The following is a 114,522-nucleotide window of genomic DNA, read 5'->3' as shown; positions in this document are numbered from 1 at the left end:
CCGCGCCGTGCTCTGGGTCGCCGACCGGGGCAAGCGCGAGATCAACGTGGGCGGCCCGACCCTGAAGACCCGCCTGGGCAACATCGTGGCGCCGGCGTTCCTGGACCGCCTGCTGTCCACGGACAAGCGCGGCTACCAGAGCCAGCAGACCGGCGAGCCGGTGGACCCGGCGACCTGGCAGGACAACGTCGACAAGCCGGTGGACGACGACCGTGACTTCGGGGCGCACGGCGTCTTCGACGCACAGAGCCGGTCGCGCTCGTTCGCGCTGTGGGCGACCATGCACAAGCCGCTGGTCACGGGGGTCGTGGGCGCGGGACTGGGCCTGGTCACGGCGGGGGTCCTGCGCCGCCGGTGACTAGGGGTAGACGACGGCGTGGGCGGCGTCGATCACGGCCCGGTAGGCCCGGCCGGTGAGGAAGCGGTGGCGGGTGAGCGCCGCGCGGGCCGCGTTGGCGCCCGGCGCACCGTGCACACCGCCGCCCGGATGGGCCGACGCGCTCGCCAGGAAGAGCCGGTCCACCGGCGTGTCCGCCCGGCCCAGGCCGGGGATCGGGCGCAGGAAGAGCTGCTGGAACGCCGCGGCCGTGCCGCCGCCGAGCGCGCCGCCGACCAGCGAGGGATTCTCGGCCTCCAGTTCGGCCGGGGAGAACACGTTGCGCCCGGCGACCATGCGCCCGAAGCCGGGTGCGTGCTCCTCGAGCACCGCCTCCATCCGGGCGACGTGCGCCTCGATCTCTTCGGCCTCCCAGCGGGCCCGGTGGGGCAGGTGGGTGTACGCCCACACCGACTCGGTCCCCTCCGGCGAGTGCGACGCGTCGGCCGTCGTCATCTGCCCCAGCAGCAGGAACGGGTGCGGCGGCATCGAGTCGGTGGCGAGGTGCGCCGAAAAGCGGGTCAGGCCGTCGAGGTCGGCGCCGAGATGCACCGTGCCCGCCCCGGCGGCGGCCGGGTTCTTCCACGGCACCTTGCCGTCGAGCGCCCAGTCGACCTTGACCGTGGCGCCGTCCCACCGGAAGAACGCGAGGTCCTCGACGAGCCGCGGCGGGAGCCAACGCTCGCCGACCAGATCCAGGTACAGCGCGGGGGCCGGGACGTCCGCGATCACCGCACGGCAGGCGCGCCAGTTGCGGCCGTCGGCGCTGCGTACGCCCATCGCCTTGCCCCCGCCGACCAGGACCCGCGACACGGGGGTCTCGTAGTCGATCCGGCCGCCGCGCTCCAGCAGGCGGTCCACCAGCGCACTGGTGATCCGCTGGGCGCCGCCGACCGGGACCGGCCAGCCGTACTGCTGGCCCAGCATGGCGAGCAGCCAGCCGTACACCCCTCCCCCGGCCTCCTCGGGCGACAGGTCGGTGTGCAGCGCGCAGCCGGCCAGGGCGAGCTGGGCGCCCTCCCCCCGGAACAGCTCGGTGCCGAGCTCGCGGACGGACAGCACCAGGCGCCGGGCCAGCCTCAGGGAGCCGCCGACGCGCAGCCGGCGGGCCAGCCCCAGGCCGGAACGCACCGGCGGGAACGGCGTGAAGAGCACCTTCAGCATGTCCGCGGAGACGTCGCACCAGTCGTCGTACGCCTGCTTCCAGCGCTCCCCGTCGCCCGCCGCGAACTGCTCCATCGACGCCATGCTCGTCGCGAGGTCTCGGTTGACGGTGGCGGCGCGGCCGTCGGGCAACAGGTGGGTCAGCACGTCGGGGGCGTGGGTCCATTCCAGGCCGTGCGCGCCGAGTTCCAGGCCGTGCAGGACCGGGGAGGCGAAGCCCAGCGGATAGAACGAGCTGAAGAGGTCGCTGAGATATCCGGGCGCGGTCACGTAGCCGGAGCGGACCGCGCCGCCGGGATGCGGGGTCGCCTCGAGGACCTGGACGTCCCATCCCGCGTCGGCGAGCAGGTTCGCCGCTACCAGGCCGTTGTGTCCCGCACCGATGACGATCGCGTCCGCTCGCTCCACGGGCGGGTCGTACCCCGCGCCGTTTGCGGCAAACCCCATTTGGGTAGTGATCAATGCGCATGCAGTGACGGATGGGAGCCGGATGCGATGACTGCCGCCACGACCCGGCCGACCGTACGGTCCCTGCCCCGCGGCATCCGCCAACTGCGCTGGTCGACCTGGCGGGGCGTGCTGTGGCGCAGCGCCAACGGCTACCTCGACGACGAGTGCGCCGACCTGGCCGCCGCCCTCACCTACAACGCCGTGCTGGCGGTCTTCCCGGTCGCGATCGTCGTGGTCGCCCTGGTCAACCTCGTGACCGACGGGCGTACGGCGGTGAGCACCATCCTCGGCATCCTGGAGGACCTCGGCGCCGGCTCGGTCGTCGGCAACGACAACTTCCGGGCGGTCCTGGACGCGGTCATCGTCGAGCAGGGTTCCCCGAAGACGCTGCTCGGCTTCGGCGTGCTCGGTGCGCTGTGGTCGGCATCCGCCTACGTGGGCGTGTTCACCCGGGCGTCGAACCGCATCTACGGGGTCAAGGAGGGACGCCCCGTGTGGAAGCTGCGGCCGCTGCAGATCCTCCTGAGCGCGGTCGCGCTGGTCCTCATGGCGGTGGTCGGCACCGGCCTGGTGATCAGCGGCCCGCTGGTCGACGCGGTGGGCAACGTCCTGCACGCCGACAGCACCGCCCGCACGGCCTGGTCGATCGGGCGCTGGCCGGTGCTGGTGATGATCCTGATGCTGCTGCTGTCCCTGCTGTTCTGGATCGCGCCCAACGTCCGGCAGCCGCGCTTTCGCTGGCTCACCCTCGGCGGCGCGGTGGCCCTGCTGGTGTGGGTCCTCGCCTCCTTCGGCTTCGGGCTGTACGTCGCCAACTTCGGCTCGTACGACGAGACGTACGGAAGCCTCGGCGCGATCATCGCCTTCCTGGTCTGGCTCTACCTGGCCAACTCCGCGCTGATGCTGGGCGTGGAGATCAACGCCGAGGTGCAGCGCGGACGGCATCTGCAGGCGGGCGAGACGGATCCGGACCCGCCGCTGCCGCCGAAGGAGCCCGCGGAGGACGAGCCGGACCGGACGGTTTAGCCGCCGGGGCGCCGGGCACGTTGAGCCCAGGCGGGAAAGCCATAAGGAGGGAAACACCGTGAGTACAGTCACCGAGTCCGTTGACGTCAACGTGCCGGTACGCACCGCGTACAACCAGTGGACCCAGTTCGAGGAGTTCCCCCGGTTCATGGGCGGCGTGACGGAGATCCGTCAGCTCGACGACACGACGACCCACTGGAAGACGAACATCGACGGGGTGAAGCGGGAGTTCGACGCCAAGATCACCGAGCAGCTTCCCGACGAGCGCGTGGCCTGGACCACGATCGAGGGCAGCAAGCAGGCCGGCGTCGTGACCTTCCACCGCCTGGACGAGACCCACACCCGGGTCACGTGCCAGATGGACTTCGAGCCCGACGGTGTGGTGGAGCAGGCCGGCGACAAGCTGGGCTTCCTCGACCGCCAGGTCAAGGGCGACATGAAGCGCTTCAAGGAGTACATCGAGGGCCGCGGCGGCGTCGAGACCGGGGCCTGGCGCGGCGAGGTGGACCGCCCGCAGCCGTAACCGTCACGGGGTTTGCATCGGTTTCCGCTGCGTGGCAGCTCAGCCGTTCGCGATCGAGGGCCGCCGGGATTCCGGCGGCCTTTCGTGGGTACGCGGTAGGTATGACTGATCGCGAGAACGACGGCGTGTGGCGCGACGAGGACAAGCTCTCCACCCAGGCTCTCGGCGACGCCATGGCGAGCTGGGACACCGACGGGCAGGGCGACCCCACCGGCAACGACGCGGGCGAGGAACAAGCGTTCGGCCATGACGCGCAGGTGACCGACCCTGATCGCGAGGTTCGGCCGAGCACCACGGGACGCACCGGTCCGCACTGACACGGTCAGCCCCAGACGGTGACGCTGCCCACCTCGGCGGCGGCGTCGACCTGGTAGCGGCTCCCGGCGGCACTCCAGCCGGGCGGCGCGAGGGAAGTGCCCGGCGGGGCCGGGACCCGGGCCGCCCACGGCACCGCGACCAGACCCGCGCCCGCCCGGAGCCGTAGCTTGACGGCGGTTCCGGCGGGCACGGCGACGGCCAGTTCGCCGACCGTGCCGGTCAGGGTGATCGGCACGGAACCCACCGGAGGCGGCAGCCGCATGCTGACCAGCCCGGCCCCCGAGATCTCGAGTCGCCGGACCCGGCCCGAGGCCAGGTCCAGGTGGTGCTCCCCGGCGCCGGCGGGCAGGCGCAGGTCCCACCGGACCCGGCGGTTGAGCAGCACCTCGACGGTGTCGGGCCCGTCCGCGCCGGTCGGCACCAGGGCGAGCCGTACCCGTCCCGCCACGCCGGTGACCTGCGGCGCCAGTCCCGAGTCCGCCGGGGTGGTCACGCGGTAGAGCAGACCGGGGAGCTCCGCGAGCCGCACCTCCACCCGGGAGGCGGCGTCACGCACGGTGAGGAATGCCGCCGTCCGCCCGTGCAGCGCACCGGCCTGGACGTGCGGTTGCGGTCCGTCGTCGGCAGGCATCTGCCGGGCGCTGAGGGTCGTGGTCGGCGAGCACGCCGCGAGTGCCACGCCCAGCAGCGCGAGGACGGCAGGGGCGGCGCGCCGCCCCGTGTTCTTCTCCACGAAAGGTACAAACGCCCGAGAAAACAACAAAGCACTCTTGACCGTGCCGCAGGCCGCCCCCGGCAGTCCCTTCAGACCCCACGGCAACACTGTGAACAGGGGAAACAGACCGCTGGTACCGGCGGTGGGGCGACGATGACGTTGCGCAGTAGGCACCATCGGTCAACCCAGCATCGGCCGAAAGGGTGACGGCGAAGCGCCCGAATCCGGCAACACTAGCCGGATGCGTTCTGCCGGTTTCCTCTCCGAGCGTCAGCGTCGTCTCGCCTGGGTGGGCTTCCTGCTCGCCGCGTTCCAGGCGCCCGTGGCGGCGTCGCTCATCGACGATGCCTCCTGGCTCTTCGCGGTCGTCGTGGCGCTTCTGGTCGCCACCGTGATCGTCGCCGACGACGCCCAGCGCCGCCGCCCGCGCGCCGAGCTCGAGTAGCCACCGCGGCCGGTCAGGGCAGGGCCTCGTGGCCCGCCCGTCCGTGGGTACGACGACGCTCCTTCAGCTCGGCCTCCCAGAGGTGACGCCTGCCCTGGGCGAGCTCCTCCCGGGCGTCCCGCTCAATGCCCCGGAACTCGGCGTAGTACCCGTCGTCGAACTCCTCGACCACCTGGAACGTCCAGCGGCCGGGGAGGACGTTACGCCCGATCAGCTCGTGCTGGATGCGCTGCGCCACCGCAGGGTGGCCCGCCCGTTCGAACAGCTCCACGGCGTCGTCGAGCTTGAAGTCGGCCTCGCCTATGAGCTGGTGCACCGAGTACAGGTGGCCGCGCACGCGCTCCACCATCTCCAGGGCCTCGCTCAGCTTGCCGAGGGCTTCGACCGTGGCGTCGTCCAGCCCGGGGGGCCGGCGGTGGGCAGCGTCGGGACCATCGCTCATGCCGGGATCAGTTCCCCACCGGGACGCGGTTCAACCGAGCTGCACCGATCAGGCGAACCGTTGGCTACCCCGGCCTCCCTACCTTTTCTACTCATGAATGGTCTGTTCAGCGGCGCTGCCGCCCGTGCTGCCCTGCGTTCCGCCCACGCCTGCCTTGCCGAGCTGATGACCACCGTCGGCGTCAGCGGCCTCGAGGCCGCGGCACAGAGTCCGGGCCTGCTGGCCGCCCTCGACCAGCACGAGGCGGGCATCCGCGACAGCCTCTCGACCGACGTGCGGCCGCTCACCCCGGTGATCCTGGCCGCCTACGCCGAGGGCGTGCGCGACGCGGCCTTCAAGCACGGCTGGCGCGCGCCGGTCGGCCCGATCGACTGGGCCTCCGACGACTGGGTGCTGACCCGGCTGCTCGCGGTCTGCACGCTGGCCCGGACCCTGCCCCAGGGCCGCTGACAGCGCCACCGACCCCACGCTTCACCCGACAGGCCACACCGACCGTTCCGGGCCGGCACCTCACCGAGGTGCCGGCCCTTGTCATGTCCGCGACATCACCCGTGCGTACCGGGCACAACCGGACGTACGTACAGTGGCCATATCGTCCGAACGGCCGAGGCGGGCTACGCTCATCCCATGGTCGGCATGGGGAGCCCTTCGGCTACGGCGCTGCCCGCACAGGTGGCGGTGACGGCACGGCACGTTCCCGACTGCGCCGAGCTCGTGCGTGCCCAGCCGTGGGACAGCACGCCGCTCGGTCCGATGGAGAGCTGGGATCCGGTCGTCCAGGCCACCGTGGAGGTGGTGCTCGCCTCGCCGGTGCCGATGGCGCTGGCGTACGGCGACGACTACCTGCTCATCTACAACGACGCGTACGCGGAGGTCATCGGCGCCAAGCACCCGGCGGCGATGGGCTGCCCGGCGGCCCAGGTCTTCGGCGACCTCTGGCAGGCGCCCGGGATCGGCGGGGTCATCGACGACGTGTACCGCACGGGCCGGCCCTTCTTCGAGGCCGAGGCCCAGATGTCGGTCCCCCGCGCCGGAAAGGTGGAGCAGGCGTCGTTCACCCGCGGGCACTCGGTGGTGCGCGACCGGCACGGCTCGGTCGTCGGCGTCCTCACCGTGGCGGCCGAGACCACGCAGGTGACCCGCCGGCTGCAGAGCCTGGGCGAGCTGACCGCGCGGCTAGCCTCCACGCTCACCATCGACGACGTCGCCCGGGTCGTGCTGGCGTACGCGATGAGCTCCTTCGACGTCGACCACTGCGTCTTCGCGGTGGACGACGGCGCGGAGTTCCGCTACGTGCGGCGCATCCGGGGCGAGATGGTGGACGAGGTCGACGAGCGGCTGCCCCCGCTGTGGAAGCGGATCGGCAACGACCCCCGGTCCCCGATGGTGATCGCGGCGCAGAGCGGCCGTCCCTCGTTCCAGCCCGACGGCTCGCCGCTGCTGCGGGTGGCGACGGACCGGCACGAGCGCCGGATCCGGGCACTCGCCGCGATGCCGCTGCGCACCCCGTCCCTGCACGGCGCACTCACCATCGGCTACCGCACCGCGCACACCTGGCTGCCGGCCGAGCGGGCACTGCTCTACGCCGCGGCCGAGCTGGTCGCCCAGGCGGCGGAGCGGGCCCGGCGGTTCGAGGCGCAGCACGGCACCGCCCAGCTCCTGCAGCGCAGCATGCTCCCGGAACACCTGCCCGAGCTGGACAGGTTCCGGATCGCCGCGCGCTACGACGTCGGCGTGGACGGCAACGCCGCGGGCGGCGACTTCTACGACGCGTTCGAGCTGAGCGACGGCCGGCTCGCGATGGTCCTCGGCGACGTCGCCGGCCACGACGTCCGCGCCGCCGCGGTGATGGGACAGGTCCGGGCGGCGCTGCGCGCCCTCGCGCTCACCGATCCCGCGCCCGAGACCGTGCTGGCCGGCCTCGACCGGCTGGTCGGCTCGCTGGGTGCGGAGTCGCGCAACGAGGAGATCTTCGTGACCGTCGTCTACGGCGTGCTCGATCAGAGCGACGGGACGATCACGCTGGGCAGCGCGGGTCATCCCCCGCCGGTGCTGCGCCGGGCCGGGCAGGGTCGGGCCACGGCCGAGCTGGTCGCCGTGCCGCCGGGCGCGCCGCTGGGGCTGGGCGGCTCCTGGCGGACGAGCACGGTCCGGCTGGAACCCGGAGACTCGATCCTGATGTTCAGCGACGGCGTGGTCGAGCGCCGGGACCGGCCGCTCGGCGCGGGTCTCGCGGATCTTGTGGCGGCGGCCGCCGGCGCCGCCAGCGGCGACCCCCGCAACCTGTGCTCGCTGGCGACGGCGGCCGTCGCCGGGCGTACGGACGACGACGTGGCCGTCCTCGCCGTCGAGCGGGCGGTGGCGCTGAGCCGGTCGGCGACGATGCGGGTCCCGGCGGAGCCGACCGGACCGAGCCGGGTCCGGCAGTGGATGACCACCCGCCTGCGCGACTGGGGGGTGCCGGAGCCGGTGATCGGCGCGGCGATCCTGTGCACCAGCGAGCTGACCACGAACGCCCTGCTGCACGCCGGCACGCCGGCGCACGTGCGCATCGACCTCAGCGCGGAGCGCCTGCTGGTCTCGGTCGCCGACACCGGCACGCGGGGCAGCGTGACCCGCGCCCACACGGACACCCTGAGCAGCCGGGGCCGCGGCCTGGGCCTGATCGAGGAGCTCAGCGACACCTGGGGCACCGATCCCGCCGTCCGCGGTTCCACGGTCTGGTTCGAGATGTTGCTACCCCCGCCGGAACGGGGTAATCGGGGCACATGACGACCACACGGGGAGTGCTCTTCGACGTCGACGGCACGCTGGTGGACACCACCTACCTGCACGCGGTGGCGTGGTGGGAGGCGTTGCGCCGGCACGACCACGACGTGCCGATGGCGAAGATCCACCGGGCGATCGGGATGGGCTCCGACAAGATCCTCGATCAGCTTCTCGGCGACGGCCGCGACACCGACGACGAATGGCTGTCCACCGCCCACGACGTGCTCTACGGCGCGTGGTGGGAGCGGCTGCGCCCCCTGCCCGGCGCCGCCGATCTGCTGCGCGCGTGTGCGGACCGGGGTCTCGCGGTGGTGCTGGCTTCCTCGGCGAAGGGTGCCGAGCTGACGAAGCTGCGCGAAGTCATCGACGCGGACGACGTGATCACAGCGGCCACGTCGTCGGCGGACGCCGAGGAGAGCAAGCCTGCGCCGGACATCCTGGAGGCCGCCCTGGACCAGTCCGGGGTCGACCCGCGGCAGAGCGTCTTCGTGGGCGACGCGGTCTGGGACGTCAAGGCGGCGGCCAAGCTCGACATCCCCTGCATCGGGCTGGCCTGCGGCGGCACCAGCGCCGAGGAGCTCACGGCGGCGGGCGCCGTCGAGACCTACGACGACCCCGCCGCCCTGCTCGCCGCCCTGGACCGCTCGGCGATCACGAAGCTGTCCGGCTGATCAGGGCCGCCGCCAGTCGTCGTCCGCCAGATGGGAGCCGGCCTGGGGGCCCATGAGCAGCAACCCGCCGTCGACGGGCCAGGTGGCGCCGGTCACATAGGACGCACGCGCGCTCGCGAGGAACGCCACGACCGCCGCCACCTCCCGGGCGTCACCCGGCCGCCCCAGCGGCACGCCGGGTCGCCGCCGGGTGTGCGGATCGACGTCCTCCTGGCCGGTCATCGCGGTGGCGATCTCGCCCGGCGCGACCGCGTTGACCGTGATGCCGTGCTCGGAGAGCTCCTGCGCCAGCACCTTGGTCAGCAGCCCCAACCCGCCCTTGGCCGCGCAGTACGCTCCCGCACCGACCCGCGGCGCCGTCTCGTGCACGCTCGTGATGTTGATGATGCGACCGCCGCGCCGCGCCGCGACCATCCGACGGGCCGCGCGCTGGGCGCACAGGAAGGGCCCGTCGAGATCGACGGCGAGGACTTGGCGCCACTGTTCCCAGCGCGTGTCGAGCAGGGGCGTAGCCGTGCCCGTACCTGCGCAGTTGACCAGCACGCCGATGCCGCCGAGCGCCTCGGCGAGATCGTCCACGACGGCGGCCGCGCCCGGGAGCCGGGTGAGGTCCAGGGACCGGATCTCGGCACGCCGGCCGGCCTTGCGCACCTCGTCGGCGGTGCGCTGGGCGTGCGCGGTGTCGCGGTGCCGGGTGATGCCGACGTCGTACCCGTCCTCGGCGAGGGCGACGGCGATCGCCCGGCCGATGCCCGACTCGGAGCCGGTGACGACGGCGACCCGGGGATGACAGGCGCCTTGCACGGTCATGCGGAGCCGCTTACCCGGCACAGCGACGGGCAACCGCGCCACGACCGGCATGTTTTTGGCGTACGGCGGGCAGTCTGTGGCCCGTGCAGCTCCCCGACGTCCTCTTCGCCATCTTCGGTATGGGCGCCCTGCTGGCAGGCATCCTGCCGCGGGTCCTCGAACGCCGCCCCCTGTCCATGCCGATCGTCTTCCTGGCGCTGGGCATGGTGCTCTTCGCCGTACCCCTGGGTCTTCCGGAGGCCGACCCGCTCGCCAGCCCGCGGCTGACGCAGCACCTCACCGAGGTCTGTGTGATCGTCGCCCTGATGGGCGCCGGGCTGAAGATCGACCGGCCGCTCGGCGGGCGGCGGTGGACGTCGACCTGGCGGTTGCTGGCCGTCGCCATGCCGGTCACGATCGTGGCCGTGGCCCTGCTCGGCTGGTGGTGGGCCGCCCTGGCGCCGGCAGCGGCCGTGCTGCTGGGCGCGGCCCTCGCACCGACCGACCCGGTCCTGGCCTCCGACGTGCAGGTGGGCGAGCCGACCGACGAGGAGGACTCCGAGGACGAGGTCCGCTTCGCGCTGACGTCGGAAGCCGGGCTCAACGACGGCCTGGCCTTCCCCTTCGTGTACGCCGCGATCGCGATGGCGACGGCCGCGGTGACGCACGAGAGCTGGTTCGGCGAGTGGCTGCTCGTCGATGTCCTCTACAAGGTCGTCATCGGCCTCGGTGGGGGCTGGCTCGTCGGCAAGCTGCTCGGCGTGCTGTTCTTCCGCGCCCGCAGCCGCACGCTTCGCCTCGCGCACCATTCGGAGGGCTTTCTCGCCCTGGCGGCGACCTTCCTGGCGTACGGGCTGGTCGAGGTCGTCGGCGGCTACGGCTTCCTGGCGGTGTTCGTGGCGGCGCGAGGGATCCGGGCGGCGCAGCGCTCGCACGAGTATCACCAGGTGCTGCACGACTTCGCCGAGCAGATCGAGCGGCTGCTGACGGTCCTGCTGCTCCTGCTGCTGGGCGGGGCCGTGGTCGGCGGCCTGCTGGCGCCGCTCACCTGGCCGGCCGCGCTGGTCGGGCTGACGCTGATCTTCGTGGTCCGGCCCCTGACCGGGTTCCTCTCGCTGCGCGGTGCGCCGGGCCACGCGGCGGAACACTGGGTGATCGGTACCTTCGGCATCCGCGGAATCGGTACGTTCTATTACCTTGCGTACGCCACGAGCCACGCCACGTTCCCGAACGTGGATGTCGTATGGGCGACAGCGGCATTCGTCGTTCTGGTGAGCGTGGTGTTGCACGGCGTCGCGGCCACGCCCGTGATGCGGCTTCTGGACCGATACAACGAACGGTCGCGTACCCCGGAAGAGCGACACGCTCAGTAATCGCCATAACGGTGCGTAATCGCAACCCCGCGAGATCGTGGTTTATTAAGGACATTGAACCCCTGCGTAGTGGCAGAGCGTATTCATGGCTGTAAAGTGGCGGCACCTCCTCCGCAGCAGGTGATCCACGATGGAGCGACGAAAGGTGCGGCCGATGCGTATACGGGGCTTTGCGCCGGGGACACCCTGCTGGGTCGAGCTGGCGAGTGCGGATCCCGCCCGGGCGGCGGACTTCTACACCCGCCTCTTCGGCTGGGAATTGGCCGGTGACCGGTTCACGCTCCAGGGACGCGCCGTCGCCGGGCTCACTCGCGTCCGCGCCGACCGGCCGGTGGGCTGGATGACCTACCTCACCGAGCACAACCTCGAGTCCTCGATCATGCGGGTGCGCGAGGCGGGCGGCTCGCTGGTCAGCGAGCCGGCCGACCACAACGGCGGCCGCAGCGCCGTCATCGCCGACCCCGCCGGCGCGCGGCTGGGCATCTGGGAGCCGCGCGGCTTCACGGGAACCCAGCTCGGCGGCGAGCCGAGCACCATGACCTTCCCGGAACTGCTCACCGACGACGCGGTGGCCGCGGCCAACTTCTACGGCCAGGCGTTCGGCTGGCTGCTACGCGACGAGTACGGCAGCGACGGCACCCGAGGCGAATGGATCACCACCGCCCACGACGCGATGGCCGGGCTCGCCCCGTCCCGCGGCGGGAGCTGGTGGCGGGCCGCGTTCCAGGTCGCCGACTGCGTCGAGACGCTGGAAGACGCCCGGGCCTACGGCGCGACCGTCGTCTCCGGTGCCACCGCGATGGGCTTCGGCACGTACGCCGAGCTGCTCGACCCCGCGGGCGTGCCGTTCTCGATCGCGGCCCCGGCGGCGATTCCCATCGAACTGACCATGTCCTACACGCCGCAGTCGGGCATGGAGTTGACCTTCGGCGCATGAGGGGTGGAAAGGGGGCCGGTCGCGCCGACCGGCCCCCTTTCCCGTGTCCGCGCTCTCCCCGTGCCCGCCCCCGCTCTACCCCGCGCCTCGCCCATCCCCACGCCCCGCGCCAGCCCGCACCCGCGCTAGCCCCCGCCCCGCGCTAGCCCCCGCCCCGCGCTTGCCCGCAGCCGCGCCTTCCCCCACTCCGCGCTTTCCTCACGCCTGCGCCTTTCCGTGCCCGCGGTGTCAACCTGGGTTGACATCCTCGTCGTGTCAACGTAGGTTGACATGCATGACGGAAGCGACCGACCTCGCCGCCGCCGCGGGCAGCGCCGACCCCCGGGTCGGGCTGCGCGCGGTGGTGGCGCTGCGCCGCCTGCTCGAGGGCCTGGAGCACCTGCAGGTGGCCAACGCGCGCCGGAAAGGCTGGTCCTGGCAGGAAATCGCGGACGCCCTCGAGGTGACCCGCCAGGGCGTACACAAGAAACACGCGGGCCGCGTGCCGATGCAGGATCTCCGGGAGGACTGAGATGTTCGAGCGATTCACCCGCGCCGCCCGGGAAACGGTCATCCGCGCCCAGGCCGAGGCCCGCGAGCTGGGCCACGCACCGATCGGCACCGAGCACGTGCTGCTCGCCCTGCTGGCCGACCCCGCCGGGCCGGTCGCCTCGGCGCCGGCGCTGCGAGAGAAGCAGGTCGACGCCGGCTACGCCCGCGCCGAGATCATCCGTCGGGCCGGCGGGGACACCGGCACGGCCGCGACCGACGCCGACGCCGCCGACCGCGAGGCCCTGCGGGCCATCGGCATCGACCTGGACGCGGTCCGGCGGGCCATCGAGGAGAACTTCGGGCCGGGCGCGCTGAACCTGCCCCGCGAGCCCGCACCGAAGCGCAAGGGCCTGTTCCGGCGGGGCACCGGCCACATCCCCTTTTCGCCGCGGGCCAAGAAGGTGCTGGAGCTGTCCCTGCGGGAAGCGATCCGCCTCAAGCACAACTACATCGCGCCCGAGCACATCATGCTGGGCGTCCTCCGCGAGGAGCGGGGCCCAGGCGCGCAGATCCTGGCGGAACGCGGGGTCGACGCCGACGAACTGCGCGCCGACCTCGCCCGCTCCCTGCACGCCGACGCGGCGTGACGGCTCCCTCACAGGCCTACTTCCGGCGGTGACCGGGTATCGGGGGCGGCATGACGTACCGGGTCGAGTACAACGGCGAGGATTTCGAGCTCGCCACCCTGGATGCCGCCCTCGACAACGCCAAGCACGCGATCGCCGCCGACGTCGGCTCGGTCAGCGGCTGGGCCGTCGAGCACGACGAGACGATCAACGACTGGTTCGTCCAGGGCGTCCGCGACGGCCGGGCGATCGGAGCGACCGCCGTGGTCACCGGCCCCGAGCCGACCATGACGGCGCAGGCACTCCCCCGCCACGCACCCGCGCCCGGCGACACCGGGGCCCGCTGCATGACCTTCACCGGCGCGACCCCGGCCGAGACCCTGGGCATGGCGGCCACCTGGCTGGCCGGCCGCCCCGAGATCCTCGACGTCGACGACCTCGGCTGGCACCTGAGCCGAAGCGGATACGAGGCACGCGTCTACTACCGCGCCTGGTCCCCGGCTCGCACCTGAGCCGCGCCGCGAACGGGGTGCCGTGCCGAACGTGGTCGCGCCACCCCGTTCACGCCCACCGCGCCGCTCTCCGGGGCGCCGGCCGGCCACGCGATTCTGTCGGTGGTCGCCGATACCCTCCCGGCATGGCTGTGGATATCGGCGAGATGCTGAATCGGCTGCTGGTCGAGGGCGCTCGACACGTCGACGACGCCTGCGACTACCGCCTGACCGGGGTCCCGCTCGGTGACGTGACCCTGCCCACCGGTCGCGTGGTCGCGTGCGATCCCCTGGTGCATCCGGGCGAGACGCCGCCGTTCACCGTCACCGTCCCGCCGGGACGGTATCCCCTGCGGGCCTGGGTGGCCGTGGTGCACCCGGCCGCCGCCCTCGCCTCCGGTTCCCCGCCGTCCGGATCACCCACCCGCGACCGGGCATCGCTCGCCCGCGACCGGCCAGAGTCGGATCGGCGGACGGCCGCGCTGCACCTCGCCATTCGCGACGAACCGGTCGTCGCGTGGGAGCCTGCCGCCGTGCCCGACGCGGATCGGGCCCTACTCGACGAGGACGGCTTCTGGGCTTACCCGGTCGATTCGGGCATCGGCACGCTAGCCGACGAGTGCGCCCTGGCCGCGCTGAAGACCTGGACCTATGCGCGCGTCGAGCGGGTCTTCCTCCCGGAGCCAAGCCCTCCGGCGCCGGGCGCGCTCCGCGCGATCACCGATCCCGCGACCGGGGCCGGCGTGGTGGCGGTGAGCACCGGCTGGGGAGAAGGCGCGTATGCCACCTTTGTCGGCCGGACGGCGGAGGGAGAGGTCGCTTCCTTCGTCACGGACTTCCGCGTGGTCTGACTCCGGTCACGACGCCGTCGTCGGGACCGTCGACCCACCCCGAGGGCGGCCGGCTTCGGGTCGGCGACCCGCTCGCCGTCCCGCACGCTCCGGAGAACGAGGGCGATCGACTCCCGCGGCGACAACCACACGCTCCGGGGAACGCCGGGCCGGACCAGGGAACAGGCTCCGCCCGGGCCGGTTTCATTCGGGTCGGCGTACGCCTCGGCGGCCTCGATCGAGAAACGGAACGCGGCCGCGGGGCCTGCGAGACCCGCGACTCGACGACATGGCCGCTGGTGGCGGTCGCGGTGACGGCGATCGGGCGGGCCCTGGGGTCAGTTGGGGAAGGTGCTCGGGTCGACGTCGCTGGTCGAGGCGTTGCCGCCGACGACGGGGGTCAGGGTGATCGTCCAGATGGATGTGGAGGACGCCGTCGTCGTGAACTTGAAGGTGTCGTCGAACTTGCTGTACGCGCAGTCGCGGGTGAAGCCCTTCTTGTCCGCGTTCCAGTCCTCGCCCGATGCCGTGTAGATGCGGTACGTGCCGTCCTGGATGCCCTTGGCCGTGTAGGTGCCGCCGCCCCGCACGTACACGGTGAAGACGGGTTTGGGTTTCGTGCCCTTGCTGGGAACCAGGGAGATCGTGGTGTCGGACGCACCGTTCTTGATCTTCAGGTGGCCGAGGCCGCCGGCGCCGGACTGCTTGACGAAGGTCCCGTTCTTCAGTCGCCGTTTCTGTTCTTTGGGGGCCGCCGGCAGGAAGGTGCCGAACTTGTAGGTGGTGTCCGCCGCCGCCAACTTCCTGGCGTTCTCGCGCAGGCCGCCGGCCCAGCCGGACCGCAGGACCGTCGCGAACGGCGAGGCCGCCGGGCACTCCTGCTTCGCGCCCGCCGTGTCCTCGACCATGTCGCCAAGGCTGTCCAACTGGTGGGTGAGCTGGGCGTGCACGGACTGCGCGCCCGCCGGAGGCTCGGTAGCGCGCAGCTTGCCCGCCTCGGCGTGGATCACGGGCGCCGCCGCCTGGGCCGCCCGGGCGAACGCCGCCGGATCGCCGGTGTTGAGCTTCGCGAACGGCACCCTGATCGCGTTGTCCGAGGCGGCGAGGAGCTGGGCGTACTGCTGAGGGCTCATCGGGCCCGTCCCGGTGGGGGTGGCCGCCCCGATGCCGCTGCGCTTGCCCGCCTCCGACGTGTCGTCGTCGGATTGCGAGAAGGCGAGGCCGACGCCGCAGCATCCGACCACGAGCAGGGCCGCCAGGGAGAGACCGATGATCAGATTGCGCCGGCCGGTGCGCGGTTTCGCAGGTGGCGGGCCGTAAGCGCCGGGCGGCACGTAGGCGCCGGACGGCGCATAAGCGCCCGGAGGCGGGTTACCGCCAGGCGCCGGGTAACCATCGGCCGGCGGATATCCAGGCGGCGGGTAGGCCGCCGCCGGCGGGCCGCTCGCCGGAAGGGGTGGCGCCGCCGGTGGACCGCTCGCCGGAAAGGGGGGCGTCGCCGTCGGCGGGCCGCTCGCCGGGAACGGCGGTGCCGTCACCGGCGGGGGCGTGAGAGCCGTCGGCACCCGGATCGTCACCGCGACTGTGCCGGCCGGGGTCGGCACCCACACCACCGCGCCGTCCACCGTGCCGGGTGGGATTGTCACCGTCAGGGGACCATGCTCCGGGGTCCAGACGACCTTCGTCGCGCCGGTGGCCGCCTCGGCCGGTGGGACCTCGATCAATGCGCTGCTGAAAGCCGACTCCCCCGTCATGCCGAGGAGTATGGAGGAGTCAGCGGCTTTCGCGCTGCCCGCATTCCGTCACGAAAGCGACACCAGTGAGCACCGTAATAAGAATGTGAGAACCCCGGTCGTCAGGAGATGAGCAACATGGCGCCGACGCCCAACACCACCATCAGCAGGACGGCGATGAGTAGACCTCGTTCGGAGGAGGTGGTGGCGTCGGTCGGGGTCAGCGGCTGGCTACTCATAAGAGGGGTCCTTCGCACGGGTGGCTACGACTCAGGGTGCGGGTGGCCCTCGAGGGGCCTACCGTGAGGGCGTCGTCGACCTCGGAAGGGCTGCCCGTGTCACACCAGGAGTGGTTCCTGACCGCGGACGAGCGCGGCAACCCTGACACTCAGATACCCAACTGGTCGCCGGGAAACACCGTCGAGCCCCTCATTCACGGCGAGAACTACTTCGACCGCCTGGTGACCGAGGTCGAGATGCTGGGCGACGGCGACCACCTGTTCTTCACCGACTGGCGTGGCGACCCGGACGAGCGGATGCGCGATCACGGCCCCACGATCGTCGAGCTCTTCGCCGCGGCCGCGAAGCGTGGTGTCGTGGTCAAGGGCCTGCTCTGGCGTTCACACCTCGACAAGCTGGCGTACAGCGAGGAGGAGAACCGGAACCTCGGCGAGGAGATCGAGGCCGCCGGCGGCGAGGTGCTGCTCGACCAGCGGATCCGCCGGGGCGGCTCGCACCACCAGAAGCTGGTGGTGCTGCGCCATCCGCGGGCGCCCGAGAAGGACATCGCGTTCGCCGGCGGGATCGATCTCTGCCACAGCCGCAGGGACGGCGCCGACCATCGCGGCGATCCGCAGGCGGTGGCCATGGCCGAGGCGTACGGAAGCAATCCGCCCTGGCACGACGTCCAGCTCGCCCTGCGCGGCCCGGTGGTCGGCGCCCTCGACCTGGCGTTCCGGGAGCGCTGGACCGACCCGGCGCCGCTGGACCAGCACGGGCCGATCAGCACGGTCGCCGACCACCTCCGCCACGCCGACCTGCGCGCCGACCGCCTTCCGCCGCAGCCGCCGGATCCGGGCGAGTGCGGGCCGCACGACGTGCAGGTGCTGCGGACCTACCCGGCCATGCGTCCGCCGTACGGTTTCGCCAAGCTCGGCGAACGCAGCATCGCGCGCGGATATACGAAAGCCATCAAACGGGCGCGGCGCCTGATCTACCTCGAGGACCAGTACCTGTGGTCCAAAGAGGTCGCTCAGCTTTTCGCGGACGCACTCAACGACAATCCGGGGCTGCATCTGATCGCGGTCGTACCGCGGCATCCGGACGTGGACGGCAGGTTCGCCCTGCCACCCAACCAGGTGGGCCGGGCCGAGGCGGTCGCGCTGTGCCACAGAGCCGCGCCCGACCGTGTGCACGTCTTCGACGTCGAGAACCACGACGGCGCACCCGTCTACGTACACGCGAAGGTATGTGTCGTGGACGACGTGTGGGCCAGCGTCGGCAGCGACAACTTCAACCGTCGTTCGTGGACGCACGACAGCGAGCTCTCCTGCGCGGTGATGGACCGCACGCGCGACGAGCGGGCGCCGACCGACCCGGCAGGGTTGGGCGACGGCGCGCGCGTCTATGCGCGCGAGCTGCGGCTCACACTGCTGCGCGAGCATCTCGACCGTTCCGGCGACGAGGACCTTCTCGACCCCGAATCCACCGTACGGACGGTGCGCGCCTCCGCCGACGCGCTGCGTGACTGGCACCGTGACGGCGAGCGGGGTCCCCGGCCACCGGGGCGCCTGGTGCCGCACGAGACCGAACGGCTCGCCTGGCATCAGCGGCTCTGGGCGGTGCCCGCCTACCGCCTGGTCTACGACCCCGACGGCCGCCCGTGGCGGGAGCGCCGCGCCGGCACCTGGTAGGGCTGGGTATACCCACGGAACTATCCGTGGACGGCTGGGGCCGCCGGCCCGCGTTCGCCTACGGTGACGCGGTGCCCATCGATCAAGCTCCGCTGCGAGCCCTCCTGAGCCGCCGCTACCTGGTCTCGGCCGGTCCCTGGCGGGCGTTCGCCTACATCCTGACCGCCCTGCCCATCGCGGCCCCGATCGGCGCCGTGACGGCGCTGCTGGCCCTGCCCTGGGTCACCGCCCTGGCCCGGCTCCCCGACGGCATTCTGCCCGACGGCGGGATGCTGGTCTTCATGTTCGTGTCGCTGGTGCTCTTCGCCGGCTTCGGCCCGCTCGTCGCGATCCCGCTGGCGACCGTCGAACGGGCCCGGATCGGCCTGATCGACCCGCGGCCCCTGCCGTCGCCGCACCCGCCGGCGCCGACGCGCCCGCTCGCCTGGATCCGCGCCCGCTACGCCGAGACGGCCACCTGGCGCGCACTGCTGTACGCCGCGTTCCTCGGCCTCGTCGTCCCCGCCACGTACGGTGCGTTCGGATTGCTCGTCCTGATCGACGTGGCATTCCTGACGAGCCCGTTCGTCGCCGGCACGGCAACGGCCGACATGACGGTCGGGTCGTTCACGGTGCGCTCACCCGGCCAGGCGATCCCGTTCACGTTGCTCGGCATGCTGCTGATCCCCGTACTCGGATATCTGTCAGGTTTGATCGCGACCGGTCAGGCCGCCACCGCACGTGCCCTCCTCGGCGACCGGGCCGGAGCCGCCCTGCGAGAGGTGGCGCAGTCACGGGCCCGGCTCGTGGACGCATTCGACCTCGAACGCCGCCGCATCGAACGCGACCTGCACGACGGCGCACAACACCGGCTGACCAGCCTGACCCTGCAACTGGGCCTGGCGCGTCTGGACGTACCCGAGGACTCACCCGCCGCCGGACCGCTCGCCCAGGCTCACGATCAGGCGAAGGAGCTGATGGTGGTGCTCCGCGACCTGATCTACGGAATCCGCCCGCAGGCACTGACCGATCTCGGCCTTCCGGCCGCGCTCCGCGAACTGGCCGGCCGATCGCCGCTCCCGGTCGCCGTGTCGGTCGCGGACGGGGTGATCCGGCCCTCCGAGCAGGTCGAGGGTACGGCGTACTTCGCGGCCTCCGAGGCGCTCGCCAACGTGGTGAAGCACGCCGGCGCCGGCCGGGCTGACATCCTGCTCGCCCGGGCCGGAGAGGCTCTGGTGCTGGAGATTCGCGACGACGGGCGCGGCGGCGCCGACCCGGCGGGCGGCACCGGCCTGACCGGGCTGGCGGACCGGGTCGCGGCGGTCGGCGGCCGGCTGCTGCTGGCCAGCCCCGAGGGCGGCCCGACCCTGGTACGGGTCGAGCTACCGTGTCGGGCATGACCAGGGACTCCGCCCGCGTTGCGGCCACAGGCGCCTCTCCCGGCGGAGATCTTCCCCGCGGTGCTTCTGCCGGGGTGACGCGGGTGGTGATAGCCGAGGACGGTCTTCTGCTGAGGGAGGGGCTGACCGGCGTGCTGGCCCGCTTCGGCTTCGAGGTGGTCGCGGCGGTCGGCGACGCCGAGGCGTTGATCGCGGCGGTCGCGGAGCACGCCCCGGACCTGGTGCTGACGGACATCAGGATGCCGCCGGGCTTCCGCGACGAAGGCCTGCGCGCGGCAGTCACCCTGCGCCGGGCACGCCCGCGGCTGCCGGTCGTGGTGCTCAGCCAGTACGTGCAGGACGAGTACGCGGCGGCACTGCTGGACAGCGGCTCGGGGGCCGGCGTGGGCTACCTGCTGAAGGACCGCGTGGTCGACGTGCAGGACTTCGTGGCGGCACTGCGCACGGTGGCAAGCGGCGGAACGGTCGTGGATCCGGAGGTGGTGCGCCGGCTGCTGCGCCGCCCCAAGGACCCCCTCGCCGCTCTGTCCTCCCGGGAGCGTGAGGTGCTGGCTCTGGTCGCGGAGGGCCACTCCAACTCGGCCATCGCGGCACGACTGTTCGTGACCGAGGCGGCGGTCGGCAAGCACGTCGGCAACATCCTCGCGAAGCTGGACCTGCCACCGGCCGAGGACACCAACCGGCGGGTGCTGGCAGTGCTCGCCTTCCTGCGCGCCTGACCAGCCCCCCGGATTTCTCTCATCGCCAGGTCGCGGGTCACTTGTCCAGTTCCCAGGTCGCCGGGCACCAGATGGGGGCGGCGGGGTCGCCGGTGAGGGCCAGGGTGATCCGCCAGGCGTGCATCGGCGGGCGGTTCGCCGACTCCCAGCGGTCGAGGATCTCGGTCGCCTCCGCCGCGTAGCGGGGTGCCTGGGCTCCGCTGGAGAGGACCGAGCCGTCGGGCAGGATCGCCGCCCCGCCCGTACCCGTCTCGTCGAGCAGGATCAGCGTGCTGCCGTCCCGTCCCGGCACCGCCGCGTGCGTGGCGCGGGTGCTCCACACGCCGGCCGCGTACCAGAGGTCGCGGTAGGCGAGAGAGTCCAGCGGACGGTCCCAGCGGGAGGGGGCGGCATGTCCGAAGGGAGCTAGGGAGTCCGCCGGAACGGGATGGGGATGCGAACGGGCGTGCCGGGCGGTGAGCGGGCCCGCCGCGGTCATGAAGCCCGACGGACACACGACCCGAGCCGTGACCGAGGCCGCGGCCGAACCTTCCACCAGACCCTGAGCCGCACCTCCCACCGAGCCCTGAGCCGCACCTCCCACCGAGTCCTGCACCGAGCCGACCGCCCGACCGGGCAGGCCGTGAACAGCCAGGACGGGGTGGGTGCCCGCATGTTCGACAGGCACGACGATCGGGCCGGACCGAACGACCGGCTCGTCCCCGGCACCGACCTGACCGGACCACCCAGCCGACTCTCTCCCGGCACCGACCGGGCCCGACCCTTCCCCGGCGCCAGGTAGGCCGGACCGAGCGGTCGACTCCTCCCCGACGGCACGTGGGCCGGCGTGGGCGGTGGCGTTGGTGAGCCGGCCGGGCTGGGCCTGTTCGAGCCAGGACGGGGACACGCCGGCGACCCCGACTGTCACGATCACGCCGTCGAAGCGCTCGCCCGGTGCACCCGCGTAGCCGTCGCCGGCGAGGAGGCGGACGCCCGCGATGCCGGTGCGGGCGAGAGCTGAGCGGGCTCGTTCGACCACGTCGGCCTGCACATCGACCGTGGTGACGCGGGCACCGAGCACGGTGAGCAGCGCGGCGTTGTATCCCGTGCCTGCGCCGATCTCCAGCACCCGGTCCCCCGGCTGGACGTCCAGAGCGGCCAGCATGATGGCCATGAGCGACGGCTGGCTCGAGGAGCTGACCGGTATCCCCGCCTCGAGCTTGGTGACCAGCACGTCGTTGCGATAGACGTCCTCGAGGAACCCCGCGCTGCCTGGCCGTGCCCAGGTGCCGTCACGCCGCTGGAAGCCGTCCACCACGAACGCCTCGCGCGGGACCGCGGCGAAGGCGGCCGACAGTTGCGGGCTGAGCGGCGCACCGTCGCGGCGGATCCGCTCGACGAAGCGACGACGCAGATCGGTCACGCCCTCCACCGTAGACGTGCCGGTTCCCGCCGCCGCACCGGAACCTTCCCATCCCACGCCCAGACGATCAGCCTGGCGATGAACGTCAAACTGCGCAACCGGCCGGACCCCACCACCGTCGCGCCTGACATCACCCCTTTCCGCGCAGAGCAAGGCGGGCGGACAGCGCCAATCGGACTGAGCGGCCCCCAGGAGGCCAGGAGAGGCGGGGTCGGGGGTCGCCACGCCATGAGAGGCGGAAGGCCGCCGGGCCGGGCGTCATCAGAGGCGGGCGGCGGACACCGCCGCGGCCAGCCGTTCCGGGACGTCCGCCTCGTGATAGGGCCGCTCACTCTCCTCGATCTGGTCCAGGAAGTCCTGGTAAACGGCCGCCGCCCGCAGCTCGGCCACCGGGCGGATCAGCGCCGCCGCGGTCTCCGCATCACAGCCCGGGGCGGCCTTCCTCCACCATCGCGCCCACTCCCCGATCAACGCCGCGGCCTCGGCTTCCGGCAGGTCCTGCGTCAGCCTCAGAATGTCGTACGCCGGGTTCGCCACGGCCGCGTCACCCCAGTCGAGAATGACCCGTCCCGCCGCCGACTCGCGCACGTTCCCCGGGTGCAGGTCGCCGTGGACGAGCGTGTCCGGCAGACCGCACGCGTCGATCGCGGCGAGCCGGGCCGGCAACTCCTCCATGAGCTCGTCCAGACCCTCGACGGTGTCCCGCCACGGCGCCGCCACCTGCGCCAGCCGGTTGTGGTTCCACCGCCGGTCGGGCACGCCGGCAGCGAGCAACTCGCTCACTCGGCCGGTGAAGTGGACCTGCACAGGGTGGAAGTCGCGCGCCACCTGGGCGCAGAACCACGCCTCCGCGCCATACCGGTCCTCTCCCGGCACGTGGGCGAGCAGGGAGCGTCCCGCGCCGTCGGCCGCGAGCACCTCCGGCACCAGTTCCGGCGCCGCCTCCGCGACGAGGCGCAGCAGCGGCGCCTCGTGCGCGAAGAACGCCGGTACCTGTTTCAGCCAGGCCACCGGCACGCCGCCGGCGTCGAGGCGCCAGATGCTCGAGAGGTTCCACGTACGCTGCTGCGCCGCCACGACATCGTCACGACCGAGCCGGCTCAACGCCCAGCGCAGCGACGCTGCCGGCCCACCGGGGACGGCCCACGGCGCGCGTAGCGGGGACTGATCGGTGCCCGGATCGTACGGTGTCAGCGGCGCCCCCACCGGCTCGCAGACCTGCGCCAGATAGCTGACCGGTCCACCCGGCGGCGCCGCCTCGCCGGCCGCGAGCAGGCGCAGCACCGTGACTCCTACGCCATGACGTGTCCTGGCCGCCTCCACCACGTCGGCGATCTCCTGCCACCACGGCAGCGCGACGTCGAAGGGTGGCAACGCGCCGAGCACGTCGCCGGCGCCATCGACGAGTACGAGAGTCACTGTCCGTCCCACGCGAGAGACCGTAGCGCTTGGAGGCACCCCGCGTCGGGGCCCCTGGGGACAACGCCGATGGCCGTGAGCGGGACTGTGGAAAACCCGCGGCGGCCGCCGGCGAGTGCAGTAGAAAATCCCCTGTGCAGAATCGACTAGGACCGTTCCCGGATCACCGGATAGGTGAGATGCGTGACGCCCTGACCGGCGACAACCTTGGGATCGCCCAGGCCCACAGGCGTCTTCGCCAGGCCGCCGAAGAACGGGATGCCGCTGCCCAGCAGCACCGGAACGAGCGACACCACGATCTCGTCGAGCAGTCCCGCGTCGAGGTACTGGCGGGTCAGCGTCGGCGTGGACACGGCGACGATCCGTTCCCCGGCCTCCTTCTTCGCGGCCTCGAGCGCGGCGAACGCGTCCGTGTAGAACGTGGTGTCGGAGTCCGGACGGGGCCACCCGTCCGGCACCGAGTGGCTCACCACGAAGACCGGCACGCCGAGCGGGTGCCGCCCGCCCCACCCGCCGGTCAGGTCGAAGATGCGCCGACCGGCGAGCAGCGCGCCGACACCGCCGGTCAGTGCCGGGCGCAGGTGCTCGGCGCTCGCCGGCGACACCTTGAACGTGTACTGCGGGTCCGCGGTCGGGATCTCGACGTCGCCGTTGCCGTACCAGCCGAAGAGCTTCCCGACACCGTCCTGCGGGTCCGCGACGAACCCGTCGAGCGACATCGACATGTCCGCGACAACTCTGGCCATGACCCTCACTCCTTCACTCCCCCGGACTTGCTTGCACCAGGGGGTCGGAGCCCGCGGCCGATTCTCTACACGGTCCGTGCCGCGGTTGCTCCGGGCACGTGCGCGCAGACCCGATCAGGTGGTCGCTTCGTACCGTGCGCGGAGCACCGCGTCGTCGGGACGTCCGTACAGTCGCAGCCGGGCCATGCCGCCGTCCGGGAAGATGTCGAGCCGGACGTGGGTGGCGACCGGCACCACCGGGACAGGGAAGCGGTGCCGGGTGTCGGGGCTCAGCCTGATCTGCGGCAGCAGCTCGAACCAGTCGTCCGGGTCGTCGAGCAGACCCGTACGGGTGTCGATCCCGCGCAGGGTCGCGCTGCCCGGCGCGTTGCCCTTGAAGTGGCTGGTGTCCAGCTCGGCGAGCTCGACGACGGAGGGCGCGGCGAGCTGTACCAGGACCCAGTCGTTGCCGTCGTCGCGGCGGCGGGAGGTCTCCCAGCCGTCGCCCATCGACCGGGCGAGCCCAGGGTTGATCATGTTCTGTGGATGCCCGTAGAACATATTGCTGCAGCTCGCGATGCGGGCGCCGTGCTCGGCCGCGGCGACGTCGATGACGGCAGGCAGCAGGCGGGGGTCGGGCACCACGTCGCCGTGCACGCGCAGGCGGGCCACGCCGCCGTCGGGGTAGATGGTGAGGCGAACGTGGGTGAAGCGCTGCCGCGAGTCCACGGCGTACAGATTCTGGCTGTCGCCCGCCAGCGGCGAGCGCGGCACCAACGGCACCCAATCCGCCTCGGCCAACTGCTTCGCATCCGGATAGCCGTCCAGCGCACAGCCGTCGACCGATGCGTACGGCGGGTAGTTGCCGGTGAAGAACGCCGTGTCGATGTCGACGCCGTGGACCACGCCGGGAGCGCCCAGCCGCACGATCGCCACGTCGTGGCCGGGCTCGCGGCGGCGGCGGGTCTCCCAGCCGTCGTACACCTGACCCTTGTGCCCGAAGGTCTGGGGTGCGAACACCGGGGTGGCCGGGTCGACCAGGTGGTCGGCGGCGGCGAAGAACTCGTCGTTGGCGTACACCACCCCACCGCCGAAGATGCGCGACGCAAGGTCGGGCAGGCGGGTGAACTCTTCCATCAGGAGACCTCCCGGATGAGGAAACGGCCCTGCGGGGCGTCGCCGTCCACCGCCCGGCCGCGCAGCCAGGTCGTGCGGACGACACCGCTCAGGGTCTTTCCCGCGTACGGTGTGACGGGGTTGCGGTGGTGCAGCCGCGCCGGATCGACCACGAAGGTGGCGTCCGGGTCGAAGGCGACGAGGTCGGCATCGCGGCCGACGGCGATCCGGCCCTTGCCGGTGAGTCCGACGAGGTCGGCGGGCCGGCGCGCCATCCAGGCGACCACGTCGGCGAGACTGTGCCCGCGATCCCGGGCGGCCGTCCAGACGACCGGCAGTCCTAGCTGGACCGACGCGATGCCACCCCACGCGGCGGCGAAGTCGCCGGTGTCGCGGCGCTTGAGGTCGGGCGTGCAGGGCGAGTGGTCGCTGACGACGCACGTGATCAAACCGTCGGCGAGGGCCGACCACAGTAAATCCTGGTTGGCGGCGTCGCGGATCGGCGGGCAGCACTTGAACTCGGTGGCACCGGCCGGGATCTCGGCCGCGTCGAGGGTCAGGTAATGCGGGCAGGTCTCGGCGGTTACCCGCACCCCGTCCGCCCGGGCCGCGGCGATCAGCGGCAGGGCGCTGGCGGCGGAGAGGTGCAGGATGTGCAGCCGGGCGCCGGCGGCACGGGCCGCCTCGATCGCGGTGGCGACGGCGTCATCCTCGGCACGCGGTGGCCGGGAGGCGAGGAAGTCCGCGTACGCGGAGGACGGCGCGGCCGCGTGCAGGTGGTCGGGGTCCTCGGCGTGGACGACGAACAGGGCCGGCACGGCGGCGAACGCCTCGGCGAGCTGGCCCGCGTGCAGCGGTGGAAACTCCGGGACGCCCGAGTCGGCCAGGAAGGCCTTGAAGCCGTACACCCCGGCGGCGTGCAGGGCGGGCAGATCGGAGGCGTTGCCGGGGATCGCGCCGCCCCAGAAACCCACGTCCACGTGGATCTTGCCGGCCGCGGCGTCCTTCTTGACGATGAGGGCCTCGGCGGTGACGGTCGGCGGGAGGCTGTTCAGCGGCATGTCGACGATGGCGGTGATCCCGCCCGCGGCGGCGGCTCGGGTGGCGGTGGCGAAACCCTCCCACTCGGTGCGGCCGGGCTCGTTGACGTGCACGTGCGTGTCGACCAGGCCGGGCAGCAGGGCAAGCTCGCCGAGATCGACGTCCTCGGCGGCGTCGACCGGCGCCTCGTACGCGTCGACGGCGACGATGCGGCCTCCGCTGACGGAGACGGCGGCCGGACGTTCACCGTCGGGGATGACGGCGCGGCGGGACCGCACTACGAGATCGACCATGGACCGAGCCTAACGGTCCCGGGTCCCCGGACGGCGACGTCACACGAAGCCCCCGCAAGAACACCTGAACCCACGCGGTTGTCGGGTTTCCGATCTTGGCGGCTCCGAGGGCCGACGGCCCTGGTCCGGTGCCGCTATAAAGGAGCTCGCCGAGCGCCTCCGGCGCGGCACCTGACCAGGACGGAGTCCCGCGACCCCATGACCCGACGCATGAGTTCCCGCAAGGTCGCGCTGAGTGCCGCGTTTCTCGCACTCGCCGCCGGTGGCACGGCCGCCTGCGACGCCTCCTCGGACGACGACCTGGACTCCTGGGGTTCCGCCTACAGCTCGGACTCGGGTGGCTACAGCGCCGACTCCGGCGGTGGCAGCTCGAACGTCGGCAACTCGCGCTCAGGCGGCGCCAGCTCCAGCGGGGCCAACTCCAGCACGGCCGGCTCCAGCTCCGACCTCTCCAGCTCCGACGGCTCCGACTCCGGCGTCGACGGCTCTGACTCTGATGACTCCGGCTCCGGCGACGGGTCTGACGGCTCCGGCTATGACGAGGTCTTCTACTGCGCCGATGAGAGTGGCGAGGTCGTGGACGAGGAGAACTGCGACGACCCCAGCTCGAGTTCGCCGTATTTCCTGTGGCATTCGCCGAACTACGTCCGGGGCTTGCCGCTGGGCACGTACCTGGATGGCGGCGACTACTTTCCGGCGGGTGACCGCACCGCTCGGCGCTCGTTCAATCTGCCGGTCACCGGCAAGGTCGGCAACGGCACCGTCAAGACCAACGTCGTGGGACGCGGCAGCGGCGGCTCCGGCATGAGCACCGGCATTTCGGGCGGCTGACCGGTCAGCGGCACCTGGGGGCGGCAGAGCCCAAGGCCGGGCGGCAGCAGCGGCAGCGGCAATAGAAGACCGGCAGCGGCGGCCCACGGCGACAGCGCGCAAACGGGCGGCGGGCGGGCGCGTCAGGGTGGTCTCGGGGTGGGCGGATTTCAGGTCAGGGCGGTGAGTTGCTCCCTGGTGAAGCCCACGGTGTCCAGGGCGCCGCAGTCGAGGCCGCGCAGCAGATAGCCGGCCAGGGCCCGGGCCGTGGCGGGTTCGTCGAGGATGCCGCCCGACTGGCGTTCCAGGTAGCGGCGGAGCCTGAGGGCGGCCGCGTCCACCCCGTCGGCGAAAAAGGCGTAGGTTGCCGCGAAGCGGGTCGGCAACTGCGCCGGGTGCAGGTCCCAGCCCTGGTAGAAGCCTCGTTCCAGGGAGCGGCGCACCAGGCGGTAGTGCAGCGCCCAGCCGTCGTGGACGGCGACGTCGGAACCGACCGGGAGGATGTTGGTCGACCCGTCGCTGAGCCGGACGCCGGTGCCGGCCGCGGCGGCCTGGATGACCGCCTTGGCGTGGTCGGCGACCGGGTGGTCCATGGATTGGTAGGCCGCCGCCACGCCCGCCGCGGCGCTGTAGTCGTACGTGCCGTAGTGCAGGCCGGTGCAGCGGCCGTCGGCTGCCGAGATGAGCCGGGCCACGGTGGCGGTGCCGTCGGCGCCCAGCACCGCCGCCGGGAGCTCGATCTGGATCTCGAAGCGCAGGGCGCCGGCGCCCAGCCCGTACGCGTCCTCGAGCCGCTGACAGAGCGTGACCATGGCGGCGACCTGGTCGGGGCCGCTGACCTTGGGCAGTGTGACGACGAACGGCTCCGGATACAGCGAGAGCCACAGGTCGAGCGTGCGCAACGCGCGGCGCCGCGTCGGTGCCTCCAGCGACTTGACCCGGATCCCCACGAACGGCGGCCGCGGCCCGTCGAGCAGCGCCGCGGCGGCCTGCTTCACCGCGGCGTCCTCCTGGTCGTCGTCGCGGACGCCGTAGCCGTCCTCGAAGTCGACGCGCAGGTCCTCGATCGGCTCGTTGGTGAGCTTGGCCCGGACCCGTTCCTCGAGCGCGGCGGGGAACGGCAGCGGCGGATGCTCGGCGAGCACCGCCAGCGCCCGCGAGCCCCACTCGCGGAAGCCGGCGATCCGGTCGGCGGGGATGTAGACCGTGTGCACCGGCTGGCGCCCGGCCCGCTCGCCCGGGTAACGCGCGCTGAGGAACGCGTCGTGGGCGGCGAGCCGGGCGTCGAGCGCGGCGTAGTCGTCGTCGCGGAGCCGCACGTCAGTCGATGGAGTCGTATGCGGCGGTCGTGAGGAAGTCGGCGAAGTCGTCCGCGAGCGCCACCCGCTCGAACAGCTTGCGGGCGTCGTCGAAGCGGCTCGCCGTCCAGGCCTCGTCGCCCAGGGACTGGCGGATCTTCACCAGCTCCTCATCCTCGATGCGGCCGACGAGCTCCGCGGTGATCGGGGTGCCGTCGTCCAGGCGGACGTCGTTGTGGATCCACTGCCACACCTGCGAGCGCGAGATCTCGGCGGTGGCCGCGTCCTCCATCAGGTTGAAGATGGCGACGGCACCGTTGCCGCGCAGCCACGCCTCCAGGTATTGCAGCGCGACGGAGACGTTGGACCGCAGGCCCGCCTCGGTGACGGCCCCGCCGGTGGCGGCCACGTCGAGCAGTTGGGCCGCCGCGACGTCCACGTCGTCGCGCCGCTTGCCGAGCTGGTTGGGCGCCTCGCCCAGCACCCGGTCGAAGATCTCCCGGCACACCGGCACGAGGTCGGGGTGAGCCACCCAGGAGCCGTCGAAGCCGTCGCCGGCCTCCCGCTCCTTGTCCTCGCGCACCTTGGCGAGCGCCACCTCGTTGACCGCCGGGTCGCGACGGCTCGGGATGAAGGCGGCCATGCCGCCCATCGCGAACGCGCCGCGCCGGTGGCAGGTGGAGACCAGCAGCTCCGTGTACGCCCGCATGAACGGCGCGGTCATCGTCACGGACGCCCGGTCGGGCAGCACCATGGCCGGGTTGTCGCGGAAATACTTGATGATGCTGAACAGGTAGTCCCAGCGGCCGGCGTTGAGCCCGGAGATGTGCGGGCGCAGCGCCCACAGGATCTCGTCCATCTCGAAGGCGGCCGGGATCGTCTCGATGAGCACGGTCGCGCGGATGGTGCCGACGGGGATGCCGAGCGCCTCCTGCGCGTAGGTGAAGACGTCGTTCCAGAGCGCGGCCTCGTGGTGCGACTCCATCTTGGGCAGGTAGAAATACGGCCCGCTGCCGCGCGCGATCAGCTCGGCGGCGTTGTGGAAGAAGTAGAGCCCGAAGTCCACCAGGGCGCCGACGGCCGGCTCGTCGTCGACCGGCAGGTGCCGCTCGTCGAGGTGCCAGCCGCGGGGACGCATGACGATCGTCGGGTAGGGCCCGTCGCCGAGCTCGTAGGTCTTCTTGTCGGTCTCGAGCCGGATCGTGCGCCGGATCGCGTCGTAGAGGTTGCGCTGGCCGTCGACGACGTTGGCCCAGTGCGGGGTGTTCGCGTCCTCCAGGTCGGCGAGCCACACCTTGGCGCCGGAGTTGAGCGCGTTGATGGTCATCTTGCGCTCGGTGGGTCCCGTGATCTCCACCCGCCGGTCGGTGAGATCGGCGGGGGCGGGCGGCACCGTCCAGTCGCCGGAGCGGATCTCGGCGGTCTCGCTCAGGAAGCCCAGCGACCCCCCGGCGGCGATCTCGGCCCGGCGCTGGGCGCGACGGGCCAGCAGCTCGTCACGGCGGGGTCGGAACCTCCGGTTCAGGTCGGCGACGAACGCCACGGCCTCGGCGGAGAGGATCTCGGTCACGGGCGGGAACTCCCTTCACGTCTGACTCCCCGTACCGTATCGGTCGGGGACGCCGCGCGCGCCCGAGCTGTGGACAACCCGGAGCACCGCGCGATGATCACTGACGATTCCCGACCGGGCGCCGCGAGTCAGGACCTGGGGGGTGCGAAGTGGGTCACAGATACCACTCCGTGGGAGCCGGCGGTACGTCGTCGCGGGTGACCGTGCCCTCGATGAGGCCGTACGGGCGGTCGCCGGCGATGAAGACCTCGCCCGGGTTCTCCAGGTCGAACGGGGACAGGTCAACCAGGTAATGGTGCTTGTTGGGCAGCGCGAGGCGGATCTCGGCGATCTCCGGGCGACTGTCCAGCACCCGCGTACCCATCGAGAACAGCGTCTGCTGCAGCGAGTAGCTGTACGTGTTGACGAACGCGTTGACGAGTGCGTCCTTGGCCTTCTCGAAGGACTCGCCCCACGCGGCGGTGTCCGAAAGATGCCGCCAGCGGGCGTCGACCGCCGTGGCCAGGATCCGGTCCGTCGCCTCGGGCAGGGTCGTGTAGCGGTCGCGGGGGAAGCCGTGGAACTCCGAGGCCGTCGAGTTCAGCAGCACGAAGTCCTTGAGGCCCGACACGACCTGGGTGAAGTCCTCGCTCACCGTGACCACGCACAGCCGGGTGAAGTCTCCCTTGCGCCGGAACGAGTGCGGGCCGAGCCGCTCCCAGCCGTACGCCTCGATGCTCACCCGGGCGGACGAGACCTGGGGCTGGGTGCTGACGAAGTGGCGGCCCAGCCGCAGCGCGAACGCCTCGGGCTCGCCGACGCCGTGTTCGCGGGCGAACGCGTACACGGTGTTCTTCATCGTGTCGGTGGGCAGCACCCCGGAGTTGTCGCCGGTGAGATGGGTGGCGGAGAGGTCGCCGGAGAGCGCGACGCTGACGTTCAGGTCTCTCAGGCCGTGGGTGTCGCCCTCGCGCGTGACGTGCACGAGCCGGGTTTCCGCCTTGCCGTATCGGTTGGGTCCCAGCACGAACGCCACGCGTCAGCTCCCTCGGTAGGTGGTGTAGCCGTAACGGCTCAGCAGCAGCGGCACGTGGTAGTGCCGGTGCGGGTCGTGCACGTGGAAGGCGATCGTGATCTCCGGGAAGAACACGTCCTCGCCGAGGTAGGGCTCGACCTGGAAGACGAGCCGGTAGCCGCCCGCCCGCCAGTCGTCGGCCGCGATCTGCGGCTTCAGCCGGCCGTCGCCGTCCGTACGGCCGTCGGCCAGCGGCCGCCACTCGCCGGCGTCCTGGCGCTCCAGCCGCACCTGCACCTCGCGCGCGGGCTCGCCGGTGACCGTGTCGAGGACGTGGGTGGAGATCTTCGCGACGAACTGCTCATCCGAGCCCATCGAGCAACCTCTCCAGCCGCAGCAGCGCGATCTTGCGCAGTTCCCCGGCGACGATGGGCCGCTCGGTTTCCTCGTCGTGGTCCAGGCGCTCGCGGGCCGCGGCCAGGATCTCCTCCTGCGTCTTTCCGCTGGCGAAGATGAGGAAGACGTGCCCGAACCTCTCCTCGTACGCCCGGTTGGCCTCGATCAGCTCCGGCGAGGGGCCGCCGGTCGCGGCCGTGGACTGCTCGCGGCGCGACCAGGCCGCTTCCTTCGAGTCGCCCTGGGCGCGTTCCCCGATGCGGGGATGCGCGGACAGCCCCGCCAGCACGTCGGGCCAGCTCAGCTCGCGAGCCGCGGCGTCCGCCGCGGACAGCAGCGCGGCCCGTGACGGGTACGGCCGGCCCGCCGCGACCGTGGCCGCCCAGGCCGGGACGGCGCAGACCGCCAGCAGGTCCGCCTCCAGAACATCGGCGGGCAGGGAATTGAACGCCTCCACCTGATCTATTTACCACGCTGCCCGGCCGGAGCACGGCGTAGGCCAGACTTGTCCGGTGCTGATCGCCGCCGACGCCCTCCCGGATCTCCCCATCCGCGCGGTCCTTCCCGACGTGACCGCGGCCCTCGCGGAAGCCGGCGCGGCGGTCCTCGTGGCACCGCCCGGCACCGGCAAGACGACGGTGGTCCCCCTGGTGCTCGCCGCGGAAGGGACACGGGTGGTGGTCGCCGAGCCGCGGCGGGTGGCGGCGCGGGCGGCGGCCCGGCGGATGGCCGCCCTGCTCGGCGAGAAGGTGGGCGCTCGCGTCGGCTACACCGTGCGGGGCGACCGTCGGGTGTCCGCGAGCACCCGGATCGAGGTGGTGACCACCGGTGTCCTCGTCCGGCGGCTGCACCGCGACCCGGAACTGGCCGGCACCGCCGTGGTGGTGCTCGACGAGTGCCACGAACGGCATCTCGACTCCGACCTGGCTCTCGCCTTTCTCATCGAGGTACGCGCCGCCCTGCGCCCGGACCTGCACCTGCTCGCCACCTCCGCGACCGCCGAGGCGCAGCGCCTGGCCACGATCCTCGGCGACGCACCGGTGGTGACCGCCGCGGCCGCGCTGCATCCGGTCGACGTGCGATGGTGCCCTCCGCCGCAGCCGGTCGACGCCCCGCACGGCCTGCGCGTCGATCCGCGCCTGCTGTCCCACGTGGCGGCGACGGTCCGCCGCGCGCTGGACGAGGGGGACGGCGACGTGCTCGTCTTCCTCCCCGGCGCCCGGGAGATCGCGACAGTCGCGGGAATTCTGCACGGCATCGACGCGGAGATCGTGCCGCTGCACGGCCGGCAGACCGGCACGGCGCAGGACGCCGCCCTGCGGCCGGGCACGTCGCGGCGGGTGGTGCTGGCCACGGCCGTCGCGGAGAGCAGCCTGACGGTCCCCGGCGTCCGCGCGGTCGTGGATGCAGGGATGAGCCGGGTCCCCCGGATGGACCACGCGCGGGGTCTCGGCGCCCTGGTGACCGTGCCGGTGTCACGGGCGGCGGCCACCCAGCGCTCGGGCCGGGCCGGACGCGAGGCCCCCGGCCGGGTGTACCGCTGCTGGTCGCAGGCGCAGCACGACCGGCTCCCGGCGCAGCCGGAGCCGGAGGTCGCCGCCGCCGACCTGACCGGCTTCGCCCTCGACCTGGCCCTGTGGGGGCACCCGGACGGCGACGGTCTGGCCCTGCCGGATGCGCCGCCGCCGGGTGCCTTGCGCTCGGCGATGGGCACGCTGCGCACGCTCGGGGCGACCGGCGCGGACGGCCGGGTGACCGCGCGGGGCCGCCGGCTGGCCGACGCCGGCCTGCATCCGCGCCTCGCCCGGGCGCTGCTCGACGCGGCACCGCTGGTGGGCGCCCGGCGCGCGGCCGAGATCGTGGCGCTGCTCGACGCGGACCGGACCGCGGACGACCTCGTCGCCGCCTGGCGCCGGGCCCGATCCGAACGCGACCCGGCGTGGACCACCGAGGTCCGCCGGCTGAAAGCGGCACTGGACCGGCAGGAAGGCCCGACGGCGGACGAGGCCATGGGGCTCACCGACGATCTCGCGGCCGGGCTCGTCGTCGGCCTCGCCCACCCCGAGCGGGTCGCGCGGGCCCGGGAAGCCGGCTCCCGGGCGTACCTGATGGCCGGCGGGACCGCCGGCGAGCTGCACGGCGGCAGCACGCTGGCGGGGACGACCTGGCTGGCGGTCGCCGACGCGGACCGCGCGCCGGGGGCACGGACGGCGCGCATCCGTAGCGCCGCCCCGCTCGATGAGGCGACGGCCCGCATCGCCGCCGCGACGCTGGCCGCGACGGCCGCGGAGATCGGCTGGGTCAACGGCGACGTGGTCGCGCGGCGGGTGGAGCGGCTCGGCGCGATCGTCCTGGCGGAGCGCCGGATCGAGGACCCGGATCCGGACCTGGTGCGCGCCGCTCTGCACGAGGGGCTGCGCCGCGAGGGGTTGGGGCTGCTCACCTGGTCGCGCGCCGCGACGGAGCTGCGGTCGCGGCTGGCGTTCGCGCACGCGACGCTCGGCGAGCCGTGGCCGGACGTTTCCGAGGCGGCGCTGGCGGAGGCGGACTGGCTCGATCTCGGGCCGGCCCGGCGCCGTGCCGATCTCGCGCGGATCGACGTGGCCGGTGCGCTGCGCCGGTTGCTGCCATGGTCGGTCGCGGGGCGCCTCGACGAGGTCGCGCCGGAGCGCCTGACGGTGCCGAGCGGGTCGGCCGTCCGCGTCGACTACTCGGATCCCGCCGTGCCGGTGCTGGCGGTGAAGCTGCAGGAGACGTTCGGCTGGCAGGACACCCCGAGGGTGGCCGGCGTCCCGGTGGTGCTGCATCTGCTCTCCCCCGCGGGCCGGCCGCTGGCCGTGACGAGCGATCTCGCGTCCTTCTGGGCCAATGCCTATCCGGGTGTACGGGCGGAGATGCGCGGCCGCTACCCCCGCCATCCGTGGCCCGAGGATCCGGCGACCGCCACCCCCACCCGGCGCACCAACCGCCGGGGGCCGTGAGGCACCACCCCTAGGGCGTCCTAGGAGGCTAGGTGTGCGGTGGAGGACGGATCGGGCTGGGCCGGGATCATCGTGGTCAGGCGGTGCGCGGGGCCGGGCTGGCCGAAAAGGTATCCCTGGCCGAGCTCGCAGCCGAGCGCCGCCAGCGCCCGCGCCCGCTCCGGCGTCTCCACGCCCTCGGCGACCACCGACACGCCCAGCTCGGCGCAGATCCGCAGCACCGACCGGCACAGGGCGCCGGCCCGCTCCGGACTGACGTCCACATCGGTCAGGCTGGAGTCGAGCTTGACGATGTCCACGGGCAGCGAGTGGAGCTGTGCCAGCGCGTTGTAGCCGCTGCCGAAGTCGTCGAGGGCCACCCGCACCCCGTACTGCCGCAGGCGGTGCAGCACCTCCACCGCGCGGGGCAGGTCGGGAATGCGGCGGGTCTCGGTGATCTCCACGACCAGGCGGGAGGCGCGTACGGCGTGCCGCTTCACCGCGCGCAGCACCGAGTCCTCGAGCCCGTGCCGGCCCAGCCGGGCCGCCGACACGTTGACGTGCACGTCGATCGGGCGGCCGTACGCGGTGGCCAGCGCCGCCGCCTGGTCGCACGCCCGGTCGAGCACGAAGTCGTCGATCGCCGCGACCAGGCCGGTGCGCTCGGCGACCGTCACGAACACCTCCGGGTCGACCGGGCCCGCGACCGGATCCGTCCAGCGGGCCAGGGCCTCGACGGCCACCACCGCGCCGTCCGAGAAGCGCACGATCGGCTGGTAGTGCACCTCGAAACCGAACTCCGCCGGCGCGCTCACGGCCCGGGCCAGCAGCGCCGGCAGATCCGCGTTGGGGCCGCCGTCGGCACCCGCCGCATAGCGGGCCATGGCGTTCTTGCCGCGGCGCTTGCTGACGTACATCGCCGCGTCGGCCCGGCGCAGCAGGACGTCGGCGGTCAGCTCCTCGTCGGCGCACTCCGGCAGGACCAGGCCGAGGCTGGCGCTGACGCCGAGGGTGTGCCCGTCGATGACGTACGGCTCCCGCAACGCGGTCAGGATCCGGTGCCCGGTCTCCTCGGCCTGGTCTCCCGGGCGTTCCAGCAGCACCGCGAACTCGTCGCCGCCGAGCCGCGCCACCAGGTCGCCCGGCCCCACCGCGGCGGCGAGGCGCTCGGCGATGAGCCGCAGGAGCTTGTCACCCACGGCGTGGCCGAAGCCGTCGTTGATGAGCTTGAAGTCGTCGAGATCGGCGAAGATGAGGGCGACCGGCACCCGCCGGTACCGGTACGCGTCCAGGGCGAGCACCAGCCGTTCGCGGAACAGCGCCCGGTTGGCGAGCCCGGTCAGCGGATCGTGGTAGGCCTGGTGGTGCAGCTCGCGCCGGCCCTCGGAGATCCGCGCCAGCAGCACGGTGTTGTCCACAATGGTGAACATCTGCCGCGCGACCACCAGTCCCAGCACCAGCCAGCCGAGGTACGCCTCGGACGACGTCAACTGGCCGCCGCTGCCGGTGCGGACGGCGAGGAAGACGCCGGTCGCCACGACGGGCACGTACGGCAGGAGCAGGTGCAGCCACTCCCCGTCGCCCCGCTCGGCGACGGCCAGCTCGCCGACTCCCTTGTTGGTCGTGGCGGCGAGGGCCAGCAGCGCGGGGCCGAGCAGCCAGCCGGCCGACTCGAGCGGCGTCATGACCGTGCCGCCGAGATGCAGCAGACGCAGGGTGTCGGAGCAGCCCAGGGCGAGCATGGCGAGCACCAGGAGCCGCAGCGTCACCCGGCCGGGCCGCGACGCCGGGCGGGTGCCGAGCAGCAGCAGCGCCATGACCACCAGGACCAGGTCCGCGACCGGGTATGCCGCGGTGAACCCGGCCGTCCACGGGTCCTGGCCGGCCCGCTCGAGGAACCCGTGGGGCAGGGCCGACCGGATCAGGGCGAGCAGCGATCCGGCGATCAGCACGCTGTCGATGACGAGCACCGTGCGGTCGCGGCGCATCGAGGCCTGCACCGGCCGCGGCAACGCCAGGGAGCCGGCGATCAGGCCCACGAAGATGAGGGCGGGCAGCGCCAGCGGGCCGGCGTCGGCCAGGGTGACGGCCGGCGCCCGATCCGGCTCGAGGACGTCCCACAGGGTCCACCACAGCCGCGCCAACGTCCAGGCGGCGAGGCCGGTGCCGAGGATGAGTCGCCAGTGTGCCCGCGCGCCGGCGTGGTCCCGGGCCGCCACGAAACAGACCACCGCGGCGAATGCGCCGGCGGCGAACTGAGCGGCGTCGGTGAAGAACCGCTGACCGGAGCCGGCGGGGACGGCGTACGTGCCGACGGCCGTCACGGCGGCGACGAGCCCCAGCGTCACGGGCACTCGCGCGGACAGCCGTACCGTCGTCATCACCACCCGCAGAGCCCATGAGGAACGAACCAGTGACGGCCGGTCATCGGCCGCCAGTAAGGTACCGCAGCCCGGTCCACCCGCAAGTAGCCTGCGCCGGGGACCGGCGGGGACGCCTCAGGTGCCGACTGTCAGATCAGCGACAATCACGGTGATGTTGTCCGGGCCACCGCCGTGCAGGGCGAGGTCGAGCAGGCGCTCGGCACAGATCTGCGGCGCGTCGCAGGCCAGCAGCTCGGCCTCGATCCGCTCGGGCGCGACGACGGCGGTGAGGCCGTCGCTGCAGAGCAGCCAGCGGTCGCCCGGCTCCGGCTCCACGATGACGTACGACGGGCTGACCGGCTCACCCTGCAGCGCCTGGGTGACCACCGCGCGCCGCGGGTGGCCGGCCGCCTCCTCGGGCCGGATCAGGCCCTGGTCGACGAGCATCTGCACATAGGTGTGATCCTTGGTGAGCTGGTTGAGCCGGCCGTCGCGCAGCAGGTAGGCGCGGCTGTCGCCGACGTGGGCGAGCGCCGCGCGGTCGCCGGAGAAGATCACGGCGGTCAGCGTGGTGCCCATTCCCTGCAGGGCCGCGTCGCCCGCGACCGCCTCCGCGATCCGCCCGTTCGCCACCTCGAGCGCCTTGTGCAGCGCGTCCATCTGGTGCTCGTTGTCGATGCCGATGTCCAGCGACACCATGGCCTCGACGGCGATACGGCTGGCGACGTCGCCGGCGGCCATCCCACCCATGCCGTCGGCGACGACCAGGAGCCGGTCACCGGCGTAGTAGCAGTCCTGATTGCTGCTTCGCACGTGGCCTTTGTCGGTGACGGCCGCCCACCGCAGGTGCAAGGTCATGGCGTGCAGCCTGCCAGGTCCGGTCCAGCCTGTCTGCACGCGGTCGGCGGCGCGCCGGGACAAGCGTCCGCGAACTGCGGAAAAAGGCACACCGTCACGGATCGAGCGGCCGGCCCAGACACCGGGGATCGACGTCGGCGACCGGCCGGGTGGGCGCGACCCATTCCAGCGCCGACTCGTCCACCGCCCAGCCGCGGACGGTGATCCGGCTGGGCTGGGTGCGTACCGGCTCGGGGCACAGTGTCTTGGACCGGACCTGGTCGTTGGGGACGAAGACGACGTCGCCGCCGCGGCTCAGGATCGTGGTCGCGGTGTCGTCGACGGTGATGAGCTGGCCGCGGAGCACCCGCATCGCCTCGTTGCCGTTGCGGACCTCGACGGCGCTGTTGGGCAGCACGGGGGCGCGCAGGAAGACGACGCCGATCACGAACGGGGCGACCAGCGCCGCGCCGACCGCGGGCCAGTGGGTGGCGAGCCGGGCGGCACGCGCCGGCACCGGCCCGGTCAGCAGCCAGCCGAGCAGCGGCGGCGCGAGCAGCAGGACGGCCGTACCCGTGTCGCCTGCGGCCAGGGCCGCCCGGATGCCGGGCCGCAGCCAGAGCAGCTCCAACCCGCCGAGCGCGAGCGGGATGACCAGAGTGACCACCACGAGCATCCGGCGCTCGTCGGGGTGACGATGCACGGCCGTGAGCCCGAGAATCGAGACCACGAGCATGAGCAGCATGGGGAGCATGCGCATCTGCCAGGTGAAGCCGGCAAGCACCGCGGCGAGCAGCACCACCCAGTCGGGCATGCGCAACGCGGTGAGCGCGATCAGCGAGCGGCGGCCGGCGTCCTCCGAGTCCGGGGTGCTGACCAGTAGGATGCCGCCGAGCATCCGGAGCACGAGCACCACCGCCGGCACGGCCCAGATCAACGTGATCACCAGGGCGCTGATCATGCCCAGCGGGCTGATGTACTGCACCAGCAGCAGCATTGTGGGCAGATCCTGCCGGCTCAGGTACCAGAGCCGGAGCACGAGCAGGACCAGCGGGAACGCCGGCAGCGCGGTGAACAGCCAGTTGAGCTGGGCGCTGCTGCGGCGGCGCGGACGGTCGATCGTGCGCACCACGGTCACGGGGTGACCTCCTCCCACGGCAGCTCACGCACGTCGGGGCGGCGGGCGAGCGGCTGCTGGGCACGGGCCAGCGGGACGGGTGCGCCGCCGGGCTCGACGTTGGCGCGTACCTCGGTGGCGATGTTGTTCTGGAAGGCCTGCTCCCACCGGGCGTCCTTCGGGTCGGCGTAGGAGCGGTAGAGGCTGAGGTCGACCAGGTCCAGCAGCGCCTTGTTGTCGCCGACGCTGACGCCCCAGGCCTCGGTCTTGTCGTCGCCCAGGTCCCAGTGGTCGTACCGGCCGGGGTCGCGCGTCTTGAAGCCGCCCAGGATGGCGGCGTCGGTGCTGACCGCGCCGACGGCGCCCTTCGCCAGTTCGGTGAAGCATTCCGACACCCGGTTGCGTCGGACGAGCTGGGCACCGGACGCTCTCGCGGTGATCGCGCTCGTCGACGCGGACAGGGTGCAGACCTTCTTGTCCTTGAACTCTTCGAGGCTGGCGACCTTGTCGTGACCGCGCAGGGTGATGACCGACTGCTCGGTGTGCAGGTAGGACGCCGAGAACATGACGTTGGGCATGGCCTCGCGCTCGGCCGTGATGCTGTAGCTCGCGATCACCATCTTCACCGGCACCGGGTTGCCCTGCGGGTCCGTGGCCTCCATGCGGGCCCGGTCCTCGCTCTCGATGCCGTAGAAGCGCACGTCGTCGCGGCGGAAGCCCAGATCCTCGGCGATCATGTACGCGATGTCGATGTCGAACCCGCTCCAGGCGCCCTGCGGGTCGCGGTAGGCGACGCCCGGCTGGTCGTCCTTGACGCCGATGGGCAGCGTGCGCCACTCGTCGACGCCCGCCGCCCGGCGCAGGTCCTCCACCGACGGCGGGCCCATGTGGAACAGTCGCACCCAGGCGAAACCGAGCACCAGGGCGATGACCACGCCGAGGGCCGCCAGCCGCCACGGTGCCAGCGAGGCACCCCAGCCGCGGACCACGGCGTCGGGCCGGGTGAAGGTGCGCTGCAGCCCGCTCAGCGCCCGCTCGGCACGGCGTTGCCGGGGGCCGGTCCCGTGCCGGGGAGCGCCGCGTTGCCGCGGCGGCCGGCGTACCACGATCTTGCGGACCGGCGTCCGGCCCCGCTCGCCGTCCATGGTCGACACCCTGCACTCCCGTCCCCCGTCGCGGAGGGACCATCGTGCCGGACGAAGGTCACGGAACGGGGTCGGCGGTACCGTACGAGACCCCCGGCCGGCAGCGACGCAGGCGCTCGGCCGTGAGCCGCAGGCCGCGGCGGGTGCCGTGACGCTGCACCGCCTCGAGTCCGTAGGCGCTGCAGGTGGGCGTGAAACGGCAGCGGGTGGGCAGCCGCGGGGACACCCGGCGGTAGCCACGGATCGCGGCCGTCACCGCGAGGTCGGTGCCTGAGACCCGGGTCCCGCGCTCGCCGCCGAACCGGGAGAAGGCCAGCAGAGTCGTACTCAGCAGGCTGAAGTCGCAACCCGGGATGTCACAGACATCGCAGTCGCAGTCGCCGCAGTCGCCGAAATGCTTCTTGCGCCGCTTGCGACGCCGCTTGAACCCCCACATGGTGACCATGGTGGCGCACCGCCGCGACCCGGCGGGGATTCGCCGCGGAAATGCCTCGTGATCGGCGGTTCGGTTGCCGAGCGGTTGCGCCGCCAGAGCTATCCGGTCAGGCGACCGCGTCGCTACGCCCATCGAGAGAGCATTGATGACTGATTTCGCCGGACTTGTCCCTTTCCGTGGGGAACGACCCCGCAGCTCAGCCGCCGTCAAGCGGGTGGTCGCCGCGGCCCTTTGCCCCTGATCTCCGTGCCGGGCTGCTGGACACCGGCACCTACCGCCTGAGGAGCCCCTGAAGCTGCCGCCGAACGTGAACCTGCGGGGCCGGCGCGGTCGGCACGGGCGCCATGTCGCTGACCTCCAGCGTGGTCGCCTCCTCGTAGTCCGCGGCCGCGAACAGCGAAGTCCCCGGGAGCCGGTCGGTTCCCGGGGACTCTTGCTAGCGGGCGAACACCACCACGGCGGTCTCCGGCGGCAGTTCCACCCGGTCCCGCTGGAGCACCACCCCGGGCTCGGTCGCGAGCAGCACCTTGCTGGGCACCGAGCGCAGGCTCACCGTCTGCGGCACCGGCGCCAGGTTGGCCGCCACGATGCACCGGCCGCGGCATATCACCACGTACTGGTCGCCGTGCCAGACGTCGACGCGGTCGAGTCGCGGGTCCGTCAGGTCGGCGTGCCGGCGACGCAGCGCGATGAGGCGCTTGTGCAGGTCGAAGATTTCCTGATGGCCCGGCTTGTCACGCTCCGACCAGTCGAGCTTGGAGCGCTCGAAGGTGGCCGGGTCCTGCGGGTCCGGCACGTCGGCCTCGGCCCATCCGTGCGCGCCGAACTCGCGCCGCCGGCCCGTCTGCACGGCCGCCGCGAGCTCCGGCTCCGGATGGCTGGTGAAGAACTGCCACGGGTTGCTCGCCGCCCACTCCTCGCCCATGAACAGCATGGGCGTGAACGGCGAGGTCAGCAGCAGGGTCGCGCCCACCTTCAGCAGCCCCGGCGACAGGAGCGCCGAGAGCCGGTCGCCGACCGCGCGGTTGCCGATCTGGTCATGGTTCTGCAGGTACGCGACGAAGCGGTGCCCCGGCGTCCGGGCCCGGTCGATCGCCCGGCCGTGGTGGCGCCGGCGGAAGCTCGACCACGTGTTCGCATGGAAGAACGCCCCGGTCAGCACCGTCTCCAGGCACTCGAGCGAGCCGAAGTCGCCGTAGTAGCCCTGCCGCTCCCCGGTGAGCAGCGTGTGCAGGGCGTGGTGCACGTCGTCGTCCCACTGCGCATGCAACCCGTGGCCACCCGCCTCCCGCGGCGTGATCAGGGTGGGGTCGTTGAGGTCGGACTCGGCGATCAGCGACAGCGGGCGGCGCAGGTGCACCGAGAGGCTCTCCACCTCGGCCGCCATCTGTTCGAGCAGGTGGATCGCGTTGTGGTCGACGAGCGCATGCACGGCGTCCAGCCGCAGGCCGTCGATGTGGTAGTCGCGCAGCCAGGCCAGCACGCTGTCGATGACGTAGCGGCGGACCTCGTCGGACAGCGGGCCGTCGAGGTTCACCGAGGCGCCCCACGGGTTGCTGCCCGACGCGCTCAGGTACGGCGCGAACATGGGCGCGTACGCGCCGCTGGGCCCGAAGTGGTTGTAGACGACGTCCAGCACCACGCCCAGTCCCTTGGCATGCGCCGCGTCGACGAAGCGCTTCAGCCCGTCCGGGCCGCCGTACGCCTCGTGCGGGGCGTACCAGCAGACGCCGTCGTAGCCCCAGTTGTACTCCCCGTTGAAGGCGTTGACGGGCAGCAGCTCCACCAGGTCGACGCCGAGCTCGACCAGGTGGTCCAGCCGCTCGACGGCGGCGTCGAACGTGCCCTCGGGAGTGAAGGTGCCGACGTGCAGTTCATAGAGGACGGAGCCCGGAAGCTGACGTCCGGTCCAGGCGCCGTCCGTCCAGGGGAAGGCCGCGTGGTCGTACACCCGGCTGGGACCGTGCACGCCCTCAGGCTGCCATCTGGACCGCGGGTCGGGAAGCGGGCTGTCGTGATCCGGCAAAAGGTACGCGTAGTCGGTGCCGGGGCCGGCGTCGGGCACCTCGAGGCGCCACCACCCGTCCTCGCCGCGTTCCATCTCGCGGTCGGTACCGCCGAGCCGCAACCTGACCGACTTCTCCGGAACCCACACCTCGAACAGGGCCATGGTCACTCTTTCACCAGCAGGGCGACGGGGTACGTGTGCAGCAGGTCGGCCACGGACAGACGACTGCCGCCGTAGCTGGTGCAGGTGAAGGCTTCCGTCCAGGTGTGGCCGTCGAGTGACAACGTGGTGTCGTGCCAGCCGCCGTGGCGTGACAATCCCACCGGCATGCGGGTGGCGACCACGACCACCCCGCCGCGGTCGAAGGCGAGCACGTGCTCGGCGACGCGGCCCTCGGCGTACACGGGCCGGTATCCGGTGAACAGCTCCGGGCGCTGCCGGCGCAGACGCAGCGTACGGCTGGTGACCAGCAGCTTGGCCGCGCCGCCGGCGTCGATCGGCGGCTGCCAGCCGTCGTCGAGGCGGGCGAGCAGCTCGCGGCGCAGGCCGAAGTCGACCGGCCGCCGGTTGTCGGGGTCGACCAGGGAGTGGTCCCACAGCTCCGTGCCCTGGTAGACGTCGGGGACGCCGGGCATGGTGAGCTGCACGAGCTTCTGGCCGAGCGAGTTCGACCAGCCGGGTGCGGTGATCGACCGGGCGAAGCCGTCGACCTCGCCGTGCAGGGCCGGGTCGTCGTAGATCCGGTCCACCATGGCCCGCAGCGCGGCCTCGAACTCCTCGTCCTGCCGGGTCCAGCTCGTGCCGACGCCGCCCTCGCGGGCCGCCTTCAACGCGTACGCCTGCAGCCGCTCCCGTTCGATCGGCCAGGCACCGACCGCGGCCTGCCAGATCAGATGGGCGAGTGCGGGGTCCGGCAGCGGCGCGACGCGCACCCAGCGGCGAACCACCTCGGTCCAGTCGCCGGGCACCTCGGACAGGACGGCGAGCCGGGCCCGGACGTCCTCGCTGCGCTTGGTGTCGTGGGTGGAGAGCGTGGTCATGCCGTCCGGCCAGCGCCGCTGCCGCTCGTCGGCGAAGTCGTGGAACTCGTCGGGGCTCACCCCGAACTTCGCCGGGTCGTTGCCCACCTCGTTACGGGCGGTGAAGCGGGTCCAGCGGTAGAACGCGGTGTCCTCGACGCCCTTGGCCATCACGGCGCCGGTGTACTGCTGGAAGCGCAGCGCCAGCTCGTCGGCGGGGTTGCGCAGGCGGGCGGTGAGCCGCTCCAGGGCAGGGATCAGGCCCGGACGCCGGCGGCCCGCCTCGGCACGCGCCCTGGCCAGATGCCGAGTGCCGAACGGCACGTACGAGCGGTAGACCGGGAAGCAGGCGGCCAGCTCGGCGAGCGCCGCGGACGCGCCCTCGATCTCCGGCACGAGCCGGGACATCCGGGCGAGCTCGGCGGCGAGCTGGGTCGTGGCGATATGGTGCTTGGTCTGGTGGACGAGGTCCTGCCAGCTCGTCTCGCCGCCGGTGAGGTGGTGGTCGAGAGTGTCGAAGAATGCCTCGGTGGCCGGGTCGACGAACACGCCGCAGACCTCGGACAGCGCGTCGTAGCCGGTGGTGCCGGCGACCGGCCAGTCCGGCAGCTCCTCTCCCGGCTCGAGGATCTTCTCGACCACGAGCCAGGCGTCCGGCGCCGCCTCGTGCAGGCGCCGCAGGTACTCGCCGGGATCGCGCAGGCCGTCGGGGTGGTCGACCCGGATGCCCTGCACCGCGCCCTCGGCGTACCAGCGCAGGATCTCGCGGTGGGTGGCGTCGAAGACCTCCGGGTCCTCGACGCGCAGCCCGGCGAGGTCCACGATGGCGAAGAAGCGCCGGTAGTTGAGCTCGGCGTCGCCTCGCGTCCAGTCGACCAGCTCGTAGTGCTGCCGGTCGTGCACCTCCCGGGCGGTGCCCTCGCCCGTGCCCTCGGCGATCGGGAACCGCTTGTCGAAGTAGTGCAGCTCACCGCCTGCGACGCGCAGGTCGTCCAGCGCGGCGGGATCGTCGGCCAGCACCGGGATCAGCAGCCGGCCCCGCGACCAGTCGATGTCGAACCATTTCGCGTACGGCGACCGCTCTCCGTTGCGCAGCACGTCCCACCAGGCCGGGTTGGCGGCGGCGACGGCCACCCCGGCGTGGTTGGGCACGATGTCGACGACCAGGCCCAGCCCGGCCGCATCCAGCGCCGCCCGCAGCGCCAGGCGGCCCTGCTCGCCACCCAGGTCCGGGCTGACCCGGGCGTGGTCCACGACGTCGTAGCCGTGCTCGGAGCCGGGACCGGCGGTGAGGATCGGCGCCGTGTAGAGATGGCTCACGCCGAGGTCGGCCAGGTAGTCGGCGAGTTCCGCGGTGCTCTTGAAACCGAAGTCGGGTCGGATCTGGACGCGGTAGGTACCGGATGGGCGGCCTTCAGTCCGGTCGTGGGCGGCGGCGGGTTGCTCGGATGGGGCCATTAAACCGTCCTGTCCAAGACGATGAGCGAGCGGTCCGGAACGAGGATCGTGGTGCCCGCCTCGACCACGTTCGGGCGGTCGGGCGACGGTTCGGCCGTCTCGATGACCTTCTCCCACTTCTCGCCGTACTCGGCGGGCGGGGTGGCGAACTCGATCGGCGCGTCGTGGGCGTTGAAGAACAGCAGGAACGAGCTGTCGACGTGGCGCTGGCCGTACTGGCCGCGTTCGCGGATGCCCTCGCCGTTGACGAACAGGGCGACCGCGCGGCCGAAGTCGTTGCCCCAGTCGTCGCCCGCCATCTGGCGCCCGTCCGGGGTGAACCACTCCAGGTCCGGCAGCGGGTCGCCGCCGCCACGGGCGGTGACCGGCAGCCCGGTGAAGAACCGGCGCCGCTGGAAGACCTGGTGGCGGTGCCGGAACGCGGTCAGCTTGCGGGTGAACTCGAGCAGGGTCTCGTCGGCCTTGTCCCAGTCGATCCAGCTCAGCTCGTTGTCCTGGCAGTACGCGTTGTTGTTGCCCTGCTGGGTGCGACCGAGCTCGTCGCCGTGCGAGATCATCGGCACGCCCTGGCTCAGCATCAGCGTGGCGAGGAAGTTGCGCCGCTGCTTGGCGCGCAGCGCGAGCACCGTCTCGTCGTCGGACGGGCCCTCGGTGCCGCAGTTCCAGGAGCGGTTGTGGCTCTCGCCGTCGCGGTTCTCCTCGCCGTTGGCCTCGTTGTGCTTGTCGTTGTAGGAGACCAGGTCGTTGAGCGTGAAGCCGTCGTGCGCGGTGACGAAATTGATCGAGTGGAACGGCTTGCGGCCGTCGTCCTGGTAGAGGTCGGCCGAGCCGGTGATCCGGCTGGCGAACTCGGCCAGGGTGGCCGGCTCACCGCGCCAGAAGTCGCGCACGGTGTCGCGGTACTTGCCGTTCCACTCCGTCCAGTTCGGCGGGAAGTTGCCGACCTGGTAGCCGCCCGGGCCGACGTCCCACGGCTCGGCGATGAGCTTCACCTGGCCGACCACCGGGTCCTGCTGCACGACCTCGAAGAAGGTGGAGAGGCGGTCGACGTCGTAGAACTCCCGGGCCAGGGTGGACGCGAGGTCGAAGCGGAAGCCGTCGACGTGCATTTCGGTCACCCAGTAACGCAGCGAGTCCATGATGAGTTGGAGGCTCTGCGGGCTGCGCACGTTGAGGCTGTTACCCGTACCCGTGTAATCCATGTAGAAGTTCGGCTGGTCGTCCACAAGCCGGTAGTAGGTCCGGTTGTCGATGCCCTTGAGACTCATGGTCGGGCCTAGATGGTTGCCCTCGGCCGTGTGGTTGTAGACGACGTCGAGGATGACCTCCATGCCGGCCGCGTGCAGCGCCTTGACCATCCCCCGGAACTCCTGGGTCTGCTGGCCGAGCGAGCCCATCGCCGAATACCCGTGGTACGGCGCGAAGAAGCCCAGGGTGTTGTATCCCCAGTAGTTGCGCAGGCCCAGGTCGTCGAGGCGGTTGTCGTGCACGAACTGGTGCACCGGCATCAGTTCGAGCGCGGTCACGCCCAGTTTGGCGAGGTGCTCGATGATCGCCGGGTGGCCGATCGCCGCGTACGTGCCGCGCATGTCCTTGGGCACGTCGGGATGGCGCTCGGTGAGGCCCTTCACGTGCGCCTCGTAGATCACCGAGTGGTGGTACGGGATGTCCGGCCGCCGGTCGTTGCCCCAGTCGAAGTAAGGGTTGACGACCACGCCCTTGGCCATGTGCGACGCCGAGTCGAGGTCGGACATCTGATCCGGGTTGTCGAAGTCGTACGCGTACAGGCTCGGATGCCAGTCGATGTCCGAGTCCACCGCCCGTGCGTACGGGTCGAGCAGCAGCTTGTGCGGATTGCACCGCAGCCCCCGCGAGGGGTCGTACGGCCCGTACACCCGATAGCCGTACCGCTGCCCCGGCTCCACGCCCGGCAGGTAGGCGTGCCACACGAAGGCGTCCTGCTCGTGCAACTGGACCTTGCGCTCGTTCCCCGACGCGTCGAACAGACATAGCTCCACGGCTTCGGCTACTTCCGAGAAGATCGCGAAGTTGGTGCCCGTCCCGTCGTACGTCGCCCCCAGTGGATACCGGTGCCCCGGCCACACCTGCATGTGCTGCTCCCACCCTCGACCGTCGGTGCCCGCGGCCGCGAGGGGCCTCGCCGCGGGCGGGGCACGAATGCCCAACCGGGGCGCGGTTCAATCCTCTACGGCCGGTCAGCGGTCATTCTCACCGATGTGGCGGGTGACGTCTGCGCGACTGTCCGGTTGCCCTCAGATACTTCGCCGCGCGGGCACGGCACGCCGGATCAGGCGCCCAGCACCTCGTCGACGAAGCACCACCGCCACGTCTCGCCCGGCTCGTACGAGCGCATCACCGGATGCCCGGTCCGCTCGTGGTGGCGCGACATGTGCCGCCGCGGTGAGGAGTCACAGCAGGCCACGTAGCCGCACTCCAGGCAGAGCCGCAGGTGGACCCAGTCGTCGAAGCCGGCGGGCACGCACTCCGGGCAGCCGGCCGCGTAGGGCGACGCCGGCATCGCGTCGCCGGCGTCCTCGAGATGCTGGCAGGTCAATCGTCACTCCGGGTCAACTGGGACTCTTCCAGGTCGAGCTCGCGTTGGGCGCGGTTGAGCACCTCCTCGGAGATCCGCCCCTCATTGCGGGCGATCTTGAAGACGTGCCGCTCGGCAGAGATCATCTCGCGTCGCAGCCGGCCGTACGCCGCCGAGGGGGTCTCCTGCTCCTGGCTGCCGAGCCGCTCCCAGGCGACGTTGGCCCGGCTGTCGGTGAGCGCGCGCAGCCGCTCCACCACCGAGGCGGGTGCCCCGTCGGCGTGCTCCTCCAGCCGCTCGCGGGCCGCCCGGCTCGCCGCGTGCTGGACGCTGGCCTCGGCGAGCGCGTCCTCGGCGGCGGCGTCCTCGTGCACGCCGAGCCGCCGGGCCAGCACCGGCAGCGTGGTGCCCTGGACCAGCAGGGTCAGCACGATGGTCGCGAAGGCCACGAAGACGAACAGGTCGCGCGGGTATCCGCCGGGGACCTCGCCGCTCTCCGGCAGGGTCAGCACCGCGGCGAGCGTGACGACGCCGCGCATGCCGGCCCAGGCGACGACGGCGGGCACGGCCGGCGGCGGACGGTCCTCGCGGGCCCGGATCCGCGGGACGAGGCGGGCCAGATAGGTGGCCGGGTACATCCACACGAAACGCGCCGCCACCAAAGTCAGGAACACCAGCACGGTCACCCGGGCGGTGGTCGCCGCGCCGGTCTCCAGGTGGCCGATCAGGTCACGGAGCTGCAGTCCGACCAGGAGGAAGACGACTCCCTCGAGCAGGAAGGTGATCAGCCGCCAGACCGCGTCCATCTGCAGCCGCGACGTCGGCGACAACAGGTACGGGATCCGGTGCCCGAGGTAGAGCCCGGCCACCACGACCGCGACCACGCTCGACGAGTGCACCTCCTCGGCGACGATCACCACGACGAACGGGGTGAGCAGCGAGACGGCGTCGTCGAGCAGCGGGTCGACGATCCGGCGGTGCAGCCAGGCCGCGCCCACCGCGGCGATGAGGCCGAGCAGCAGGCCGCCGCCGGCCTTCAGCGCGACCTCGCCGGCGATCTCCGCGAACCCGACCGCCGAGCCGAGCAACGCCGCGGCCGCGATCCGGACCATGACGAGGGCGGTGGCGTCGTTGAGCAGGCTCTCGCCCTCGAGGATGACCACGACCCGCCGGGGTAGGCCGATGCGGCGGGCGATCGCCGTCGCCGACACCGCGTCGGGCGGGGCGACCACGGCGCCCAGGGCGACGCAGGCCGCCAGGGGTACCTCGGGCAGCAGGGCGTGCAGCACGAACCCGGTGATGAAGGCGGTGAAGACGACCAGCCCGACGGCGAGCAGCAAAATGGGGCGAAGCGCCCGGCGGAAGGCGACGAGGTTGGTCTGCAGCGCCGCCACGTAGAGCAGCGGCGGCAGGATGCCGATCAGCACCAGCTCCGGCTCGACCCGGATCTCCGGGACGCCGGGCACGAAGGACAGGCACAGACCGGCCACCAGCAGCACGAGCGGCGCGATGAAGCCGAGCCGCCGGGCCAGGGCCGCGCCGAGCACGCAGATCGCCACGATCACGACCGTGTCGACGATGGGTTGCATGTCGCGAAGCTTATGGCCTAGAGAAATTGAGCCGTTCTACTCACGCACCGCCGCCCGCCGATGATGAAGGCTGGCGCCCATGACCTCGATCGTCGCCCGCGTGGGCATCACCGCGGTGGCCAGCGCCCTGCCCGAGCGGGAGGTGACCACCGCCGACCTGCAACAGCAGGTCGCCGCGGCGAGTGGCCTGCCGCTGCCGGCCGGGATGTTCGCGCAGGCCACCGGCATCGACCGGCGCCGGGTCGCCGCCGCCGACGAGTACGCCTCCGACCTGGCGGTCCGCGCCGGCCGGCGGGTCCTGGCCCAGGCCGGGCTGGACGCGCTCGACGTCGACCTGCTGCTGTTCGCGTCCGCCACCCGGGACATGGTGGAGCCGGCGACGGCGCACGTGGTGCAGGCGGCGCTGGGCAGCCGGGCGCACGCCCTGGACGTCACCAACGCCTGCAACAGCTTCCTCAACGGCATCGACCTGGCCCGCTCGATGATCCTCGCAGGCCGGGCGGGGCGGGCCCTGGTCGTCACCGGGGAGACCCCCACCCGCGCCATGCGGCCGGCGGTGGACGGCATGGCGCAGGCGCGGACGGCGTTCGCCGGCTACACCTTCGGCGACGCGGGCGCGGCCGTGCTGGTCGAGCCGGTGGAGGCCGGCGGCATCGTGGACGTCGACAGTGAGACCCACTCCGAGCACTGGCCGGTCGGCGGCATCTTCGGCGGCGGCTCGCGGCATCCGCGCGGCGACGAGCACACCTACTTCACCGGCGACGGGCACAGATTGCGGGGCATCTTCGAAAAGATCGGGACCGGGTTGCTCGAGCGGGTCGCGTACCGCACCGGCCTCGGCTGGGACGACTACGCCAAGGTGCTGGTGCACCAGGTGACCATGCCCTATCTGCAGCGTTTCGTCGAGGTGGCCGGGGTGCCGGCCGACAAGCTCGAGGTCACCGTGGCCGAGCTGGGCAACATGGCCAGCGCCACGCTGGGCGTGCAGCTCGCCCGGGTCCACCACCGGCTGCGCCCCGGCGACCGGGTGCTCCTCGTCGGCCTCGGCGGCGGCGTGAGCCTGATGACCATGGTCTGGGAAGTGTCATGACGGACCTGTGGGTCATTGTGCCGGCGTACGACGAAGCGGCGCGGATCCGGCAGACACTCGACGCGCTGGCGGCGCAGACCGACACGGACTTCGAGCTGCTCGTGGTGGACAACGGTTCCACCGACGGCACCGCGGAGATCGCGCGGGGCTTCCGGGCGCCCTTTCCCGTCCATGTGCTGGTCGAGCCCGAGAAGGGCGTCGGCTGCGCGGTGGACACCGGCTTCCGGCACGCCATCGCGCGGGGCGCCACCCTGCTCGCCCGTACGGACGCGGACTGCCTGCCGCGGCCGGGGTGGCTGGCGGCGGCGCGAGCCACGTTGACCGGCGGCGCCGGACTGGCCTGCGGCCGGATCACCGCACGGCGCGACGAGCACGGGCCGCTCGGCCGGGCGGTGTTCCGCGGCCTCGTGGCGCTCGCCGCCCTCTTCGGGCGGCTGCGCCCGGCGCACCGGGCGAAGGGCTACCTGGCGCCCTACCGGATGCACGCGGGCAACAACATGGCGATCACGGCGGAGCTCTACCTGGCGTGCGGCGGCATGCCCCGTCGTCCCTCCCCCACCGACCGCACGTTCCTCAACCGGGTACGCCGCACCACCCCGGCGATCCGGCACAGCCGGGCGATGGTCGTGGAGAACTCGACGCGGCGGCTGAGCGCGTACGGGATCGTCCGCACGGCCCGGTGGTATCTCGACCGCGGCAGCGGCCCGCTCACGGTGGACCCCCGCTGATGCTCGGCGATCTGATCGCGGGCCTGCGCGACGACGATCCCCGCCCGGCCCTGCTCGGCTGCGGGGGCACCGGCCGAGCGGTGGTGCGCGCCACCCGCGGCGACCTGAGCCGGCTGACCGGCGGCTACGCGGCCGCCCTGCACGCACGGGGGCTGACCGCCGGCGACACGGTGGGCGTCGCCGTACGACCCGGGCCGCACTCGCTCGCCGTCCTGCTGGCGGCGTACCACCTGGGCCTGCGGGTCGCCGTGCTGGATCCGACCGCGGGCCCGGACGTGCTCCTGGCCCGGCTGGCCCGGGCCGAGCCGAGGCTGGTCCTCGCCGACGCGGCGGCGCAGGCCGTCGCGGGCTGGGCCGCGCCGCTGGCCCGCCGCGCCCGGCTCGCCCTGCCCGAGCTCTCCGCCCTGGCACCGGTCGTCACCATCGGGCGGCGGCTGCCGGGCGGCGCGGCGGCGTTGGCGCCGGCGGCCGGGCCGGTCCCGCGCGGCTTCGACGGCGATGGCGACGCGGTGGTGGTCTTCACGTCGGGCACGACCAGCCGGCCGCGGGCCGTGGTGCACACCCGGGCCGGCCTGAGCGCGGGCCTCCGTACCGTGCACGACCTGGTCCGCGCGCAACCGGACCGGCCGGTGCTGGGCGGCACGTTCTTCGTCCTCGTCCCCGCGCTGACGGCGGGGGCACCGGTCGCGCTGCCGGCCCGCCGCCCGGGCCGGCTGGTGCGGCAGGCGGCCCGCTTGGCACCCCAGGCGACCTATCTGACGCCGCCGCAGGTACGCGCCGCGCTCGCCGCCGGCATCCGGTTCACCGGGCGGGTCTACAGCGGCTCCGCCCCGGTCAGCGCGGAGCTGCTCGCGCGGGTTCGGAAGGCGGGTGCGGACGAGGCCTGGGGCGTGTACGCGCTCACCGAGATCTTTCCCGCCGCGGCCGTGGAAGCCACCGAGAAGGCCGCGTTCGCCGGCGCCGGCGACCTGGTCGGCGCGCTGGTGCCCGGCGTGCGCGCCCGCACCGACGAGCGGGGCCAGCTCCAGCTCGCCGGGTCGAACGCCGCGCACCGCTACCTCGGCGAAGCGCCGCAGGAGTGGATCTCCACCGGCGACGTCGGCCGGGTGGAGAGCGCCCGGGTAGTGCTCGGCGGCCGCTGCAAGGACATGATCCTGCGCGGCGCCGAGAACATCTATCCCGGACTTTACGAGCCCGCGCTGCACGTACCCGGCGTCGAGCTGGCGGTGATCGTGGGCGTGCCGCACGGCGACGGCGACGAGCGGGTGGTCGCGGTGGTGCAGCCCGCAGCCGGCGTTCCCGCCGACACGGTGCGGGCGGCCCTGCGCGCCCCACTCCAGCGGATGGGCTCGGCCCGCCCCGACGCGGTGGTGCTCGCCCAGGTCCCCCTTTCCGGCCGGTCCCGCAAGCCGGACCGGGCCGCGGCGGCACGCCTGGCGGCGCTCTCATGAGGGAGCTCGCCGTGGTGGTCCCCGCCTACAACGAGGCGCGGCTGCTGCCCGGGACGCTGGCCGCGCTCGCCGCCCAGTCCGACCGCGACTTCACGCTGGTCGTCGTCGACAACGCGTCCACCGACGGGACCGCGACTCTCGCGGCCGGATTCGCCGGCGACGTCCGGGTGGTGACCGAGACCCGGCCGGGCGCGGGCACCGCCGCCGACACCGGATTCCGGTACGCCATCGCGGGAGGCGCCACGAAGCTGCTGCGCACGGACGCCGACTGCCTGCCCGCCCGGGACTGGGTCGCGACCGGCCGGTCCCTGCTCGACCGGGTGGAGCTGGCGTGCGGCCGCAGCGTTCCCCGCCGCGACGAGAACCCCACCTGGGCGCAACGCAGAATCTATCCCGCCGTGGTGCGCGCCGCGGCCCGCATCGGCCGGTGGCAGCACCGCTCGACGACCGCGCGGGCGCCGTTCGTGCTGGTCCACGGCCACAACCTGGCGGTCACCGCGGACCTGTACGAGCGCTGCGGCGGCACCCCCCGCGAGGCCCTGGAGGACGGCGCCGAGGACGTGACGCTGCTCAACCGGGCCCGCGAGCACAGCGGCCGGATCATCCGCGCCGACAACCTGGTCGTCGAGACGAGCCTGCGACGGCTGCGCGGCTGGGGCCCGCGCCGCACGCTGCTGTGGCACTGGGACCGGCGGTACCGGCCCACCGGCGAAACGGTGCACGTGCGATGAACGCCCGTACCCGGGACCGCAGGGTCTACCTCGGCAGCCACCCGGTGCTGTTCGCCCTGCTCGCGGCCACCCGCCGGCGTCCCGTGCTGCGGCTGGGCGGCACGCTGCTCGTCCACGACCGAGCCGCCTTCGTCGCGGCTCTCACCCGGGTGCCGCTGGACCGGACGGCGCCCGGCACCACCGGCGGGGCGGCCGGGCGGCTGGCGGGCGGCGCGCTCCTCTTCGACCAGCACGGCGCCGAGCATCGCCGTGCCCGCCGGGACGCGGCCGACGCGCTGGGCGCGGCGGGCGTGGCCGAGCTGCGGCCGGGCTGGACGCGGCTGCTCGAACGCCTCCTCGGCCCGCTGGCCGGCGGCGGCGAGGTCGACCTCGTGCCGGTCGCCGCCGAGCTGGCCGGGAGCACCGCCGCCACCCTGCTCGGCGTGACGGCCGACGGGCCGGCGCTCGCCGCGGCGGCCCGCGACGCCGCCGACGCGGCGGCCCGCGCCCACCTGCCCGGCCTGCGCCGCCTGCGCGCCGATGCCGCGGCCCGGACGGCCACGGAGAAACTGACCGCCCTGGTCGCGCCGGACGGCGGGGAACACGCCGCGCTCGCCGCCATGCTCGCGGTGGCCGCGGTCAGCACCACGGTCGCCGTCGTGCCGCGCGCCGCGGCGTGGGCCTGCGACGCCGGCCTCTGGGAGTACGCCGACCGCCCGGCACTGGCCGACGAGCTCCTGCGGGTGACCGCCCCGACACCCCTGCTGCCGCGGGTCGCGGCGGGTCCGGGCGAGCTGCCCGTGCCCGGCGGCTGCCCGGTGCGTTCCGGCGACCGGATGCTGCTGGTCGCCCGGCACGCCCTGGACGCACACCACCTCGACCCCGATCCGCGCCGTCCGGCTCCGGCGCGGATCGCCCAGCTCGCCTTCGGCGCCGGAGCGCACGCCTGCCCGGGGGCACGGGTGGCCCGTACCCAGCTCGGCGACGTGCTGCGGGCGCTGGCGCCGTACCGGCCGGTGGTGGTCCGGGCCCGGGTGGACCGCCGCGCGGCCCTGCCCTCGTGGCGGTCGCTCGTGGTGCGGGCGTCGTGAGGCTGGCGGTGACCGGCGCCTCCGGCTTCTGCGGCACGGCCGTCGCCCGGCTCGCGGCATCCGCCGGGCACGACGTGATCTGTCTCGGCCGGCGTCCGGGACCGGCGGGCGCGTACGTCCGGTGGGACGCCACCCGCGAGCTTCCGGATCTGTCGGGCGCCGACGGGGTCGTGCATCTCGCCGCCGCCGTCGGCGACCCCGGTCCCGGGCGTCGTGCCGAGGCGGCCTACCGGGCGGTCAACGTCGACGGCACGGCCCGGCTGCTGCGCTCGGCCGGGGACCGTCCGGTGGTGTGGGTGAGCAGCGCCAGCGTGTACCGGCCGGGGCCGTACCAGGAGCCGGTGCGCGAGGACCATCCGGTCGGCGGCCAGCGGGGCGCGTACGGTCGCACCAAGGCCGCCGGGGAAAGGCTGGCCCTGGCCGCGGGAGCGGTCGTCCTGCGGCCGCGTGCGGTCTACGGCGACGGTGACCGGCATCTGCTGCCGCGGCTGCGCCGGGTCGTCCGGGGCGGGTACGCGTGGCTACCCGGCGACGACGTGGCGATGAGCCTCACCTCGGTGGGCAACCTGGCGGCGGCCTGCCTGGCGGCGCTGAGCTGGCCCGCCGGGGCGTACAACATCGCGGACGCGACGGCGTACCGGCGCGACGAGGTCCTCGGCCGGGTGCTCGGGGTTCCCGTCCGGCACGTTCCCGCCGGGCTGGTCCGCGGGCTGGCCGCGGTGACGCCGTCGCTGACCCGATACGCCGTCGATCAGCTCACCGACGGCATGGTCCTGGACCTGACCCGCGCCCTCGACCAGGGCTACCGGCCGCGGCTGAGCCTCGCGGACTACTTGGTGTAGATGACGCCCGTGCGCATGATCGTGCCGGCGCGGGTGCCGCCGCCGCTCTGCCGGGTCACGACCGCGTCGAGCGAGAAGACGTAGCCGGTCTTCCGGTCGAGGTTGCGGATCGTGGCGGTCAGCGTCGTGCAGGCTTCCTTCGAGCCGACCCTCACCCAGCCGATGTCCCGTTGCGGCCCGGGCTTGAGGTCCTGGCTGAGCGCGGTGAGGCGGTATTCGACGAGGTTGTTGCCGCTGAAGTCGGTCCAGGTGGCGGTCGCGGTCGTGGTGCCCGCGACGACGTCCAGCGAGGTGATGCGGGAAAAGTGCACCTCGCGCACCGAGCAGGTCGAGCTGGGGACGGCCTGCGCCGCCGATGCCGCCCGCGACGAGACACCAGTGGCGGCGGATACGGTCGGGAACGGATACGGTGGCACGCCGCTCGTGGGACTGGGCGAGGGCGTGGCCTTGCCCTGGGCGACCACGAGCCAGTCGTCGCTGCTGTCGGTCGGGGCCTGCGTGGACGTCGACTCGGCCGGGGTGGCCGAGGAGCCGTTGAGCCCGCCGCAGCCGACCAGCAGGAGGGGCGCCAGGAGCAGCAGCCAGCGTCGGCGGTGCTTCACGCGTTCCTCCCTTCGTCGCACAGACCTCTTGATATCCGTGAGAGATCGTCGGGAGCGGGGGCGACTTTAGGACTCGGCCGCGTACAGCTCCCGCGTGCGCCGGGCCAGGTCCTTGGTGGCGGCGGAGTTGACCCAGGTGCCCAGGACCACGGCGGCGCCCGGCACGATCTTCGCGAACATCCGCTTGGCCGCGCGTACGCCCGCCATCTGGGCCAGCTTGACGCCCAGCCGGAGCATCACGCCGGTGAGCGGCCGGTCGGCGACGCCGGCGAACAGCAGGCTGGCCCGCTCGCGGCCCGCGGCCACTCCCAGGGCCAGGCGTGCCGTCTCGGCGACCTTGTGCACTCTCTGCAGGACGAGCAGGTCGGTGGCGCGCTCGGAGCCGGCCGGGTCGACGCCGTACGCAGCGGCGATGTGCAGCACCATGCGTGCCTGGGTCCAGGCGAGGACGCCGACGTCGACCACCGCGCCGGGCAGCCCGGCGGCGCCCGAGACGGCGCCCGAGAGCCGGGCGTGGTTCAGGAAGCGCTTGACGGCCTGATCGGCCAGGGCCTCGCCGCTGACCCCCGGCTGCTCCTCCCGGGCCCGCTCGGCCCAGCCCCGGGCCTGCGGACCGATCCGGCGGACCGCCTCGAGGGCGAGGTGTTCCGGTGCGTACTGCGGGTCGGCCTTCATTCTGGCCCAGAGGGATCCGGGCAGGCCGGCGTCGTCGGGTTCGTTCACCAGTTCGCTCCGAGGGGCAGGGGGAATGCTGGTGCCATTGTGCCTTGCAGATGCACGTGCACGGCATGGGTTGCCACATTCCCCGCTCCGTGGCCGCACGGCGGCCCTCCCGGACGCGGTGTTCTGCTCATGCGATACCCGGTCCGACCGATAGCGATGACGGAAGCACCAGAGCTCTCGGGAGGCAACGCCGCATGACGGTCGACGAACGGCAGGTGGAGCGGCTGCGGCCGACTCCGGTGCTGCTGACGGCCGCCTCGGTCCTCGTGGCCTCCGTCATACTCTTCGCCGTCAACTACGCCGAGCAGCGTACCCAGGTCGTCTGGGGCTGGTTGCCGGCCATCGTCGGCACCGCCGCCGCGGGCTGGGCGTGCTGGCAGACCGCGTCCGCCGAGGGGCTGGACCGGGTGACCGCGCGCGTCTGGCGTTCCCTGGCCGTGGTCTGCCTCTTCATCGTGCTCGGTGTCGCGGGCGATGCCCGGCACTACGCGCTGAACCCCGGCGCCATGGATCAGGACCACGACATTCCCACCATGATCGCGTACTCGATGGCCCTGGTCGTCCTGCTCTGGACCCTGCTGTGGTTGCCGGTGGGCGCGGGCGGGCGCCGGGACCGGGTCATGGTCCGGTTCCTCCTGGACGCCGCCACGGTCACCGTCACGCTCGGAATCTTCTCCTGGTACCTCATCACCCGGGTGCTCGACGCCTGGCACGACGGCAACGGTGACGCCGTGCCGATCCTCACGCTGACCGCGCTGGGCCTCGTCGGCGCGCTCGCCTTCCTCAAGGTCGCGGTGAGCGGCTTCGGCGGTCTCGACCGGATCTCGCTGCGGCTGCTGGCCATCGGCGCGGTGGTCGGTGCGTCCGGCGGCGGGCTCTTCCCGATCTTCGTGCAGTTGCACCCGGGCCTGAGCGGCTCGATGATGTTCATTCCGGCGACGCTGCTGTGCGTCGCCTTCGCGGCCGACCGGCAGCGCCGGGCGGCCCGGCTGCCGGTACCCGTCCAGCAGGGCGACTCCTTCAGCATCGTCACCTACGTCGCGGTCGCTTGCACCGACGCTCTGCTGCTGGTGGTGAGCAGCGGCGCGGGGCACGTGGTGCTGAACGTCGCCCTGGCCGCGGTCGTGCTGACCGCGCTGGTGGTGGCCCGCCAGATCAACGCCCTCTCCGAGAACGGCAGGCTGCTGCGCCGCGTCGACGCCAGCCTGCTGGAGCTCAACCGCTTCCAACACCAGCTCGAGCACCGCGCGAGCCACGACGCCCTCACCGACCTCGCCAACCGGTCGCTGTTCGAGCAGAGGACGAGCGAGGCGCTCGCCGCGACCGGCGGCGCGATGGACGGCGCCGAGACGCTCAGCCTCGCGCTCATCGACCTGGACGACTTCAAGGCGATCAACGACCGGCTCGGGCACGCCGTGGGCGACGCCCTGCTCGTCGTCGTCGCCGACCGGCTGCGCGAGGCGGTCCGCACCGACGACGTGGTGGCCCGACTCGGCGGCGACGAGTTCGGCCTGCTGCTGCACGGCCTGCGCAGCGACGAGGCGACGGAGGTCCTGGACCGGATCGCGGAGTCGCTGACCCGCCCGGTCCACGCCCTCGGCTACGACCTGCTGGTCAAGGCGAGCATCGGCCTGGCCGAGGTGTGGCCGGAGGCCAGCCCGCAGGAGCTGCTGCGCCGCGCCGACCTGGCCATGTACGCCGCCAAGGAGCGCGGCAAGGGCCGGCACGCCGTGTACGACGCCCGCCTCGAGCAGGACCAGGCGGCCGACGCCCAGCTCGGCGCCGAGCTGCGCCGGGCCCTCGACAACAACGACTTCTCGCTGGTCTACCAGCCGATCGTGGCCCTGCCCGGCGGCGAGTGGACCTCGCTGGAGACGCTGATCCGCTGGAAGCACCCGGAGCGCGGCTTCATCGGGCCGGACGTGTTCATCCCGATCGCGGAGCGCACCGGACTCATCGTGCCGCTCGGCGACTGGATCCTGCGGACCGCGCTGCGGCAGGCCGCCGAGTGGCAGGAGCGCTACGGCGCCGCCGCGCCCGGCGAGATCGGTGTCAACGTGTCCGCCCGCCAGCTTCGGGAGCCGGGCTTCGCCGCCGACGTGCGCGCGGCCCTGGCCGACACCGGCTTCGACCCGGAGAAGCTGGTCGTCGAGGTCACCGAGACCGCGGTCTTCGACGGCGGCATCGCGCTGGACGCCCTGCAAAGCCTGGTCACGCTCGGCGTGCGGATCGCGCTGGACGACTTCGGCACCGGGCATTCCTCGCTCGGCCTCCTGCGCACCTGCCCGGCGGACACGCTCAAGGTCGACAAGTCGTTCGTCGATGGGATCGGCGGCCGCTCGGAAGAGGCGGTCATCGCCACCGCGATGATCCAGATCACGAACGGCCTGCACCTGCAGGCCATCGCCGAGGGAGTGGAGACCGCCGAGCAGGCCGACACCCTCTACCGGCTCGGTTACCGCTTCGCGCAGGGATACCACTTCTCCCGGCCGTTGTCCGCCGCCCAGGTCGACGAGCACCTGGACGCGCACCGACCGCTGACCGTGTGAGTTCGGTCTAACGGATACCACCTCAGTGAACCCGGACGACAACCGATAGTGGGAAGGGACGATTCCGTCCCGTATCCCCTACCGCGAGGTCGCCACCACATGCCATCCGCCCTGAAGACTGCACAGTCGCCGCCCGGCCGCACCGGCGGCGGCAATCCGCTGCGCGCCTGGGTCGGCAACCGGTCGCTCAACACGAAGATCCTGATCATCGTGGGCGCGATGACGATCGTCGCGGCCACGGTGGCGGTCGTGGCCCTCGCCCGCCTGGCCGCCGTCAACACCGTCGGCGAGAAGCTCTACCAGGAGAGCTACGTGGGGTTGCAGCAGTTGAACCGGGTCACCTCGGACGTCGGCTCGATGCACGGCTACGTGATGGGCTACGGCCAGACGCCGGCGCCGGAGCTCGCGGCCATGATCAAGGAACTCGACGGCCGCATCGACGCGACCACCTCCGCGTACCGGGCCAAGTCGGTCGATCCCGCGCTGATGGACGAGACAATGGCGCTCTGGGGCAAGTACAAGACCGCCCGCGACGCCTTCATGAAGACCGCCGAGGCCGGCGACCCGAGGGCCACCATCGCCGCCCGCCAGGAGCATCTGATCCCGGCCATCCTCGCCTCCAAGGAGAAGCTCGAGCAGCTCACGGCGAAGGAAGACGAGGGCGCCAAGGAGCGGGTGGCCGCCGTCGCCGACGCGAACACCTCGGCACGGGTCATCGTCATCTCCACGTTGGTGATCGGCCTGGCCCTCGCGACCCTGCTCGGCCTGGGCATCGCGCGCAGCATCGTGGCGCGGGTGCGGACGGTCTCCCACGTCATCGACGGCATCGCCGAGGGCGATCTGACCCGCACCGCCGGCCTGCGGACCAAGGACGAGGTCGGCCGCATGGGCGACCAGCTCGACCGGGCCACCGTCACGCTGCGCGAGACGATCACGCGGATCACCGGCAGCAGCCACACCCTGGCCGGCTCCGCGCAGGAGATGGCCGAGGTGAGCAACCGCATCGCGGTCAACGCCGAGCAGACCAGCTCGCGCGCCGACCTCGTCTCGACCGCCGCCGGCTCGGTGAGCGGCAACGTCGACACCGTCGCCGCCGCCAGCGAGGAGATGACCGCCTCGATCCGGGAGATCGCCGGCAGCGCGACCGACGCCGCCGGCGTGGCCCGCGGCGCGGTGGAGGTCGCCCAGTCGGCGAACAGCACGGTCGCCAAGCTCGGCGTCTCGTCCGCCGAGGTCGGCAACATCGTCAAGGTGATCACCTCGATCGCCGAGCAGACCAACCTGCTCGCGCTCAACGCCACCATCGAGGCCGCCCGGGCCGGCGAGGCGGGCAAGGGCTTCGCGGTGGTCGCCAGCGAGGTCAAGGATCTCGCGCAGGAGACCGCCAAGGCGACCGAGGAGATCTCGAACCGCATCCAGGCGATCCAGACCGACACCTCCGCCGCGGTCGACGCCATCGGGGAGATCGCCGCGGTGATCGAGCGGATCAACGCGTACTCGGACACCATCGCCTCGGCGGTGGAGGAGCAGACCGCCACCACCACCGAGATCGGGCGCAGCGTCGCCGAGGCCGCGAGCGGTTCGACCGAGATCGCCCACACGATCTCGGGCGTGGCCGAGGCGGCGCAGAGCACCAACGAGGGCGTGGCCGAGTCCCGGCGCACCGCGGGCGAGCTGGCCCGCCTCGCCGAGGAACTCCAGTCGCTGGTGGGACAGTTCCGCGTGTGACGGTCGGGAATCCGCGGGAATGAACCCCCGTACGCGGGCGTTGTCCTCCTATCGCCCGTGGGTCCACGGGCGAGGCACATGAGGAGGTCCGCAGCGTGCTCGACCCACACGGGCTCTACGAGTTGGCCGACGACCTGCCTGAGCTGGACGGCGTGGTGCTCGTCCAGGCGCTCACGGGGTTCGTCGACGCGGGGAGCGCCATCCAGCTCTCCCGGCAACACCTTCTGGAGCAGTTCGAGGGACGCGTCCTGGCGACGTTCGACCTCGACCAGCTCCTCGACTACCGCTCCCGCCGACCTCCGATGATCTTCGTCGAGGATCACTGGGAGAGCTACGAGCGGCCCAGCCTGGCGCTGCACCTGTTGCGGGACCTGACCGGCACGCCGTTCCTGCTGCTCGCCGGCCCCGAGCCGGACCTGCAGTGGGAACGCTTCATCAAGGCCGTACGCGCTCTCATCGAGCGCTTCGGCGTCAGCCTGACCGTCGGCCTCAATGCGATCCCGATGGCCGTGCCGCACACCCGGCCGGTCAGCGTCACCGCGCACGCCACCGACCGCCGCCTGCTCGGCGAGCGCGACTCGTGGCTGCAGCGGGTGCAGGTGCCGGCCAGCGTCGGCAACCTGCTGGAGTTCCGCCTCGGCGAGTCCGGCCACGACGCCATGGGGTACGCCGCGCACGTACCGCACTACCTCGCCCAGACCACGTACCCGGCCGCGGCCGAGCTGCTCGTCGAGTCGGTCGCCAACTCGACCGGCCTGGTGCTGCCCACCGCGGCGCTGCACGAGGCCGCCGCCGAGATACGCGAGGAGATCGACAAGCAGGTCGCCGACGACGAGCAGGCGAGCCGCCTGGTGACCTCTCTGGAGGGCCAGTACGACGCGTTCCTGCGGGGTCGCACCGGCAACCTGCTGGCCGAGCCCGGCGGGGCGCTGCCGAGCGCCGAGGAGCTGGGCGCGGAGCTGGAACGGTTCCTCGCCGAGCAGGCCCGCGACACCGACTGAGCGGTGCGGCCGGGGCGCCCGGGGCGCCCCGGCCACGGCCGTCCTTCCGGAGCACCGCCGCACGTCGCGGCCGGTTCCGTCAATCGGCAGCCGAAAGGGTCCGACCTGCCCCAGAATGGGACAGGTCAGGCGGGCGTCGAGTGACAGGAGTGTCCGGTGGTCTCCTTCCGATCGCGGGCGACGGCGGATCCGGTCGCGTTGCGCCCCATTCCCCGCGACGTCGAGAGTCTCGAGAAGCTGATCTCCGATCTCGAGACCGTCCGCGACGAGGACTCCGCCTGGCGGGTCACCGTGGACAGCACGGTGGCCTCGCACAACTTCAGCTACGGCGCCGTCTGGCTGCCCGACGGCAATGGCCAGGTCGCCATCCAGTACGAGACCGGCTCGATCGTCCGAGAGCTGGACGCCGTGATCTCCGGGCAGTCGGCGCCCATGGACGCCGGCCTGGTCGGCCGGGCGGCCCGCACCAAGCAGCCGGTGTACGTCGACGCGCTCGACCAGTGCGAGGACTGCCTGCGCTGCCAGGCGGCCGCGCGAGCCGCGATGGAGGCGGCCGTGGTCATGCCGGTGCTGCGGGACAACCAGGTCATCGCGGTGCTCGAGTACTACTCGGCCGAGCCGATGTACATCGACGGCCCGCGGACCGAGAAGTGGGCGTCCATCGCCCGCATCGCCGAACGCGCCCGGTTCTCCGCGCTCGCCGCCGCCGAACTGCGCCAGGTGGCCGATGACCGCCTCGCCGTGACGAACGTGGTCACCGCCCTCGGCGAGGCCAGGGACGTGCCCACCACGCTGCGGATCGCCCTCGACTCGGTACGGACCGCCTTCGGCTGGGCGTACGGCTCGTACTGGGAGGTCGACGAGGTCGACCAGGTCCTCAAGTTCGCGGTGGAGTCCGGCTCGGCCGGCGACGAGTTCCGCAAGGTGACCCTCGCGGCCACCTTCGCCGAGGGCGTCGGCCTCTCCGGACGCGCCTGGCGGGCCAAGGATCTCGTGTTCGTCCACGACATCGGCGAGCTGACCGACTGCGTCCGGGGACCGGCGGCGCAGGCGGCCGGCGTACGGTCGGGCGTCTGCTTTCCCGTGGTGAGCCACGGCCGGATCATCGGCACCATGGACTTCTTCACCACCGAGTACATCGAGCTGTCGGAGTCGCGGGCGTCCGCCCTGCGCAACGTGGCCCAACTCGTGTCGCAGCGGCTCGACATCGTCCGCGGCAACGAGGTGGCGGCGGCGAACGCCCGCTCCCTGCTCGACACGGTGTCGCGGCTGCGCGCCGCCAGCGACGATGCCACCCGGGTGGCCCAGGACGCCGTCTCCCGGGCCTCGGAGATGACCCAGGAGGTCGAGGCGCTGGGCCAGGCGTCGACCGCCATCGGCGACGTCATCAAGATCATTTCGTCCATCGCGGACCAGACCAACCTGCTCGCCCTCAACGCGACCATCGAGGCGGCCCGGGCCGGCGAGGTCGGCCGCGGCTTCGCGGTTGTCGCCGGCGAGGTCAAGGACCTGGCCCGGGAGACCGCCGAGGCCACGCAACGGGTGTCGGAACAGATCAACGGCATCCAGAACAGCGCGCGTACGGTCTCCGCGGGCATCCTGACGACGAGCGAGACCATCGGGCAGATGGACGCCGTGCAGGCCCGCATGAACGAGGTGCTCGAGGAGCAGGCGCGGATGGCATCCGCGCTGCAGGCCTAGTTCTTCAGCGGCAGCCAGTCCAGGACATTCTGGATCTGGACGTCCCAGTAGCCCCACTCGTGCGCGCCCGGCCCGAACTCGGCGTCGATGGCGACGCCGTACCGGTGGCAGGTCGCGACGAAGCGCTCGTTCTGGGCCACAAGGTGATCCTCGGTGCCGCACCGCAGCAGCAGCCGGGGCAGTTCCTCGCCGGCGTCCGCGACAAGATGCAGCAGGTCGTCGACGGTCCCGGCGACCGGCCGGTCCCCGAACACCCGCGCCATCAGCTCGGTCATGTGCGGCCGCTTGTCCCACTCGTACATGTACGCGAGGTCCAGCGCCCCGGAGAGACTGGCCGCGGCGGCGAACCGCTCGGGCTGCCGCAGCGCCCACTTGAAGGCGCCGTACCCGCCCATGGAGAGCCCGGCGACGAAGGTGTCCTCGCGCCGGGTGGAGACCCGGAAGAAGGACGAGACCACCTCGGGCAGCTCCTCGGAGAGGAACGTCCAGAACCTGGCGCCGTACCGCTCGTCGGCGTAGAAGCTGCGGTGCACCTGCGGCATGACGACCGCGATCCCTTTGGCGGCGGCGTACCGCTCGAGCGAGGTGTACCGCGTCCAGGCGGTGTCGTCGTCCGTCAGCCCGTGCAGCAGGTAGAGCACGGGCGGAGCGGCGTCGCCCGCCCGGCCGCTGAGCCCGATCTGCGTGCTCGCCGCCTGCGGCAACAGCACGGTCATGGTCGTGGCGAGTGCGAGGGCCTCGGACGAGAAGTCACACCGGATCAATGCCATCGCACCAGTATGGAATATCCGCTCGCGCGTCACGTGCCCGCGTTTCTCACCGCGGGAGAGCCGCTCGTTACCGCGGCGCCGCGGCGACGGCTTGTCAGCCAGGCGACGACGCCGACGGAGACGGCGACGGCCATCAGCGGCGAGCCTGACCAGCCACCCTGGACCATCACCCAGCCACCGAAGCCGAGGAGTGCGACAGCCAGAACGCCGCTGAGCAGGATGAGCGCAAGACGCATGAAAGCCACCTCGTGTGGATCTCCACGATCAGCCCGGCACGGTGGGCGGGACGGTTCGGTGTGGTTGCCGTCTGGCGTCATCTCGCCCCCCGGCCGGATCGTTGGGAATGTCGTACCCGTCGATTAGAATGTGTGTACGAAAACAGCGTCTGAGCTGCGGGGAGATCACAGTGACCACGCCCGTTTTGTCCACTTCGGTGCCCACGATCCCGCCCTATGCGACCATGCTCGGCTTCACGCGCTACGTGGCGCGCACGGGGCCGGCGAAAGCGACGTTCGTGGGCGGCCTGCGCCGCCAGCGTGAGCGCCGCACCGGCTTCAACCCGCACGGCCAGCTCGTGAAGGCCCTCAAGGCCGACATCGGCTTCCGCACCGGGGGCAGCTATCTCACGAACGTCGTCGACCTGGTGAAGCCGCGCTGGAAGCCGCTCTACGAGGCGATCAGCGCCGGCGCCCTGACCTACCTGCACTCCCTCGGCGACCCGGCGGACGTGAGTCTCGCCCAGATCCGCGAGGCGCTCGCCTCGGTCGGCCCGCTGGCGGTGAAGGTCAACCCCCACTTCGGACTCCGGCTCGCGGACAACCGCCGGGAAGCGGTCCGTCTGCACTTCGACGAGCAACCACCCACGCCGGAGCTCGTCACGGCGACCCTGCACCTGATGGCCCGCCACATGGACCAGATCCTGCCGGATGCGGAGCCGGTCCTGGTGGATCTGAGGCGCGGGACGACGCACCGGATCGACCCGGCAGCCAGGACGGGCGACGTGGAGCGCTGGCTGGCGGGCGAGGCCGCGGCGTTCACCGCCATGTGGACCGCGACGGCCGCCTGACCTGCCGGCCTGCCCCGGGGGGCGGGCCCGGGGCAGGCCGGGTCCGGAGCGGGGCAGGTCGGGCGGGCCGGGGCGGGGCCGGGCCGGTCCGGGGGCCGGGCGGGCCGGGCCGGGGCCGGAGCATGCAGGCCGGGCATGCAGGCCGGGCATGCAGGTGGGGTCGGGCAGGCCGGGGACGTCGGGTCGGCGAGGCCGGGCCAGGTCGCGGCAGGCCACGCGTAGCCGGGACCACGCAGATCCCGGGACCGGGCAGATCCGGGGACCGGGCAGAGTGCCCGGCCTGGCGGCCGGCCTGAGGCCGGCTCCAGGGAGGGTCTGGAGGGATTCCGGCAGCGAGGCTCGCGGGCGCGGCGCGCTTTCTGGGGGGCGGCGGGGGATCACCGGCGTGCGAGGTCGTCCGAACGGTCCGGATTTATCTGGGTTTCGGAGTGGGAACCGCTTAGGTGCAGGCCGGTTGCGACGATGTCTCCGGTGTAAGCGGGGGCGAGACGTCGGGGGGCGTTGGTCATGTCGGTCATGGGGCGGGTTACGGGAAGTCTTCTCACGGCGGCGGCGGGGCTTGCCGGGGTGGCGATCGCGGCGCCCGCCTCTGCGGCTTCGGTGCCGAGCATGGCGACGCTGGTCGCCTATGTGCGGGGCGGGGACGTGTACGTCAGCAAGGGTTCCGCCGAGACCCGGCTGACCACCGGCGGTGGCTGGTCGCGGCCGCAGTGGGCGCCGAACGGGAAGTCGATTGCGCTGCTCAAGGGCGGTCAGTTGTGGACCATGAAGGCCGACGGCAGCGCGAAGCGGCGGGTCACGACGCGGGCCGCGGCCGGGGCCTCGTGGTCGCCGGACGGCCGGTTCCTCGCCTTCGCGTCGCTGTCGTGCTCGGGTGGGCCGGGGGTTTACAAGATCTCTGCCACCGCGGTGAACGCCGTGCCAGAGGTCGTGTTTCCTTCGTACTGCCGGGGCGAGGAGCTGCCGGCCGAGCCCGCGCCGCGGACCGCGCCCACCGGGTCGCTCAGTGAGCGGCTGCGTGCCGACGATGCCGTCGCCTGGTCGCCGGACGGGACCAAGGTGGCCTTCCGGGGCGGGGACTGCGAGTCGATCTACGACGCGTGCCTGACCGTGGGCACCATCGCCACCGGCGGGGAGAAGACCGTGGCCGCGTACGGCGGGGGCAGCCGGCAGAACTCCGGCTTCGCCGTCCTGCCGACCTGGCGCCGCGACGGGGCGAAGCTGGCGTGGACCGCGTACCAGAAAGGTGAGACCCCGGCCGACGACCAGCCCGTGCACGTCGTGGAGTACGACATCGCGACCGGGGCGACGCGGACCGTCGGCGCCAGCCAGGATCGGGAGCTCGCGTACGTCGACTCGGCCCGTGCGGTCGCGACCGGCACCCACAGGAACGGGTCCTGGGTGATGGTGGTCAACCTGACCACCGGCGCGCGCACGCCGTTCCACCAGGGTTCGCAGCCGAGCGTCCAGCCGAAGCGATAACGCCCGCGGGCATATGCCGCAGCACGCCGGTCCGGATTCGGGCCGGCGTGGTGCGTATCGTGGGGCGCCTGATGAGCGACACGACCGAGCGGGCGATCCGTACCTTCCACCCCCGTCGCGGCCGGATGAGCAACCGGCACGCCGACGCCTTCGCCGAGTTGTGGCCCGAGCTCGGGCTGACCGTCGTCGACGGGGATCGCAGACCGCTCGATCTGCGCGAGTTGTTCGGGCGGGACGCTCCGCGCGTACTCGAGATCGGGTTCGGCATGGGCGAGTCGACCGCGGCCATGGCCGCGGCCGACCCCGGCCGGGACTATCTCGGGATCGAGGTGCACACGCCGGGCATCGGCAACCTGCTCGCCCTGGTCCGCGAGCGCTCCCTGACGAACGTACGGGTGGCGCACGGCGACGCGATGGAGCTTGTACGCCGCCTCGCGCCCGGCAGCCTGGACGCCGTGCACGCGTTCTTCCCGGATCCGTGGCCGAAAGCGCGGCACCACAAGCGGCGGCTGATCCAGCCCGCGCACGTCGCCCCGCTGCGGGAGCGGCTGCGGCCCGGCGGCACGCTGCACTGCGCCACCGACTGGGCGCACTACGCCGCGGCGATGGCGCAGACGCTCGATGCCGACCCTGGCCTCGCCAATGCGCACGGTGGCTTCGCCCCGCGTCCGGCGCACCGGCCCGTGACGAAGTTCGAGCAGCGGGGCGTCCGGGCCGGGCGGGAGATTTTCGACCTCGTGTACCGACGACGCTGAGTCGGTTTGCCGTTCTTACGGCTTTCGCGCCCGTACCCTGGGAGGCGGAGGTCGGAGCATGCCACAAAGCGATCTGGGCCTCGCGCGCCTGGAGAGCCTGCAGGGCCCGACGCCCCTGGGGCGGGTGGGCAGTGCTGGTGCCAACGGGATTCCGCCCGGCGGCGGCCAGACCCCTCCCCCGGCCGAGCACAGAGAAACCGGCGAAACTCCCGAAAGCAGCATGGAAACGCCCGCAACCGACCACGGCCCGGCCACCCCAGGGGACGACGCCGACATCCCGCGCGCCGCGCTGATCAGCGACGCCGCCGACCAGGTGGCCACGCTCGTGGCACGGGCGGTGCACGCGCGCTGCGGCGTCGTCTATTTCGTCGACGGCGACCGGCTGGTGCTGTACGGCGGGTACGGCCTCCCGCTGCCCCGCGCCGACTACGCCGACATCCCGATCGAGAACACCCTCGCCGGCATCGTCGTGCGCACGGGTGCGGATCTGGTCATCGACGACCTCACGACCGACGAGCGGGTCCCCGCCGGCTCGCCCATCCGCCGGCACGGCCTGGCCGGTTCCTACCTGGGCCGGCCGATCCGCGACGAGCGCGGAGCGATCATCGGGGTGTGCTGCGCCTTCGACGCCGAGGCCCGCCGGTGGAGCGACGACGACCGGGCCGCGGTGGCCGCGGCCGCGCAGGTCGGCACGCTGCTCATCGCCGAGCGGCTGTCCGGGTACGAGATCGACCGGCAGCGTCGCTTCCTCGACGCCGTGCTGGACAGCCTGCACGACGGCGTGACGGCATGCGACGCCGACGGGCGGATCCTGCTGGTCAACGCCCGCATGCAACAGCTCTGGGATGCCGCGCGGATGCCGGGCGACCTCGACAGCGACGCGGTCCTCGCGCATCTCACCGACGGCGACGGGAATGCGGTCAGGCCCGAGGAGATATCGCTGCACCGGGCCCTGCGCGGCGAGCGGCTGCGGGACCACGAGCTGATCTTCTCGGGGCAGGGACGGCGGACGCGCCACTACGTCGTCGACGCGCAGCCGATCATCGGGCCGGACGGACGTACCCTCGGCGCGGTCCAGGCCGTGCAGGACGTCACCCGGCGCAAGCGGGCCGAGCGGTTCCGCACCTGCGAGCTCCACGTCATCACCGCGCTGGCCGACGCGCCGAGCGTGGAGGCGGCCGGCCCGCGGGTGCTGGAGTCGATCGTCCGGACGCTGGGCTGGACGCACGCCGAGTTGTGGCTGGCCGACGACGCCGCCGGGGTGGTCCGGTCGGCCGCACAATGGCACACGCCCGAGTGGCCCGACGGGATCGAGGTGCCGGCGGAGCTGCCGTACGGCACCGGGCTGGCCGGGCGGGCCTGGCAGGCCGGCAAGCCACTGTGGATCCGGGACGTCGGGCTCCCGCAGAGCCTCATCTCTGCGCAGACCGCGGCGGAGTCGCAGTTGCACGCGGCCCTGGCGATCCCGGTGCGCAACGGCCTGGAGACGCTCGGGGTACTCACCGTCTTCGCCGACAGCGCCGAGGACGCCGACGACGAGCTGGTCGCGCTGATGTCCGGGATCGCCGCGCACATCGGCCAGTTCGTCGAGCGGCGCACGGTCGACGACCTGCAACGGCAGTTGACCCGTACGAAGAACGAATACCTGGCGTTGGTCGGGCACGAACTGCGGACGCCGCTGACGTCGATCGGCGCGTACACCGAGCTGCTGCGCGATGCCGACTCCGAGATGCTGGTGCGGGAGGGGCCCCGGATGCTCGAGGTGATCGACCGCAACACCACCCAGTTGCGGCACATCATCGAGGAACTGCTGGAACTCTCCGCCCTGGACGCCGGCCACGCCTCGGTGCAGTTCACCCCGGTCGACCTCGCCGAGGTGGTGCGCGAGTCGGTCACCCGTACCCGCAAGGCGATCGAGCACGAACCGCTCACCGTCGAGGAGAGCCTGCCCGAGCGGCTGGTGCTGCCCGGCGATCGGCGTCGGCTGGGACAGGTCGTGGACAACCTGCTCGGCAACGCGGTCCGGTTCAGCCCGGACGGCGGGCGCATCACCGTACGCCTGAGGGTGGCCGGCCGGGCCGCCGAGCTGGCGGTCTCCGACACCGGGGTGGACGTGCCCACGGACGAGCGGGAGAAGATGTTCACCGGCCTCTACCGGACCAGCCGCGTCCGCGACCAGGCCATCCCCGGCTCGGGGCTCGGCCTGACGCTGAGCCGTGCCGTGGTGCAACGACACCACGGCAGCATCGAGCTCAGCGAGCACGATGGCCCCGGCACCACCGTCCTCGTCCGCCTTCCGCTGGACGCCCGTTGACCACCTGTTGACAGGTGACCCTGTTCACCGGGCCGGCGCCGGACGAGGATGTCGGTATGACCCGGTGGACACCCGATCCGACGTTCTACGCCTCGCCACGGGAAGCGCTCACGGCCCCCGCCGAGCGCCTCGCCTACGTCGCGGCCTTCGACCGCTCCGCCACCCGACCGGACGCCATCGCCGTCCTGGACACCGATCCCCATTCGCCGACGTACGCGAAGGTCGTGGGGTGGACCGACCTTCCGCACACGGGCGACGAGCTGCACCACTTCGGCTGGAACGCGTGCAGCAGCGCGCTGTGCCCGACGGCGCCGCACCCGCATGTCGAACGCCGTTACCTGATCGTCCCCGGGCTGCGCTCCTCCCGGCTGTACGTGCTCGACACCAAGGACGATCCGCGCAACCCGGTGCTGGTCAAGGAGATCCCGGCCGAGGAACTGGCCGCCAAGGCGGGCTACTCGCGGCCGCACACCATCCACTGCGGACCGGACGGCATCTACGTCTCGGCGCTGGGCGGCGGCTCCTCCGAGGGCCCCGGCGGCATCGCGGTGCTCGACCACACGACCTTCGAGGTCCGCGGGGCGTGGGAACGCGACCGCGGCGACCAGTATCTCGCGTACGACTTCTGGTGGCACCTCACCCGCGACGTGCTGGTGTCCTCGGAGTGGGGCACGCCGTCGATGATCGAGAACGGGATCGACCCCGAGCTGCTCGTCGGCCGCAAGTACGGCCACCGCATCCACTTCTGGGATCTCGCCAAGCGCTCCCTCGTGCAGACCGTCGACCTCGGCGACCAGTACCAGATGCCGCTGGAGCTGCGCCCGGCCCACGACCCCCGCAAGGAGTACGGCTTCGTCGGCGTCGTCACCAGCGTCGAGGACCTGTCCGCCTCGGTCTGGATCTGGCACCGCGAGCGAGGGCAGTCTTCAGGCCGGTCAGGGGTGGCGGCGGGGTGGTCGGACGGGGACTTCAATGTCACCAAGGTCATCGACATCCCCGCCGAGCCGGCCGATACCGCGGACCTGCCCCCGGCACTACAACCCTTCGGCGCGGTGCCCCCGCTGATCACCGACATCGACCTCTCGGTCGACGACCGCTTCCTCTACGTCTCCTGCTGGGGCACGGGAGAACTCAAGCAGTACGACGTCTCCGACCCCTTCCACCCGAGAGAGACAGGCGCGATCCGCCTGGGCGGCATCGTCGGACGCGTGGCACACCCCGCCTCCCCCACCGAACGCCTCGCGGGCGGACCACAGATGGTGGAGATCTCGCGCGACGGCCGGCGGGTCTACGTCACCAACTCGCTGTACGGCTCCTGGGACGACCAGTTCTATCCGGACGGCGTCGGCGCCTGGATGGCCAAGATCGATGTGGACACCGAGACCGGCGGCATGACGCTCGACGAGCGCTTCTTCCCGCACGGCGACGACTTCCGAGGCCTGCGGGTGCACCAGACGCGGCTGCAGGGCGGCGACGCCTCGTCCGACTCGTACTGCTTCCCGTGACAGGTGGTCACCTCGCCGCACTCGCCGCCCTGGGCGCCTTCCACGGGCTGAACCCCGCGATGGGCTGGCTCTTCGCCGTGGCCCGCGGCATGCAGGAGGCCAGCCGTACGGTGCTGCTCACGTCCCTACCCCCGATCGCCGCCGGACACCTCGCCTCGGTGGCGATCGTGGCGGCCGTGGTCTCGGCGACGGAGTCCGCCGTGGCGGGCAACACGGTCGCGATCGCGGGCGGCGTCGTGCTGGTCGGCTTCGGCCTGTGGCGACTGCTGTCGGCGCGGCACTTCCGGTGGGCGGGCATGCGGCTGTCGCCCGGCCAGCTCGCAGGCTGGTCCTTCCTGATGTCCTCGGCGCACGGGGCTGGTCTGATGCTCCTTCCGGTCCTGGCCACGACGTCGGTGGCCACGACCGGGCACGCGACACACACGGCGCCGCTGGCGGGAGTACCGGCCGGCGCCCTCACCGGCATCCTCGCCGCGACCGTCCACACGGTGGCGATGTTCACGGTGCTGGGCGTGTGCGCGGTCGGGGTCTATGAGTGGGCCGGGCTGAGACTGCTGCGGCACGCGTGGTTCAACGTGGACAGACTGTGGGCCGCCGTGCTGGTGACGGCGGGCGCCCTGACCATCGCCCTGACAGCCTGACGTCGACAGATCACGATGATGGTCTGAGCGCCCCGCTACACATGTCTACACGTAGACGTAACCGATCATGTGCACGTAGGTCTGCATCGACGTGCAGCGGTAGAAGTCCCACTTTCCGCGGGATCGACCGTCTTTTCCGTAGGCCTGACAATCCGCCGATGCGGCCGGACCCGAGAAACTGGCTCCGTCGACCGGAACGTACGTCACCGCGGACGCTGCCTGTGGCGTCGCCAGCAGACCGACCGCCACCATTGTCGCCGTCGCGCCCAGCGATGCCATACGCATGCGTACCGACATATCACACCTCACCCAAGGGAAGACATTGAAGTCTCACCATAGGTCGCATGTGGACTCGCGGTCCTCAGATGCCGTGTGAGGCTTCTGTAAAGGTTACCGCTGGGCAGACCCTGAGGCGGTCGCCGGCAGCGGAGGCAGAATCAGCGGCCTCGTCCGGTCCAGGTGGGCGACCCTGAACCTACAGCCGGAGGGATTCCAGGCCCTCGGCGACGCCTCCATCAAGGCGTCCTCGCCTACTACCGATCGGCTCACAGGCGCGTCGCTTGTCGGCGTTGCTCAGGCCCGGTGGCCGGCTCGGGGCCGGTCCCCACCCGTGCGCGGAAAGGCGGGCAATGGCCGGACAGGATCGGGACGGAAGTCGCGCCATGTCCCGTCGAACGGGAATGCGGCGGCTTCGATGTCCTGGATGACGCGTTTTTCCGGCCGGGCTGCGGTTGTGCCGCCAGTAGATCAAGCAGCCGAATGGAGGATGCTTGCGACCCGGTATCTTGCGGACATGTATCGGACGATCGCCGTTGACGGGTTCCGGCTAGCGTACGAGCGGACAGGAACGGGTCCCGCCGCGGTGTTGCTGCACGGCTGGCCGAGCGACCGGAGCGAGTACCGCGATGTCGTCCCGCTGCTCCCGACGGTGGACGTCGTGGTGCCGGACCTTCGCGGTTTCGGCGCGTCCGACAAGCACCCGGTCGAGCCGAGCAGCGGGTACAGCGCCGAGGCCCAGGCTCGCAGTGTCATCGCGCTGATCGAAGAGCTCGGGCTGGACCGGCCGGTTCTCGGGGGCCACGACATCGGCAGCAGAGTCGCGCAGGCCGTCGCCCGGCAACGGCCGGATCTGGTCCGGGCGTTGGTCCTCACGCCGCCGCTGCCGGGCATCGGCGAGCGGATCCTGGCACCGGCGGCGCAGCAGGAGTTCTGGTACCTGCCCTTCCACCAGCTCCCGATCGCTGACGAACTCATCGACGGCAGCCCGGACGCCGTGCGCCGATACCTGCGCCACTTCTGGATGCACTGGTCCGGCCCCGGATTCACGCTCACCGACGACCACCTCGACCACCTCGTCTCGGTGTACGCCGAGCCAGGCGCGTTCACCGCGTCCATCGGCTGGTACCGCGTGGGTGCCGGCGGGCTCGCCCGGGTAGTGGCCGAGCGGGCACCGCAGCCGGCGGAGCGGATCGCCGTGCCGACCACGGTGCTGTGGCCCGACCACGACCCGTTGTTCCCGTCCGCCTGGTCCGACCGGCTCGACCAGTTCTTCGCCGACGTGCGGTTGCAGCACGTCGACAGCGGGCACTTCCTACCGCTGGAACGCCCTCGGGAGTTCGCCGCAGCCGTGGCCGCAGCGGCCGCACCGTCCGCTTGAGCAACGGCAGCGGCAACTCCGTCAGCCGGCATGCGGCGACAGGGCCGAACGCGGTGTGGCCGACGTCCTCTCCGCCGTCGAGTGCTTCTACGCCGGCGAGGAACCCGACAGCGCAACGTCGTAGCGGACTCGGGTTCGTGGTCGGGCGGCGGATGCCGCTCAGCGGTGAGTGCTACCGAGTCGCAGCCTGTTCCCGTCCGGGTCGGTCACCTGGATCTCGGGCCCCCACGGGGCTTGTTCGACGGCGACGTCGAACTCGGCCGCTACCGCGTCGAGGTCATCGACGTTGAGGTAGAGCAACGTGCCGGGACGGGCGTCGTCGCGATGCTCGGACAGGAAGATCTGCATCCGGCCTCGCGAGATGCACACGAAGAGCGGAAATCCGGTTTCGAAACGGTGTTCCCACTGCTTGGCGAAACCCAGCCGGGCATACCAGGCCACGGCGGCTTCAGCGTCGCCGGTGTGCAGAATGGGTGTGATCATCTCGTCCACGGGACCATCGTGACAGGCGACTGCCTGCCGGCTTCCGCGACGAGGCGGGTTGTGGGCAGCGGTGATCGTGACGGCGGGCTCACTGACGATCGCCCTGACGACAGAGGTGTGCGCTCCGTGGATCAGGCGTGCGGGTCGGTGCTCTGCCGGGCGGCAGCGATGATCCGGCGCCGGGCTGCCTCCCTTTCCTCCGCCTGCCAGGCCCGTGCCGCTTCCAGGACGGCCCGCCGAACGCGGCGCCGGACCCACGGCAGACGACGCCACCATCGATGGCTGATCACACCGCACCCGCCTCGGTCCAGACCATCAACACATGCCGAATTCCGGTGGTGCGGGCGACGGCCGCCACGACGTCGTCGACCGTCGCGTGCCCGGTGCGTAGCTCGACGGCCGGGATGGACAGCGACCATCCGTCGCGGTGCCGATGGGCGGCCGCCACGAGGCGTCCGCACAACGGGCGCGGCTCATCCGCGTCCCGGAAGGTCACGATGGCGTCGGCACGGGTCTCGGTGAAGGGCCGAATCATCTACCCAGCGTCGTCGATCGATCACGGATGGCGCGACGACGGAGGCGGCGCCTTTCCAGCGACATATTGGGCGTCATTTCGGCGGCATTCACCGGTATCTTGGGCCGATGGGAACCGCGAATGCAACATTGCGGGCCGTCCGGATGGGCCTGCTGATGAGTCAGGACGACTTCGCCCGTGCCGTCCGGGCGGCGGGAGCGCGGGCGGGCGAACCCAACGACGCGAGCAAGCGTCTCGTGCAGCGGTGGGAGTCAGGCGACATCGCGTCGCCGCGGCCGTTGCACGCCCGTGCCCTGGAGCTGGTGACGGGGCTGCCCCTCGCCTCTCTCGGGTTCGCGCAGCCGGTTCCGCAGGCCCGCGTCTCCCGCGACGCTCACGGCGGCCACGACGTGGGATCGGCCGCCGCCGTGGTGGCGCGGCCGGGGCCGGCGCTGGCGGCCGGCGGGGCGGCGAACTACTCCGGGGTTTGGCTGAGCCGCTACGAGTACTTCTCCAGCGGCCGGGACGGCATGTTCGTCGGGCGGCACTACGTGGTCATCCTGCAGCACGGCGACCGGTTGACGGTACGGTCGCTGCCCGGGTCGGCGGACTCGGCGCTCACCATGGACCTGACCGCGGACGGATCCGTGCTCACCGGGACGTGGGTCGAGCAGACCGAGCAGAGCGGCTACTACCGGGGCGCCCGGTATCACGGTGCGATCCAGATGCTGGCCGAGCCGACCGGGCGGCGGGTCCGCGGCAAGTGGGTGGGGTTCGGCAAGGAGATGGATGTGAACACCGGGCCGTGGGAGCTGACGTTCCAGGACGCGTCCACGCGCCGGACCACGTTGGACTCCTACAACCGGCCACCCGAAGGCGAATGAGCGAGGAGGGGGCGGACCCGTCGGTCCGCCCCCCCTCCGAGTCAGTAGCGGGGATGGACGACGGCGGCCGTGCCGCCGCCTCGGCGGGCGGGTTCGGCGGAGGCGATCATGCCGCCGTGGCGGGCGAATTCGATCGCCGTGGCGGCGCCGAGTTCCGCGACGTCGGGGGCGAAGGTGTGGCCGAGCGCTTCCAGGCCGGGACCGTAGCGCTCGTGGAAGGCCGGTTCGGACTGGATGCCGGCGGTGTTGCGCTGGGAGGCCCGGGGTGCCGCCATCGCTTCCGGCAGCGTCATGCCGAGGTCGATGCGGTTGACCAGGATCTGGAGCACGGTGGTGATGATGGTCGCGCCGCCGGGGGTACCCACGGCCAGGAAGGGCTTGCCGTTCTTGAGGACGATGGTCGGGGACATCGAGCTGCGGGGGCGCTTGTTCGGGCCGGGCAGGTTGGGGTCGGGGGCGCTGCCCTGGGTAGCCGTGAAGTTGAAGTCCGTGAGCTCGTTGTTGAGCAGGAAGCCGCGACCGGGGACGACCATCGCGTTGCCGCCGGTCTGTTCGATCGTCAGGGTGTACTCGACGACGTTGCCCCAGCGGTCGGCGACCGTCAGGTTGGTGGTGCTCTGGCCCTGCTCGACCGGGCCGCCCACCGTCGCCGGGGTGCAGCCGGTCGCGGTGAGGTCGCCCGGGGGCACCGGCTTGGTCATGGCCCGGGCCGGGTCGATGTGGCAGGCCCGCCGGCTCGCCCACTCGTCGCTGATGAGCTGGTCGAGGACCGGCTGCGGGGTGTACGCCCCCACGTAACGGTTACGGTCGGCGAACGAGAGCGCGGTGGATTCGACGTACCGATGCAGCGCCTCGATGGGTGTGGCCTTCGACAGGTCGGTCTTCTCCAGGATGTTCAGGGCCTCTCCCACGGCCGTGCCGCCGCTGGACGGGGTCGACATGCCGTAGACGGTGAGGCCGCGATATGCGGAGCGGGTCGGCTCGGGGTGCCGCACCCGGTATCCGGCCAGGTCCGAGAGCTGGAGGTCGCCGGGGCGGATCGGGTACGCCCAGGTGCCGGTCGGGTCGTCCGCGACCGGCGGGTGCTGGACCGTCTCGACGATGTCGGCGGCGATCGGTCCGCGGTAGAACATGCCCGTGCCGCGCTTCGCGATGAGCCGGTAGGTGTCGGCGAGGTCGGGGTTGCGCAGCGTGCTGCCGACCGCGGGCGGCGCTCCGCCGGGCAGGAAGAGCTCGCGGGTGGAGTCGAACTGCCCGAACGCGGCGGCGTTGTCGGCGACCTGCTGGCGGAACGTGGCGTCGACCGGGAATCCGCGGTCGGCGACGTCGGCGGCCGGGCGCAGCAGGCTGCCCAGCGGGCGGGTGCCCCACTGCTGTGCCGCCGCCTCCCAGGTGGCAAGGGTGCCGGGGGTGCCGACCGAGAGGCCGCTGACGCGGGCCTCCGCGAAGTCGTACGGCAGCCCGTCCGCCGGGTCGATGAAGGTGCCCTCGGTCATGGTCGCCGGCCCGGACTCGCGCCCGTCGATGGTGCTGACCTTGCCGGTCTTCCCGTCGTAGTGGACGAAGAATCCGCCGCCGCCGATGCCCGCGGAGAAGGGCTCGGTGACGCCGAGGGTGGCGGCCGCGGCGATCGCGGCGTCGACGGCGTTGCCGCCGCGGCGCAGCACGTCCAGGCCGACGGCGGTGGCGGTGGCGTCGACCGTGGAGACGGCTCCGCCGAAGCCGGTCGCGGTGGGTCCCGGGTCGCGGCTGCGGGCCGTCGCGCCGGTGGGCGCGACGGTGACGCTGGACAGGACGAGGGTGGCGGTGGTGGCGAGCGCGAGAGTGAACCGCATCGTGCCTCCGGCGGAAAAGGTGAGTGTGGACGAGCCTTCTCTGCCTACCGGCCGGGGCGGGCCGGCACAACCCGGGACACGCGCGACGGGCGTTTGCCCACTCCGGACGGCTTGGGCTCGACACCCGGGCAGGAGCTGCCGGCGGCGGGTGGCCGTACCGTCAGCAGGTACCGGTCGACCAGGCCCGTCACGCAGCCGGAACGCCCGTACACGGTGTGGCCCCACCCCTCGTACGTGACCAGCGAAGCCTTCGGGCCGAGCTGGCGCGCCACCTCGGCGGCCCAGACGTGCGGCGTCGCCGGGTCGTGCCGGGCGTTGATCAGCAGGACCGGTCCGGTGCGGGCCGTCGCCAGCGTCCGCTGCGGGTTGTCCGGGGGCAGCGGCCAGCCCAGGCAGCCCGCCACCGAGGTCATGGCCAGCGGTGACACCGGCATCTCCGGGTTGCCTCGGGCCAGCGTGGCGAGCCGCCGGCGCAGGTCGTCCCAGCCCCGCACCGGCATCGCCCAGTCGTCGCAGAAGACCGCCGGGAAGCTGTACTCCACATCGGTGAAGGGTTCGCGGGCGCGGCGCCCCGCCGGTCCCGACGCCTCCTTGAGGTAGCGGGCGAGCGAGTGCCACTGCGGGTCGTAGAACGAGCCGAACGCCACGCCGAGCAGGTCGTGCAGGCTCATCCGGTACGACGGGTCGAACGGGTCGCGCAGGGCGCCCCGGCGGGCCCGGTCCATCAGGGCGGCCCAGGCGGCCCGGACGTCGCGGCCGTGCATCGCGCATGCGGTGCTGCGCGCGCACCAGGCGACGAACTCGTCGAAGGAGTCCTGCGCCGCCCGGGTCTCGGCGTCGAGGAAGGCGCCCGTGTCGCCGCTGTGGTCCATGACGCTGTCCAGGACCAGGGCCCGGACGCGCCGCGGGTAGCGCTCGGCGTACTGCGCGCCGAGCAGGGTGCCGTACGAGGCGCCGTAGTAGCTGATCGTCTCCACGCCCAGGGCGGCCCGGACGGCGTCCATGTCGTCCACCACGCTCAGCGTGTCGGCGTACCCGAAGACGGAGCCGGTGCGGCGGGCGCAGTCGGCGGCGAGCCTGCGGTTGTAGGCGATTGTCTCGGAGTAGCGCCGGGCGCTGTCCAGATGCACGGGTGGTCCGGCGGCCAGCAGCGCCGCCGAGCACTTGACCGGATTGCTGCGGGCGACGCCGCGCGGGTCGAAGCCCACGATGTCGAAGCGGCGGCGGATCTGGTCGCTGAAGAACCAGGGGCTGTCCAGGGCGAAGTCGACGCCGGAGCCGCCGGGCCCGCCGGGGTTGACCACCAGCGTCCCGATCCGGTGTTTCGGGTCCGTGGCCGGGCGGCGGGCGAGGGCGACGGTCAGCGACGGGCCGTAGGGTGCCGCGCGGTCGACCGGCACCCGCAGGCTCGCGCACTGCGCGGTCTTGTCCTCAATGCAGGGTTTCCAGGTCAGCGCGCGGTCGCGGGCGGCTTGTGCGGGGCCTGCCACGCTCGCCACCGCGGTGAGGACAGCCAGGAACGCGGCCAGGACCGGCCGGGTGGTTGATCGCACCGCGATGTCTCTCCGCCCTGCACGGCAGCGCGCCGCGCGCCTCATGTCTAGACGAAGCGCGCGGCGCGATCTACCGATTGGGGACTTTAGCCCCGGAAGGAGGGAACCTTCAGGTGCTTCATCGCCCGCCGGACCAGCTCGTCGCGGTCCGCCGGCGCCAGTGTCTCCAGGCCGAAGCCGAGGTAGACGCTGTCGGTGGTGGTCACCGCCGCCCCGGAGTCGAAGGCGAGCCGGCTGCGCGACCAGTCCGTGCTGTTGGTGCCCGAGCCGGGCGGCGGTCCGGCCACCGTCCAGCCGCCGAGGTCGCCCTCGAACGAGGTCCGCTCGGCCACCGTGCCACCGGTCTCGACCCGGACGTCGTCCAGGAAGACGCCGAGGCCCTGGGTGCCCCAGTCGGACATGTAGCTGATCGAGAGCTCCACCTTCTTGCCCGCGTACGCGGACAGGTCGGCGTCGAACTCCTTCCACCCGCCGCTGGAGCCGGTGGCGGCGTTCCACGTGCCGGTCGTGCCCGTCGGCGTGCACTCCGCGCCCTGGTAGTGGGCGAGGAACGGGTGCAGGTCCGCGACACCGGACTTGCAGCTCTCGCCGGTGCCGGTGGTGGTGAGACCGCCCGCGTCGGGCAGGGTCGTCCACGTGTCGGTGCCGACCTCGTGCGCCTCGACGAACATGAAGTCCCAGTCGGTCTCGACGTCGAACGACGTACGGAACTTCAGCCGTGCGGCCTGCGCGCCGGTGAGGTCGACGGTCTTGGTGAGCCGCTTGTACGAGCTGTCCGACTGCCCGCTCCACAGATACCAGTCACCGTCGTACGGCTCGTACGGCGCGGCCCCCGGCAGCTTCCAGTCGAGCGGCGCGGCCGAGGACGCGAACTGCGGGAACTTCTTCGGGTCCAGGAAGCTGGACGTGGACAGGAACGCGGCGGTGTGCCCGGCGCCCGGCGTGGCGGAGAAGCCGTCGAACGCGCCGGCGTTGCCGACCAGCGGGAGCGGGTTGCCGTCGGCGCCGGTGCCGCCCTCGTCGACGTATGAGTACGCCCCCAGCCAATACTGCTGGAAGTCGTTGAAGAGCTGCAGACACGCCGGGTTCTGCGTGTCGGTGCATTCCCCCGGCCCCTCGGGCAGGTAGCGGTACGAGCCGTCGGCGCTCTGGGCGAAGCCCGCGTTCTTGCCGCCGAACAGCAGCTTGCCGCCCTCGTTGAGGTAGTCGCGGACGGCGAGCTCGGTCTCCAGCGCCGACCGGGCCACCGTGCCGGCCGGCTGGCCGGGAGCCCGCGGGATGACGTCGTCGCCGGTCTCCCAGACGACGGCCTTGTAGTGCGACAGCACGCCCAGCGGGTGCGGCGCCGCCCGGCCCTGGGTGTCGAGGTCGTAGACGTCGGCGCGGTAGCCGGCCTTCTTCAGCGAGGCGACGTGCTCGTCGGCGTACCGGGCGCTGGTCGCGCCGTCGGTGGCGGCGGGCGAGATGCCGGTGACGTCCTCGGCGGCCAACACCAGCACGTCACCGCCGATCTTGTCGGCGACGGTGTACGTGAAGTCGGCCGAGGTGACCGTGGCGCGGCCCTTGCGGGCGGTGAACCACACCTTGACCTTGTCGCCGGGACGGGCGCTCGGCACGGCGCCGCGGACCTCGGCGAAGTAGCGGTCCAGGGCGTCGCCGTAGCGCTCGCCGCCCTCGAACTCGGCGGTGCGGGCGGTCCGTGCCCGGGCACCGTTGATCGAGTAGTGCAGGGTGATGGCACGCAGGCCGCGCCGGGCGGTCACCGCGACCTCCTGCGCCGAGCCGTACGAGGTACTGAACGCGTCGACGGCCAGGTCGGGCGTGCTGCGGCCGACCACCGACACCGGGTTGGCCGGGTCCTTGGCGGACTGGGCGACGGAGAGCGCGAACGGCAGGTTCTTGAGGAACTCGTCCTGGATCAGCTTCTCGTCGTCCGGGAAGTTGAAGCCGCTCTCGCAGTCGTCGGGGTTCCACCGGTCGTCCGGGTCCAGCCCGGAGATCGTCTGGCAGGTGCTCATCTCCGGCGTGAAGCCGATCGTGCCGGTGCGCGCCTGGGCGTGGTAGTCGGTGTCGCCGTTGGTGGTGTAGAGCTCGGCGGAGATGTCGGGGTCGTAGCCGGGCACCGCCGGGTGGGCGTCGTCGCCGACCAGCGCCACCGCGATCGTGTCGTCCGGACTGGGCGTGTTGACCTGCCACCCGATGCCGTAGAGCAGCAGCTCGGCGGCGGAGTGGTAGTTGATCAGGAACTCGAAGCCGACCCGCTCGAAGAGCCCGTCCAGGGCCTTGGTCTCGGGCTCCGAGCCGGGCGCGGGACCGCGGAAGGTCTCGCTGGCCGGGTCCGGTGAGGACCCCTCGTTGTCGTAGGCCCACTTCTCCGCGAAGTTGCGGTTGAGGTCGACGCCGTCGCCGGTCGTGATCTGGCCGTCGCCGTTGTTGTCGCGCAGGTTCTTGCGCCACAGCCGGTGGCCCTCGGTGAACGTGAAGTCGTAACCGTCGGGGTTGGCGACCGGCAGGAACCACAGCTCGGTGGTGTTCAGCAGCGTGGTGATGGTGGCGTCGGTGCCGTAGGAGTCGAGGACGTGGTGCAGCAGCCGGCGGTTCATCTCCGGGGTGATCCACTCGCGGGCGTGCTGGCCGCCCAGGTAGAGCACCGCCGGACGGCGCCCGTCGCGCACCACGCGCGCGTCGCGGGTCACCTTCACGGCCTGGATGGGTACGCCCTTGACCGACTTGCCGATGGTCACGAGCTTGGCGAGTCGCGGGTGACGCGCTGCCGTGGTGGACAGTTCGTCCCGGATGCCGCCCGGCGCGGCGTACGGCCGGAAGACGGTGGGCGCCGCGCTCGCCTCGGCGCGCATCCGGGCCGTGGTGCGCTTGGCGGTCAGCGGCACGCCGGCGGCGACGAGCCGTTCGGCCTGGCGCTCGCCGAGGATGGTCTCGACGGCGATCTTGCCGTTCGCGGCGGCGGTCACCGCGCTCTCGTCGTGGTCTATGCCGACGGCGCGCAGCTTTTCGAGCTGTGCGGCGTCGAGGGTGCCGACGTAGACCCGCAAGGGGTCGTCGGCGGGAGCTGCGGCGGCCGGCGCGATCCCGGGCAGGACCGCGGCGGCCGCGGTCACGAGGGATAGCGCGCAGGCGGTCGCCCAGCGGGCTGGTGTCATGGTCAAGGCCTCCATGGATGGGAAGGTCGTGAGTGGACCTTCTCCGCAGGCCAGGGGCATGTCAAGCATCCGGACCGGTCGATTTTCAGTTTTCTCCCAGGTGGTACGGGCACGGTATGGGGATGACTTCCGCCACACGCTGGGGATTCGCGGTCGCAACGGCCAGTGTCGTCCTGCTTACAGCCTGCTCCGGAGGCGACGGAGAATCACCCGCCGCGCCGGTCGTGCCGGCCCCGTCCACCTCGGCGGCGCCGGCCTCCGCGGCACCCTCCGCGACCGGCGGCACACCCGACCTGAGCCGGCCGGAAACGGTCGCCACGGGCCTCGACACGCCCTGGGGACTCGCGTTCCTGCCGGACGGCGGTGCGCTGGTGGCGGAGCGCGACAGCGCCCGGATCCTGCAGATCCCGGCAGGCGGCGGCAAACCCCGCGAGGTCTACCGGGTGCCCGGCGTCTCCGCCTCCGGCGAGGGCGGCCTGCTCGGTCTCGCGGTGGCGAAGAACCACGCCGAGACCCGCCACGTGTACGCGTACTTCACGGCGGCCGACGACAACCGCATCGTCCGGTTCACGCTCGGCGGCGCCGCCGCTCCGAAGGTGATCTTCGACGGCATCGACAAGGCGGGGATCCACAACGGCGGCAGGATCGCTTTCGGCCCGGACGGGATGCTCTACGCGGGCACGGGCGACGCCGGCGACCCGTCGGCGTCGCAGAACCGGGACGACCCGAACGGCAAGATCCTGCGGCTCACCCCGGAGGGCGCGCCCGCGCCGGGCAACCCGCGGGCGGGCTCACCGATCTGGAGCCTGGGGCACCGCAACGTGCAGGGCCTCGCCTGGACCGCCGACAAGACGATGTACGCCGCCGAGTTCGGCCAGAACCAGTTCGACGAGCTCAACAAGATCGAACCCGGGCGCAACTACGGCTGGCCGGAGGTCGAGGGCAAGGGCGACGACCGCAGGTTCGTCAATCCGCTGGTCACCTGGACGACCGAACAGGCGTCACCGTCGGGCGTGGCGATCGCCGGAAGCACCGCCTATGTGGCGGGTCTGCGCGGTGAGCGGCTGTGGACCGTACCGCTCGGCGGGGGCACGGCGAAGGCGGAGCTGGCGGAGCGCTACGGGCGGCTGCGCACCGTGGAGGTCGCACCGGACGGCGCACTGTGGCTCACCACGTCGAACACCGACGGGCGCGGAGACGTCCGCGACGGCGACGACCGGATCCTGAGGTTCCCCGCCCGGTGACGGGCAACGGGCGGGGAACGTCAGGCGACGCGGTTGTTGGGGGGAAGCAACGGCAACTGACTGATCGCCATTGCGTACTGTGCGATCTTCTTCTCGTTCGGGAAGACGCCGAAGCTGCGGAGCTGATCGTTGATGGCCTGGGCAACCGCATCCTCGGACTGGCCGCGATGCGTTTGCATGACCTTGTTGACGACATAGTCAACACGGAGCTGCATCTGCCAGCCAGTGGCGCGGTGTGACGCTCCACTGGCGAAGCTGACTGAGGTGATGGGTTCCATGTTCGTGAGTATCGGAGGACGGTGGCAGTACCCAAAGTGTTGGAATCGGGTGCAACTCATCTGCACCCGAACCGCACCGGATTCTTCATCAGAAGGTCCGCTCAGTTGCCGCTCAGTTACCCTCTGTTTCCCTACAGAGCCCCGAGTGCCAACATCGAGAGCCCCATCCGGAGGTTGATCCGCGCTCCGGACGCCTTGTCGACGTCGGCGCTCCGAGGTGAATGTCTTTCACACCCGCCCCAGCCTTCACTCCGGGGCCGCGATGCGATCGAATGTCATCTATGCGTATGCCCCGCCTCCTCCTCGTGGCCCTGCTCGCCGTGCCGGCAGCGCCGGCACCGGCGCACGCCGCTCCCGGCGCATCTTCCACGCCTGCGTACATGCGCGGCGGTGAGACAGTTCCCGTCTACGACTACGCCGACGCCGTCCGGGAAAGCGTCTGGGTGCAGACGACCGGCGACGCCGACGAGGACGGCGAGCCCGACCGCGTCGCCGTGGACCTGGTCCGGCCGCGCACGGAGCCGGGCGTCCGGGTCCCGGTCATCATGGACGCCTCGCCCTACTACGCCTGCTGCGGCCGCGGCAACGAGAGCGAGCTCAAGGAGTACGACGCGAACGGCGTGATCAGCAAGGCGCCCCTCTTCTACGACAACTACTTCGTGCCGCGCGGGTACGCGTTCGCCGCCGTCGACCTGAGCGGCACCAACCGCTCCACCGGCTGCGAGGACGTCGGCGGGCCGCATGAGGTGGCCGGCGCGAGGGCGGTGGTCGACTGGCTCAACGGGCGCGCCCCCGCCTTCACCGCGGACGGCAGCCCGGCGGTGGCGACCTGGACCACCGGCCGGGTCGGCATGATCGGCAAGTCCTGGGACGGCTCGGTCGCCAACGGCGTGGCGGCGACCGGCGTCGAGGGGCTCGAGACGATCGTGCCCATCGCGGCGATCTCGAGCTGGTACGACTACACCCGCGCCAACGGCGCGCTGCGATCCACGAACTACCCCTCCTTCCTGCAGTCCGCGGTGAGCGGCCGGGTCGCATCCTGCACGGCGGTGACCAGGTCGCTGGCCACGGACAGCGCGGAGGAGACCGGCGACTACAACGCCTTCTGGCGCGACCGCGACTACCGCCCGGCCGCGTCCCGCGTGCGCGCCAGCGTCTTCGTGGTGCACGGCGTCAACGACCTGAACGTCACCACACCGCAGTTCGCCCGGTGGTGGGACGAGCTCGCGCGCCGCGGCGTGCCCCGCAAGATCTGGCTGCACCAGGCCGGCCACGTCGACCCGTTCGACCTGCGGCGCGGCGCCTGGGTCGACGCCCTGCACCGGTGGTTCGACCGGTGGCTCCAGGGCCTGGAGAACGGCGTCGAGCGCGAGCCCCGGGCCACGGTCGAGACCGCGCCCGGCGTCTTCACCGACGCCCGCGACTGGCCGCTGCCGGCCGCCCGGCCGGTCAGCGCCCCGCTGGGCGCCGGCGTCGTCTCGTACACCGACGAGTCCCTGCCCGAGGACCTCGCGGTGGCCCATCCGGGTGCGATGGTCCCCGGCCGGGTGGCCGTCCGCTACGGGCCGTTGACCGCGCCGCTGCGCCTGTCGGGCTCGCCGTCGGTGCGGCTGCGGGTCCGGGTGGACCGGCCCACGACCCAGCTCACCGCCCGGCTCGTGGACTACGGCACGGCACCACGCATCCAGTACGCCTGGGGCGAGGGCGTCCGGACCCTGGAGACGGAGTCGTGCTGGGGGGAGTCGACCGCCGCGGACGACGCCTGTTACCTCGACGTCGCGCAGGAGGTGTCGACGACCGACCACGCCGTGCTGACCCGCGGCTGGCAGGACGCCGCCCACCACGTGACGCTGCGCCGTACCACCCCGCTGCGGCCGGACCGGTGGTACACGATCACCGTGCCGATCGGCGCGTACGACGCCACGGTGGCGGCCGGGCACACGCTCGCAGTGGTGCTGACCCAGAGCGATCCGGGCTACACGGCGGCCGCGAACACCGGCGCGACGGTCGAGGTGGACCTGGCGCGCAGCACGCTCATTCTGCCGGTGGCCGGGGCGGTCACGCTGGCCCCGTCGGCTGCGGCGCCGCACACCGCCCACGGTCTGACCGCACCGGCACGCCCGCAGCGCCGGCTGCCCTGACACCCGCGGTCCGAGTGGGTCCACGGCTCAGCGACGGCTGCTGATCAGCACCTCGAGGCCGTCGAGGATGCGGGCCAGGCCGTACTCGAAGGCCTGACCCGCGCCCTCTTCCCCGGCCGCGTCCGCCATCGTCGCCGTGAGGTGAGGGAACCGCTCGCCGTGCAAGCGGAGGATCTCGGCCATCGCCGCGATCATCTCCGTCTCGCCGAGCATCGCGGCGGCCTGCTGCGCGAGCGTCCGGCCATGCCCGGCCAGCACCGCGATGGTGTCGAGACGTTCCGCACCGCGGAGCGGAAGGCCCTCGAGCCGCGCGAGGGCGCATTCCATCCAGCCGATCTCGTGCGGCCCCAGCGGCCGCCGGCCGACGGTCGCCTCGATGGACCAGGGATGGGCCAGATAGCGGCCGAACAGCAGCCGTGACCACTCCTCGAGCCCGGGGCGCCATCCGGGCGAGGTGAGCGCCGGCGGCCGCCCGAGCGCCCGCTCGACCATGACGGCGATCAGTTCCGCCTTGCCCGGCAGATAGCGGTAGAGCGACATCTTCGTGAAGCCGAGCTCGGCCGCCACCCGTTGCATGGAAACGGCGCCGAGCCCTTCCGCATCGGCCACCGCGATCGCCGCGCCGGCGATGCCGTCGAGGGTGAGGGCCGGTTTCGGCCCGCGGGTGGGCCGGGCGCGTCCGCCCCACAGGAACTCGGCGGTCAATCATTTCCCCTTGCACTTCATGACAACTGTTTCTATCGTACACAGAAATAATTGATTCCTAGGGACACAGTTAGGAACCTGCCATGCAGACGGTTCTCATCTCGGGCGCGAGCATCGCCGGGCCCGCCTTGGCCTATTGGCTGACGCAGCACGGATTCCGGCCGACCGTCGTCGAGATCGCACCCGTCCTGCGCACCGGCGGAAACGCCGTCGACTACCGCGGTCCCGTGCACCTCGGTCTGCTGGACCGCATGGGTGTGCTCGGCAGGCTGCGGGAGCTCCAGACCGGTGGCACCGCGATGCGCTTCGTCGACGAGCACGGCCGACGGCTCATGGAGATGCCCGCGGACTTCGCCGGCGGTGAGCTGGAGGTGCTGCGAGGTGACCTGTCGCGGATCCTCTGCGAGGCGAGCGGCGACCGTACGGAATGGATCTTCGGGGACACGATCACCGCGCTGGCACAGACACGGACCGGCGTCGACGTCACCTTCCGCAGTGGAACCCGCCGCACCTTCGACCTCGTCGTGGGGGCCGACGGCGTCCACTCCACCGTGCGGCGCCTGACCTTCGGGCCGGAGCGCGACTACGTGCGCCACCTCGGCTACTACGTCGCGGGCTGGGACATGCCCAACCACCTCGGGCTGGGCCGCGACTCGTCGAACTACAACGTGCCCGGCCGGCTCGCGGCGATCGGCGGCGATCACCGGGACCCGGCGCGCGCGAGCGCCTTCGTGGCATTCTCGTCGCCGCGGGAGATCCCGTACGACCGGCACGACCTGCAGGCACAGAAGCGGATCGTCCGGGAACGTTTCGCCGGGCTGGGCTGGGAGGTGCCGCGCATGCTCGGCGCCCTCGACGACGCGGCGGACCTGTACTTCGACCAGATCTGCCGGGTGGACATCAGGCCATGGTCACGGGGACGCATCGCGCTCGCCGGCGACGCGGCCAGCGGCGCCACCCTCGGCGGCATGGGCAACGGTACGGCGCTGGTCGCCGCGTACGTGCTGGCCGGCGAGCTGGCGACGGCGGGCGGGGACCACACCCTGGCGTTCCCCCGCTACGAGGCCATGGTCGGCGCCTCGGCCCGGCGGGCACAGCGCGGCGGCGACACGACCGGCCGCTTCCTGGCGCCGCGCACCGCCCGGGGCATCCGGATGCGCAACTGGCTGCACAACCGCGACTGGTTCCTGCGCCTCACCATGCGGGTCGCCGGGGACCGGAGCACGAGGATCGACCTCCCCGGCTACCCCACCCGGCCGGCGCGGCCGGCGGGCTGAGGCTCAGCGCAGCTTTCCGACGGCCTCGACCGTCAGCTCGGACAGGTCGTGGACGACCAGGCTCGCCAGCGCCAGGGCGTCCTCCGCGGGCGGATAGACCCCGTGCGGGACGGCGACGACCGCCAGTCCCGCCGCGCCCGCCGCCCGCAGGCCGTTGCTCGAGTCCTCGACCGCGGCGCAGACCCGCGGGCTGAGGCCGAGGCGGTCGACCGCGGCCAGATAGACGTCCGGCGCCGGCTTGCCGCGGGCGACCTCCTCGGTGGAGAGGGTGACACGGAAGGCGTCCCGCAGCCCCGCCGTCTCGAGCACCTGGTCGATGAGGACCCGCGCCGACGAGCTGGCCAGCGCAAGCGGGAAGCGGGCGGCGAGCCGCCGGACGGCTTCCACCGCGCCGGGGATCAGCGGCAGCGCCTCGCGGTAGCGCCCGGCCATCCGGCCGAGCACGTCGGCGGCCACGTCCTCGGGCCGGCGCGGGACCCCGACATCCTCGCTCAGGTGCCGCGACCACTCCCCGGTGCTCATGCCCATCATCCGGGTCTGGCTGTCGGGAAGGAACTCGCGGCCGTGCTCGGCGACATAGGCGCGGCGCACCTCCTCCCAGACCTCCTCGGTGTCGATGATGACGCCGTCCAGGTCGAAGACCACCGCCTCGATCGTTGTCACGAACCTTCCCCTCCCATGGGCGACTCCTTGGCACCCTACTGGCGCGGTTGACGCACCGTAGTCCATTGGTAAGTTGAGATCCGTCCCTGCGACCTGCCCCCGCCGTCGAGGAGCCCCCCATGTCTCCCTCGTCGCGACGCCCTACGCCGCCCACCGGCGCACCGTCACCCACCGTGACCGTCGTGATCCCCGCCCTCAACGAAGAGGACAACCTCCCGCTCGTCCTGGAGAACCTGCCCCCCGTCGACCAGGTCGTCGTGGTGGACGGCCGCTCCGACGACGACACCGTCGCGGTGGCCCGCGAGGTACGCCCCGACGTGGTCGTCGTCCGTCAGACGCGGTCGGGCAAGGGCAACGCCCTGGCGTGCGGGTTCGCCGCCGCCACCGGCGACATCGTGGTGACGGTCAACGCCGACGGGTCGGCGGACCCGGGCGAGATCCTGCGCTTCGTCGACGCGCTGCTCTCCGGCGCGGAGGCCGCGCACGGCTCGCGCTTCCGTTACGGCGGCGAGCACCGTGACGCCCGGCCGGTCGAGCGCCTCGGGCACGCGGTGCTGAGCCGCATCGTCAACCTGCTGTTCGGGACGCGGTACACGGACCTGAGCTGCGGCTACAACGCGTACTGGCGGGAGCTGCTGCCCGTGCTCGACCTGCCCGGACCGGACGTGCCGGGGCTCAGACGCGGGCGCCGGGCCTGGGGCGACGGCCCGGAGATCGAAACCCTCATCACGATCCGGATGGCGACCCGTGGGCTGCGGGTGGTGGAGGTGGCCACGGTCGGTTACCCCCGGATCTACGGCGACCGGCAGCGGCGCCTGCTGCCGGTGGCCGTACGGATGGTGCGCACGGTGGCTATCGAGTACGCACGCCGCCGGCGCCGCGTACGGATCCACCCGGCGGGCCGCCCGTCCCCCGGCGCGACGGCCGGCGCGACGCCCGCCCCGGAGGCCGTCGCGCCGGACCAGCAGGCGGGCCGTCACGGCGCCCGGCACTCGGTGCCCGTCCCGCCCCGTCCCCGGCGCCGTTCGGCTCCGCGGATCGTGAGGGGCGAGCGGCGCGACAATCTCTAGCCCTGCTTGACGCGGTCGCGCAACCGGGGCAGGACCTGCTCGCCGTAGACCCGCAGGAACCGGTCCTGGTCCGGGCCGGGCGCGTGGAACACGAGGTGCCGGAAGCCCATGTCCAGGTACTCGGCGACCTTCGCCGCGTGCTCGTCGGGGTCCGAGGAGACGATCCAGCGGGTCACCGTACGGCCGATCGGCAGCGCGTCGGCACGGCGCTGCATCTCGATCGGATCCTCGACGCCGGTCTTCTCCTCGGGCGAGAGCGCCAGCGCACCCCAGTAGTGGGTGTCGTTGCGCGCCTTCTCGAGGTCGGGGTCGAAGGAGACCTTGACCTCGATCATCAGGTCGAGGTCGTCGAGCGGGCGGCCCGCCTTCTCCGCGCCCTCCCGGACGGCCGGCAGCAGCGTGTCGGTGTAGAGCCCATGGCCCTTGCCGCTGGTGGTGATGAAGCCGTCGGCGACGCGACCGGCGAGCCGGGTCGCGGCCGGTCCGGAGGCGCCGATGTAGATCGGGACCTGCTGCTCGGGCTTGTCGTAGATGGTGGCGAGCTCGGTGCGGTAGTAGGTGCCCTCGAAGGTCACCCGGTCCTCGGTCCAGAGCCGCCGGATGAGCGCCACCGCCTCCTTGAGCCGCGCGAACCGCTCCTTGCCCTCCGGCCAGGCCAGGCCGAGCGGCACCTCGTTGAGTGACTCGCCGGAGCCCACCCCGAGGATGACGCGGCCCGGGGCGAGGCAGCCCAGCGTGGCGAACGCCTGCGCGATGACCGCCGGGTGGTAGCGGAACGTCGGCGTCAGCACGCTGGTGCCGAGCAGCACCCGCTCGGTGCTGGTGGCCAGTGCGCCGAGCCAGGGCAGCGCGGCGGGGGCGTGCCCGCCGTCGTGCCGCCACGGCTGCAGGTGGTCGCTGACGAACACGGAGTCGAAACCCCGCTGTTCCGCGTCGATGCCGTAGCGGAGCAGCTCGCGCGGGGCGAACTGCTCGGCCGATGCCTTGTAGCCGAACCGAATCATGGTCCGACCCTATCGCCGTCACACACCGGGTGTGGTTAAGCCTGCACCCGGGCGGGAACACAGAGGGTGCCGGTATCGGCGCGGCCACCACGAGCCGCAGGAGGAGGGATCGCATGCGCATCTCGGTTCATCTGAACCTGCCTCGTGAGGTCGGCAGCGTGCCGGCGGTGAGGCGGCTGCTGCGCTGCGCTCTGTCGGTCTTCCACGTCGACCGGGAGGCCGGTCAGGACCTGGAGGTCGCCCTCACCGAGGCCTGCGCCAACGTGGTCAACCACGCCTGCGGGGCGGACAGCATCGAGGTGCGCCTGGACGTCGCCGAGGACCACTGTGCGATCGACGTCGCCGACAACGGCACCGGTTTCGAGACGGGCACGGTGGACAGACCCGAGGTGGACAGCGACCGTGGCCGCGGCCTGTTCCTCATCAGGGCACTGAGCGAGAACGTCCGCATGCAGTCCACACCGCGCAGCGGGAGCCTCATCCACTTCGAGAAGTCGTTCGCCACGGCGCGCTGACGCGCCGATTCCCGCAGTCGAACACCCCGCCGCGCGGCCCCGCGCGGAGCTGCTGCGCGCGTTCCCTATCATTCTTGCTCTACAGCAAATATTGCCGTACACGCGCGAAAGTAGGGCTCCCTTGTCAAAGCGTCCGACGCCAGTGGGCGCGTTGTTGCGGGTGACACCGCCGGACCGGCTGCCGGAGGTGGCGGCTGAGCACCTGCGCCGGCACCACTGCGCCGGCCGGGTCGAGGTGTTGCTCGGCGACCTCAGCCTCACCGCCCTCCGTCCCCTGATCGAACCGGACGGCCCGCACGGCAACGCGCTCGCGCAGCGCTGTTTCCGCAGTCAGCGGCCGGTAGCCGACATCGCGTCCGGCAGGCACCGCGCGTACCTGCCGCTGAGCGCCTGGGGCGAGCGGGTCGGCGTTCTCGTCGTGGAGACCCCGTTGCCCGCGGACAGCGGCCTCATCGAGGAGCTCAGCACGGTCGCCGACGAGCTCGCGGTGGCGCTGCGGGCCGCCGACGTGGCAACCGACCGCTACCGGCGCGCCCAGCGGCACGAGCGCCTCACCATGGCCGCCGAACTGCAGTGGGAGCTTCTCCCGGGACGCTCGCTGGGCGATGACCGGTTCCTGCTGGCGGGTCAGCTCGAGCCGGCGTACGCGGTCTTCGGCGACCACTACGACTGGTCGCTGGCCGGGGACCGGCTCACCGTCACGGTGCTCAACGGGCACGGCGACGGCCTGGAAGCGGCGGTCCTCACCACCGTCGCCGTCAACGCGATGCGCAACGCCCGCCGCTCCGGTGCCAACATCGTCGAGCAGGCCGAGCTGGCCTCCGACGCGGTCTACGCACGCTTCGGCGGCGCCGGGCACGCCGCCACCCTGCTGCTCGAGATCGACCTCGTCGACGGGCGGGTCGAGGCGGTCGACGCCGGCTCACCCCGCGCGGTGATCGCCCGGGACCGCGAGATCCAGCCGGTCACCCTCGAGCAGCAGCTCCCCCTCGGCATGTTCGGCGAGACCCGGTACGAGACCCAGAAGTTCTCCCTCCAGCCGGCCGACCGCCTGCTGGTGGTCAGCGACGGGGTGCACGCCGCCACGCCCGGCGGGCGGTCCCCGTACGGTGAATCCGCCCTGCTGACCGCGTTGCGTCGGACGCGGTTGCAGCCGGCGACCGAGGCAGTCGGTACGGTGATGCGCAACCTCCGCGAATACCACGGGGGTGTGGAACCCGAAGACGACGCGGTCACCGTCTGCCTCGACTGGCGACGATGACGCGTCGCCCATCCGGTGACGGGTGCGGGCTGCACGCACCACTCACCTGCGCACAGAGGACCGGCATGGAGCGCCTCACGGACGTGGCCGCGGCGGTGGAGTCGACGGTCGAGTCGTTGCTGGGCGTGTTCGAGAGCGCGCGGCTGGCGCAGTCGCCCGCGGTGCCGCCCGCGCAACTGCGCGTTCTGACGATCATCTCGCGCAACGAGCGCACGAACATGAACCGCCTGGCGGAGGCCCTCGACGTGGTGCCCTCGTCGGCGAGCCGCCTGTGCGACCGGCTCGAGGCCACCGGACTGCTGCGACGCGTGCCGGATCCGCGGGACCGCCGCGAGGTGCGCCTGGTGCCGACCCCGGCCGCCCACCGGCTGCTGGACGAGCTGCGGGAGCGCCGCCGGATGGCGATCGGCGAGGTGCTGGAGCGGATGAGCCCGGCGCGGCGCAGCGAGCTCGTCCGCGCCCTCGCCGCCTTCGAGGACGCGACGACGACGGCGGCGAACGGCGACAGCGACGGCCTGCGTCTGGCCTGATCAGGCCCTGAGGTACGGTCCCCCGATGCGCATCGGCATCGTGATCCTCCCTGAAGAGCGCTGGATGTCGGCGCGACACCGCTGGCGGCTTGCCGAGGAGTACGGCTTCGACCACGCCTGGACCTACGACCACCTCGGCTGGCGGGACCTCGTGGACGGCCCGTGGTTCGACGCGATCGCGACCCTGACGGCCGCGGCGACCGTCACCGAGCGGATCGGTCTCGGCACCTTCGTCGCGTCCCCGAACTTCCGGCACCCGGTGCACCTCGCCCGCGAGGCCCTGGCCGTCGACGACGTCTCGCAGGGCCGGCTGCTGCTGGGCGTGGGCGCCGGCGGCACCGGCTTCGACGCCGAGGTGCTCGGCCAGGAGCCGCTGACGCCGCGCGAGCGGGTCGACCGCTTCACCGAGTTCGTGGAGCTGCTCGGCCGCCTGACCCGCGAGGACCACGTGTCCTACACGGGCCGCCACTACCGGGCGGTGGACGCCCGCACGCTGCCGGGACCGGTCCAGCAGCCCCGGCCACCGCTGATCGTCGCGGCGAACGGCCCGCGCGCGCTGCGCGTGGCGGCCGAGCACGGCGACGGCTGGGTGACCACGGGAGCGGTCCAGGCCATGGACGACGAGCGGGCCTGGTGGCGCTCGGTGCGCGAGACGGCCGACCGCTTCGGCGCCGCGCAGGCGCGCTCGGGCCGGCCGGCCGTCGCCCGCTATCTCAATCTGGACTCGTCGCCGGTCTACTCCCTGAGCAGCGCCGAGGCCTTCGAGGACGCGGTGGGCCGCGCGGCGGAACTGGGATTCACCGACGTGATGGCGCACTGGCCCCGCTCGTCGAGCTGGTACGCCGGCGACGAGAAGGTGCTGGAAACGGTCGCGGAGATGCTGCCGCGCCTGCGGGATTGCTGAGCGCCGGCGCGGCAAAGTCGGCCGAATCCCCACGGGTGGCCGAATCCCGAGCGGAGTGCAGGACTTTCTGTGTAGGACCCGGCCGATCCGGCCTATCGCCGCGGGAGGACTTTGCTCCTCGCGCACGCGTCCGGCACCGCCGCACGGCATAAAGGACGGCACGCCATAACACGAAGCCGGGGCGCGAGACCCCAGCATTCACCATCTGCGATGCCTTGACTGCGTACCGCTATTGCCCGGCACCGCCGGCGACAGTCAGCGGCCGTGCGCCGCCCGATAGGCGCTGCTGACGCTCTGCGGGATGCGGCCGCGCTCCGAGATCTGGTGACCGTGCTGGGCAGCCCACTCGCGAATGAGCCTGTTCTCGTCGCGGCTGCCGGCCGTGCGCACCGGTGTCGTGCGTGCGGCCGAGCGCCCCGACCCGGAACGGCCGATTCGCGTGCCCGCGTTGATGAACGGGTCCAGTGCCTTGCGAAGCTTGCCGGCATTGGCCTCGGACAGATCGATGGTGTAGGCCGTGCCATCGAGACTGAACTCCACCGTGCGGTCGGCCGGCTTTCCGTCGATGTCGTCGATGAGGGTGGTGATTACCTGCCGCGCCATAGCGACTCCTGAAGAGAATCCTAAGAACCGGGCTCAGTGTGGCGCGGGATGGACTCCGCGCGCAACAGTTCTGCCGTAGTTCACAGAATATCGCCGACGGCGGGCAATTATCGAGCCATGGCCTTCACGAAATGCGGAGGCGCAATTTGCGCGCAATCACCGGCCGGGCCGCGAGGCGCCGCGGCCGTTAGGGTCGTCGTCATGGACGCCGCCGCCGACTCCGCCGCCGCGGCGATCCGGCCGTGACCGCCGGCGGCGCATCCCGGCTCCGCCGCCGTGCCGCGGCGGCGGCCGCGGCCACCGCCCTCTGCGCGGGCGCTCTCGGGCCCCCGGCCCCCGCGGCGGCAATCCCGGCGGGCGCGCCGGCCGCACCCGGCATCGCGCGGGCGGCACCCGGCATCGCGCGGGCGGCACCGGCGGCCGTCGCCTGCCCCCGGCCCGACGTGAAACCGCCCGCCGGCCGGCCGCCTCGTCCCGCGCCGCCGAAGGACGACCCCGTCCTGCGGGCGGTGGGCGGAGACGCCCTGGCGACGGACGGGCTCGTGATCCCGGCCGGCGCGAGGCGACCGCCCGCGCTGACCGCCACGAGCTGGCTGGTCGCCGACCTCGGCACCGGCGAGGTGCTCGGAGGCTGCGGGCCACACGTGTACGGCACCCCGGCCAGTGTGCAGAAGCTGCTGCTCGCCGCCACGGTCATGGACAGGCTCGACCCGCGCCGGACGATCACCATCATCGAGGGCGACCTCGACATCGAGCCGGGCAGCTCCGCGGTCGGACTCCTCGAGGGCGGCCGGTATCCGATCGCCACGCTGTGGCTCGGCCTGCTGCTGAACTCGGGCAACGAGGCGGCGAACGCGCTGGCCCGGCTGGGCGGAGGCACCGGCGGCGTGGAGGCGACGATCGCGGCGATGAACGCCGAGGCGCAGCGGCTGGGCGCGTTCCAGACCCACGCGGTGACGCCCTCGGGCCTGGACGGTCCCGGGCAGTTCACCAGCGCGTACGACCTCGCACTCATCGCACGGGAGTGCTTCGCGGATCCCGCTTTCCGACGCTATGCGCTCACGAGGAAGGCCCGGGTCCCCGGGCAGAAGCGGCTGAAGACCCGCGGCTTCGAGATCCAGAACGAGAACCCGCTGATCTTCGACTATCGTGGCGCGCTCGGCGGCAAGACCGGCTTCACCCAGCTCGCCCGGCACAGCTACGTGGGCGCGGCGGAGCGCGGCGGGCGGCGGCTGGTCGCCACGCTCCTGGGCGCGGAGGCCCGGCCGTTGCGCGGCTGGCAGCAGGGCGCCGCCCTGCTCGACTGGGGCTTCTCCCTGCCCCGGGACGCCTCGGTGGGCAAGCTCGTGGATCCGCACGGGGTCGAGGGCACAGCCACGGCCGCGTCCGCCGCTCCATCGCCTTCCTCGACGCCGACCGGCCCGGCACCCGCTCCGGCCGCCGCCCGCGCCACGGACGGGCCGGGACTCTCGCCCGGGATGGCCGCGGCGATCGCGGTCACACTGGCCGCGCCGCTGCTACTGGCGCTCGGCCGCCGGCGCCGCCGCCTCCGGCACCGGGTGCGGCGCTCGCGGATCGTTTCCTGACGTCACGTCGCCAGCAGGCCGAACATCCACACCACCGCGACGCCGAGGGCGGCGGCGAACTCGACCAGCATCGACAGGCCCACCGCCTTCAGGGCCCCGCGCGTCGACGGCCCCGCCTGTCCCGGCCCGAGGCGCGCCCGCTCGGCGAGGAAGAGGCCGAGCACGAAGCCGAGCACCAGGCCCACCACCGGCACGACGAAGAAGCCGACCAGGCCGAGCACGCCCCCGGCGGCCAGCGACGACGTCGGCACGCCGGTGCTCTTCAGGCGCCGGCCGGGCCAGAGGTACTTAGCGACCGTGCCGCCGAGCGCCACCAGCGTGGCCAGCGCCAGCACCACCCACCGGCCGCCGGAAGCATCGCCCAGCAGCGCCCACAGCAGCACCGCGGCCCAGCACAGCAGCAGCCCGGGCAGCACCGGGATCACCACGCCCAGGACGCCCACCAGCATGGCGAGGCCGGCGATCACGGTGACGATGGTGCCGGTGTCGCTGAGATCCATGGGACCAGCGTGCCGCAACCGCGCCACAACCCTCAACCGCGGGGTCCGCCCGCCGATGGACACTCAGCGCCGCCGACCCCGGTCCGGCGCCGAGGAGGCGAGGAGGTTCCGTGGCACGCAGCGTCCTCGCCGTCGGCGCCCGCCCCGGCGACCTCGAGCTCGGCTGCGCCGGCACGCTCGCCGCGCATCGGGCCGCCGGGGACTCCGTGACCATGCTGGTGCTCTCCTGCGACGGCCCTGATCATCCCCTGACCCTGGGCAGCGAGGCGTCCGCCCGTGCCCTCGACTGCCTGCTGGTCTGGGGCCCCGAGGCCGCCGAGCGCCGCCGTACGGCCGACCGGCGGGGCCGGCTGCGCGGCAACGACCGCCGCACGCGGAACCTGTCCGGCGCGACCTGGGACGGGGCCGCCGTCGCCGCCATCGAGAACGTGCTCACCGGGGTCGACGCGGACGTGATCTACGTGCCCGCACCGGACGACTCCGCCGCCGAGCGGCGGGCGGCCGCCGCGGCGACCGGGTGTGCGGCCCGGCACAGCGGCCGGATTCTGCACTACCCCGGCGAGACGACCCTGGCCTTCGCACCCACCGTGTACGTCGACATCACCGCGCACCTCGAGCACAAGCTCGCCGTGGTCACCGACCCCGAGCTGCCCACCGCCACCGCCCGGCACTACGGCGCCCAGGCGCGGGTGCGCTACGCCGAGGCGTTCGCGCCGGAGCGCTTCGTCTGGGACCTCTCCCAGGCCACTTGAGGAAAAGAGACGAAGCAACCAGGCGGCAACTGTCCGCGACCGTTACCTATACCCCTGGTCACCCAAAGTTTCCCTCTGTCAGCCGGTGCCGCCCACCAGCCACGGGCCACCGACGAGAACCGGGGGAAACGACATGACCAGCACCATGACGACCGCTGCCGACTTCACCGCCGACACCGCGACCGCCGTGCCGGCCCTGTCCGCCGCGGAGCAGGAAGAGCTGATCCGTACGCACATGCCGCTGGTCGGCCACCTGGTGCGCGACATGCTCACCCGCATCCCCAACCACATCCACCGCGACGACCTCACGAGCGCCGGACTGCACGCGCTCGTGACCGCCGCTCGCGGCTGGGACCCGACCCGCGGGATCCCCTTCCACCGGTTCGCCACCACCCGCATCCGGGGCGCCATCCTCGACGAGCTGCGCTCGCTGGACTGGGCGACCCGCTCGGTGCGGACCAAGGCCCGGGCCACCGACACGACCCGCCAGAACCTGACCACGACTCTGGGCCGCACCCCCACGGCCGAGGAGCTGGCCCAGGCGCTCGGCACCACCACGACCGATCTGCACCAGACGGACAACGACGTGCAGCGCGCCACCGTGCTGTCGCTGCAGGGCTTCACCACGAGCAGCGCCGACGACCTGGTGACCGAGCCGACCCCCGGCCCGGAGGACATGCTCATCCGCCGGGAGCAGATCGGCTACCTGCACCACGCGATCGACTCGCTGCCGGAGCGGCTGCAGTACGTCATCTCCGAGTACTTCCTCAAGGAGCGCCCGATGGCGGAGATCGCCGCCGACCTGGGCGTCACCGAGAGCCGCATCTCGCAGCTCCGCGCCGAGGCGCTGTCGCTGCTCAAGGACGGCCTCAACACCCACCTCGACCCGCACCTCGCCCCGGTGCCGGAGAACCCGGAGGGCATCACCGCCCGCCGCCGGGCCGGCTACTACGCCGCGATCGCCGGCAACACCTCCATGCAGTCGCGACTGGCGATGACCAACGCGCACGGCCACACGCCGTTCGCCGTGGGCGCCGCCTGACGGATCGTCCTCGAGCGGAAGGGCCGGCGCAGCTTCGCCGGCCCTTCCGCTGTTTCACGCCAGCGCGGCGAGCACCTTCGGCAGGTCCGCCGTGTGCAGGACGCCGAGCCGCCGCGTCGCCCGGGTCACCGCGACGTACAGGTCGCTGAGACCGCGGGGGCTCTCCGCGACGATCTCGCCGGGCTGCACCACCAGCACGCTGTCGAACTCCAGGCCCTTCGCCTGCCGCACGGTCATCAGCACGACGGGGTCGCGCAGGTCGGGCTGCTCCCCCACCGCCGCACCGGGGATCGCCGCGGTGAGCGCGTCGCCCAGCGACTCCTCGAGGGCGGCCGGGACGAGCACACCGACCCGTCCGTCGGGCACCGCCGCCGCCTCCCGGCGCACCGCGTCGATCAGCTCGGCGGCGAGCCGATCGCGGGACACCCGGCTCGCCCACGGCAGGTACCCGGACTCGCGGACCGAGCGGGGCGGCGGCGCCGACGGGTCGACGGCGGCCAGCACGTCCGCCGCGACGGCCATGACCTCGGCGGGCGTACGGTAGTTCACGGTCAGCTCGGTGAGGCGCCAGCGCTGTTCCACGTACGGCTCGAAAACGTGGTCCCATGTCGTCGTCCCGGACAGCTCACTAGTCTGCGCGACGTCGCCGACCACCGTCATCGACCGGCTCGGGCAGCGGCGCATCAGCAACCGCCAGGCCATCGGAGACAGCTCCTGCGCCTCGTCGACGATCACGTGACCGAAGACCCACGTACGGTCCACGGCGGCGCGTTCGGCGGCGGTCCGCGTGTCGATCACCTCATGCCGCTCGACGAAGGCGCTCGCGCTCACCACGTCGAGCGCGGAGAGGATCTCGTCCTTCTCCTCGGACTCGTCCTCGAAGTCGAGCGAGCGGGAGCCCTCGACGATCTCGAGCACGCCCTCGGCGTACTCGACCGCCTGGCGCCGCTCGCGCGCCGCCGCCCGGGCCTTCAGGGTGTCGTCCACGCCGAGCAGCTCGGCGAGCTCGTCCAGCAGGGGCACGTCGGCCGGAGTCCAGCGGGATGCGCGGTCGCGCAGCAGCAGGGCCCGCTCGTCGGCGCTCAGCTCCGGTGCCGCGGACTCCAGCCGGTCGGGGTCGCTCAGCAGGTCCCGCAGGACCTGCCGCGGGGTCAGCACCGGCCACAGCTCGAAGAGCGCCCGCTGCACGTCCTCGTCCTCGCGCAGTTCCCGGCGGGTCTCCGCCAGGTCCGCTTCCTCCAGCAGATTGTCGCCGCCCAGCGGGTCGGCGCCGATGCGCTCGGCGATCTGCAGCGACAGCGCGTGCACGGCCTCGGTCACGAACATCTGCCGGGCCACGTTGTGCGGCCGCCCCGAGCGCCGGGCGGCGGCCCGGGCGTCCTCGCAGACGGCCCGCTCGATGCGCAGCGGATAGCCGTCGTGGTCGACCTCGACGAAGTCGTCCGGCACGGTCTGCCGGTCGGCCACCGCGCGCTCGAGCACGCCGAGCATGTCGAGCCGCCCCTTGAGCGCGGCCGTCTCCGGCGACTCGCTCGCGCGGGCCGTCACGCCCGGGAACATGTCGCCGAGGGTGGCCAGGAACACACCGGTCTCCGCCAACGACGGGAGCACCTGGGAGATGTAGCGCAGGAACGTCGCGTTGGGACCGAGGATGAGCACGCCCTGCTTGGTGAGCTGAGCGCGGTACGTGTAGAGCAGATACGCGGCCCGGTGCAGGGCGACGGCGGTCTTCCCGGTGCCCGGCCCACCCTGCACGACCAGGACGCCGGGCAGGCCGGAGCGGATCACCTCGTCCTGCTCGGCCTGGATCGTCTCGACGATGTCGCGCATCCGGCCGGTGCGCCCGGCGGTGAGCGCGGAGAGCAGCGCCGCCTCGCCGGTCACGTCCTCGCGCCCGCCCGCGCCGGCGTCGAGGTCGAGCACCTCGTCGTCGATGCCGGTGAGCTCGCGCCCGCGGGTCCGCAGGTGCCGCCGCCGGGTCACCCCCTCGGGGGACACCGCCGTGGCGAGGTAGAACGGCCGGGCGGCCGGTGCCCGCCAGTCGATCAGCAGCGGATCGCGCTCGCGGTCCTCGGCGAACATTCCGAGCCGGCCGATGTAGCGCGGATTGCCCGCCGAGAAGTCGAGCCGGCCGAAACACAATCCGTTCTCGACCGCATTCATCTGCGCGACCTGCTCGGCCCAGTGGCTGCGGGTGGCCTCCCGCTGGGAACGGCCCTGTGGGGTGCCGCCGGCCTCGAGAAGGATGGCACGCAAGCGCTCGGCGGCCTGCTCACGAAGCTCGTCGAGGCGGCTGTAGAGGGCGGTCAGATACGCCTGTTCGGACTCGATGTCGTCGTTCCGCAAGGTGTCCGTACCGTCGGCGGAGCTTGACAAAACCACTCCCTGTTGTGGTAGCATTCCGCAGGTCAGCGACCATTTGTGGTCGCCCTTTTTGTTTCCCGTGGAAACGCTCAGAATAGCCGATGGGCGTTTCCGGCGCCGACCGCGCGGGCGAGGTTACGGCCTGCGCCGAGAGTGTCAGGAATCAGTCAACAGCGACGCTCGCCGTTACGTGTCGGCCTGTCCCGGGTTGAACCGGGTCATGAACCACAACCACCCGTTCCGGCGTGCCGGCGCTCTGGTGCTCGCCGCCGTCGCCGCCCTCGCCTTCACCTCCGCCTGCTCCGACGACGCCGAGAACGCCCCCGCCGGCAATGCCGCCGCGGCCGCGGCCGGCGGTCCCGAGCCGAAGTCCATCGAAGGCGCCAGGGCCGCCGCGCAGACCGTGTTCGACCGCTTCAGCGGCGGCGACTTCGGCGGCGCCTGGGAGATGTACACCGCCGCCGGCAAGGCCGCCATCAGCAAGGCCGACTACGTCAAGCTCAACGAGGCCTGCTCCCGCAAGGGCCTGGCGATCCAGTTGACCAGCGCCCGCATGGAGGGCGAGGACAAGGCCGTGGTCATCGCCAAGCAGCTCGTCGCGGCGCAGTCCTACACGATGGTCTACGAGCAGAACGCCTGGAAGCTCGAGCCCGCCAAGGAGGGCCTGGCGCTCTACGCCAAAGGCGCCGACAAGGCCATCGCCGCCCAGAAGAAGGCCGGCACCTGCGCCAACGCCTGATCAGTCCAGCAAACGCCACCGGGCTCGGTCATCGCGCGATGACCGAGCCCGGTGAGCATCTTTCGTCAGGCGGCGACCGGCAGGCCGTCCGGCCCGGTGATCGCCAGCCGGTCCCGCAGCGTGCCACGGGTCGCGATCTGGTCGTAGTACGCCGCGCGCCGGCGCGCCACGCAGCCGTCCTTGTCCTTGGCCGACGTCGCCAGGCCCGGCTCCAGGTGGGTGTTCAGGCCGTCCTTGAGCAGCGACAGCGCCTCGGCCCGCAACTGTGACACCCGCGACTCGGTGACGCCGAGATCCGCGGCGATCTGCGCCATCGGGCGCTCGTCGAAGAAGTAGCCGGTGATCACCGCTTTCAGCCGGTCGGGCAGCACCTCGACCGCGTGCCGCAGATAGCCCATCCGCTCCCGGCGGAGCAGCATCTCCTCCGGGCCGGCGCTCGGCTCGGTCACCATGTCGTCCGCGCCCGCCGTGGCGAAGCCCTGGAGGCTGAACACCACCGCGCGCTGGACGTCGTCGTCCGCCGACTCGATGTCCTCCACGGAACAGCCCAGCCGCTCGGCGACCTCGGCGACGGTCGGCGTACGGCCCAGCTCCGCGGTCAGCTCCTGACGGGCCGAGTCGGTACGCCGGGCCCGCTGCCGCACCGAACGGCTCGCCCAGTCCAGCCCGCGCAGCTCGTCGAGCAGGGCGCCGCGGACCCGGGCCGCCGCGAACCGCGCGAACGGCACGCCGCGGGAGTCGTCGAATCCGCGGGCCGCGGCGACGAGTGCCGCGTACCCGGCCGAAAGCAGGTCGTCCCGGTTCACGTGGGAAGGCACCCGGGCCAGCATCTCGCGGACGAGATGCCCGACGAGCGGCATGTGCGCCCGTACGGTGTCCTCGCGACGGCGGTCGACCTCAACAGCACCGCTCATGGGGGGGTCTCCTCCTGTACCTGGCCGGGTCGGGGGGAGACACCGGCACTGAGGAGAAACGGTCCGGTCCGTCAGGTGCAGGACGGGTCACACACGGGTGCAGCGGGGTTGCGGTCGGCGGGGGGTACACTTGATCTCGCGGTCACGACCAGTTCTGCCTCGGACCGCGTACGGATCGACCACCACGCGCCGCGACCCGTGAGGTCTGCGCCGGGCAGGACGACCCCCTCAACCGTTCGGAGTTCACACCTACATGTCCTCGTTCATCGACCTCGGCGTGCCCACAGAGCTCGCCGAGGTACTCGCCGGTCTCGGCATCAGCTCCCCGTTCCCGATCCAGGCCGCGACGCTGCCCGACTCGCTCGCCGGCCGGGACGTGCTCGGCCGCGGGCGGACCGGCTCCGGCAAGACGTACGCCTTCGTCCTGCCGGTCGTGGCCCGCCTCGCCGCCTCCCGGACGCCCCGCAGGCCGGGCCGTCCCCGGGCGCTGATCCTCGCGCCGACCCGTGAGCTGGCCACCCAGATCGACGCCACCCTCGCCCCGCTCGCCGCCGCGATGGGCCTGCGCACCCTGACCGTCTTCGGCGGGGTCGGCCCCAACCCGCAGATCAAGGGCCTCAAGGCGGGCGTCGACGTCGTCGTGGCCTGTCCCGGCCGGCTCGCCGACCATCTGCAGAGCGGGCACGCCAGCCTGGACGCGGTGGAGATCACCGTGCTGGACGAGGCCGACCACATGGCCGACCTCGGCTTCCTGCCGGTGGTCCGGCGGCTGATGGACGCGACGCCGCGCGACGGCCAGCGGATGCTCTTCTCGGCCACCCTCGACGGCGGCGTCGACGTGCTCGTGCAGCGCTTCATGCGCAAGCCCGTCACCCACCACGTCGACGCGGCCGCCGAGGCGCCGGTGGAGATGGCCCACCACGTGCTGCACGTGCAGCACGACGACCGCTTCCCGGTGCTGGTCGACCTGGTCGCCGCGCCGGGCCGCACGGTCGTGTTCACCCGCACCAAGCGCCGGGCCAAGACGCTGACCCGCCAGCTCGTCGCGGCCGGGGTGCCGGCCGTCGAGCTGCATGGCAACCTTGCGCAGAACGCGCGCAACCGCAACCTGTCGGCGTTCTCGGACGGCAGCGCGCAGACCCTGGTCGCGACCGACATCGCCGCCCGCGGCATCCACGTGGACGACGTGGCGCTGGTGATCCACGCCGACCCGCCGGTGGAGCACAAGGCGTACCTGCACCGCTCGGGGCGTACGGCCCGGGCCGGCGCGCAGGGCACGGTCGTCACTCTGATGACCGACGACCAGCAGGGCGACGTGCGGGACCTGACCCGCAAGGCCGGCATCAAGCCGACCACGACCAAGGCGCGGCCGGGTCACCCCCTGCTCGCCCAGCTCGCACCGGGCGAGCGCAGCTTCACCCCGCCGCCCGCGGTCTCCGCCGAGCCGGCCGCGTCGTCCGGGGAGGCCCGCCCGGGACGGCCGCGGCGCGGCCGGGGCGCGAGCCGCCCGGCCGGCGGCGGGCACGACCAGAGCGCTCCCAAGGGCGGCGGCCGGGCCCAGTCCGAGGTGCCGGCCCAGGGCTCCCGTTCCCAGGGCTCCCGTTCCCAGGGCTCCCGTTCCCAGGCCGCCCGCGGCGCACAGAGCGGCACGCGGAGCGGACAGCCGGCGCGGGCCCAGGGCGGTCAGCCCCGGAGCCGGCGCGGCGGCGGATCGACGCCCGTGCACACCAGCCAGTCCGGCGGTGCGGCCGCGTTCTCGGCGGGCACCCGTGTAGGCGGGCGACGGAGCCGCTGACGTACAGCGGCCGCCTCCGGCGAGGCGGCCGCCACTCGTCGTCCTCGTCAGGGGGTGCTGACGGCGATCTCGGCGCCCAGCCGGTAGCCGTCGCAGAGCTCCAGGTCGTCCCCGCTCCAGAAGCGGCCGGGGTCGTACCAGTTGGGCTGGCGTCCGCGCGGCAGCAGACCCATCTCCTCGTAGGTCACTGCGACCACCTCCGCGCAGTACGCGAACTCCAGGTCGGCGTCGGTCCGTACGCTCTCGTGCCAGGGCAGGCGAAGCTGCGGCAGCCGGCCCCGCGCCCAGCGCCAGGCGAGGCGGGCGGTCGAGGGGAACGGCGTGCCGTCGAGGCGGGCCACCGTCCTGAGGGCACGGTCCTCCATGTCCTTGGTCACCGGCTGCTCGAGCTGACGCAGCCAGCCGCGCTGGCCGTACCGGTGCGCCCAGACCGTCACCGCGTCGCGCAGGTCGTGCAGTTGCACGCCGCGCTGGAACGTCCCCGACCACAGGTCCGGCAGGGACTTGCCCAGCTCGGCGTGCCACATCAGCGGCGGCATGTCCTCGATGACGATCGACATGCCGACGTGGTTGACCGGGCTGTTGGTCATGGCCTGAATGGCGCGGTCCGGACCCGAGCGGCCGCGGAACAGCCAGACGTCACCCGTACGCGTCAGATCGATGGCCTCGTCGAGGCTGATGTCGGCAACCACGTGTCTATCCTCGGCAGATGCGTTGGTGGAAAGTAGCGGGATTGGCCGGGCTGGCGGGAGTCGCCGCCACCGGAGTGGTGCTGGCACGCCAGGAGCGGCGCAGGCGGGCGTACACGCCGGACGAGATCCGGGAGCGGCTGCACGCCCGGGTCGCCGAGGCGGGCACGCCGGAGACGGCGGTGCCGGCGGAGGAGGACTGACCCCACGGCGGCTCAGACAACGTCGGTGTCCCGTAGCAGCGACCAGAGTCCGGCGCCGTCCGGCGCGGAGAACCAGGTCTTGCCCCCCGAGCCGACCGCCTCCGCGCCGCCCGTCGGCCCGGGAATGGCGCCGGCGAGCACGGCCTGCGTCGGTGACAGGCGGCGGATCGCGACCGCGGCGACGTTGTCCGGGTGGGCGTGCGCGAACTCGGAGTAGATCTCCTGGTCGTGCTGACCGTCGTCGCCGATGAGCAGCCACCGGATGTCCGGGAACTCGGCGGACAGCCGGGCCAGCGTGTTGCGCTTGTGCTCCTGGCCGCTGCGGAACCAGCGGTCCGGGGTCGGGCCCCAGTCGGTCAGCAGCAGCGGTCCGGCGGGGTAGAGATGACGGGACAGGAAGCGGGTCAGCGTGGGCGCCACGTTCCACGCGCCGGTCGAGAGGTAGAACACCGGCGCGCCCGGGTTCGCCGTGACGAGCCGCTCGTAGAGAACGGCCATGCCGGGCACGGCCGCGCGGGCGTGCTCGTCGAGCACGAACGTGTTCCAGGCCGCGAGCAGCGGACGCGGCAGGGCGGTCACCATCACCGTGTCGTCGATGTCGCTGACGAGGCCGAACTTCATGGCCGGATCGACCACCCGGATGGGCGCCTCCACCGGCTCGGCGCCCTCGGTGAGCAGCCGCACGCAGCCCCACCCGGGCGCGAGGTCACCCTTGACCCGGGCGTCGACGTAGCCGCTGCGGTCGGTGCGCGTCTCGTGGACCTGGCCGCCGATCTCGATCTGCACCGTCGCGTTGTTCACGGGCGAGGTGGTGAAGCTGCGCCAGCCGCGCACTTTCTCGCGCCGTTTCGGCGCCGCGGCGCGACGGGAGAGCACGACCCGCGCCATGACCCGCGCCCAGCCCGGGGCGCCGTATCCGGTGTACGCCGTGATCACCGGTCGCCAGCCACGCTGACGCAGCCGGCGCTCGATGACCTCGTGGACGGCATCCTCGATCCGCGCGGCGCGGTGCAGCCGCGCGGCGGGCGGGAGACCCGCCGGGGTCAATGACACTGTGGCCTCCTGCCTTTCACCCGTCGACGCCTCTGTGACGGTACCCGGCCCGCCTCAGTCCCGCGCCGCAACGCCGGGAACGGAAAGGCGATCCACACTGGAGGGTCAGTGCGCCGCCAGGGTCGCCGCCGGACGCGCCACCGGCTCGGCGGGATTCCATTGTCCGGCCCGTTCCCGCGCGCCGATCGGCCGGGGATCGCCGGCGGGAAGCAGGCCACGACCGACGCGCAGGCGCGCGGCCAGGGCCTCCGCGCGCAAGGTGCGCAGCGCCGCCGCGGCCTTCTCCGCCTCCTCCCACGCCGCGCGTTCCCGTGCGGTGGCCGCCTGGTACGCCGCGAAACGATGCTCGCGCACCGCGGACCGCAGGGCCGCCTCCTGGGCGACCGGGTGCTTGCGGGGATTCCATCCGCCGCGGTGCGCCAGAGCCTCGTTGAGCTGGACGATCGACAGCTCCTTGCGCCGGCAGGCGGCGACCGCGGAGCGGTGCAGGAACCGTTCCCGGTCGGCGATCTCGACCCGGGTGCGGCGCTGCTTGAGGATCGGGAACGCGGCCGCGGCGGTGCAGCGGCGGGCCGTCCGGTCGGCGGCGTCGAACGCGGCCCAGGCCTCGTCGACTCCCTCCTGCGCGCGTTCCCAGTCCGCGCGCCGGCGGCCGGCGATCTCGGCCGCGCGCACGGCGGCCCGCGCCACCTCGTCGGCATACCTCTCCGCCTCGGTCTCCGTCGCGACGGCGGCCGGATCGGTCCGGGCTTGCCGGCGTAGGGCGCCGGCGGCCTGACGGTCGTGACGGCGGAAGCCGGCCGGGCGGCTCCGCCGGGGCACGGCGAGGACGGCCGTCGCGGCGGCGACGGCGAGCATCAGGGTCATCCAAAGTACGGCAGCGGTTTCCACGATTGGCACCGGTTTCTCTCGTGCGCCGGGGGGTTCGCTTTTCGGTGAGGGGAACGACGACGTCGGTGACGCCCGGCATGCCGGACACGGGCACGCGGAGGGCCCGGGACGGCACGGGTGGAGGAACGGTGACTCAGGCGAGCGGCGGGCCGCGCCCCGACTGGGCGCACAGCGCGGCGCTGCCGGGCCGCGGGAAACTCGCGTCGCCGAGCTGCGTGGCGTCGCCCGGCTCGAGCACCGGGGTGGGTGCGGCCGGGGCGGCGTCGGTGCGCTCGGCCGGCACGGCGGCCGGGCCGGCCACCTCGATCCGGTCCGTCCACGCCGTGCGGCCGTGCGGGGCATCCACGGTGGCGACGGTCACGGCGGTGTCCGCCGGCCGGGGAGCGGCGGTCAGGGCCGGGATGGCGAAGGCCAGGGCGATCAGCGCCAGGCCGGTCAGGAACTGCAGCAGGCGGCGCCCGTCCCAGAGACGGGGAAGCAGGCGCGCGACGACAGCCACCCGATCAACCTACCGTCATCCGCAGGTCCGTGCACAGAACGCATTGACTGAGCGCTTCGTCCCACTCCGGCGGGTGACCCCGGCGAGGGACCATGGTGGGGTGGAACGAGTGAACGAGCTGGCCGACTGGGTCGGCGACGGCGGGGTGGTCGTGCTCAGCGGCGCGGGACTCTCCACCGAGTCGGGTATCCCGGACTATCGCGGCCCCTCGGGCGTGGCCCGGCGGGCCACGCCGATGACGTACCAGACGTTCACCGGCGATCCGGCGGCCCGGCGGCGCTACTGGGCGCGCAGTCACCTCGGCTGGCGCACGATCGGCGACGCCCGCGCCAACGCCGGGCACCGGGCGGTGGCGCGCCTGCAGGAGCTCGGCCGGCTCGACGGGATCATCACGCAGAACGTCGACGGGCTGCACCAGGACGGCGGCGCGCACGCCGTCGTCGAGCTGCACGGCAATCTGTCCCGGGTCGTCTGCCTCGACTGCGGCGTGCGCAGCGGCCGCGCCGAGCTCGGACGGCGGCTCGACGCCGCCAATCCCGGCTTCGCGGCGGCCGTGTCCGCGGTGAATCCGGACGGCGACGTGGAGATCGACGACGCCGCGCTGGACGGCTTCGCGGTGGTCGGCTGCGCGGCCTGCGGCGGCATGCTCAAGCCGGACGTCGTGTACTTCGGCGAGACGGTGCCGAGCGAGCGGGTCGCCCGCGGCTTCGAACTGGTCGCCGGCGCCCGCACCCTGCTCGTCCTCGGCTCGTCGCTGACCGTGATGTCGGGCCGGCGTTTCGTGCTGCGCGCCGCGAAGGAAGGCGTGCGCGTCGCGATCGTCAACCGGGGCGTCACGCGCGGAGAGCCGTACGCGCAGCTCGTCGTCGACGCCCCGCTGGGCCGGGTGCTGCCGGAGATCGTCCGGCAGGTGGAGGGCCTGGGGTGCGGCAAAGCCGGTGACGAACGAGCGCCGCGGTGGTCACGTTTCGAAACCTGAATAAAGCCAGGGTCTCGTTGACGTGATGAGAGTCACCAATGTTTACTTCCGGAACCGCTCCCGAAACCGGTTCCGAAGCGACGGTGTGCCGTGCGCTCGGACGTCACGTCGGAGGACCTGTGCCCATCACCATCGCCGATGTCGCCGCTCGCGCCCAGGTCAGCAAGACCACGGTGTCGCGCGTGCTCAACGGCAAGGGTGAGCTGGACGCGTCCACCGCCGCGCGGGTTCGCGCGGTGATCGAGGAACTGGGCTACGTGCCCAGTTCCCGTGCGGTCGGGCTGGCCCGCGGACGAACCCGCGTGGTCGGCATGCTCGTGCCCTCGCTGACCTGGCCGTGGATCGGCGAGGTCCTGCAGGGCGCGGTCGACGTGCTCGAGACCGAGCGCTACGGCCTGCTGCTGTTCACCTGCAACCGCGGCGAGGAGTCGATGCGCCAGTTCAGCGCGCAGGTGTCCGCCAAGAGCTTCGACGGCCTGCTGGTCATCGAGCCCGAGGGCACCCTCGACCACATCGCCACCCTGCACGCCCGCGGCCTGCCGGTGGTGCTCATCGACGACCGCGACGTCCAGCCCGGACGGATCCCGAGCGTGGGCACGACGCACTTCACCGGTGCCAGAGCGGCCGCCCGGCACCTGCTGGAGATCGGCCGCCGCCGGCCGCTGGTGATCGCCGGCCCGGCGCGCTTCGGCTGCACCGTCCAGCGCCTCGACGGCTTCGCCACCGAGTACGCCGAGGCGGGGCACCCGATCCCCGCCGAGAATGTGCTCCCCGGCGACTTCACCATCGCCTGTGGCGCCGCGGCGGTGACCGCGGCGCTGGCGGCGGGGCTGCAGTTCGACTCGATCTTCGCCCACAACGACCTCTCCGCCGTCGGCGCCATGCGGGCCGTGCTCGACAGCGGCCGGCGCATCCCGCAGGACGTCGCGGTGGTGGGCTTCGACGACATCCCGCTGGCGGCACACACCCAGCCGCCGCTCAGCACGGTGCACCAGCCGCTGCGCGAGATGGGCGAGGCCGCGGCGCGCACGCTGCTCGCCCACTTCGAGGGCTCACCCCTGCCCAACCGACCGACCGTCATTCCCGCCACGTTCGTGGCGCGCGCTTCCACAGGCGCAAGTCCGCTCATCGAAGAGTGACCCCGACTCGTCCGCCGGCACCCCGGCCCCCTCTCACCCCTGCCACACGCATTACCTGAGGAGATCCCAAATGCAGAGAAGGACCTTGTTCGCGGCTGCCCTGGCGGGCGTGCTCGCCACGGGCGGGACGGCCGCGTGCAGCGACTCACCGAATGCGGGAAACAGAAACGCGGCCGGCGGCACCACCTTCCTCACCGTGGGCATGCCGAACGGCCCGCAGACGGAGAACCACAACCCGTTGCTGACGACCTCGGCCGCCGCCTCCCTGGGCTACAAGTGGATGATCTACGAGCCGCTGATGATGTGGAACCCGGTGAAGCCGGCGGACCCGTCGAAGCCGTGGCTCGCGACCGGCGCCGAGTGGACGCCGGACTACAAGAAGGTGACGATCACCGTCCGGGACAACGCCACCTGGTCGGACGGCCAGAAGGTCACCGGCGACGACGTCGCCTTCACCTTCGGGCTGGCCAAGAAGAACGAGGCGATCAACACCGCCGCCACCCCGTACGGCGACATCACCGCCAGCGGCAACACCGTGACGGTGACGTTCACCCGGTCGATGTTCGTCTACAAGGACAAGTGGCTGGGTCAGACGCCGATCCTGCCCAAGCACATCTGGGAGAAGGTGAGCGACCCCAGCAAGGACCCGAACAAGAATCCGATCGGCTCCGGACCGTACACGCTGAAGTCCTTCACCCCGCAGACCACCACGCTGTCGGTGCGCACCGACGGCTACTGGCAGGACCTGCCGCAGGTCAAGGAGCTGCGCTACACGTCCTACACCGACAACAACGCGCAGACCACCGCGCTGTCGGACGGCTCCAACGAGTGGAGCTTCGTCTTCATCCCCAACTACAAGACGGTCTTCATCGACAAGGACCCGGCGCACTACAAGGTCTGGGCGCCGCCGGTGCTCGGCATCCACGGTCTCTACATCAACACCACCAAGAAGCCGTTCGACGACCCGAAGCTGCGCCAGGCCATGAACATGGTCATCAACCGCCAGGACATCTTCCAGCAGGCCGAGGCAGGCTACTTCCACCCGCAGGTCACCAGCGTGACCGGCCTGCCCACGCCCGCCGGTGACGCCTTCATCGCGCCCGAGTACAAGGGCAAGAACCACTCGGTGGACGTGGCCGGCGCCAAGGCCCTGCTGGCGCAGGCCGGCTACCAGCTCTCCGGCACCACCCTGAACGACCCGAGCGGCAAGCCGGTCAAGCTGACCCTGACCGACCCGAGCGGCTGGTCCGACTACCAGACCTCGCTCGAGATCGTGAAGAGCAACCTCGCCGAGATCGGCATCGCGGCCACCGTCGACAAGGCCAACCAGGACGCGTGGTTCCGCAACGTCGAGGAGGGCAACTTCGACGCCACCTTCCGCTGGACCAACGGCGGCTCGACCCCGTACGACATCTACCAGACGATCATGGACGGCAAGCTGCTCAAGCCGATCGGCACCTCGGCCGCGGGCGGCAACTTCGGCCGATTCTCCAGTGACGAGGCGACCACGGCGCTCGAGGCCTACGCGAATGCGACGGACGACGCCGCCCGCACGGCCGCGCTCGCCACGATCCAGAAGATCTTCGTCGAGCAGGTGCCGATGATCCCGGTCGGCGCGGACAACGTCGGCATGGCGTACAGCACCAAGAACTGGGTCGGCTGGCCCGACGACACCAACCCGTACGGCGCCGGCCAGCCCACCCAGGCCAACGCGCTCGACGTCGTGCTGCACCTCAAGCCCGCCAACTCCTGATCCGCTCCGCCGCCCCCGGAGCCCCGCGTCCCGGGGGCGGCACCGCGGCGGTTCGACCCCCCTCTGCGAAGGAAACGGCATGACGCTGAGCCCCGAGGCCACCGCGCCGGCCGACGAGGTGGTGCTGGAGGCGATCGGCCTGACCAAGCACTTCCCCGTACGCCGCAAGCTGCGCGACCTGTTCCGGCGCGAGCACGAGGCCGTGCACGCGGTCGACGACGTCCACCTGACGCTGCGGCGCGGCCGGGTAGTCGCGCTGGTCGGCGAGTCCGGCTCCGGCAAGTCCACCGTCGCGCGCCTGCTCGCGCAGCTCCATCCGCGGACCGGCGGGGACATCCGGTTGCACGGAGAGTCGACGGGGGTCAAGCGCGGCCGGCAGTTCCGGGCGTACGTCCGGCGGGTCCAGATGATCTTCCAGGATCCGTTCGCGTCGCTGAACCCGGTGCACACCATCCGCTACCACCTCACCCGGTCACTGCGGATCCACGGCAATGCCGGAAAGTCGGCGGCTGAACTCGAGCGGGCGCTCGCCGACCTGCTCACCCGGGTCAGCCTGACACCGCCCGAGCGCTACCTCGACAAGTTCCCACACGAGCTCTCCGGGGGCCAGCGGCAGCGCGTCGCGATCGCCCGGGCGCTCGGCGCGAACCCGGAGGCGCTGCTCGCCGACGAGCCGGTGTCCATGTTGGACGTCTCTATCCGGCTGGGCGTCCTCAACCTGCTGCGCGACCTGAAGGAACGGCTCGACCTCGCGATCCTCTACATCACCCACGACATCGCGTCGGCGCGCTACTTCGCCGACGAGACGCTGGTGATGTACGCGGGCCGGATGGTCGAGGGCGGCGACAGCGAGAGCGTCACCCAGTCGCCGGCGCACCCGTACACCCGGCTCCTGATCGATTCGGCCCCCGACCCGGATCGCCTGCACAGCCTGCGGCCGGACGCCGCGGATCGGGGCAACGGCGAGCCGCCGAGCCTCATCCGGCCGCCCGCCGGCTGCCGGTTCCATCCGCGCTGCCCGGCGGCGATGCCCCGCTGCACCACCGACCTGCCGGTACGCCTCGAGATCGGCGACGCGCCCGGCCACTGGGCCGCCTGCTGGTTGTACGACCGGAAGGAGGGCACGCGATGAGGTATCTGCTCCAGCGGATCCTGTTCTACGCGTTCACGGCGTGGGCCGCGATCACCATCAACTTCTTCATCCCCCGCATGATCCCGGGCGACCCGGTCAAGTCGCTGCTCGCCCGCTACCAGGGGCAGATGAGCACCGACGCGATCGACTCCCTCTATGTGCTGTTCGGCCTCGACAAGGACGCCAGCGTCTGGAGCCAGTACGTCGACTACTGGCAGCAGCTCCTGCGCGGCGACCTGGGCCTGTCGTTCACCGCGTTCCCCGCGACGGTCTCCGAGGTCATCAGCGACGCGCTGCCCTGGACCGTGGCCCTGGTCGGCATCACCACCATCATCAGCTTCGTCCTCGGCACCGGCCTCGGCGTGCTCGCGGGCTGGCGGCGCGGGTCGTGGATCGACGGCCTGCTGCCCACCACCACGTTCCTGTCCTCGGTGCCGTACTTCTGGCTCGGCCTGCTGGCGATCTACCTGCTCGCCGGGCCGGGCAGCTTCTTCCCGTCCTCCGGCGGTTTCGAGCCGGGCCTGGTGCCGGCCTGGGACCAGTACTTCATCCCGAGCGCCGTCCAGCACAGCCTGCTGCCCGCGCTGACGATCCTCGTCTCCTCGGTGAGCGGCTGGATCCTCAGCATGCGCAACATGATGGTCACCGTCGCGGCCGAGGACTACATCACCGTCGCCCACGCCAAGGGCCTTCCCGAGCGCCGGGTGGCGGTGGGCTACGCGGCCCGCAACGCGCTGCTGCCCAACGTCTCCGGCTTCGCGCTGGCGCTGGGCTTCATCGTCGGCGGCACCCTGCTGGTGGAGATCGTCTTCTCCTATCCCGGGCTGGGCTTCCTGCTCTTCCGGGCGGTCGGCGCCAAGGACTACCCGCTGATGCAGGGCATCTTCCTGGTCATCACCATCTCGGTGCTGCTGGCGAACCTGATCGCCGACGTGGCGTACCTGCTGCTCGACCCGCGTACCCGCAAGGAGGGCTGACCGGTGACCATCCCTGCCTCCAGCATCGAACAGGCCGCCACGGAACCACCGGCCCGGCGCAAGCGGTTCCGTTTCGTCGCCAACGCCAAGGCCGCCACCGGCCTGACCGTGCTCGGCATCTACGTGCTCTTCGCGATCATCGGGCCCTGGATCGCGCCGTACGATCCGGACGCCCGCGGCCCGGCGCTCGTGGCACCCCCGTCGGCCGACCACTGGTTCGGCACCACGCACCTCGGCCAGGACGTGTTCAGCCAGGTGCTGGTCGGCACCCGCGGCGTCATGCTCGTCGGCCTCACCGCCGGCGCGCTCGCCACCCTGCTGTCCGTCCTCATCGGAGTCACCGCCGGTTACCTCGGCGGCGGCTGGGACGACACCCTCTCCGCGCTGTCCAACGTCTTCCTGGTGATGCCGGCGCTACCCCTGATCATCATCGTGACCGCGGCGGCGCCCGGGGGCGGCGACACCCTGGTCGCCCTGATCATCGGCTTCACGTCCTGGGCCTGGGGCGCGCGGGTGCTGCGGGCGCAGACCCTGTCGCTGCGCCGCCGCGACTACATCGAGGCGTCGCGGGCCAACGGCGAGAAGACCTGGCGGATCATCCTCTTCGAGATCCTGCCCAACCTCACCGCGATCATCGCCTCCGGCTTCGTCGGTACGGTCATCTTCGCGGTCACCTCCGAGATCACTCTCGCCTTCATCGGCGTGGGAACGATATCGGAGTGGAACTGGGGCACGATCCTCTTCTGGGCGCAGAGCCAACAGGCCCTGGCGCAGGGCGCGTGGTGGTGGTTCGTCCCGGCCGGCCTGGCCATCGCCCTGCTGGGCACCGCACTGTCGCTGATCAACTTCGGCATCGACGAGTTCGTCAGCCCCCGCCTGCGCAGTGCCGGCAAGACCAGACTCAGGACCGCCTCCGGCCGCACCGTACGGATGCGCGTCGGCTTCACCCCGGTGTTGAGCAACTCCCCGGCGCCGCACACCCACGCGCGCCCCATCCCGGCGATCACCACCGCGGCGGCGACACCGGTGAACCGTGGCAAGGAGGCGACGCGGTGAGACGCGAACCCGTCCTGGAGATCAGGAACCTCAACGTCGACTACGGCCTGGGCGACCAAGCGGTGCACGCGGTCCGCGACGTCAATCTCACCCTGCACCGCGGCGAGGTCCTCGGCCTGGCCGGGGAGTCCGGCTCCGGCAAGTCCACCCTCGCATACGGCCTCACCCGGCTGCTCGCCCCGCCCGGCGTGATCAGCGGCGGCAAGGTCGTCTACCACCCGCAGGACGCCGAGCCGTACGACGTCCTCAACCTCGACGACGACGGGCTGCGACGGTTCCGCTGGGCGCAGACGGCGATCGTGTTCCAGGGGGCGATGAACTCGCTGAACCCCGTACACAAGATCTCGACGCAGTTGACCGATGTCCTTCAGGCGCACGAACCGGCGATGTCGGCGCACACTCGTTCCGCCCGCGCCCGCGAGATGCTCAGGCTGGTCGGCATCTCGTCGGACCGGATGGACGCCTACCCGCACCAGCTCTCCGGCGGCATGCGCCAGCGCGTGATGATCGGCATGGCGCTGATCCTGCAACCGCAGGTGGTCATCATGGACGAGCCGACCACCGCCCTCGACGTGGTGATGCAGCGGCAGATCCTCGGCCAGCTCATCGAGCTGCGCGAGCGGCTGGGCTTCTCGGTCATCTTCATCACCCACGACCTGTCGCTGCTGGTGGAGTTCTCCAACCGCATCGCCATCATGTACGGCGGCCGCATCGTCGA

The 114,522-nt window shown here is 72.3% G+C and carries 105 protein-coding genes (2 of these 105 running past the window's edge); 58 read left to right on the top strand and 47 right to left on the bottom strand.

The genetic code is table 11. The annotated features are described in order from the left end of the window. Positions 1-358: the 3' portion of an SDR family oxidoreductase gene (locus tag EDD30_RS30435; RefSeq protein ID WP_071807602.1), read on the top strand. The gene continues 647 nt to the left of window position 1, outside the view; 358 of the gene's 1,005 nt are visible here — the last part of the coding sequence; its start codon lies beyond the left edge, outside the window; its stop codon occupies positions 356-358. Here EDD30_RS30435 and EDD30_RS30430 read toward each other — a convergent pair whose 3' ends face one another. Further along, the gene (locus EDD30_RS30430; RefSeq protein WP_071807601.1) at positions 359-1,987 is read right to left on the bottom strand and encodes a phytoene desaturase family protein; all 1,629 of its coding nucleotides are present in this window, start codon (positions 1,985-1,987) and stop codon (positions 359-361) included. A 48-nt stretch (positions 1,988-2,035) separates the two neighbouring features. Here EDD30_RS30430 and EDD30_RS30425 point away from each other — a divergent pair, with 48 nt between their 5' ends. The 3 genes from EDD30_RS30425 (at position 2,036) to EDD30_RS30415 (ending at position 3,856) form a co-directional block, all read left to right on the top strand. Next, a complete protein-coding gene (locus tag EDD30_RS30425) occupies positions 2,036-3,016 on the top strand; it encodes a YihY/virulence factor BrkB family protein (protein ID WP_071807600.1) in 981 nt (326 codons plus the stop codon). A 58-nt stretch (positions 3,017-3,074) separates the two neighbouring features. Continuing rightward, positions 3,075-3,539, top strand: coding sequence for an SRPBCC family protein (locus EDD30_RS30420; RefSeq protein ID WP_071807599.1), 465 nt, complete (start codon positions 3,075-3,077; stop codon positions 3,537-3,539). Positions 3,540-3,640: 101 nt separating this feature from the next. Further along, positions 3,641-3,856, top strand: coding sequence for a hypothetical protein (locus EDD30_RS30415; protein ID WP_071807598.1), 216 nt, complete (start codon positions 3,641-3,643; stop codon positions 3,854-3,856). 5 nt (positions 3,857-3,861) lie between these two features. On the opposite strand, the gene EDD30_RS30410 is transcribed toward EDD30_RS30415, so the two are convergent. After that, entirely contained in the window at positions 3,862-4,590 is a 729-nt protein-coding gene (locus tag EDD30_RS30410) for a hypothetical protein (RefSeq protein ID WP_123678591.1), read from the bottom strand. A 223-nt stretch (positions 4,591-4,813) separates the two neighbouring features. Here EDD30_RS30410 and EDD30_RS30405 point away from each other — a divergent pair, with 223 nt between their 5' ends. Further along, entirely contained in the window at positions 4,814-5,017 is a 204-nt protein-coding gene (locus EDD30_RS30405) for a hypothetical protein (protein ID WP_071807547.1), read from the top strand. Between the two features lie 13 nt (positions 5,018-5,030). Here the strand turns inward: EDD30_RS30405 and EDD30_RS30400 are convergent, their stop codons facing one another. After that, the gene (locus tag EDD30_RS30400; protein WP_071807545.1) at positions 5,031-5,459 is read right to left on the bottom strand and encodes a hypothetical protein; all 429 of its coding nucleotides are present in this window, start codon (positions 5,457-5,459) and stop codon (positions 5,031-5,033) included. Positions 5,460-5,552: 93 nt separating this feature from the next. Between EDD30_RS30400 and EDD30_RS30395 the strand changes: the two genes are divergently transcribed. The 3 genes from EDD30_RS30395 to EDD30_RS30385 all read left to right on the top strand — a co-directional run bounded on the left by EDD30_RS30395 (position 5,553) and on the right by EDD30_RS30385 (position 8,899). Then, a complete protein-coding gene (locus EDD30_RS30395; protein WP_071807543.1) occupies positions 5,553-5,909 on the top strand; it encodes a DUF6401 family natural product biosynthesis protein in 357 nt (118 codons plus the stop codon). 177 nt (positions 5,910-6,086) lie between these two features. Beyond that, positions 6,087-8,231, top strand: a complete 2,145-nt coding sequence (locus EDD30_RS30390; RefSeq protein WP_071807542.1) for an ATP-binding SpoIIE family protein phosphatase — start codon at positions 6,087-6,089, stop codon at positions 8,229-8,231. Beyond that, positions 8,228-8,899 carry an HAD family hydrolase gene (locus EDD30_RS30385; RefSeq protein WP_071807541.1) on the top strand — a complete coding sequence of 224 codons (672 nt, stop codon included), beginning with the start codon at positions 8,228-8,230 and terminating at the stop codon, positions 8,897-8,899. The genes EDD30_RS30390 and EDD30_RS30385 overlap by 4 nt, the downstream gene beginning before the upstream one ends. Here the strand turns inward: EDD30_RS30385 and EDD30_RS30380 are convergent, their stop codons facing one another. After that, positions 8,900-9,709, bottom strand: coding sequence for an SDR family oxidoreductase (locus tag EDD30_RS30380; protein WP_071807540.1), 810 nt, complete (start codon positions 9,707-9,709; stop codon positions 8,900-8,902). An 83-nt stretch (positions 9,710-9,792) separates the two neighbouring features. Between EDD30_RS30380 and EDD30_RS30375 the strand changes: the two genes are divergently transcribed. From EDD30_RS30375 to EDD30_RS30350, 6 genes are all read left to right on the top strand, one after another. Next, a complete protein-coding gene (locus tag EDD30_RS30375; RefSeq protein ID WP_071807539.1) occupies positions 9,793-11,061 on the top strand; it encodes a cation:proton antiporter in 1,269 nt (422 codons plus the stop codon). Between the two features lie 154 nt (positions 11,062-11,215). Then, positions 11,216-11,998, top strand: coding sequence for a VOC family protein (locus tag EDD30_RS30370; protein ID WP_244945456.1), 783 nt, complete (start codon positions 11,216-11,218; stop codon positions 11,996-11,998). A gap of 274 nt (positions 11,999-12,272) precedes the next feature. Beyond that, positions 12,273-12,509 carry a helix-turn-helix domain-containing protein gene (locus EDD30_RS30365; RefSeq protein ID WP_071807537.1) on the top strand — a complete coding sequence of 79 codons (237 nt, stop codon included), beginning with the start codon at positions 12,273-12,275 and terminating at the stop codon, positions 12,507-12,509. A 1-nt stretch (position 12,510) separates the two neighbouring features. Next, on the top strand, positions 12,511-13,116 hold the full coding sequence (locus tag EDD30_RS30360) for a Clp protease N-terminal domain-containing protein (RefSeq protein WP_071807536.1): 606 nt from the start codon (positions 12,511-12,513) through the stop codon (positions 13,114-13,116). Between the two features lie 50 nt (positions 13,117-13,166). Beyond that, positions 13,167-13,607 carry a hypothetical protein gene (locus tag EDD30_RS30355; RefSeq protein ID WP_071807535.1) on the top strand — a complete coding sequence of 147 codons (441 nt, stop codon included), beginning with the start codon at positions 13,167-13,169 and terminating at the stop codon, positions 13,605-13,607. Positions 13,608-13,732: 125 nt separating this feature from the next. After that, complete coding sequence (locus tag EDD30_RS30350) at positions 13,733-14,437, top strand: DUF4241 domain-containing protein (RefSeq protein ID WP_244945455.1); 705 nt, start codon at positions 13,733-13,735, stop codon at positions 14,435-14,437. Positions 14,438-14,754: 317 nt separating this feature from the next. Here the strand turns inward: EDD30_RS30350 and EDD30_RS30345 are convergent, their stop codons facing one another. Continuing rightward, positions 14,755-16,170 carry a hypothetical protein gene (locus EDD30_RS30345; protein ID WP_143162848.1) on the bottom strand — a complete coding sequence of 472 codons (1,416 nt, stop codon included), beginning with the start codon at positions 16,168-16,170 and terminating at the stop codon, positions 14,755-14,757. Positions 16,171-16,484: 314 nt separating this feature from the next. Between EDD30_RS30345 and EDD30_RS30340 the strand changes: the two genes are divergently transcribed. The 3 genes from EDD30_RS30340 (at position 16,485) to EDD30_RS30330 (ending at position 20,160) form a co-directional block, all read left to right on the top strand. Further along, positions 16,485-18,062 carry a phospholipase D family protein gene (locus EDD30_RS30340; protein ID WP_071807533.1) on the top strand — a complete coding sequence of 526 codons (1,578 nt, stop codon included), beginning with the start codon at positions 16,485-16,487 and terminating at the stop codon, positions 18,060-18,062. A gap of 71 nt (positions 18,063-18,133) precedes the next feature. Then, the gene (locus EDD30_RS30335; protein ID WP_071807552.1) at positions 18,134-19,441 is read left to right on the top strand and encodes a sensor histidine kinase; all 1,308 of its coding nucleotides are present in this window, start codon (positions 18,134-18,136) and stop codon (positions 19,439-19,441) included. A gap of 74 nt (positions 19,442-19,515) precedes the next feature. Beyond that, positions 19,516-20,160 (top strand): response regulator transcription factor, encoded by a 645-nt coding sequence (locus EDD30_RS30330; RefSeq protein WP_244945660.1) that lies wholly within the window; start codon positions 19,516-19,518, stop codon positions 20,158-20,160. Between the two features lie 37 nt (positions 20,161-20,197). On the opposite strand, the gene EDD30_RS41005 is transcribed toward EDD30_RS30330, so the two are convergent. The 5 genes from EDD30_RS41005 to allB all read right to left on the bottom strand — a co-directional run bounded on the left by EDD30_RS41005 (position 20,198) and on the right by allB (position 26,156). After that, complete coding sequence (locus tag EDD30_RS41005; RefSeq protein WP_244945454.1) at positions 20,198-21,562, bottom strand: protein-L-isoaspartate O-methyltransferase family protein; 1,365 nt, start codon at positions 21,560-21,562, stop codon at positions 20,198-20,200. A 261-nt stretch (positions 21,563-21,823) separates the two neighbouring features. Next, positions 21,824-22,993 carry an aminoglycoside phosphotransferase family protein gene (locus tag EDD30_RS30320; protein WP_071807406.1) on the bottom strand — a complete coding sequence of 390 codons (1,170 nt, stop codon included), beginning with the start codon at positions 22,991-22,993 and terminating at the stop codon, positions 21,824-21,826. A 134-nt stretch (positions 22,994-23,127) separates the two neighbouring features. Then, positions 23,128-23,727: a dihydrofolate reductase family protein gene (locus tag EDD30_RS30315; RefSeq protein ID WP_071807407.1), complete on the bottom strand. Its 600-nt coding sequence runs from the start codon at positions 23,725-23,727 to the stop codon at positions 23,128-23,130. Positions 23,728-23,841: 114 nt separating this feature from the next. Next, positions 23,842-24,843, bottom strand: a complete 1,002-nt coding sequence (gene alc / locus EDD30_RS30310) for an allantoicase (RefSeq protein ID WP_071807408.1) — start codon at positions 24,841-24,843, stop codon at positions 23,842-23,844. Beyond that, positions 24,843-26,156, bottom strand: coding sequence for an allantoinase AllB (gene allB / locus EDD30_RS30305; protein ID WP_071807409.1), 1,314 nt, complete (start codon positions 26,154-26,156; stop codon positions 24,843-24,845). Before allB ends, alc begins: the two co-directional genes overlap by 1 nt. 210 nt (positions 26,157-26,366) lie before the next feature. Here allB and EDD30_RS30300 point away from each other — a divergent pair, with 210 nt between their 5' ends. Continuing rightward, complete coding sequence (locus tag EDD30_RS30300; RefSeq protein ID WP_123678590.1) at positions 26,367-26,987, top strand: hypothetical protein; 621 nt, start codon at positions 26,367-26,369, stop codon at positions 26,985-26,987. Positions 26,988-27,136: 149 nt separating this feature from the next. Here the strand turns inward: EDD30_RS30300 and EDD30_RS30295 are convergent, their stop codons facing one another. From EDD30_RS30295 to uraD, 5 genes are all read right to left on the bottom strand, one after another. Beyond that, positions 27,137-28,285, bottom strand: a complete 1,149-nt coding sequence (locus EDD30_RS30295) for a DUF6986 family protein (RefSeq protein WP_123678589.1) — start codon at positions 28,283-28,285, stop codon at positions 27,137-27,139. A gap of 1 nt (position 28,286) precedes the next feature. After that, positions 28,287-29,834 carry a malate synthase A gene (aceB, locus tag EDD30_RS30290; RefSeq protein ID WP_071806541.1) on the bottom strand — a complete coding sequence of 516 codons (1,548 nt, stop codon included), beginning with the start codon at positions 29,832-29,834 and terminating at the stop codon, positions 28,287-28,289. 154 nt (positions 29,835-29,988) lie between these two features. Next, complete coding sequence (pucL, locus tag EDD30_RS30285) at positions 29,989-30,849, bottom strand: factor-independent urate hydroxylase (protein ID WP_071806542.1); 861 nt, start codon at positions 30,847-30,849, stop codon at positions 29,989-29,991. A gap of 3 nt (positions 30,850-30,852) precedes the next feature. After that, positions 30,853-31,203 carry a hydroxyisourate hydrolase gene (uraH, locus tag EDD30_RS30280; RefSeq protein ID WP_071806543.1) on the bottom strand — a complete coding sequence of 117 codons (351 nt, stop codon included), beginning with the start codon at positions 31,201-31,203 and terminating at the stop codon, positions 30,853-30,855. Next, positions 31,190-31,681, bottom strand: a complete 492-nt coding sequence (uraD, locus tag EDD30_RS30275; protein ID WP_084556543.1) for a 2-oxo-4-hydroxy-4-carboxy-5-ureidoimidazoline decarboxylase — start codon at positions 31,679-31,681, stop codon at positions 31,190-31,192. The genes uraH and uraD overlap by 14 nt, the downstream gene beginning before the upstream one ends. A gap of 55 nt (positions 31,682-31,736) precedes the next feature. Between uraD and hrpB the strand changes: the two genes are divergently transcribed. Beyond that, a complete protein-coding gene (gene hrpB / locus EDD30_RS30270; RefSeq protein ID WP_394328273.1) occupies positions 31,737-34,205 on the top strand; it encodes an ATP-dependent helicase HrpB in 2,469 nt (822 codons plus the stop codon). A gap of 20 nt (positions 34,206-34,225) precedes the next feature. Here hrpB and EDD30_RS30265 read toward each other — a convergent pair whose 3' ends face one another. The 10 genes from EDD30_RS30265 to EDD30_RS30220 form a co-directional block, all read right to left on the bottom strand. Next, positions 34,226-36,565, bottom strand: a complete 2,340-nt coding sequence (locus tag EDD30_RS30265; protein WP_123678884.1) for a putative bifunctional diguanylate cyclase/phosphodiesterase — start codon at positions 36,563-36,565, stop codon at positions 34,226-34,228. A 117-nt stretch (positions 36,566-36,682) separates the two neighbouring features. After that, positions 36,683-37,405: a PP2C family protein-serine/threonine phosphatase gene (locus EDD30_RS30260; protein ID WP_071806545.1), complete on the bottom strand. Its 723-nt coding sequence runs from the start codon at positions 37,403-37,405 to the stop codon at positions 36,683-36,685. A gap of 94 nt (positions 37,406-37,499) precedes the next feature. Continuing rightward, positions 37,500-38,522, bottom strand: a complete 1,023-nt coding sequence (locus tag EDD30_RS30255) for a cupin domain-containing protein (RefSeq protein WP_071806546.1) — start codon at positions 38,520-38,522, stop codon at positions 37,500-37,502. Further along, on the bottom strand, positions 38,519-39,646 hold the full coding sequence (locus EDD30_RS30250; protein WP_084556545.1) for a transporter substrate-binding domain-containing protein: 1,128 nt from the start codon (positions 39,644-39,646) through the stop codon (positions 38,519-38,521). The genes EDD30_RS30255 and EDD30_RS30250 overlap by 4 nt, the downstream gene beginning before the upstream one ends. A gap of 58 nt (positions 39,647-39,704) precedes the next feature. Continuing rightward, on the bottom strand, positions 39,705-40,082 hold the full coding sequence (gene yidD, locus EDD30_RS41605; protein ID WP_280526178.1) for a membrane protein insertion efficiency factor YidD: 378 nt from the start codon (positions 40,080-40,082) through the stop codon (positions 39,705-39,707). 436 nt (positions 40,083-40,518) lie between these two features. Further along, on the bottom strand, positions 40,519-42,252 hold the full coding sequence (gene treZ / locus EDD30_RS30240; protein WP_071807749.1) for a malto-oligosyltrehalose trehalohydrolase: 1,734 nt from the start codon (positions 42,250-42,252) through the stop codon (positions 40,519-40,521). A 2-nt stretch (positions 42,253-42,254) separates the two neighbouring features. After that, a complete protein-coding gene (treY, locus tag EDD30_RS30235; RefSeq protein WP_071807748.1) occupies positions 42,255-44,567 on the bottom strand; it encodes a malto-oligosyltrehalose synthase in 2,313 nt (770 codons plus the stop codon). Next, entirely contained in the window at positions 44,567-46,678 is a 2,112-nt protein-coding gene (gene glgX / locus EDD30_RS30230; RefSeq protein WP_071807747.1) for a glycogen debranching protein GlgX, read from the bottom strand. The genes treY and glgX overlap by 1 nt, the downstream gene beginning before the upstream one ends. Before the next feature lie 197 nt (positions 46,679-46,875). Continuing rightward, positions 46,876-47,142 (bottom strand): UBP-type zinc finger domain-containing protein, encoded by a 267-nt coding sequence (locus EDD30_RS30225; protein ID WP_071807746.1) that lies wholly within the window; start codon positions 47,140-47,142, stop codon positions 46,876-46,878. Next, complete coding sequence (locus tag EDD30_RS30220) at positions 47,139-48,710, bottom strand: Na+/H+ antiporter (RefSeq protein ID WP_071807745.1); 1,572 nt, start codon at positions 48,708-48,710, stop codon at positions 47,139-47,141. Before EDD30_RS30220 ends, EDD30_RS30225 begins: the two co-directional genes overlap by 4 nt. Before the next feature lie 79 nt (positions 48,711-48,789). On the opposite strand from EDD30_RS30220, the gene EDD30_RS30215 reads away from it, so the two are divergent. Genes EDD30_RS30215 through EDD30_RS30190 form a run of 6 tightly spaced genes read left to right on the top strand, consistent with a single transcriptional unit; the run spans position 48,790 to position 54,622 of the window. Beyond that, the gene (locus EDD30_RS30215; protein ID WP_071807744.1) at positions 48,790-49,800 is read left to right on the top strand and encodes a 3-oxoacyl-ACP synthase III family protein; all 1,011 of its coding nucleotides are present in this window, start codon (positions 48,790-48,792) and stop codon (positions 49,798-49,800) included. Continuing rightward, positions 49,797-50,528, top strand: a complete 732-nt coding sequence (locus tag EDD30_RS30210; protein WP_071807743.1) for a glycosyltransferase family 2 protein — start codon at positions 49,797-49,799, stop codon at positions 50,526-50,528. Before EDD30_RS30215 ends, EDD30_RS30210 begins: the two co-directional genes overlap by 4 nt. Further along, the gene (locus EDD30_RS30205; protein ID WP_123678587.1) at positions 50,528-51,979 is read left to right on the top strand and encodes a class I adenylate-forming enzyme family protein; all 1,452 of its coding nucleotides are present in this window, start codon (positions 50,528-50,530) and stop codon (positions 51,977-51,979) included. Before EDD30_RS30210 ends, EDD30_RS30205 begins: the two co-directional genes overlap by 1 nt. Positions 51,980-51,990: 11 nt before the next feature. Further along, entirely contained in the window at positions 51,991-52,710 is a 720-nt protein-coding gene (locus tag EDD30_RS30200; RefSeq protein WP_244945453.1) for a glycosyltransferase family 2 protein, read from the top strand. Then, positions 52,707-53,780, top strand: coding sequence for a cytochrome P450 family protein (locus EDD30_RS30195; RefSeq protein WP_123678586.1), 1,074 nt, complete (start codon positions 52,707-52,709; stop codon positions 53,778-53,780). Before EDD30_RS30200 ends, EDD30_RS30195 begins: the two co-directional genes overlap by 4 nt. Next, a complete protein-coding gene (locus tag EDD30_RS30190; protein WP_071808236.1) occupies positions 53,777-54,622 on the top strand; it encodes an NAD-dependent epimerase/dehydratase family protein in 846 nt (281 codons plus the stop codon). Before EDD30_RS30195 ends, EDD30_RS30190 begins: the two co-directional genes overlap by 4 nt. Here EDD30_RS30190 and EDD30_RS30185 read toward each other — a convergent pair. Both EDD30_RS30185 and EDD30_RS30180 read right to left on the bottom strand, forming a co-directional pair. Further along, positions 54,610-55,224 carry a hypothetical protein gene (locus EDD30_RS30185; protein WP_071808232.1) on the bottom strand — a complete coding sequence of 205 codons (615 nt, stop codon included), beginning with the start codon at positions 55,222-55,224 and terminating at the stop codon, positions 54,610-54,612. The genes EDD30_RS30190 and EDD30_RS30185 overlap by 13 nt on opposite strands. Positions 55,225-55,290: 66 nt before the next feature. Next, the gene (locus EDD30_RS30180; protein WP_084557087.1) at positions 55,291-55,899 is read right to left on the bottom strand and encodes an EcsC family protein; all 609 of its coding nucleotides are present in this window, start codon (positions 55,897-55,899) and stop codon (positions 55,291-55,293) included. Between the two features lie 242 nt (positions 55,900-56,141). Between EDD30_RS30180 and EDD30_RS30175 the strand changes: the two genes are divergently transcribed. The 4 genes from EDD30_RS30175 to EDD30_RS30160 all read left to right on the top strand — a co-directional run bounded on the left by EDD30_RS30175 (position 56,142) and on the right by EDD30_RS30160 (position 62,926). Next, complete coding sequence (locus EDD30_RS30175; protein WP_170208291.1) at positions 56,142-58,496, top strand: putative bifunctional diguanylate cyclase/phosphodiesterase; 2,355 nt, start codon at positions 56,142-56,144, stop codon at positions 58,494-58,496. 99 nt (positions 58,497-58,595) lie between these two features. Further along, positions 58,596-60,224, top strand: a complete 1,629-nt coding sequence (locus EDD30_RS30170; protein WP_084556992.1) for a methyl-accepting chemotaxis protein — start codon at positions 58,596-58,598, stop codon at positions 60,222-60,224. Between the two features lie 95 nt (positions 60,225-60,319). Beyond that, positions 60,320-61,225 (top strand): proteasome assembly chaperone family protein, encoded by a 906-nt coding sequence (locus EDD30_RS30165; RefSeq protein WP_071808075.1) that lies wholly within the window; start codon positions 60,320-60,322, stop codon positions 61,223-61,225. Positions 61,226-61,381: 156 nt separating this feature from the next. Next, positions 61,382-62,926 (top strand): GAF domain-containing protein, encoded by a 1,545-nt coding sequence (locus EDD30_RS30160; RefSeq protein WP_071808074.1) that lies wholly within the window; start codon positions 61,382-61,384, stop codon positions 62,924-62,926. Here the strand turns inward: EDD30_RS30160 and EDD30_RS30155 are convergent. Beyond that, positions 62,923-63,696, bottom strand: coding sequence for an alpha/beta hydrolase (locus tag EDD30_RS30155; RefSeq protein WP_071808073.1), 774 nt, complete (start codon positions 63,694-63,696; stop codon positions 62,923-62,925). The two genes, EDD30_RS30160 and EDD30_RS30155, sit on opposite strands and share 4 nt — an antisense overlap. A gap of 29 nt (positions 63,697-63,725) precedes the next feature. After that, entirely contained in the window at positions 63,726-63,932 is a 207-nt protein-coding gene (locus tag EDD30_RS30150) for a hypothetical protein (protein WP_143162891.1), read from the bottom strand. Between the two features lie 185 nt (positions 63,933-64,117). Here EDD30_RS30150 and EDD30_RS30145 point away from each other — a divergent pair, with 185 nt between their 5' ends. The 6 genes from EDD30_RS30145 to EDD30_RS30120 all read left to right on the top strand — a co-directional run bounded on the left by EDD30_RS30145 (position 64,118) and on the right by EDD30_RS30120 (position 71,459). After that, positions 64,118-64,762: a hypothetical protein gene (locus tag EDD30_RS30145; RefSeq protein WP_394328298.1), complete on the top strand. Its 645-nt coding sequence runs from the start codon at positions 64,118-64,120 to the stop codon at positions 64,760-64,762. A gap of 609 nt (positions 64,763-65,371) precedes the next feature. Beyond that, positions 65,372-66,244 (top strand): TolB-like translocation protein, encoded by an 873-nt coding sequence (locus EDD30_RS30140; protein WP_084556259.1) that lies wholly within the window; start codon positions 65,372-65,374, stop codon positions 66,242-66,244. Positions 66,245-66,315: 71 nt separating this feature from the next. After that, positions 66,316-66,999 (top strand): tRNA (guanosine(46)-N7)-methyltransferase TrmB, encoded by a 684-nt coding sequence (gene trmB / locus EDD30_RS30135; RefSeq protein ID WP_071804421.1) that lies wholly within the window; start codon positions 66,316-66,318, stop codon positions 66,997-66,999. 220 nt (positions 67,000-67,219) lie between these two features. Further along, entirely contained in the window at positions 67,220-69,313 is a 2,094-nt protein-coding gene (locus EDD30_RS30130) for a sensor histidine kinase (protein WP_084556255.1), read from the top strand. A 56-nt stretch (positions 69,314-69,369) separates the two neighbouring features. After that, positions 69,370-70,818, top strand: coding sequence for a selenium-binding protein SBP56-related protein (locus EDD30_RS30125; RefSeq protein ID WP_071804466.1), 1,449 nt, complete (start codon positions 69,370-69,372; stop codon positions 70,816-70,818). Beyond that, complete coding sequence (locus EDD30_RS30120) at positions 70,815-71,459, top strand: hypothetical protein (protein WP_071804423.1); 645 nt, start codon at positions 70,815-70,817, stop codon at positions 71,457-71,459. The genes EDD30_RS30125 and EDD30_RS30120 overlap by 4 nt, the downstream gene beginning before the upstream one ends. Before the next feature lie 45 nt (positions 71,460-71,504). On the opposite strand, the gene EDD30_RS30115 is transcribed toward EDD30_RS30120, so the two are convergent. Continuing rightward, positions 71,505-71,756 (bottom strand): hypothetical protein, encoded by a 252-nt coding sequence (locus tag EDD30_RS30115; RefSeq protein ID WP_143162618.1) that lies wholly within the window; start codon positions 71,754-71,756, stop codon positions 71,505-71,507. Between the two features lie 496 nt (positions 71,757-72,252). Between EDD30_RS30115 and EDD30_RS30105 the strand changes: the two genes are divergently transcribed. Next, positions 72,253-73,116: an alpha/beta fold hydrolase gene (locus tag EDD30_RS30105; protein WP_071804426.1), complete on the top strand. Its 864-nt coding sequence runs from the start codon at positions 72,253-72,255 to the stop codon at positions 73,114-73,116. A 159-nt stretch (positions 73,117-73,275) separates the two neighbouring features. On the opposite strand, the gene EDD30_RS30100 is transcribed toward EDD30_RS30105, so the two are convergent. Both EDD30_RS30100 and EDD30_RS30095 read right to left on the bottom strand, forming a co-directional pair. Beyond that, positions 73,276-73,599: a glyoxalase superfamily protein gene (locus tag EDD30_RS30100; protein WP_244945658.1), complete on the bottom strand. Its 324-nt coding sequence runs from the start codon at positions 73,597-73,599 to the stop codon at positions 73,276-73,278. A 286-nt stretch (positions 73,600-73,885) separates the two neighbouring features. Continuing rightward, positions 73,886-74,134, bottom strand: a complete 249-nt coding sequence (locus EDD30_RS30095; protein WP_071804430.1) for a hypothetical protein — start codon at positions 74,132-74,134, stop codon at positions 73,886-73,888. Positions 74,135-74,241: 107 nt separating this feature from the next. Between EDD30_RS30095 and EDD30_RS30090 the strand changes: the two genes are divergently transcribed. Continuing rightward, positions 74,242-74,997: a transcriptional regulator gene (locus EDD30_RS30090; protein ID WP_071804432.1), complete on the top strand. Its 756-nt coding sequence runs from the start codon at positions 74,242-74,244 to the stop codon at positions 74,995-74,997. Positions 74,998-75,038: 41 nt separating this feature from the next. Here the strand turns inward: EDD30_RS30090 and ggt are convergent, their stop codons facing one another. From ggt to EDD30_RS30075, 3 genes are all read right to left on the bottom strand, one after another. Further along, positions 75,039-76,832, bottom strand: coding sequence for a gamma-glutamyltransferase (ggt, locus tag EDD30_RS30085; protein WP_071804434.1), 1,794 nt, complete (start codon positions 76,830-76,832; stop codon positions 75,039-75,041). A 44-nt stretch (positions 76,833-76,876) separates the two neighbouring features. Then, positions 76,877-78,385 (bottom strand): alpha/beta hydrolase, encoded by a 1,509-nt coding sequence (locus EDD30_RS30080; protein ID WP_071804435.1) that lies wholly within the window; start codon positions 78,383-78,385, stop codon positions 76,877-76,879. An 86-nt stretch (positions 78,386-78,471) separates the two neighbouring features. After that, positions 78,472-81,546, bottom strand: a complete 3,075-nt coding sequence (locus tag EDD30_RS30075) for a M14 family metallopeptidase (RefSeq protein ID WP_071804468.1) — start codon at positions 81,544-81,546, stop codon at positions 78,472-78,474. A 116-nt stretch (positions 81,547-81,662) separates the two neighbouring features. On the opposite strand from EDD30_RS30075, the gene EDD30_RS30070 reads away from it, so the two are divergent. Continuing rightward, positions 81,663-82,790 carry a PQQ-dependent sugar dehydrogenase gene (locus tag EDD30_RS30070; RefSeq protein WP_071804437.1) on the top strand — a complete coding sequence of 376 codons (1,128 nt, stop codon included), beginning with the start codon at positions 81,663-81,665 and terminating at the stop codon, positions 82,788-82,790. 20 nt (positions 82,791-82,810) lie between these two features. On the opposite strand, the gene EDD30_RS30065 is transcribed toward EDD30_RS30070, so the two are convergent. Beyond that, positions 82,811-83,068, bottom strand: coding sequence for a hypothetical protein (locus tag EDD30_RS30065; RefSeq protein ID WP_071804439.1), 258 nt, complete (start codon positions 83,066-83,068; stop codon positions 82,811-82,813). Between the two features lie 281 nt (positions 83,069-83,349). On the opposite strand from EDD30_RS30065, the gene EDD30_RS30060 reads away from it, so the two are divergent. Continuing rightward, a complete protein-coding gene (locus EDD30_RS30060; RefSeq protein ID WP_244945452.1) occupies positions 83,350-85,209 on the top strand; it encodes a Xaa-Pro dipeptidyl-peptidase in 1,860 nt (619 codons plus the stop codon). A gap of 27 nt (positions 85,210-85,236) precedes the next feature. Here EDD30_RS30060 and EDD30_RS30055 read toward each other — a convergent pair whose 3' ends face one another. After that, positions 85,237-85,914 carry a TetR/AcrR family transcriptional regulator C-terminal domain-containing protein gene (locus EDD30_RS30055; RefSeq protein ID WP_071804443.1) on the bottom strand — a complete coding sequence of 226 codons (678 nt, stop codon included), beginning with the start codon at positions 85,912-85,914 and terminating at the stop codon, positions 85,237-85,239. An 83-nt stretch (positions 85,915-85,997) separates the two neighbouring features. On the opposite strand from EDD30_RS30055, the gene EDD30_RS30050 reads away from it, so the two are divergent. Next, complete coding sequence (locus EDD30_RS30050; protein WP_071804445.1) at positions 85,998-87,191, top strand: FAD-dependent monooxygenase; 1,194 nt, start codon at positions 85,998-86,000, stop codon at positions 87,189-87,191. A gap of 3 nt (positions 87,192-87,194) precedes the next feature. Here the strand turns inward: EDD30_RS30050 and EDD30_RS30045 are convergent, their stop codons facing one another. Further along, positions 87,195-87,854 carry an HAD family hydrolase gene (locus EDD30_RS30045; RefSeq protein ID WP_071804447.1) on the bottom strand — a complete coding sequence of 220 codons (660 nt, stop codon included), beginning with the start codon at positions 87,852-87,854 and terminating at the stop codon, positions 87,195-87,197. 173 nt (positions 87,855-88,027) lie between these two features. Here EDD30_RS30045 and EDD30_RS30040 point away from each other — a divergent pair, with 173 nt between their 5' ends. Beyond that, positions 88,028-88,924 (top strand): glycosyltransferase family 2 protein, encoded by an 897-nt coding sequence (locus EDD30_RS30040; protein ID WP_244945451.1) that lies wholly within the window; start codon positions 88,028-88,030, stop codon positions 88,922-88,924. Here the strand turns inward: EDD30_RS30040 and fgd are convergent. Continuing rightward, on the bottom strand, positions 88,921-89,928 hold the full coding sequence (gene fgd, locus EDD30_RS30035; protein WP_071804450.1) for a glucose-6-phosphate dehydrogenase (coenzyme-F420): 1,008 nt from the start codon (positions 89,926-89,928) through the stop codon (positions 88,921-88,923). The two genes, EDD30_RS30040 and fgd, sit on opposite strands and share 4 nt — an antisense overlap. Before the next feature lie 113 nt (positions 89,929-90,041). Here fgd and EDD30_RS30030 point away from each other — a divergent pair, with 113 nt between their 5' ends. From EDD30_RS30030 to EDD30_RS30015, 4 genes are all read left to right on the top strand, one after another. Beyond that, positions 90,042-90,443: an ATP-binding protein gene (locus EDD30_RS30030; protein WP_071804452.1), complete on the top strand. Its 402-nt coding sequence runs from the start codon at positions 90,042-90,044 to the stop codon at positions 90,441-90,443. Positions 90,444-90,564: 121 nt separating this feature from the next. Further along, entirely contained in the window at positions 90,565-91,704 is a 1,140-nt protein-coding gene (locus EDD30_RS30025; protein ID WP_071804454.1) for a PP2C family protein-serine/threonine phosphatase, read from the top strand. A 65-nt stretch (positions 91,705-91,769) separates the two neighbouring features. Then, entirely contained in the window at positions 91,770-92,234 is a 465-nt protein-coding gene (locus tag EDD30_RS30020) for a MarR family winged helix-turn-helix transcriptional regulator (RefSeq protein WP_071804457.1), read from the top strand. Positions 92,235-92,259: 25 nt separating this feature from the next. Then, the gene (locus EDD30_RS30015; protein ID WP_071804458.1) at positions 92,260-93,138 is read left to right on the top strand and encodes an LLM class flavin-dependent oxidoreductase; all 879 of its coding nucleotides are present in this window, start codon (positions 92,260-92,262) and stop codon (positions 93,136-93,138) included. Positions 93,139-93,393: 255 nt separating this feature from the next. Here EDD30_RS30015 and EDD30_RS30010 read toward each other — a convergent pair whose 3' ends face one another. Next, a complete protein-coding gene (locus tag EDD30_RS30010; protein ID WP_071804460.1) occupies positions 93,394-93,741 on the bottom strand; it encodes a histone-like nucleoid-structuring protein Lsr2 in 348 nt (115 codons plus the stop codon). A gap of 242 nt (positions 93,742-93,983) precedes the next feature. On the opposite strand from EDD30_RS30010, the gene EDD30_RS30005 reads away from it, so the two are divergent. Further along, the gene (locus tag EDD30_RS30005; protein WP_425321272.1) at positions 93,984-95,327 is read left to right on the top strand and encodes a D-alanyl-D-alanine carboxypeptidase family protein; all 1,344 of its coding nucleotides are present in this window, start codon (positions 93,984-93,986) and stop codon (positions 95,325-95,327) included. Positions 95,328-95,329: 2 nt separating this feature from the next. On the opposite strand, the gene EDD30_RS30000 is transcribed toward EDD30_RS30005, so the two are convergent. After that, complete coding sequence (locus EDD30_RS30000) at positions 95,330-95,827, bottom strand: DUF456 domain-containing protein (protein ID WP_071805819.1); 498 nt, start codon at positions 95,825-95,827, stop codon at positions 95,330-95,332. Between the two features lie 110 nt (positions 95,828-95,937). On the opposite strand from EDD30_RS30000, the gene EDD30_RS29995 reads away from it, so the two are divergent. Then, on the top strand, positions 95,938-96,579 hold the full coding sequence (locus tag EDD30_RS29995) for a PIG-L deacetylase family protein (RefSeq protein WP_071805818.1): 642 nt from the start codon (positions 95,938-95,940) through the stop codon (positions 96,577-96,579). 133 nt (positions 96,580-96,712) lie between these two features. Continuing rightward, entirely contained in the window at positions 96,713-97,621 is a 909-nt protein-coding gene (locus EDD30_RS29990; protein ID WP_071805817.1) for a sigma-70 family RNA polymerase sigma factor, read from the top strand. Between the two features lie 54 nt (positions 97,622-97,675). On the opposite strand, the gene EDD30_RS29985 is transcribed toward EDD30_RS29990, so the two are convergent. Next, entirely contained in the window at positions 97,676-100,021 is a 2,346-nt protein-coding gene (locus tag EDD30_RS29985; protein ID WP_071805816.1) for a HelD family protein, read from the bottom strand. Positions 100,022-100,205: 184 nt separating this feature from the next. On the opposite strand from EDD30_RS29985, the gene EDD30_RS29980 reads away from it, so the two are divergent. Beyond that, complete coding sequence (locus EDD30_RS29980; protein WP_071805815.1) at positions 100,206-100,724, top strand: hypothetical protein; 519 nt, start codon at positions 100,206-100,208, stop codon at positions 100,722-100,724. Positions 100,725-100,789: 65 nt separating this feature from the next. On the opposite strand, the gene EDD30_RS29975 is transcribed toward EDD30_RS29980, so the two are convergent. Further along, entirely contained in the window at positions 100,790-101,638 is an 849-nt protein-coding gene (locus EDD30_RS29975) for a sigma-70 family RNA polymerase sigma factor (protein ID WP_071805814.1), read from the bottom strand. Between the two features lie 253 nt (positions 101,639-101,891). Here EDD30_RS29975 and EDD30_RS29970 point away from each other — a divergent pair, with 253 nt between their 5' ends. After that, positions 101,892-103,433, top strand: a complete 1,542-nt coding sequence (locus EDD30_RS29970; protein ID WP_071805813.1) for a DEAD/DEAH box helicase — start codon at positions 101,892-101,894, stop codon at positions 103,431-103,433. A 47-nt stretch (positions 103,434-103,480) separates the two neighbouring features. Here the strand turns inward: EDD30_RS29970 and EDD30_RS29965 are convergent, their stop codons facing one another. Then, the gene (locus EDD30_RS29965) at positions 103,481-104,125 is read right to left on the bottom strand and encodes a hypothetical protein (protein ID WP_071805812.1); all 645 of its coding nucleotides are present in this window, start codon (positions 104,123-104,125) and stop codon (positions 103,481-103,483) included. Between the two features lie 17 nt (positions 104,126-104,142). On the opposite strand from EDD30_RS29965, the gene EDD30_RS29960 reads away from it, so the two are divergent. Beyond that, complete coding sequence (locus tag EDD30_RS29960) at positions 104,143-104,325, top strand: hypothetical protein (protein WP_071805811.1); 183 nt, start codon at positions 104,143-104,145, stop codon at positions 104,323-104,325. Positions 104,326-104,337: 12 nt separating this feature from the next. Here EDD30_RS29960 and EDD30_RS29955 read toward each other — a convergent pair whose 3' ends face one another. The 3 genes from EDD30_RS29955 to EDD30_RS29945 all read right to left on the bottom strand — a co-directional run bounded on the left by EDD30_RS29955 (position 104,338) and on the right by EDD30_RS29945 (position 106,768). Beyond that, entirely contained in the window at positions 104,338-105,378 is a 1,041-nt protein-coding gene (locus tag EDD30_RS29955) for an App1 family protein phosphatidate phosphatase (RefSeq protein ID WP_394328259.1), read from the bottom strand. A 105-nt stretch (positions 105,379-105,483) separates the two neighbouring features. Beyond that, positions 105,484-106,245 carry a hypothetical protein gene (locus tag EDD30_RS29950; RefSeq protein WP_084556421.1) on the bottom strand — a complete coding sequence of 254 codons (762 nt, stop codon included), beginning with the start codon at positions 106,243-106,245 and terminating at the stop codon, positions 105,484-105,486. Positions 106,246-106,402: 157 nt separating this feature from the next. Beyond that, positions 106,403-106,768: a hypothetical protein gene (locus tag EDD30_RS29945; protein WP_084556420.1), complete on the bottom strand. Its 366-nt coding sequence runs from the start codon at positions 106,766-106,768 to the stop codon at positions 106,403-106,405. Between the two features lie 100 nt (positions 106,769-106,868). On the opposite strand from EDD30_RS29945, the gene EDD30_RS29940 reads away from it, so the two are divergent. From EDD30_RS29940 to EDD30_RS29910, 7 genes are all read left to right on the top strand, one after another. Then, positions 106,869-107,747, top strand: a complete 879-nt coding sequence (locus EDD30_RS29940; protein ID WP_071805809.1) for an NAD-dependent protein deacetylase — start codon at positions 106,869-106,871, stop codon at positions 107,745-107,747. A gap of 119 nt (positions 107,748-107,866) precedes the next feature. Next, entirely contained in the window at positions 107,867-108,886 is a 1,020-nt protein-coding gene (locus tag EDD30_RS29935; protein ID WP_071805808.1) for a LacI family DNA-binding transcriptional regulator, read from the top strand. Positions 108,887-108,956: 70 nt separating this feature from the next. Continuing rightward, on the top strand, positions 108,957-110,639 hold the full coding sequence (locus EDD30_RS29930) for an ABC transporter substrate-binding protein (RefSeq protein ID WP_071805807.1): 1,683 nt from the start codon (positions 108,957-108,959) through the stop codon (positions 110,637-110,639). Between the two features lie 79 nt (positions 110,640-110,718). Further along, a complete protein-coding gene (locus tag EDD30_RS29925; protein ID WP_071805806.1) occupies positions 110,719-111,771 on the top strand; it encodes an ABC transporter ATP-binding protein in 1,053 nt (350 codons plus the stop codon). Then, on the top strand, positions 111,768-112,748 hold the full coding sequence (locus tag EDD30_RS29920; protein ID WP_071805805.1) for an ABC transporter permease: 981 nt from the start codon (positions 111,768-111,770) through the stop codon (positions 112,746-112,748). Before EDD30_RS29925 ends, EDD30_RS29920 begins: the two co-directional genes overlap by 4 nt. A gap of 3 nt (positions 112,749-112,751) precedes the next feature. Continuing rightward, positions 112,752-113,804 (top strand): ABC transporter permease, encoded by a 1,053-nt coding sequence (locus EDD30_RS29915; protein ID WP_071805804.1) that lies wholly within the window; start codon positions 112,752-112,754, stop codon positions 113,802-113,804. Then, on the top strand, positions 113,801-114,522 hold the 5' portion of the coding sequence (locus EDD30_RS29910; RefSeq protein WP_071805803.1) for an ABC transporter ATP-binding protein. 298 nt of this gene lie beyond the right edge of the window; only the first 722 of its 1,020 coding nucleotides appear in the window; it begins with the start codon at positions 113,801-113,803; its stop codon lies beyond the right edge, outside the window. Before EDD30_RS29915 ends, EDD30_RS29910 begins: the two co-directional genes overlap by 4 nt.

Source organism: Couchioplanes caeruleus (genome assembly GCF_003751945.1).
Taxonomy (GTDB): Bacteria; Actinomycetota; Actinomycetes; order Mycobacteriales; family Micromonosporaceae; genus Actinoplanes; species Actinoplanes caeruleus.
The sequence above is the reverse complement of the archived record's forward strand: the minus strand, read 5'-3'. Positions and strand labels throughout refer to the sequence as shown.

Coding starts and splice junctions, on each gene's coding strand:
- EDD30_RS30090 (WP_071804432.1), top strand. CDS start 74,242: ATGGGAACCGCGAATGCAACATTGCGGGCCGTCCGGATGGGCCTGCTG.
- EDD30_RS30215 (WP_071807744.1), top strand. CDS start 48,790: ATGACCTCGATCGTCGCCCGCGTGGGCATCACCGCGGTGGCCAGCGCC.
- EDD30_RS30315 (WP_071807407.1), bottom strand. CDS start 23,727: ATGGCCAGAGTTGTCGCGGACATGTCGATGTCGCTCGACGGGTTCGTC.
- EDD30_RS29950 (WP_084556421.1), bottom strand. CDS start 106,245: ATGACCCTGATGCTCGCCGTCGCCGCCGCGACGGCCGTCCTCGCCGTG.
- EDD30_RS30390 (WP_071807542.1), top strand. CDS start 6,087: ATGGTCGGCATGGGGAGCCCTTCGGCTACGGCGCTGCCCGCACAGGTG.
- EDD30_RS29980 (WP_071805815.1), top strand. CDS start 100,206: ATGAACCACAACCACCCGTTCCGGCGTGCCGGCGCTCTGGTGCTCGCC.
- treZ (WP_071807749.1), bottom strand. CDS start 42,252: ATGGCCCTGTTCGAGGTGTGGGTTCCGGAGAAGTCGGTCAGGTTGCGG.
- yidD (WP_280526178.1), bottom strand. CDS start 40,082: ATGTGGGGGTTCAAGCGGCGTCGCAAGCGGCGCAAGAAGCATTTCGGC.
- EDD30_RS30210 (WP_071807743.1), top strand. CDS start 49,797: ATGACGGACCTGTGGGTCATTGTGCCGGCGTACGACGAAGCGGCGCGG.
- EDD30_RS30405 (WP_071807547.1), top strand. CDS start 4,814: ATGCGTTCTGCCGGTTTCCTCTCCGAGCGTCAGCGTCGTCTCGCCTGG.
- EDD30_RS30115 (WP_143162618.1), bottom strand. CDS start 71,756: ATGTCGGTACGCATGCGTATGGCATCGCTGGGCGCGACGGCGACAATG.
- EDD30_RS30355 (WP_071807535.1), top strand. CDS start 13,167: ATGACGTACCGGGTCGAGTACAACGGCGAGGATTTCGAGCTCGCCACC.
- EDD30_RS30365 (WP_071807537.1), top strand. CDS start 12,273: ATGACGGAAGCGACCGACCTCGCCGCCGCCGCGGGCAGCGCCGACCCC.
- EDD30_RS30400 (WP_071807545.1), bottom strand. CDS start 5,459: ATGAGCGATGGTCCCGACGCTGCCCACCGCCGGCCCCCCGGGCTGGAC.
- fgd (WP_071804450.1), bottom strand. CDS start 89,928: ATGATTCGGTTCGGCTACAAGGCATCGGCCGAGCAGTTCGCCCCGCGC.
- EDD30_RS30105 (WP_071804426.1), top strand. CDS start 72,253: ATGTATCGGACGATCGCCGTTGACGGGTTCCGGCTAGCGTACGAGCGG.
- EDD30_RS30345 (WP_143162848.1), bottom strand. CDS start 16,170: ATGACGGGGGAGTCGGCTTTCAGCAGCGCATTGATCGAGGTCCCACCG.
- EDD30_RS30150 (WP_143162891.1), bottom strand. CDS start 63,932: ATGCGTCTTGCGCTCATCCTGCTCAGCGGCGTTCTGGCTGTCGCACTC.
- EDD30_RS30265 (WP_123678884.1), bottom strand. CDS start 36,565: ATGACGACGGTACGGCTGTCCGCGCGAGTGCCCGTGACGCTGGGGCTC.
- EDD30_RS30415 (WP_071807598.1), top strand. CDS start 3,641: ATGACTGATCGCGAGAACGACGGCGTGTGGCGCGACGAGGACAAGCTC.
- ggt (WP_071804434.1), bottom strand. CDS start 76,832: ATGCGGTTCACTCTCGCGCTCGCCACCACCGCCACCCTCGTCCTGTCC.
- EDD30_RS30125 (WP_071804466.1), top strand. CDS start 69,370: ATGACCCGGTGGACACCCGATCCGACGTTCTACGCCTCGCCACGGGAA.
- EDD30_RS30220 (WP_071807745.1), bottom strand. CDS start 48,710: ATGCAACCCATCGTCGACACGGTCGTGATCGTGGCGATCTGCGTGCTC.
- EDD30_RS30020 (WP_071804457.1), top strand. CDS start 91,770: ATGGAGCGCCTCACGGACGTGGCCGCGGCGGTGGAGTCGACGGTCGAG.
- EDD30_RS30260 (WP_071806545.1), bottom strand. CDS start 37,405: ATGACCTTGCACCTGCGGTGGGCGGCCGTCACCGACAAAGGCCACGTG.
- EDD30_RS30050 (WP_071804445.1), top strand. CDS start 85,998: ATGCAGACGGTTCTCATCTCGGGCGCGAGCATCGCCGGGCCCGCCTTG.
- EDD30_RS30175 (WP_170208291.1), top strand. CDS start 56,142: ATGACGGTCGACGAACGGCAGGTGGAGCGGCTGCGGCCGACTCCGGTG.
- EDD30_RS30170 (WP_084556992.1), top strand. CDS start 58,596: ATGCCATCCGCCCTGAAGACTGCACAGTCGCCGCCCGGCCGCACCGGC.
- EDD30_RS29930 (WP_071805807.1), top strand. CDS start 108,957: ATGCAGAGAAGGACCTTGTTCGCGGCTGCCCTGGCGGGCGTGCTCGCC.
- uraH (WP_071806543.1), bottom strand. CDS start 31,203: ATGGGCTCGGATGAGCAGTTCGTCGCGAAGATCTCCACCCACGTCCTC.
- EDD30_RS30380 (WP_071807540.1), bottom strand. CDS start 9,709: ATGACCGTGCAAGGCGCCTGTCATCCCCGGGTCGCCGTCGTCACCGGC.
- allB (WP_071807409.1), bottom strand. CDS start 26,156: ATGGTCGATCTCGTAGTGCGGTCCCGCCGCGCCGTCATCCCCGACGGT.
- EDD30_RS30195 (WP_123678586.1), top strand. CDS start 52,707: ATGAACGCCCGTACCCGGGACCGCAGGGTCTACCTCGGCAGCCACCCG.
- EDD30_RS30350 (WP_244945455.1), top strand. CDS start 13,733: ATGGCTGTGGATATCGGCGAGATGCTGAATCGGCTGCTGGTCGAGGGC.
- EDD30_RS29990 (WP_071805817.1), top strand. CDS start 96,713: ATGACCAGCACCATGACGACCGCTGCCGACTTCACCGCCGACACCGCG.
- EDD30_RS30065 (WP_071804439.1), bottom strand. CDS start 83,068: ATGGAACCCATCACCTCAGTCAGCTTCGCCAGTGGAGCGTCACACCGC.
- EDD30_RS30180 (WP_084557087.1), bottom strand. CDS start 55,899: ATGAAGGCCGACCCGCAGTACGCACCGGAACACCTCGCCCTCGAGGCG.
- EDD30_RS30155 (WP_071808073.1), bottom strand. CDS start 63,696: ATGGCATTGATCCGGTGTGACTTCTCGTCCGAGGCCCTCGCACTCGCC.
- EDD30_RS30250 (WP_084556545.1), bottom strand. CDS start 39,646: ATGGACGGCGAGCGGGGCCGGACGCCGGTCCGCAAGATCGTGGTACGC.
- EDD30_RS30100 (WP_244945658.1), bottom strand. CDS start 73,599: ATGATCACACCCATTCTGCACACCGGCGACGCTGAAGCCGCCGTGGCC.
- trmB (WP_071804421.1), top strand. CDS start 66,316: ATGAGCGACACGACCGAGCGGGCGATCCGTACCTTCCACCCCCGTCGC.
- EDD30_RS29920 (WP_071805805.1), top strand. CDS start 111,768: ATGAGGTATCTGCTCCAGCGGATCCTGTTCTACGCGTTCACGGCGTGG.
- glgX (WP_071807747.1), bottom strand. CDS start 46,678: ATGCAGGTGTGGCCGGGGCACCGGTATCCACTGGGGGCGACGTACGAC.
- EDD30_RS30130 (WP_084556255.1), top strand. CDS start 67,220: ATGGAAACGCCCGCAACCGACCACGGCCCGGCCACCCCAGGGGACGAC.
- EDD30_RS30140 (WP_084556259.1), top strand. CDS start 65,372: ATGGCGACGCTGGTCGCCTATGTGCGGGGCGGGGACGTGTACGTCAGC.
- EDD30_RS30030 (WP_071804452.1), top strand. CDS start 90,042: ATGCGCATCTCGGTTCATCTGAACCTGCCTCGTGAGGTCGGCAGCGTG.
- EDD30_RS29975 (WP_071805814.1), bottom strand. CDS start 101,638: ATGAGCGGTGCTGTTGAGGTCGACCGCCGTCGCGAGGACACCGTACGG.
- alc (WP_071807408.1), bottom strand. CDS start 24,843: ATGGAAGAGTTCACCCGCCTGCCCGACCTTGCGTCGCGCATCTTCGGC.
- EDD30_RS30360 (WP_071807536.1), top strand. CDS start 12,511: ATGTTCGAGCGATTCACCCGCGCCGCCCGGGAAACGGTCATCCGCGCC.
- EDD30_RS29960 (WP_071805811.1), top strand. CDS start 104,143: ATGCGTTGGTGGAAAGTAGCGGGATTGGCCGGGCTGGCGGGAGTCGCC.
- EDD30_RS29925 (WP_071805806.1), top strand. CDS start 110,719: ATGACGCTGAGCCCCGAGGCCACCGCGCCGGCCGACGAGGTGGTGCTG.
- EDD30_RS30385 (WP_071807541.1), top strand. CDS start 8,228: ATGACGACCACACGGGGAGTGCTCTTCGACGTCGACGGCACGCTGGTG.
- EDD30_RS30395 (WP_071807543.1), top strand. CDS start 5,553: ATGAATGGTCTGTTCAGCGGCGCTGCCGCCCGTGCTGCCCTGCGTTCC.
- EDD30_RS30075 (WP_071804468.1), bottom strand. CDS start 81,546: ATGACACCAGCCCGCTGGGCGACCGCCTGCGCGCTATCCCTCGTGACC.
- EDD30_RS30015 (WP_071804458.1), top strand. CDS start 92,260: ATGCGCATCGGCATCGTGATCCTCCCTGAAGAGCGCTGGATGTCGGCG.
- treY (WP_071807748.1), bottom strand. CDS start 44,567: ATGGCCCCATCCGAGCAACCCGCCGCCGCCCACGACCGGACTGAAGGC.
- EDD30_RS30430 (WP_071807601.1), bottom strand. CDS start 1,987: ATGGGGTTTGCCGCAAACGGCGCGGGGTACGACCCGCCCGTGGAGCGA.
- EDD30_RS30010 (WP_071804460.1), bottom strand. CDS start 93,741: ATGGCGCGGCAGGTAATCACCACCCTCATCGACGACATCGACGGAAAG.
- EDD30_RS30300 (WP_123678590.1), top strand. CDS start 26,367: ATGAGTTCCCGCAAGGTCGCGCTGAGTGCCGCGTTTCTCGCACTCGCC.
- EDD30_RS29985 (WP_071805816.1), bottom strand. CDS start 100,021: ATGCTACCACAACAGGGAGTGGTTTTGTCAAGCTCCGCCGACGGTACG.
- EDD30_RS30425 (WP_071807600.1), top strand. CDS start 2,036: ATGACTGCCGCCACGACCCGGCCGACCGTACGGTCCCTGCCCCGCGGC.
- EDD30_RS29970 (WP_071805813.1), top strand. CDS start 101,892: ATGTCCTCGTTCATCGACCTCGGCGTGCCCACAGAGCTCGCCGAGGTA.
- EDD30_RS30095 (WP_071804430.1), bottom strand. CDS start 74,134: ATGATTCGGCCCTTCACCGAGACCCGTGCCGACGCCATCGTGACCTTC.
- EDD30_RS30370 (WP_244945456.1), top strand. CDS start 11,216: ATGCGTATACGGGGCTTTGCGCCGGGGACACCCTGCTGGGTCGAGCTG.
- EDD30_RS30060 (WP_244945452.1), top strand. CDS start 83,350: ATGCGTATGCCCCGCCTCCTCCTCGTGGCCCTGCTCGCCGTGCCGGCA.
- EDD30_RS30000 (WP_071805819.1), bottom strand. CDS start 95,827: ATGGATCTCAGCGACACCGGCACCATCGTCACCGTGATCGCCGGCCTC.
- EDD30_RS30205 (WP_123678587.1), top strand. CDS start 50,528: ATGCTCGGCGATCTGATCGCGGGCCTGCGCGACGACGATCCCCGCCCG.
- EDD30_RS30070 (WP_071804437.1), top strand. CDS start 81,663: ATGGGGATGACTTCCGCCACACGCTGGGGATTCGCGGTCGCAACGGCC.